Annotated in this window: 84 protein-coding genes, 1 tRNA gene and 2 pseudogenes (1 of these 87 cut by a window edge); 39 read left to right on the plus strand and 48 right to left on the minus strand. The window is 69.0% G+C overall.

The window, feature by feature from the left end; all coding sequences use genetic code 11:
- The 4 genes in view from AC25YV_RS09935 to AC25YV_RS09950 are tightly spaced (at most 11 nt apart) and all read right to left on the minus strand, a layout consistent with a single transcriptional unit that may run on beyond the window.
- Positions 1 to 291, minus strand: the start of a protein-coding gene (locus tag AC25YV_RS09935; protein WP_488123679.1) for an FtsW/RodA/SpoVE family cell cycle protein. Its footprint begins 1,092 nt before the window's first position; the window shows 291 of its 1,383 coding nt (coding positions 1-291); its start codon is at positions 289 to 291; the stop codon falls past the left edge of the window.
- The gene (locus AC25YV_RS09940) at positions 288 to 1,526 is read right to left on the minus strand and encodes a PP2C family protein-serine/threonine phosphatase (RefSeq protein WP_488123680.1); all 1,239 of its coding nucleotides are present in this window, start codon (positions 1,524 to 1,526) and stop codon (positions 288 to 290) included. Before AC25YV_RS09940 ends, AC25YV_RS09935 begins: the two co-directional genes overlap by 4 nt.
- An 11-nt stretch (positions 1,527 to 1,537) precedes the next feature.
- Positions 1,538 to 2,062: an FHA domain-containing protein FhaB/FipA gene (locus AC25YV_RS09945; RefSeq protein ID WP_488123681.1), complete on the minus strand. Its 525-nt coding sequence runs from the start codon at positions 2,060 to 2,062 to the stop codon at positions 1,538 to 1,540.
- Entirely contained in the window at positions 2,059 to 2,799 is a 741-nt protein-coding gene (locus AC25YV_RS09950) for an FHA domain-containing protein (RefSeq protein ID WP_488123682.1), read from the minus strand. Before AC25YV_RS09950 ends, AC25YV_RS09945 begins: the two co-directional genes overlap by 4 nt.
- A 143-nt stretch (positions 2,800 to 2,942) precedes the next feature.
- On the opposite strand from AC25YV_RS09950, the gene AC25YV_RS09955 reads away from it, so the two are divergent.
- Positions 2,943 to 3,026 (plus strand) — tRNA-Leu (locus AC25YV_RS09955).
- Positions 3,027 to 3,256: 230 nt separating this feature from the next.
- Here the strand turns inward: AC25YV_RS09955 and AC25YV_RS09960 are convergent.
- Together AC25YV_RS09960 and AC25YV_RS09965 are read right to left on the minus strand one after the other, a co-directional pair.
- Complete coding sequence (locus AC25YV_RS09960; protein WP_488123683.1) at positions 3,257 to 3,748, minus strand: GNAT family N-acetyltransferase; 492 nt, start codon at positions 3,746 to 3,748, stop codon at positions 3,257 to 3,259.
- Positions 3,749 to 3,774: 26 nt separating this feature from the next.
- The gene (locus tag AC25YV_RS09965; protein ID WP_488123684.1) at positions 3,775 to 4,413 is read right to left on the minus strand and encodes a GntR family transcriptional regulator; all 639 of its coding nucleotides are present in this window, start codon (positions 4,411 to 4,413) and stop codon (positions 3,775 to 3,777) included.
- A gap of 260 nt (positions 4,414 to 4,673) precedes the next feature.
- On the opposite strand from AC25YV_RS09965, the gene AC25YV_RS09970 reads away from it, so the two are divergent.
- Positions 4,674 to 4,880, plus strand: a complete 207-nt coding sequence (locus tag AC25YV_RS09970) for a cold-shock protein (RefSeq protein WP_376129336.1) — start codon at positions 4,674 to 4,676, stop codon at positions 4,878 to 4,880.
- 53 nt (positions 4,881 to 4,933) lie between these two features.
- Here AC25YV_RS09970 and AC25YV_RS09975 read toward each other — a convergent pair whose 3' ends face one another.
- The 5 genes from AC25YV_RS09975 to AC25YV_RS09995 are packed head-to-tail and all read right to left on the minus strand — an operon-like array spanning position 4,934 to position 10,958.
- Entirely contained in the window at positions 4,934 to 7,018 is a 2,085-nt protein-coding gene (locus AC25YV_RS09975; protein ID WP_488123685.1) for a bifunctional lysylphosphatidylglycerol flippase/synthetase MprF, read from the minus strand.
- A gap of 30 nt (positions 7,019 to 7,048) precedes the next feature.
- Positions 7,049 to 8,302: a hypothetical protein gene (locus AC25YV_RS09980; protein ID WP_488123686.1), complete on the minus strand. Its 1,254-nt coding sequence runs from the start codon at positions 8,300 to 8,302 to the stop codon at positions 7,049 to 7,051.
- Positions 8,295 to 8,978: an HAD hydrolase-like protein gene (locus AC25YV_RS09985; RefSeq protein WP_488123687.1), complete on the minus strand. Its 684-nt coding sequence runs from the start codon at positions 8,976 to 8,978 to the stop codon at positions 8,295 to 8,297. Before AC25YV_RS09985 ends, AC25YV_RS09980 begins: the two co-directional genes overlap by 8 nt.
- 17 nt (positions 8,979 to 8,995) lie before the next feature.
- Positions 8,996 to 9,691, minus strand: a complete 696-nt coding sequence (gene nucS / locus AC25YV_RS09990; RefSeq protein WP_488123688.1) for an endonuclease NucS — start codon at positions 9,689 to 9,691, stop codon at positions 8,996 to 8,998.
- 40 nt (positions 9,692 to 9,731) lie between these two features.
- The gene (locus tag AC25YV_RS09995; protein ID WP_488123689.1) at positions 9,732 to 10,958 is read right to left on the minus strand and encodes an MFS transporter; all 1,227 of its coding nucleotides are present in this window, start codon (positions 10,956 to 10,958) and stop codon (positions 9,732 to 9,734) included.
- Between the two features lie 59 nt (positions 10,959 to 11,017).
- On the opposite strand from AC25YV_RS09995, the gene AC25YV_RS10000 reads away from it, so the two are divergent.
- The 7 genes from AC25YV_RS10000 to mnhG all read left to right on the plus strand — a co-directional run bounded on the left by AC25YV_RS10000 (position 11,018) and on the right by mnhG (position 18,508).
- Positions 11,018 to 12,061 carry a LacI family DNA-binding transcriptional regulator gene (locus tag AC25YV_RS10000; RefSeq protein WP_488123690.1) on the plus strand — a complete coding sequence of 348 codons (1,044 nt, stop codon included), beginning with the start codon at positions 11,018 to 11,020 and terminating at the stop codon, positions 12,059 to 12,061.
- A 113-nt stretch (positions 12,062 to 12,174) separates the two neighbouring features.
- Entirely contained in the window at positions 12,175 to 15,180 is a 3,006-nt protein-coding gene (locus AC25YV_RS10005; protein WP_488123691.1) for a Na+/H+ antiporter subunit A, read from the plus strand.
- Entirely contained in the window at positions 15,180 to 15,740 is a 561-nt protein-coding gene (locus tag AC25YV_RS10010) for a Na(+)/H(+) antiporter subunit C (RefSeq protein WP_488123692.1), read from the plus strand. Before AC25YV_RS10005 ends, AC25YV_RS10010 begins: the two co-directional genes overlap by 1 nt.
- The gene (locus AC25YV_RS10015; RefSeq protein WP_488123693.1) at positions 15,737 to 17,299 is read left to right on the plus strand and encodes a Na+/H+ antiporter subunit D; all 1,563 of its coding nucleotides are present in this window, start codon (positions 15,737 to 15,739) and stop codon (positions 17,297 to 17,299) included. Before AC25YV_RS10010 ends, AC25YV_RS10015 begins: the two co-directional genes overlap by 4 nt.
- On the plus strand, positions 17,296 to 17,883 hold the full coding sequence (locus tag AC25YV_RS10020; protein WP_488123694.1) for a Na+/H+ antiporter subunit E: 588 nt from the start codon (positions 17,296 to 17,298) through the stop codon (positions 17,881 to 17,883). Before AC25YV_RS10015 ends, AC25YV_RS10020 begins: the two co-directional genes overlap by 4 nt.
- The gene (locus AC25YV_RS10025) at positions 17,880 to 18,149 is read left to right on the plus strand and encodes an MrpF/PhaF family protein (RefSeq protein WP_488123695.1); all 270 of its coding nucleotides are present in this window, start codon (positions 17,880 to 17,882) and stop codon (positions 18,147 to 18,149) included. Before AC25YV_RS10020 ends, AC25YV_RS10025 begins: the two co-directional genes overlap by 4 nt.
- Positions 18,146 to 18,508: a monovalent cation/H(+) antiporter subunit G gene (gene mnhG / locus AC25YV_RS10030; protein ID WP_488123696.1), complete on the plus strand. Its 363-nt coding sequence runs from the start codon at positions 18,146 to 18,148 to the stop codon at positions 18,506 to 18,508. The genes AC25YV_RS10025 and mnhG overlap by 4 nt, the downstream gene beginning before the upstream one ends.
- Before the next feature lie 13 nt (positions 18,509 to 18,521).
- Here the strand turns inward: mnhG and AC25YV_RS10035 are convergent, their stop codons facing one another.
- From AC25YV_RS10035 to AC25YV_RS10060, 6 genes are all read right to left on the minus strand, one after another.
- Positions 18,522 to 21,131 carry a penicillin acylase family protein gene (locus AC25YV_RS10035; RefSeq protein ID WP_488123697.1) on the minus strand — a complete coding sequence of 870 codons (2,610 nt, stop codon included), beginning with the start codon at positions 21,129 to 21,131 and terminating at the stop codon, positions 18,522 to 18,524.
- Positions 21,132 to 21,332: 201 nt separating this feature from the next.
- Positions 21,333 to 21,458 carry a hypothetical protein gene (locus AC25YV_RS10040; RefSeq protein WP_488123698.1) on the minus strand — a complete coding sequence of 42 codons (126 nt, stop codon included), beginning with the start codon at positions 21,456 to 21,458 and terminating at the stop codon, positions 21,333 to 21,335.
- A gap of 18 nt (positions 21,459 to 21,476) precedes the next feature.
- Positions 21,477 to 23,288, minus strand: coding sequence for a YhgE/Pip family protein (locus AC25YV_RS10045; RefSeq protein ID WP_488123699.1), 1,812 nt, complete (start codon positions 23,286 to 23,288; stop codon positions 21,477 to 21,479).
- Positions 23,289 to 23,296: 8 nt separating this feature from the next.
- Entirely contained in the window at positions 23,297 to 24,031 is a 735-nt protein-coding gene (locus AC25YV_RS10050) for a hypothetical protein (RefSeq protein ID WP_488123700.1), read from the minus strand.
- 97 nt (positions 24,032 to 24,128) lie between these two features.
- Positions 24,129 to 25,571 (minus strand): argininosuccinate synthase, encoded by a 1,443-nt coding sequence (argG, locus tag AC25YV_RS10055; RefSeq protein WP_488123701.1) that lies wholly within the window; start codon positions 25,569 to 25,571, stop codon positions 24,129 to 24,131.
- A 69-nt stretch (positions 25,572 to 25,640) separates the two neighbouring features.
- Positions 25,641 to 26,303: a peptidylprolyl isomerase gene (locus AC25YV_RS10060; RefSeq protein ID WP_488123702.1), complete on the minus strand. Its 663-nt coding sequence runs from the start codon at positions 26,301 to 26,303 to the stop codon at positions 25,641 to 25,643.
- 103 nt (positions 26,304 to 26,406) lie between these two features.
- Between AC25YV_RS10060 and AC25YV_RS10065 the strand changes: the two genes are divergently transcribed.
- Positions 26,407 to 27,693: an adenylosuccinate synthase gene (locus AC25YV_RS10065; protein WP_488123703.1), complete on the plus strand. Its 1,287-nt coding sequence runs from the start codon at positions 26,407 to 26,409 to the stop codon at positions 27,691 to 27,693.
- Positions 27,694 to 27,730: 37 nt separating this feature from the next.
- Positions 27,731 to 28,912 carry a lactonase family protein gene (locus tag AC25YV_RS10070; RefSeq protein ID WP_488123704.1) on the plus strand — a complete coding sequence of 394 codons (1,182 nt, stop codon included), beginning with the start codon at positions 27,731 to 27,733 and terminating at the stop codon, positions 28,910 to 28,912.
- 27 nt (positions 28,913 to 28,939) lie between these two features.
- On the opposite strand, the gene AC25YV_RS10075 is transcribed toward AC25YV_RS10070, so the two are convergent.
- Positions 28,940 to 30,127 (minus strand): AI-2E family transporter, encoded by a 1,188-nt coding sequence (locus AC25YV_RS10075; RefSeq protein ID WP_488123705.1) that lies wholly within the window; start codon positions 30,125 to 30,127, stop codon positions 28,940 to 28,942.
- A 50-nt stretch (positions 30,128 to 30,177) separates the two neighbouring features.
- Between AC25YV_RS10075 and AC25YV_RS10080 the strand changes: the two genes are divergently transcribed.
- Positions 30,178 to 30,474: a chorismate mutase gene (locus AC25YV_RS10080; protein WP_488123706.1), complete on the plus strand. Its 297-nt coding sequence runs from the start codon at positions 30,178 to 30,180 to the stop codon at positions 30,472 to 30,474.
- Between the two features lie 30 nt (positions 30,475 to 30,504).
- Here AC25YV_RS10080 and AC25YV_RS10085 read toward each other — a convergent pair whose 3' ends face one another.
- The 3 genes from AC25YV_RS10085 to AC25YV_RS10095 are packed head-to-tail and all read right to left on the minus strand — an operon-like array spanning position 30,505 to position 32,485.
- On the minus strand, positions 30,505 to 31,200 hold the full coding sequence (locus tag AC25YV_RS10085; protein WP_488123707.1) for a hypothetical protein: 696 nt from the start codon (positions 31,198 to 31,200) through the stop codon (positions 30,505 to 30,507).
- On the minus strand, positions 31,197 to 32,102 hold the full coding sequence (locus tag AC25YV_RS10090) for an ABC transporter ATP-binding protein (RefSeq protein ID WP_488123708.1): 906 nt from the start codon (positions 32,100 to 32,102) through the stop codon (positions 31,197 to 31,199). The genes AC25YV_RS10085 and AC25YV_RS10090 overlap by 4 nt, the downstream gene beginning before the upstream one ends.
- A complete protein-coding gene (locus AC25YV_RS10095) occupies positions 32,099 to 32,485 on the minus strand; it encodes a GntR family transcriptional regulator (RefSeq protein WP_488123709.1) in 387 nt (128 codons plus the stop codon). The genes AC25YV_RS10090 and AC25YV_RS10095 overlap by 4 nt, the downstream gene beginning before the upstream one ends.
- A 335-nt stretch (positions 32,486 to 32,820) precedes the next feature.
- On the opposite strand from AC25YV_RS10095, the gene AC25YV_RS10100 reads away from it, so the two are divergent.
- Genes AC25YV_RS10100 through AC25YV_RS10110 form a run of 3 tightly spaced genes read left to right on the plus strand, consistent with a single transcriptional unit; the run spans position 32,821 to position 36,031 of the window.
- Positions 32,821 to 34,134, plus strand: a complete 1,314-nt coding sequence (locus AC25YV_RS10100; protein ID WP_488123710.1) for a quaternary amine ABC transporter ATP-binding protein — start codon at positions 32,821 to 32,823, stop codon at positions 34,132 to 34,134.
- Complete coding sequence (locus AC25YV_RS10105) at positions 34,134 to 35,066, plus strand: ABC transporter permease (protein ID WP_488123711.1); 933 nt, start codon at positions 34,134 to 34,136, stop codon at positions 35,064 to 35,066. The genes AC25YV_RS10100 and AC25YV_RS10105 overlap by 1 nt, the downstream gene beginning before the upstream one ends.
- Positions 35,067 to 35,110: 44 nt before the next feature.
- Positions 35,111 to 36,031, plus strand: a complete 921-nt coding sequence (locus AC25YV_RS10110; RefSeq protein WP_488123712.1) for a glycine betaine ABC transporter substrate-binding protein — start codon at positions 35,111 to 35,113, stop codon at positions 36,029 to 36,031.
- A 60-nt stretch (positions 36,032 to 36,091) separates the two neighbouring features.
- Here AC25YV_RS10110 and AC25YV_RS10115 read toward each other — a convergent pair whose 3' ends face one another.
- The 4 genes from AC25YV_RS10115 to purL are packed head-to-tail and all read right to left on the minus strand — an operon-like array spanning position 36,092 to position 40,250.
- A complete protein-coding gene (locus AC25YV_RS10115) occupies positions 36,092 to 36,826 on the minus strand; it encodes a hypothetical protein (protein ID WP_488123713.1) in 735 nt (244 codons plus the stop codon).
- Entirely contained in the window at positions 36,826 to 37,719 is an 894-nt protein-coding gene (locus AC25YV_RS10120) for a hypothetical protein (RefSeq protein WP_488123714.1), read from the minus strand. The genes AC25YV_RS10115 and AC25YV_RS10120 overlap by 1 nt, the downstream gene beginning before the upstream one ends.
- Positions 37,720 to 37,765: 46 nt before the next feature.
- Positions 37,766 to 37,897: a hypothetical protein gene (locus AC25YV_RS10125; protein WP_488123715.1), complete on the minus strand. Its 132-nt coding sequence runs from the start codon at positions 37,895 to 37,897 to the stop codon at positions 37,766 to 37,768.
- A 10-nt stretch (positions 37,898 to 37,907) separates the two neighbouring features.
- Positions 37,908 to 40,250 (minus strand): phosphoribosylformylglycinamidine synthase subunit PurL, encoded by a 2,343-nt coding sequence (gene purL / locus AC25YV_RS10130; protein ID WP_488123716.1) that lies wholly within the window; start codon positions 40,248 to 40,250, stop codon positions 37,908 to 37,910.
- 146 nt (positions 40,251 to 40,396) lie between these two features.
- Between purL and AC25YV_RS10135 the strand changes: the two genes are divergently transcribed.
- The 3 genes from AC25YV_RS10135 (at position 40,397) to AC25YV_RS10145 (ending at position 42,725) form a co-directional block, all read left to right on the plus strand.
- The gene (locus AC25YV_RS10135) at positions 40,397 to 40,780 is read left to right on the plus strand and encodes an ArsR/SmtB family transcription factor (RefSeq protein ID WP_488123717.1); all 384 of its coding nucleotides are present in this window, start codon (positions 40,397 to 40,399) and stop codon (positions 40,778 to 40,780) included.
- 2 nt (positions 40,781 to 40,782) lie between these two features.
- Positions 40,783 to 41,763 carry an SRPBCC family protein gene (locus AC25YV_RS10140; RefSeq protein WP_488123718.1) on the plus strand — a complete coding sequence of 327 codons (981 nt, stop codon included), beginning with the start codon at positions 40,783 to 40,785 and terminating at the stop codon, positions 41,761 to 41,763.
- 65 nt (positions 41,764 to 41,828) lie between these two features.
- Positions 41,829 to 42,725 (plus strand): TerC family protein, encoded by an 897-nt coding sequence (locus tag AC25YV_RS10145; RefSeq protein WP_488123719.1) that lies wholly within the window; start codon positions 41,829 to 41,831, stop codon positions 42,723 to 42,725.
- 132 nt (positions 42,726 to 42,857) lie between these two features.
- Here AC25YV_RS10145 and AC25YV_RS10150 read toward each other — a convergent pair whose 3' ends face one another.
- From AC25YV_RS10150 to AC25YV_RS10180, 7 genes are all read right to left on the minus strand, one after another.
- On the minus strand, positions 42,858 to 44,048 hold the full coding sequence (locus AC25YV_RS10150; protein ID WP_488123815.1) for an ice-binding family protein: 1,191 nt from the start codon (positions 44,046 to 44,048) through the stop codon (positions 42,858 to 42,860).
- A gap of 240 nt (positions 44,049 to 44,288) precedes the next feature.
- A complete protein-coding gene (locus AC25YV_RS10155; protein ID WP_488123720.1) occupies positions 44,289 to 45,581 on the minus strand; it encodes a cytochrome P450 in 1,293 nt (430 codons plus the stop codon).
- 80 nt (positions 45,582 to 45,661) lie between these two features.
- Positions 45,662 to 46,105: a Fe-S cluster assembly sulfur transfer protein SufU gene (sufU, locus tag AC25YV_RS10160; RefSeq protein ID WP_488123721.1), complete on the minus strand. Its 444-nt coding sequence runs from the start codon at positions 46,103 to 46,105 to the stop codon at positions 45,662 to 45,664.
- Positions 46,102 to 47,376, minus strand: coding sequence for an aminotransferase class V-fold PLP-dependent enzyme (locus AC25YV_RS10165; RefSeq protein ID WP_488123722.1), 1,275 nt, complete (start codon positions 47,374 to 47,376; stop codon positions 46,102 to 46,104). The genes sufU and AC25YV_RS10165 overlap by 4 nt, the downstream gene beginning before the upstream one ends.
- 61 nt (positions 47,377 to 47,437) lie before the next feature.
- A complete protein-coding gene (locus AC25YV_RS10170) occupies positions 47,438 to 48,652 on the minus strand; it encodes an amidohydrolase (protein WP_488123723.1) in 1,215 nt (404 codons plus the stop codon).
- A 52-nt stretch (positions 48,653 to 48,704) separates the two neighbouring features.
- On the minus strand, positions 48,705 to 49,709 hold the full coding sequence (locus tag AC25YV_RS10175) for a LacI family DNA-binding transcriptional regulator (protein ID WP_488123724.1): 1,005 nt from the start codon (positions 49,707 to 49,709) through the stop codon (positions 48,705 to 48,707).
- A gap of 24 nt (positions 49,710 to 49,733) precedes the next feature.
- A complete protein-coding gene (locus AC25YV_RS10180; RefSeq protein WP_488123725.1) occupies positions 49,734 to 51,407 on the minus strand; it encodes a glycoside hydrolase family 13 protein in 1,674 nt (557 codons plus the stop codon).
- 55 nt (positions 51,408 to 51,462) lie between these two features.
- Between AC25YV_RS10180 and AC25YV_RS10185 the strand changes: the two genes are divergently transcribed.
- A complete protein-coding gene (locus AC25YV_RS10185; protein ID WP_488123726.1) occupies positions 51,463 to 51,978 on the plus strand; it encodes an adenine phosphoribosyltransferase in 516 nt (171 codons plus the stop codon).
- Between the two features lie 2 nt (positions 51,979 to 51,980).
- Here the strand turns inward: AC25YV_RS10185 and AC25YV_RS10190 are convergent, their stop codons facing one another.
- The 3 genes from AC25YV_RS10190 to purS are packed head-to-tail and all read right to left on the minus strand — an operon-like array spanning position 51,981 to position 53,906.
- Positions 51,981 to 52,904, minus strand: coding sequence for a 2-hydroxyacid dehydrogenase (locus AC25YV_RS10190; protein ID WP_488123727.1), 924 nt, complete (start codon positions 52,902 to 52,904; stop codon positions 51,981 to 51,983).
- A gap of 49 nt (positions 52,905 to 52,953) precedes the next feature.
- Positions 52,954 to 53,661 (minus strand): phosphoribosylformylglycinamidine synthase subunit PurQ, encoded by a 708-nt coding sequence (purQ, locus tag AC25YV_RS10195; protein WP_488123728.1) that lies wholly within the window; start codon positions 53,659 to 53,661, stop codon positions 52,954 to 52,956.
- Complete coding sequence (purS, locus tag AC25YV_RS10200) at positions 53,658 to 53,906, minus strand: phosphoribosylformylglycinamidine synthase subunit PurS (RefSeq protein WP_488123729.1); 249 nt, start codon at positions 53,904 to 53,906, stop codon at positions 53,658 to 53,660. The genes purQ and purS overlap by 4 nt, the downstream gene beginning before the upstream one ends.
- Before the next feature lie 242 nt (positions 53,907 to 54,148).
- Here purS and AC25YV_RS10205 point away from each other — a divergent pair, with 242 nt between their 5' ends.
- From AC25YV_RS10205 to AC25YV_RS10225, 5 genes are read left to right on the plus strand one after another with little or no spacing between them, the layout of a single operon-like run.
- Positions 54,149 to 55,414, plus strand: a complete 1,266-nt coding sequence (locus AC25YV_RS10205; protein WP_488123730.1) for an ABC transporter substrate-binding protein — start codon at positions 54,149 to 54,151, stop codon at positions 55,412 to 55,414.
- A 33-nt stretch (positions 55,415 to 55,447) separates the two neighbouring features.
- Positions 55,448 to 56,557 (plus strand): carbohydrate ABC transporter permease, encoded by a 1,110-nt coding sequence (locus AC25YV_RS10210; protein WP_488123731.1) that lies wholly within the window; start codon positions 55,448 to 55,450, stop codon positions 56,555 to 56,557.
- Positions 56,554 to 57,471, plus strand: a complete 918-nt coding sequence (locus AC25YV_RS10215; protein WP_488123732.1) for a carbohydrate ABC transporter permease — start codon at positions 56,554 to 56,556, stop codon at positions 57,469 to 57,471. Before AC25YV_RS10210 ends, AC25YV_RS10215 begins: the two co-directional genes overlap by 4 nt.
- Before the next feature lie 39 nt (positions 57,472 to 57,510).
- Positions 57,511 to 58,980: a GH1 family beta-glucosidase gene (locus AC25YV_RS10220; protein WP_488123816.1), complete on the plus strand. Its 1,470-nt coding sequence runs from the start codon at positions 57,511 to 57,513 to the stop codon at positions 58,978 to 58,980.
- A 20-nt stretch (positions 58,981 to 59,000) separates the two neighbouring features.
- Positions 59,001 to 60,014: a LacI family DNA-binding transcriptional regulator gene (locus AC25YV_RS10225; RefSeq protein ID WP_488123733.1), complete on the plus strand. Its 1,014-nt coding sequence runs from the start codon at positions 59,001 to 59,003 to the stop codon at positions 60,012 to 60,014.
- A gap of 15 nt (positions 60,015 to 60,029) precedes the next feature.
- Here AC25YV_RS10225 and AC25YV_RS10230 read toward each other — a convergent pair whose 3' ends face one another.
- Positions 60,030 to 60,866, minus strand: coding sequence for a VOC family protein (locus tag AC25YV_RS10230; protein WP_488123734.1), 837 nt, complete (start codon positions 60,864 to 60,866; stop codon positions 60,030 to 60,032).
- A gap of 100 nt (positions 60,867 to 60,966) precedes the next feature.
- A complete protein-coding gene (locus tag AC25YV_RS10235) occupies positions 60,967 to 62,301 on the minus strand; it encodes a uracil-xanthine permease family protein (protein ID WP_488123735.1) in 1,335 nt (444 codons plus the stop codon).
- A 183-nt stretch (positions 62,302 to 62,484) separates the two neighbouring features.
- Here AC25YV_RS10235 and AC25YV_RS10240 point away from each other — a divergent pair, with 183 nt between their 5' ends.
- Together AC25YV_RS10240 and AC25YV_RS10245 are read left to right on the plus strand one after the other, a co-directional pair.
- Positions 62,485 to 63,279 (plus strand): ABC transporter ATP-binding protein, encoded by a 795-nt coding sequence (locus AC25YV_RS10240; protein WP_488123817.1) that lies wholly within the window; start codon positions 62,485 to 62,487, stop codon positions 63,277 to 63,279.
- Positions 63,261 to 64,838 carry a hypothetical protein gene (locus AC25YV_RS10245; RefSeq protein ID WP_488123736.1) on the plus strand — a complete coding sequence of 526 codons (1,578 nt, stop codon included), beginning with the start codon at positions 63,261 to 63,263 and terminating at the stop codon, positions 64,836 to 64,838. The genes AC25YV_RS10240 and AC25YV_RS10245 overlap by 19 nt, the downstream gene beginning before the upstream one ends.
- Before the next feature lie 85 nt (positions 64,839 to 64,923).
- Here AC25YV_RS10245 and AC25YV_RS10250 read toward each other — a convergent pair whose 3' ends face one another.
- Complete coding sequence (locus AC25YV_RS10250) at positions 64,924 to 65,880, minus strand: phosphoribosylaminoimidazolesuccinocarboxamide synthase (RefSeq protein ID WP_488123737.1); 957 nt, start codon at positions 65,878 to 65,880, stop codon at positions 64,924 to 64,926.
- A 78-nt stretch (positions 65,881 to 65,958) separates the two neighbouring features.
- On the minus strand, positions 65,959 to 67,236 hold the full coding sequence (gene purD / locus AC25YV_RS10255) for a phosphoribosylamine--glycine ligase (RefSeq protein WP_488123738.1): 1,278 nt from the start codon (positions 67,234 to 67,236) through the stop codon (positions 65,959 to 65,961).
- A 44-nt stretch (positions 67,237 to 67,280) separates the two neighbouring features.
- On the opposite strand from purD, the gene AC25YV_RS10260 reads away from it, so the two are divergent.
- Entirely contained in the window at positions 67,281 to 67,637 is a 357-nt protein-coding gene (locus tag AC25YV_RS10260; protein ID WP_488123739.1) for a sterol carrier family protein, read from the plus strand.
- A 15-nt stretch (positions 67,638 to 67,652) separates the two neighbouring features.
- Here AC25YV_RS10260 and AC25YV_RS10265 read toward each other — a convergent pair whose 3' ends face one another.
- Genes AC25YV_RS10265 through AC25YV_RS10275 form a run of 3 tightly spaced genes read right to left on the minus strand, consistent with a single transcriptional unit; the run spans position 67,653 to position 70,614 of the window.
- A complete protein-coding gene (locus tag AC25YV_RS10265) occupies positions 67,653 to 68,429 on the minus strand; it encodes a heme ABC transporter ATP-binding protein (protein ID WP_488123740.1) in 777 nt (258 codons plus the stop codon).
- Complete coding sequence (locus tag AC25YV_RS10270) at positions 68,426 to 69,499, minus strand: FecCD family ABC transporter permease (RefSeq protein WP_488123741.1); 1,074 nt, start codon at positions 69,497 to 69,499, stop codon at positions 68,426 to 68,428. Before AC25YV_RS10270 ends, AC25YV_RS10265 begins: the two co-directional genes overlap by 4 nt.
- A complete protein-coding gene (locus AC25YV_RS10275) occupies positions 69,496 to 70,614 on the minus strand; it encodes a heme/hemin ABC transporter substrate-binding protein (protein WP_488123742.1) in 1,119 nt (372 codons plus the stop codon). The genes AC25YV_RS10270 and AC25YV_RS10275 overlap by 4 nt, the downstream gene beginning before the upstream one ends.
- Before the next feature lie 153 nt (positions 70,615 to 70,767).
- Between AC25YV_RS10275 and AC25YV_RS10280 the strand changes: the two genes are divergently transcribed.
- Positions 70,768 to 74,151 carry an HtaA domain-containing protein gene (locus tag AC25YV_RS10280; protein WP_488123743.1) on the plus strand — a complete coding sequence of 1,128 codons (3,384 nt, stop codon included), beginning with the start codon at positions 70,768 to 70,770 and terminating at the stop codon, positions 74,149 to 74,151.
- A gap of 75 nt (positions 74,152 to 74,226) precedes the next feature.
- Positions 74,227 to 74,589, plus strand: a complete 363-nt coding sequence (locus tag AC25YV_RS10285) for a potassium transporter Trk (RefSeq protein WP_488123744.1) — start codon at positions 74,227 to 74,229, stop codon at positions 74,587 to 74,589.
- A 2-nt stretch (positions 74,590 to 74,591) separates the two neighbouring features.
- Here AC25YV_RS10285 and AC25YV_RS10290 read toward each other — a convergent pair whose 3' ends face one another.
- Positions 74,592 to 75,185, minus strand: a complete 594-nt coding sequence (locus tag AC25YV_RS10290) for a zinc-binding alcohol dehydrogenase (RefSeq protein ID WP_488123745.1) — start codon at positions 75,183 to 75,185, stop codon at positions 74,592 to 74,594.
- Positions 75,186 to 75,256: 71 nt separating this feature from the next.
- Here AC25YV_RS10290 and purM point away from each other — a divergent pair, with 71 nt between their 5' ends.
- From purM to AC25YV_RS10310, 4 genes are read left to right on the plus strand one after another with little or no spacing between them, the layout of a single operon-like run.
- Complete coding sequence (gene purM, locus AC25YV_RS10295; protein ID WP_488123746.1) at positions 75,257 to 76,378, plus strand: phosphoribosylformylglycinamidine cyclo-ligase; 1,122 nt, start codon at positions 75,257 to 75,259, stop codon at positions 76,376 to 76,378.
- Positions 76,379 to 76,387: 9 nt separating this feature from the next.
- A complete protein-coding gene (gene purF / locus AC25YV_RS10300) occupies positions 76,388 to 77,848 on the plus strand; it encodes an amidophosphoribosyltransferase (protein ID WP_488123747.1) in 1,461 nt (486 codons plus the stop codon).
- Between the two features lie 2 nt (positions 77,849 to 77,850).
- Positions 77,851 to 79,014, plus strand: coding sequence for an acyl-CoA dehydrogenase family protein (locus AC25YV_RS10305; RefSeq protein WP_488123748.1), 1,164 nt, complete (start codon positions 77,851 to 77,853; stop codon positions 79,012 to 79,014).
- Positions 79,015 to 79,048: 34 nt separating this feature from the next.
- Positions 79,049 to 80,281: an MFS transporter gene (locus AC25YV_RS10310; protein WP_488123749.1), complete on the plus strand. Its 1,233-nt coding sequence runs from the start codon at positions 79,049 to 79,051 to the stop codon at positions 80,279 to 80,281.
- Between the two features lie 9 nt (positions 80,282 to 80,290).
- On the opposite strand, the gene AC25YV_RS10315 is transcribed toward AC25YV_RS10310, so the two are convergent.
- The gene (locus AC25YV_RS10315) at positions 80,291 to 80,485 is read right to left on the minus strand and encodes a DUF3073 domain-containing protein (protein ID WP_488123750.1); all 195 of its coding nucleotides are present in this window, start codon (positions 80,483 to 80,485) and stop codon (positions 80,291 to 80,293) included.
- A gap of 156 nt (positions 80,486 to 80,641) precedes the next feature.
- Here AC25YV_RS10315 and AC25YV_RS10320 point away from each other — a divergent pair, with 156 nt between their 5' ends.
- Complete coding sequence (locus tag AC25YV_RS10320) at positions 80,642 to 81,178, plus strand: universal stress protein (RefSeq protein WP_488123751.1); 537 nt, start codon at positions 80,642 to 80,644, stop codon at positions 81,176 to 81,178.
- A 53-nt stretch (positions 81,179 to 81,231) separates the two neighbouring features.
- Here the strand turns inward: AC25YV_RS10320 and AC25YV_RS10325 are convergent, their stop codons facing one another.
- Positions 81,232 to 81,846: a PadR family transcriptional regulator gene (locus AC25YV_RS10325; RefSeq protein ID WP_488123818.1), complete on the minus strand. Its 615-nt coding sequence runs from the start codon at positions 81,844 to 81,846 to the stop codon at positions 81,232 to 81,234.
- On the minus strand, positions 81,846 to 82,697 hold the full coding sequence (locus AC25YV_RS10330) for a DUF4097 family beta strand repeat-containing protein (protein ID WP_488123752.1): 852 nt from the start codon (positions 82,695 to 82,697) through the stop codon (positions 81,846 to 81,848). The genes AC25YV_RS10325 and AC25YV_RS10330 overlap by 1 nt, the downstream gene beginning before the upstream one ends.
- 158 nt (positions 82,698 to 82,855) lie before the next feature.
- Here AC25YV_RS10330 and AC25YV_RS10335 point away from each other — a divergent pair, with 158 nt between their 5' ends.
- Positions 82,856 to 83,620: a MerR family transcriptional regulator gene (locus AC25YV_RS10335; protein WP_488123753.1), complete on the plus strand. Its 765-nt coding sequence runs from the start codon at positions 82,856 to 82,858 to the stop codon at positions 83,618 to 83,620.
- A gap of 79 nt (positions 83,621 to 83,699) precedes the next feature.
- Here AC25YV_RS10335 and AC25YV_RS10340 read toward each other — a convergent pair whose 3' ends face one another.
- Complete coding sequence (locus AC25YV_RS10340) at positions 83,700 to 83,861, minus strand: hypothetical protein (protein WP_488123754.1); 162 nt, start codon at positions 83,859 to 83,861, stop codon at positions 83,700 to 83,702.
- A 199-nt stretch (positions 83,862 to 84,060) separates the two neighbouring features.
- On the opposite strand from AC25YV_RS10340, the gene AC25YV_RS10345 reads away from it, so the two are divergent.
- From AC25YV_RS10345 to AC25YV_RS10355, 3 genes are all read left to right on the plus strand, one after another.
- Positions 84,061 to 84,330, plus strand: a complete 270-nt coding sequence (locus tag AC25YV_RS10345; RefSeq protein ID WP_488123755.1) for a DUF7218 family protein — start codon at positions 84,061 to 84,063, stop codon at positions 84,328 to 84,330.
- Positions 84,331 to 84,334: 4 nt separating this feature from the next.
- The gene (locus tag AC25YV_RS10350) at positions 84,335 to 85,321 is read left to right on the plus strand and encodes a DNA topoisomerase IB (protein WP_488123756.1); all 987 of its coding nucleotides are present in this window, start codon (positions 84,335 to 84,337) and stop codon (positions 85,319 to 85,321) included.
- Between the two features lie 135 nt (positions 85,322 to 85,456).
- Positions 85,457 to 88,789: an efflux RND transporter permease subunit gene (locus tag AC25YV_RS10355; RefSeq protein WP_488123757.1), complete on the plus strand. Its 3,333-nt coding sequence runs from the start codon at positions 85,457 to 85,459 to the stop codon at positions 88,787 to 88,789.
- A gap of 166 nt (positions 88,790 to 88,955) precedes the next feature.
- Here the strand turns inward: AC25YV_RS10355 and AC25YV_RS10360 are convergent.
- Positions 88,956 to 89,573 (minus strand): annotated as a pseudogene (locus tag AC25YV_RS10360) (hypothetical protein); the annotation flags it as partial.
- Between the two features lie 386 nt (positions 89,574 to 89,959).
- On the opposite strand from AC25YV_RS10360, the pseudogene AC25YV_RS10365 reads away from it, so the two are divergent.
- Positions 89,960 to 90,576, plus strand: a pseudogene (locus AC25YV_RS10365) (DEAD/DEAH box helicase); the annotation flags it as partial.

A 90,576-nucleotide genomic window follows, 5' to 3' on the forward strand; every position in this document is an offset into this window, starting at 1 on the left:
CAGAAGCGTGGCGATCGGCAGTACGAACGGGTCGGCGTCGCGGGCGCGCAGGCGCAGCACGATGTGGATCGCCAGCACAAGGGCGGCGAGCACGCCGCAGTAGATGAGGAACGAACTGTCGATCGCGCCCTGCGCACCGAGCTGGACCAGTGCGACGGCGGATCCGTTGATGACGAACGCGAAGACGAGCAGCGCGAATTCGCGATTGCGCTGCATCTGCGGAACCCGGATGCGCCGCAGTGCACGCACGACGGCGGTATCGGTGGTCACCGCCTGGGTGTCGGAACTCATGGCTCGCCTCCTTCCTCGAGCGTGATCGATGAGACGATGCCGCGTGCGCGGCGGAGCGAGTCGGCCGAGATCGTCTGCTCGATCCTTTCCCGGGTGAACGCCGAAAGCGAGTCGAGCTCTATGCCGGTGTCTTCGTAGACGGTCGACAGGCTGATCGGGCCGATGTTCTGCTGGATACCGCGGAAGATGACGACGGTGTCGTCGTCGGCGCCGACGTAGAACCGTGTCTGGGTCCACTGGTAGGCACCGAATGTCCCCGCGGCGAGCAGCCCGAGCACGAGCACGAGCCCGATGATCCAGCCGAACCGGCGGCGGCGCGCTCGGCGGCGGTCCTCTTCGATGAGCTCTTCGAAGAACTCGGCGGCCGGTTCGAAGTGCGTCGGCTCGTTCGCCGCCTGGCGTCCGGCGTGCAGCCAGCTCGTGCGCCCGGTGCGGGCGGCGGGCACGTCGATGCCGATGGGGTTCGAGGCCGATCCGACGATCGTCGGGGTGCCCGAGAAGAGCGGATGCTGCCCCCCGACGTCGACGATCACGATCGTGACATTGTCCGGGGCGCCGCCATCCAGCGCCTGCTTGAGCAGCTGATCGGCCGTGCGGCCGGGGGCGTGCCCGTATCCGAGCACCTTGGCCAGGTGCGCATCGTCGACGACGCCTGACAGCCCGTCCGAGCAGAGCAGCCAGCGATCGCCCGGCAGCGTCGGCATGACGAAGGTGTCGATCTCGGGCTCGGTCGCCATGTCGCCGAGCACGCGCATGAGCACGGAGCGTCGCGGATGGAAGCGGGCTTCTTCGGGTGTGATGCGCCCCGAGTCGACCAGCCGCTGCACGAACGTGTGATCGGTGGTGATCTGTGTGAGCGAGCCGTCACGGTAGAGGTAGATGCGCGAATCGCCGATGTGCGCGATGACGGCGTAGTCATCGACCATGACGAGCGCGCTCACGGTCGTGCCCATGCCGGCGAGCTCGGGCCGCACGTGCACCGTGTCGACGAGCTCGATCGCCGTGTCGGCGATCGCCTCGCGCAGGGCTTTTTCGGCCTCGGCCGGCGAGGTGAACGGCTGGTCGACGGCTTCGAGTCGGGCCACGGCGAGGCTGGAGGCGACGTCTCCTCCGGCGTGACCGCCCATGCCGTCGGCGACCACGAACAGGTTGGGTCCGGCGTAGCCGGAGTCCTGGTTGTTGGAGCGCACCTTGCCGGTGTGCGAGATCGCGGTGCTCGAGCCCTGGAAGACCATGCGCTCGGGGGCTACTTCTTCAGCTCGAACGTGGTCGCGCCGACCTTGATGGGTGCGTCAAGCGTCACCGGCACCGGGGTCGTCACGCGATTGCCGTCGTGCCATGTGCCGTTGGTCGAGTCGAGGTCCTGGAGCATCCACTGGTCGCCCCACAGCACGAGGCGGGCGTGATGGCTCGAGGTGTAGTCGTCGCGCACGACGAGGCCCGATTCGCTCGACCGCCCGATCGTGAGCGGTTCGGATCCGAGGGGGAGCTCGAGGCCCGCCTTGGGTCCGCTCGTGATGACGATGCGCGTCGCCGTCGCGGTCGTGGCGGGACCGCCCGGGCTCGGGCGCCCCCTCGCGGGGGGTGCCACCGGGGCGGTGGGCTGCGCGGCGGCCGGCGTGGAGGCTCCTCCGGCCATCGCGGACTCGGGCATCTTGCGCACCTTGACGCCGAAGAGGTCGGCGCGCAGGGAGTACACGACGGCGAAGACGAAGAACCACAGCAGCAGCAGGAAGCCGATGCGCAGCAGCAACAGGGTCAGTTCGCTCACGGCAGCGGTCCCTGTTCTCTCACGTCGAAGGCGCGCGTGACATCGCGCGGGGGCTGCGATATCGACGGCGGGGTCGCCTGCGCGACCACGCGGAACACGATATCGGTACGGCCGATCCGCACGATCGAATCCGGTGTCAGCGCGGCTTCGGTGACTTTGCTCCCGTTGAGCAGGGTGCCGTTGGTCGACTTCAGGTCGCGCACCATGGCGCGTTCGCCGTCCCAGAGGATCTCGACGTGCTTGCGGCTCGTCCCCGAGTCGGGGATCGTGATGTCGGCGTCGCTGCCGCGGCCGATGATCGTGCGAGACTTCGTCAGCGGGTGGCGGCGGCCGTCGATGTCGAGCACGCCACGCCACGCGACGCGACCCTGAGCCGTCGACGACTCCACGCGCAGGGTTCCGGTCGGCTGATTGTCGTCGCGCGCGAGGGTGATCGAGACCGGGCCCGCGAACGAATACCCCTGCTTCTTCGCATGCTTCTGCATGAGCGTCTGCAGCTCGTCATCGAGCGCGGACCCCAGCGACGCCATCTTGTCTTCGTCGGCCGGCGCGAGATGCACGGCGAACGTGTTGGGCGCGAGGATTCGGTCACGGCTGACCACGGCGGCCTTCTTGTCGAGCTCGCTGCGCAGTGCGGAGGCGATCTCGACGGGCTGGATGCCGCTGCGGAAGGTCTTCGCGAACGCGCTGTTGACGGCGCGCTCGAGACCTTTCTCGAAGCTGTCAAGTAGTCCCACGGAGCTCCTCGGACGGGCGTGCTTGGTTGCTTCATGCTAGTTGCACACGCTGGGGGTTCCCGGATTCCGGCGGATTCAGGTCAGGCGTGGTGCGCGTGATATCCTCGCTGAGTTGAGTGTGTTGCCCCAGGGCCATGCATCTCGCGCGAGTGGCGGAATAGGCAGACGCGCTGGCTTCAGGTGCCAGTGCCCGAAAGGGCGTGGGGGTTCAACTCCCCCCTCGCGCACGAAATGGAATGGCCCCCGATAGGGGGCTTTTTCATTTCGTGCCCGCGGGTCGGTGGTGAACTCCCGAAGGGGTGGGCCCCGGCCGCAGAGGCTCCGCGCGCCGCGCAGCGGCGTGTGGAGGGCGGTAGGGACAACTCCCCCCTCGCGCACGAAATGAAATGGCCCCCGGAAGGGGGCTTTCTCATGTCCTGGAGCCGTGGTGCGTGCCGTCTGGCCGCAGTCGCGCCCGTCACACCCCGTCGAGGGTGGGGGTGAGCACGAAGAGGATCTCTTCGGCATCGCGATCGAGCGCGGGGGCGCGGGTGACGGTGCGTGAGACCTCGGTGAACCCGTTGCGCTCCAGCACGGCGATGGCAGCGGTGTTGTGCGCTGCGACGCGTGCGAACAGGGGCCGAATCGGCTCGCGCGAGACGAGGATGCGCAGCGCTTCGGACGCGACGCCCCGGCCCCACGCGTGCCGCGCCGTCCAGAAGGTGACCTCGCGGTCGCCGTCGACGGTGAAGACCGCGACCGTGCCGGCGAAACCGCCGTTCTCGGTCACGATCTCCAAGCGCACCGCGTCGGCGGCACGTTCGCTCGCCATCCAGGCGTCGAACGCGGCGCGGTCGTTCGGGTCTTCTGCCGTGAAGGCCGCCAGAGCCGCCCCTTCGGGATCGCTCATCATCGTGAAGACGGCGTCGAGGTCGTCGTCGTCGAGATCGCGCAGCTCGATGTGGGTCACGGCCCCACCGTATCCAGCGTCCCGCTCTATGAGAACCCGTGCAGTTCGCGCACGAGCGATTCAGCCAAGACTCCGTCACGCGCGGCGACCGCCTCTTGCAGCTGCACGTAGGACTCCGTGCGTGCGACGGGGCACGCGATGAACGGACGCCACGCGGCGAGGTTGCGCCGGATGACGATCTCGGCCTCGCGCAGCACGGTGAGGAAGACGACGTTCCCCGTCGCTCTGACGACGAATCGGAAGAACCCCGTCGTGGCCTGCACGACGCCGGCATGGTCGTCGGCCCGCGAAGCCGACACGACCTCATCGAGAAGCGCGACGGCGCGCGCGATTGTCTCGTCGTCGATGCGACCGAGTGCGATCCGCAGGCACGTGCCGACCGTGTAGGCGATGAACTCGTCGGTGTCCCCGGCGAACGTCGGGTCGGGGACGGAGACCCGGGTGTAGCGGTTCGGCGCGATCTCGACCAGGCCGATGCGCTCGAGCCGTTGCAGAGCCTCGCGCACGGGGGTCCGCGAGACGCCGAGGCGCTCAGCGATCTCCTGATCGCGCAACCGTTCACCCGGTCGGAGGGTGCCGTCGAGGATCGCTTCGCTCAGAGTCGCGTAGACCTCATCGCCGAGCACCGCTCCGCGCGGGTCGAGCGGAAGCAGCGGGGTGGCCATAAATGCGTTAAGTGTATGGCGTGTGCGCATCGAGGACGCCTCTTCTGCGGGACCGGTATATCGGTAGAGTTGTCGATGTCGCGCTTTGGCGTGACGTATCCGGGGGGATCCGTCGACGCCCGGGCTTTGAGCTCAGCTCGGCCCGGGCGTCCGATGGCGTGTGCAACATTTGGGTCACGCTAATTCCGCGTGTCGCCGCTCTTCGTTAGCGTGTCAATCGACCCGCGCAGGTCGCGCGAGCACGCAAGGAACGGCATTTCATGAGCACGCAAGGTACTGTCAAGTGGTTCAACTCGGAGAAGGGCTTCGGCTTCATCGCTCCCGACGAGGGCGGCGCTGACGTCTTCGCGCATTACACCGCCATCGAGTCGAGCGGTTACCGCTCGCTCGAGGAGAACCAGCGCGTCGAGTTCGAGATCGCGCAGGGGCCCAAGGGCCTGCAGGCGGAGAACATCCGCCCCGTCTGATCCTCGGTTGCACGGTGCGGCGCTGCTGCCGCACCGTGCAACCTCAGACGATGTCAGGTGCCGCGGTTTCCGCGCACGAGTTCCAGGCCCGCGCCTGCGAACTGGCGCAGTGTCGCGTCGGGGAGGAAGGCGCGGGTCAGGCCCGCGCCGATACGGGTGAGGTCGCTCTCGTCACGGAACAGCAGGTGCATCGTCTCGTAGCGCGGGTGGAACTTCTCTTTGAACCGGTGCAGCGAGCGAAAGCCGTACACCGGCTCGAGCGCCTCGGCGAGGCTCTCGGACAGCACGGCGATCGCTCCCGCATCCGGGGGATAGTCGTGGGCCAGCGGCGCCCCTGAAAGGGACATGATCTCTGCGCCCTCTTCGGAGAAGAGCTTCGCCGACGCCCCGATCAGAAACTCCATGACCGGGCCGAAGCCGCCGTCGCGGCGCCGCATGAGGTCCAGCGTCCAGCCGCGCATGCGGCCGTCATCACTGTAGACGGGCAGCCACGAGAGGAACCCGTCGACGTCGCCCTGCGGCGAGATCGCCAGGGCGACGCGCACTTCGGGGTCTTCCGCCTCGGTCAGGGTGCCGAGGGTGAAACGCATCTCGGGCAGTCCCTTGTCTCCCACCCACATCTCCGAGATCGCGCGCAGTTGCTGGCGGATGCCCCACGGCTCATCGACGAGCCGTGTCATCCGGAAGGTCATCTCTTCGCGCTCTGCGCGGTTCAGCGCGCCGCGCACGGCGGCCCATGCCTTGCCCGTGAACGCCAACCCCGGCAAGTCAACGATCGTGTCGTCGGCGACGACGAGGCTGCGCCACCCCCGGGGAACGGCGGCGCGCGTCGCGTCGCTCGCGCTGAAGAAGCACGGCGCGAGGCCGGCCGCTTCGGCCGCCGCGATGAACTCGCGGACGCTCTCGGGGCGGGATGCCACGGGGCCGAGCGGATCCGCCAGGGCCAGTGCGACTCCGGCCCGCCGCTGATAGGCCACGATTCCGCTCGATGTGCGGGCGTAGGCGTTGCCCTCCCACGTCGTCATCCACGAGAGGGTGCCGCCTCCGTGAGCACGGAGCATCTGCTTGACGTCGTCGACGTCGGGTGTCGGCGCCTGCCCGATCCCCGACTTCCGACGCGAGCGGAAGGCGCCCCGCACCGAGATGAGGTAGATGGCCAATAGGGCCCAGAGGACGCCGTTGGCCAGCGCCAACTCGGTCTCGGCGTTGATGAATCCCTCGACGCGGCGCTGCGTCGTGATGATCATGGCGGCGAGCACGACGGCGCCGACGAGGATGTTCCATGCGGCGAGGATCAGGCTGAGCACCCACGCCCACCGGCGGCCGAGACGCAGGAAGTGTGCGATGACGACGATGACGACGACATCGATCGCGACGTCGATGAGACCACCGCTCGACGCCGGCTCCGTGGCGCCGAACGGCCCGTTGGTCGGGACGAAGAGCGTGATGATCTCGATCGTGCCCAGCACGATGATCGCGATGAAGGCGACGAGTCGCTGTTCGCGCACCGTCTGGCGCTGCAGGCGCAGCGAGCGGTCGACGAACAGGATGAGCAGCACGGCGAGCGTGTGTTCGAGGTCGGGAAGATTGCCCCAGAAGAGCATCGCGACGAAGACGAACGACAGCAGGACGAGCCAACCGCGCACGCGCCACGGCGGTCGGAAGAGTCCGATCGCGGCAGCGATGCATGCCATCGTTCCGCCGGAGGCGCCGACGTCGCGCAGCGCGGCCTCGGTCTGGGCCCATTCCCACTGCGCGAACGAGAACAGCCACAGCAGTAGCGCCGATGCGAAGATCGCAAATAGCTGCCCGACCCAGAAGTAGGCGAGCGCGACGACCGACCCGCGCTTGTACTCGAGGTACGCCATGCCCCAGAACGCCGAGATCGTGAAGATGTACACCCACGGCTGGTTGACGAAGAACGTCCCGAGCAGCGGGGTCCACCACAGGCCCTCACGGAAGGCGGGCAGGCCATAGGCGACGCGTTCGAACAGCGGCGCCTGTTCGAACGGCGACCAGAGCCCCGCGAAGACCACGCCGACGACGAGGACCAGTGCGACCAGCGTCAGCGTCGCCGGAATGCGCCTGAGGAAAGGGAGGACGAGCGTCAACGGAGTCGTTCTCGTGGCGGCACGCATGCCTTCACGATAGCGAGCGGCGGGGGTGCCTCAGCGCGCCGTGAGTTGGTCGTGGTCGGCGAGTGCCGTGGCGTCTTCGGCGTCGCGCATCGCCCGGCGCGCCGCATCAAGGGCGGCCACCGGGTCGGTGGACTGCCGGGCGTTCGCCAGTTCGGCCTGCGCCGACTGCAGGCGGGCGCGGGCGTCGGCTCCGGCGTGGTGACGCGTGACGGATGCCTCGGCGTGCACGAGCGCGGCGCGTGCGGCCGCGAGGGTTCCGGGAAGGGCGGTCCGGGCACCGCGCAGCCGCTGCTGGGCTGTCCAGGCGTCGCCGAGGGCGAGATCGAGCCGGTCGCGCAGACGCGCGATGGCGTCGACCGTGCGGGTGGGGTGGCGAGCGGCATCCCTCTCCAGGTTCGAGAGGGCGGTGTCGATCGCACGCAACTCGATGCCGAGGTGCGCGGCGTCGTCGGGTTCGAGGCGCACGCGGGTCGTCAGCGCGCCGCGCACGGCGTTGCGCGCCGAGTCGAACTCGCCCGGCAGCGCCTGCGCCGCCTGGAGCACGAGCCGGTGCGACTCCTCGAGGGCGCGCGCGTCGTTCTCTGCGGTACGCAGGCGACGCTCGGCGGCTGCCAGGTCATCGAGCGCGGATCGAGTGGGGTCTTGCGCAGCGGCGGCCGCGCGGTCGAGCAGGAGTTCGGCCTCGGCGGCGCCCGCGACGGCGCCGCGCGCCGATCGGGCGGCGCCCGTCCACTCGCTCTCGGCGAAGCGTGCCGACAGGTCGGCGACGAGCGCGTGGGGGTCGCCCATCGTCGTGCGCAGCGCGCGCAGGCGCCCCCGCGCGGACTCGACCTGGGCGGCGGCCGAGACGTGCGCGCGCGTCCAGGCGTCGTGTTCGGTGCGAGCCGCCTCGATGCCGGCGAGGGCTGCGGAGGCCCGGCGCTGGATGCGCGACGCGACGCGACGCACGTCATCGGGCGCGGCGGTGTCGCCGGTGATCGTGCGGTATTCGTCGAACGATGCGTCGCGTACGTGCTGCGCCGTCATGCGCGCGCGCCGCAGGGACGCCGGCGCCCCGCCGCCGTAGAGCGCGCCCGACAGGCCGAGGTCGAGGTCGAGTTCGTCGACGGCGTCGTCGAGCCGGACCAGGGCTGCACCGGCTTGGGCGCGCGACTGCGCTGCCGCCGCACGGGCGCGGGGCGAGTGCCGGGCGCGCCGCAGGGCCCACACGGCGGCGACGGCTCCCACCGCAGCGACGCCGAAGACGACGAGGGCGGGAATGAGCCAGCCGAGCGGGTCAGTCATCGGCGCTATCGGTCAGGAGCACGGATCGCAGACCCTCGGCGTCGTCGACGACAGCGGTGGCACCATCGGCCTCGTGCGGCCAGCTGAAGCCCCAGCGCACGAAGATGACGGGCACGCCGTTCTCGGCTCCGCCTTCTATGTCGTGGTGCCGATCGCCGACGAGAACGGGGCGGCTCGTGTCGACACCGAGCTCGCGCAGGCGTCGCAGCGATTCGCCCACGACATCCGCCTTCGTGGCGAGTGTGCGCTCGTCGGGGGTCGCGCCGACCAGCGTGCGGAAATGCGGTGCGAGGCCGAAGTGCTCCATGAGCGCGCCGACCTGGAGCTCGGGCTTGGACGACGCGGTCGCCTGGGGGATGCCGGCGGCGTCGAGATCGGTGATCAGCTCGGCCATGCCGGGGATGAGCTTCGCGCCCGAGGTGTAACCCTCGCGGTGCGCGAGCGCGCGGTAGAAGGCGACGGCCTCTTGCGCTTCGGCGGGGGTCATCCCGACGTTGTCCTGGAACGAGTCGAACTGCGGCGGGCCGATCCAGTGCGCGAGTTCATCACGCAGCGGAGGCGTGCGCCCGAAGTGCTCGAGGGTGATCGTGAGCCGACGCAGGATGCCCTCGGAGGCATCCACGATGGTTCCGTCGACATCCCACAGGATGCAACTCCAGGGCGATCGGCTCGGCATACGAACCACCATAGGTGTCAGAACAAACGGGGGGCACCGGACTCGATGCCCTTCATGCCCTCGTAATCCAACGTGACGCACCGGATGCCGCGGTCGGCGGCGAGCACGCGCGCCTGCGGTTTGATCTCCTGCGCCGCGAAGACGCCCGTCACGGGAGTCAGGTGCGGATCGCGCCCCAGCAGATCGAGGTAGCGCGTCAGCTGCTCGACGCCGTCGATGTCGCCGCGGCGCTTCACCTCGACCGCGATCGTGCCGCCCGCCGGGTCGCGCAGCAGCAGGTCGACCGGACCGATCGCGGTGGGGAACTCGCGACGCACGAGCGACACCCCCTCGCCGATGACGTCGACCTGTTCAGCCAGCAGGCGCTGCAGGTCGGCTTCGACGCCGTCCTTCTGCAACCCGGGGTCGATGCCGAGCTCGTGCGATGAATCGTGCAGGACCTCGTAGATGCGCACCAGCAGAGAGTCGCCCGACTTGGCATGCGTCACGCGCCAGTGCTCGAGCACGCCCGCGCTCGCCGACTCCTCGTCGGGGGTCTCCACCGTCAGAGCGCACGGCGGCGACATCCAGTTGAGCGGCTTGTACGAGCCGCCGTCCGAATGCACGAGCAGTGAGCCGTCGCCCTTGTGCACGAGGAGCCGCGTCGCGAGCGGCAGGTGCGCGTTGAGTCGACCGGCGTAGTCGACGGAGCAGCGGGCTATGACAAGACGCACCCGACGAGCCTAATGCCGGCGTGGGCGGGCGGCGGCGTGGTCAGCCGCCCGTGCCGAGGCGGGAGCCGGCGACGGGCTTGGCCGCACCCGAAGCGAGTCCGGACAGTGCGATGAGAGCGACGAGGATCCACAGCGTCGGGAGGAGCCCGACCTGGTGGCTGATCCAGCCGAGCACGGGAGGGCCGCACAGGAAGGCGACGTAGCCGATCGTCGCGGCCGCGCTCACCGCCGCCGCCGCCCGGGTGGGATCATCTGCGGCGGCCGACATGCCGAGGGGGAAGCCGAGCGATGCGCCCACGCCCCACAGCGCGACGCCGACGAGGGCGACGGGCAGGTTGGGGGCGAGGATGAACAGCGTGAGTCCGCCGGCTGCGGCGATCGCGAGGATGCGCAGCGTCCAGACGCGTCCGAAGCGGTCCACGAGCGGCCCGCCGACCGCACGCATGACCGTCATCGCGACCGAGAAGACCGTGAGGGCGATCGCGCCCTGCGCCTCGGTGCCGGCGTGCCCGTCGACGACGGCGAGGGGCAGCCAGTCGTTGGCGCCGCCCTCGGCGAAGGCCATACCCAGCATGATGAGCCCGATGAAGTAGATGCGCGGTTCGCGCCACACCGCCAGCGCCGCGAGGAACCGTTCGCGCCGCGACGCGGGGGCACCGTCCGTGCCGGGGTCGCTCGCGAACGCGCGGAGCGGGACGAATCGCACCGCGACGGCAGCCGTGGCCACGACGACTGCTCCGAGCGTCCACAAGTGCGCGGCTACCCCGACTCCCCACGCCGTCATGGCGACCCCGATGCCCGCGCCGGCGACCGTGCCGAGGCTGAACAGCGCGTGGAAAAGCGGCATCAACGTGCGCCCGAGGCCCCGCTCGTTGGCGGCGCCCTCGACGTTCATCATGATGTCGGTGCCCGCCATGCCGAGGCCCATCACCGCGAGCCCTGTGGCGGTGAGCGCATACGACGGCACGACGTCGACGCCGATGCCGACGATGACGAGACCGACGCCGAAGATCGTGAGACCCGCGAGCAGTCCGCGCCGCGCCCCCCACTGCGCCAGCACGGCGCCCGCGAGCGAGAGTCCGACGAGCGATGCCGCACCCAGCACGAACAGCAGGAGGCCGACTTCGAAGTCGTTGATCGCGAGTGACGACTTCACCGAGGGGATGCGCGACGCCCAGGTCGCGAACCCGAGACCCGTCGCGAAGAAGACCGCGAAGATCGCGTTGCGCCACCGGACCAGCTCTCGGCGGGGGAGCGTCGTCTGCATCGGGACACTGTATCGAATCGTTTCGACGCTTAGCAGGATGGGGCTACGATCGGTCGGACATGAGCACGCGTCGCCCGACCATCACCGACGTCGCGCGCGAGGCCGGAGTCTCGCCGTCGACGGCGTCCGTGGTCTTCAGCGGCAAGACGCCCGTCTCGGACGCGACCCGTGCACGCGTGCTGGACGCCGCCGGACGCCTGGGCTACACCGGCCCCGACCCGCGGGCTGCCTCGTTGCGCACGGGGCGCTCGGGCATCGTCGGAGTGGTCTTCCAGGAGCACCTCGGCACGGCGTTCCTCGACCCCGTCAAGACCCTCACGATGGACGGCCTGGCCGACGGCGTCGCCGACCTCGGGGCGGGACTGCTGCTGCTGCGCGATCCCCCCGACGCCGATGCCGCCTCACCCTCCCTCACGACGGCGCCGATCGATGCAGCCGTGCTCATCGGCTGCAGCGCCGAGCTGCGGCGCTCGCTCGACGACGTCCGCTCCCGGGGCATCCCGGTCGTCGTGATCGAGGGGGATGCCGGCGAAGGCGTGCCCCGGATCGGGCTCGACGACCGCGAAGCGCAGCGCCAGGCCGCGAGTCACCTGCGCGGGCTCGGACATGCCGATGTGCGCATCGTCACGCTGCCGCTGCACCACGGCTGGACCGGCGGGTGGGTCACGGCCGATGCTCCCACCGCGATCGAAGTGACGCGTGAGCGTCTCGCCGGCGCGCGCGACGTGTTCCCGGATGCCGCGGCCTATGCCGCAGCCGCCAGCTCGATCGACGAGGGGCTCACCGCGGGCCGCGCGATCTTCGCCGATGGTCGGCCGACCGCGATCATCGCGCAGAGCGATCTGCTCGCGACGGGGATCATCCGCGCCGCCGAGGAGGCGGGACTGCGCGTGCCCGACGACCTCTCCGTGACGGGCTTCGACGGGGTCGCGGTCGACGGCCTGGCGCCATATGTGCTGACGACTCTCGTGCAGCCGGCGACCGAGAAGGGGCGCAGCGCCGGACGCGCCGTGGCCGCTCTGCTCGCGGGTCGCGCGGCAGCATCCCTGCGCTTCACGTGCGTGTTCCGCGAGGGGAACACGACGACGATTCCACGGGCCTGAATCGCCCGATCCGGTTCGGAGGCGAACGTCACGCCGTTAGACTTGGCCCCAGACTTCGTTCCCCCAGCCGCCCGCGGATACGTCCGCCCGACGACTATTGAGGAGGGCCGCCCTTGCTGCTCCTCCTCGGCGCGTTCGCGGTCGTCCCGATTCTGCTGCCGTGGCTCGTTCACCGCATCGGTCCGCGCGCTTTCTTCGCCGCGGCTCTGTTGCCGACCATCGCGTTCATCCACGCGGCGATGCAGGCACCGATCGTTCTCGCCGGGGGAATTCCGTTCGAGACATATGACTGGATCCCCACGCTCGGGATCCAGTTGTCGATGCGCATGGACACCCTGTCGTGGATCATGACGCTCATCGTCACGGGCGTCGGCGCGCTCGTGATGTTCTACTGCCGCTGGTACTTCGGGGGCAAGAGCGAGGGCCTCGGCCAGTTCTGCGCTGTGCTGCTCGCGTTCGCGGGAGCCATGTACGGGCTCGTGCTGACCGACGACCTCGTCGTGCTGGTCATGTTCTGGGAGCTCACGAGCGTCCTGTCCTACCTGCTCATCGGGTACTACAACCGACGCGGCGCAAGCCGGCGTGCGGCGCTGCAGGCGCTCCTGGTCACGACGCTCGGCGGTCTCGTGATGCTGATCGGCGTCGTCCTGCTCGTCGTGCACGCCGACACCTCGAGCATCTCGACGATCCTCGCCGAAGCGCCCACGGGAAACATCGTGAACGCGGCGCTCGTGCTCATCCTGGTCGGGGCGCTCAGCAAGTCGGCGATCTTCCCCTTCCACTTCTGGCTGCCCGGTGCGATGGCGGCGCCGACGCCGGTCAGTGCCTACCTGCATGCCGCGGCCATGGTGAAGGCGGGCATCTACCTCATCGCTCTCTTCGCGCCGATCTTCGCGATGGCCCCGCCGTGGCGGCCCATCCTCGTGGGTCTGGGCACCCTGACGATGCTCCTCGGCGGCATCCAGGCGCTTCGCGAGACCGACCTCAAGCGCATCCTCGCGTTCGGCACCGTGAGTCAGCTCGGCCTCCTGACTCTCGTGCTCGGCTACGGCATACGCGACACGGCGCTGGCAGGACTTGCCCTTCTCATCAGCCACGCCCTGTTCAAGTCATCGCTGTTCCTCATCGTCGGTGTCATCGACCGGCAGCTGTCCACGCGTGACATCCGCGAGCTGAGCGGCGTGGGCCGCCAGGCCCCGGCACTTGCCACCGCTGCGATCGTCGCGGTGTCCTCGATGGTCGGGATGATCCCCACGATCGGCTTCGTCTCGAAAGAAGGCGCGCTGGCCGGATTGCTGTACGAGGCGATGGCGGGCGAGCCGTGGGGCATCGTCGCTCTCGTGGGGATGTCCCTGGGCTCGGTCATCACGGCCGCCTACGGCGTCCGGTTCGTGTGGGGCGCGTTCTGGACCAAGAAATCCGCCGCGCCTGTCGCCGCGGGAGCCCGTCGTGCCGAGAAGCGCGTCGAGGTCGCGATGCCGCGCACGGAGTGGCCTCATCCCCCCGTCGGCTTCGTGCTCGCCCCTGCCCTCCTCGCCGCGCTGACTCTCGTCACCGGTTTCGGGGCGCCGTTGCTCGATGTGGCGCTCTCGGGCTACGCCGACCTCTCCCCGACGGCGACACCGGGCATCACGCCGCCCGAAGGGGTCGCGCACCTCGCCCTGTGGCACGGCTTCGAGCCGGCGCTGTGGATCTCGATCGGCACCCTCGTGTTCGGGTTCCTGCTGTTCTGGGTCACCAAGCGCGGTTTCACGCGCCGCGTGCTCCCCTTCACATCGGCCGATGTCTACAACGGCGTCCTGCGCGGAATCGCGCGCGTCTCTGTGCTGACGACGAGCTTCACCCAGCGCGGATCGCTCCCCGTCTATGTCGGCACGATCTTCGTCGTGCTGATCGCCGCCGAGACCACGGCGTTCGTGATGGGCGGGGATTGGGTCATCAGCGTCGACGGATGGCACACCCCGATGCAGCTCGTCGTGGCGCCCGTCATGATCATCGCCGGCATCATCGCCGTACGTGCCCGCAAGCGGTACACGGGCGTCGTGCTCGTCTCGGTCACCGGCTTCGGCATGGTGCTGCTGTTCGGAACGAGCGGGGCCCCCGACCTCGCCCTCACCCAGATCCTCGTCGAGACGGTCACCCTCATCGCGTTCGCGCTCGTGCTGCGGCGCATTCCGTCGCGCATGGGAGAGCACAACGGCTCGGTGCAGCCGGTCATCCGGGCGGTTTTGGCCATCGCGGTCGGCCTCACGATGGCCGCCGTCGCCCTCATCGCGACCGGTGCTCGTGATTCCGTCCCCATCTCGAATGAGTTCCCCGACCTCGCGTACGAGATCGGCCACGGACAGAACATCGTCAACGTCGCCCTCGTCGATCTGCGTGGCTGGGACACGATGGGCGAATTGTCGGTGCTCATCCTCGCCGCCACCGGCGTGGCATCCCTCGTCTTCGTGACGCACCGCGCCGACACCCTCTCGCTCGTGACGGCCCTGCCCGCGTTCTCGAACCGCACGCGTCGCCCCCTCGTCGAGACGGACGAAGGCGTCCGCCCGCGCACGGCGGCCACATCCGGTCGGCGTCAGGCCTGGCTCGTCGGCGGGCAGCGGGTGAATCCCGAGAACCGCTCGATGATGCTCGAAGTCATCGTGCGGATCCTGTTCCACACGATCATCATGGTCTCGCTGTACCTGCTCTTCGCCGGTCACAACCTGCCCGGCGGCGGTTTCGCCGGGGGACTGGTCGCCGGCATGGCGCTCGTCATGCGCTACGTCGCCGGCGGACGCTACGAACTCGGCGCGGCAGCACCGGCCGATGCCGGTCGACTGCTCGGCGTCGGGATGGCGCTCGCCGTCGGCTGCGCGATCGTGCCGCTGTTCTTCGGCCAGGCTCCGCTGACGAGCACGGTGTTCGAAGCCGACCTCGTCTTTCTCGGCCACGTCGAGTTCGTCACCTCGACGCTGTTCGACGTCGGTGTCTACCTCGTCGTGATCGGACTCGTGCTCGATGTGCTGCGCAGCCTCGGCGCCGAGGTCGACCGGCAGACGCAGGCCCTCCTTCGACAGGCTCAGACCTCCGGCGAACCGGGTCAGGAACCGCGTGGGCAGGGGGTGACCGTCTGATGGGCAACTCCGGAGGGTACGACGTGAGCCTCGTGCTCGTCATCATCATGGCGGCGCTGTTCGCATGCGGTGTGTACGCGATGCTCGAGCGCAGCCTGACGCGCGTGCTCATCGGATTCCTGCTGCTCGGCAATGCGGCGAACCTGCTGCTGCTCATCGTGATGGGCCGGCCCGGCGCCGCACCGTTCTACGGGGCCGCCGACTCGGTCGATGAGCTGTCCGACCCGTTGCCGCAGGCGCTGACGCTCACGGCCATCGTCATCACGTTCGCCGTCTCGGCGTTCCTCCTCGCGCTCATCTACCGGTCGTGGCAGCTCGGCCAGGCTGACACGGTGCTCGACGACGAGGCCGACGTCGAGGTGCGCGAGCGCAGTGCCGAAGCCGAAGACGTGCTCGATGACGAGACCGAGATCGAGGACGAAGACGACGACGTGACGACCGACTTCATCGGCAGTGAGACGGCGCCCATCACGGTGCTCGGCAGTCGCGACGTGCCCGCGCTGAAAGACGACGCCCCCCTCGACCGGCCCGGTCGCCCGACGGGAGGTGACCTCGGATGAGTGCCCTCGTACCGCTGCTGGTGACGCTGCCCCTGCTCGGGGCCGCCGTCGCACTCATCGCCGGCCGTCACCGCAAGACGCAGGTCTTCGTGTCGATCGTGACGCTCACGCTCGTTTTCGCCATCGCCGCGGTGCTGCTGGTCACCGTCGACCTGACCGATCAGCCGATCGCCGTCTCGGTGGGCGGCTGGCCGATCCCGTTCGGCATCGTGCTGTACGTCGACACGCTGTCCGCGCTTCTCGTGGCGGTCTCGAGCCTGGTCCTGCTCGCGGTCCTGCTCTTCTCGGTCGGCCAAGGCGCCGTCGACAACGACGACGAGACTCCCGTCTCGATCTTCCACCCGTCGTACCTGATCCTCGGCGCCGGCATCTTCAACGCCTTCATCGCCGGTGACCTCTTCAACCTCTACGTCGGCTTCGAGATCCTGCTCGTCGCGTCGTATGTGCTCATCACCCTCGGCTCCACCGAGTCGCGCATCCGCACGGGTGTCGTCTACATCGTCGTCTCACTCGTCTCGTCGATCCTCTTCCTCGCGGCGATCGCGGTGATCTACGGCGCGCTCGGCACCGTGAACATGGTGCAGATCGCCGAGCGGATGTCCGAACTCCCGCAAGACACCCAGCTCGTTCTGCACCTGCTGCTGCTCGTCGCGTTCAGCATCAAGGCGGCGGTCTTCCCGCTGTCGTTCTGGCTGCCCGACTCATACCCGACGGCGCCCGCGCCCGTCACGGCCGTCTTCGCGGGCCTGCTCACCAAGGTGGGCGTCTATGCGCTCATCCGCACCGAGACGATGCTGTTCCAGGACAACGATGTCAACGTGCTCCTGCTCATCGTCGCTCTGCTGACGATGATCATCGGCGTTCTCGGTGCGCTCGCGCAGGCCGAGTTGAAACGCATCCTGTCCTTCACCCTCGTGAGCCACATCGGCTACATGATCTTCGGACTCGCGATCGCGACGCCTCTCGCGATCGGCGCGACGATCTATTACGTCATCCACCACATCGTCGTGCAGACGACGCTGTTCCTCGCCGTCGGATTGATCGAGCGTCGAGCAGGCAGCACATCGATCCTGCGCGTCAAGGGCATGATGCGCGCGGCGCCGATCATCGCCGTGCTCTACTTCATCCCGGCCGTCAACCTGGGCGGGCTGCCGCCGTTCTCGGGCTTCATCGGCAAGTTCGCGCTCTTCGACGCCGCCGCCCAGGTCGGAACGCCGCTCATGATGGTGCTCATCGTGAGCGGCATCGTGACGAGCCTCCTCACCCTCTATGCGCTCATGCGGGCGTGGAACCTCGCCTTCTGGCGCGAAGACGACGAGTTCGCCGAGGCCGAGGTCGAGGCGCGCGTGTCCTACCTCGGCGGAGCGCCCGCCGCGAAGCTGCAGACCGAGCGCCGCGCCATCCCGCGAATCATGACGACGGCGACGGCCGGCATGGTCGCCGTGACGGTCGCGCTGACGGTGTTCGCCGGTCCGCTCTACGCACTCTGTGCGCGAGCCGGTGAACAGCTGATGAGCCCCGTGACGATCATCGATCTGATCGAGGAGGCGCAGCAGTGAGCCCCGACTCCCGCCCCGCCTCGGTGCTCTCGCAGCTGTGGCGCCAGCTGCCGTTCTTCATCTGGCTCATCGCCCTGTGGATGCTGCTGTGGGGTCAGTTCTCGTGGGTGTCGTTCATCACGGGGCTCGCGGCGGCAATCGTCGTCACGCGGTCGTTCCGTCTGCCGCCGGTCGAGCTGTCGGGCCGGATCAATCTCTGGTACGGTCTCGTCTTCATCGTGGTCTTCGCGTTCTCGGTCGTCGCCGGATCGCTCATCGTCGCGTGGCAGGTCATCAACCCGCGTCGCCAGCCGGGGGCCGCGATCATCGCCGTGCCGATGATGATCGATGACGACCTCATCATGACGCACACCGCCGTCACGTGCTCGCTCATCCCGGGGTCGCTCATCATCGACGCCGATCGTGATCGCGGCATCCTCTACCTGCATGTCATCGGTGTGCACAACGCCGCCGACGTCGAGAAGCAGCGCCAGGACGTGTATGCGTGGGAGCGCCGTATCGTGATGGCGGTGGGCTCGCGCGCTCAGGTGCAGACGATCCGGGATGCCGACGCCCGTGCCGTCGCGATCGGAGGCGCCGCATGAACGCCCTCCTCATCGCCATCTACGTCATCTTCGGCGTCTCGGCGCTGCTGACGATGTGGCGCATCATCATCGGGCCGTCGATCCTCGACCGAGCCGTCGCTTCCGATGTGCTCATGACGCTCGTCATGTGCATGCTGGGCGCCGACATGGCGATCAATCAGCACACACGTACGCTTCCGGTGCTGCTGATCATCGCCGCCGTCGGCGTCTTCGGTTCGATCTCGATCGCTCGGTTCGTCGCGAGAAGAGATGGGCAGCGCTCATGACCGCCGACCAGTGGATCGACCTCGCGGTGTACGTGCTGATCCTGTTCGGCGCGCTGCTGTGCCTCACGGCCGCCATCGGCATCCTGCGCTTCCGCGACGTGCCGACGCGTCTGCACGCCGCGACGAAGCCGCAGGTGCTCGGGCTCATCCTGATCTGCCTCGCCATCGCGCTGTCGCTGCGTTCGTGGCCCGTCGTGGCCTTCCTCGCGCCGATCGTCCTCGTCCAGCTCGCAACCGCGCCGCTCTCGGCGCACATGGTCGCCCGCCAGGCGTACCGCAACGGCACGATCCAGGAGTCTTCGCTCTACACCGACGAACTCGCCGCAGCGCGCCAGACACCGCCGGCAGCCGGAGGCTGACCGCCGGCATCCGTCACGATGCCGGCGTCAGTGTCAGGGTGTGGGCCGTCACGGCGTCGACGGCGTCGGCGCTGAACGCCCACGGGGTGAGGGCGGCCTGCTGCCAGGTCTCGGTCTGATCGACGTAGTTCGGGTGGAAGGTGTGCCCGCTCGCGCCGGTGAGATGGTTCCACTGCGAGGCGTCGAAGTCATCGAGATCGATGACCATGCGCATCGAGGGGACCGTCGCGGTGGCGAAGCCGGAGCCGAGGCTCCAGCCGGTCGCGTTGACCACCGATGCACCGCCGCCCACGGGATACGGTCCGCGGTTGAACAGCATCTCGATCGGTGCGATGCCCGACGAGCCGAACGTGTCGCTGCGCAGGGGGAGCGCGTGCAGCGCGCCCCAGTTCCAGCGTGCCGGGTTGTCGGTCTGCAGCTCGACGAGGCGCTCGTAGGCGTCCTCGGCCGTGCGCGTGAGCATCTCGTTGCTCGTCGAGACGCCGAGGGCGTCGTTCTGCCACCACGTGGACTGCGGATCCTGCAGGATCTCGTCGACGAGCAGGAACAGCCGACCCTGGCTGCCGACGGGGAGCGCCTCGTCCCGCCCGCGCACGAACAGGTTCTGCACGAGCTCGTCCCACAGCACGTTCGCGTAGGCGGCGGCTGCGGAGTCGGCGTTGTTCTGGGCATCCCACGAACGCAGCAGGTCGATGGCGGCGTCGGGTCCTTCGCGGCCCGTCGACAGATCGTGGAATGCCGCGGCGAGGCGCTTGCCCATGAAGAACTCGTTGTCGGCCTGGATGCTGCGCATGTCCTCGAGTGTCAGCTCGCCCTCGGCCGACTTGCGCTCGATGAGGTGCTGGATGCGGGCGGCGCGCCAGCCGTAGTCCCAGTCACGTGTGAGGAAGTACTCGTAGTCCGCGCCGACGACGGCGTTGTTGGCCGTCACGATGTAGCCGGTGGACGGGTTGTACACAACGGGCAGGTCCTCGAAGGGGATGTAGCCCTGCCAGTCGTATGCCGAGTCCCACCCGGGCTGCGGCAGCCAGCCGTCGCCCGCGCCGCGGAGGGGCAGCTTGCCGGGCGTCTGGTAGCCGATGTTCCCCTCGACGTCGGCATAGACGAGATTCTGCGCGGGCACATCGAAGAGCGACGCGGCGTGGCGGAACTCCTCGAAGTTCTGCGCGAGATTGAGCTCGAAGATCGCCGTCGCCGTCGATCCGGGGTTCAGCGCCGTCCACTGCAGCGAGACGGCGTACTCGCCATCCGGTGCATCCGTCGGAGCCGCGCCGTCCCCGACACGGGGGTCGTCGGCGATGCCGGTGAAGTCATCGGTCAGGCCCGACACGATCGGCCCGTGCCCGGTCGAGCGGATGACGAGCTCGACGTCGTCGCCACCGGCGACCTTGACGGTCTCGGTGCGCTCTTCGAGGGGGACGAGCTCGCCGTCGCGCCAGTACTGGTCGCCCTCGATCTTCTCGATGTAGAGGTCGGCGACGTCGGTCGTCAGGTTCGTGAAGCCCCACGCGATGCGGTCGTTGTGCCCGATGATGACGCCGGGCACGCCCGAGAAGCCGAAACCGGCGACGTCGAACGGGCAGTCGGTGGTGATGGTGTCGCAGCGCAGCGCGATCTGGTGCCACACGCTGGGGAGCGCCGCACCGAGGTGCGGGTCGTTGGCCAGGAGCGGCATCCCGCTTTCGGTCAGCTCTCCCGAGACGACCCACGAGTTCGAGCCGATGCCTTCGCCCGTGTCGCCGACGAGGGCCGCGACGGCTTCGACGACGCCGTCGACCTCGGTCCACTCGATCGAGGCGGTGGCGACCTCGACCTCGTCCGAGGCGCCCGTGCTCGGGGCGGGAGCTTCGGAGATCGTCGGCACGATGACGGGGTTCCGATCGAAGGGGTAGCCGGGGTAGAGCTCGGCCAGCTGGGTTTCGTCGAGCTCGGTCGCCAGGAGGGCCCGCGTCGTCTCGTCCTCGAGGTTCGAGCGCAGGTCCCAGGCCATGGCCTTCAGCCATGCGACCGAGTCGGCCGGCGTCCAGGGCTCGATCTCGTAATCGGGGTTCTGCAGCCCGAGCACGGCGTACTCGAACGATGCGTCTGCGCCGTCGTTCTCGGCGAGATAGGCGTTGACGCCCTCGGCGTACGCGTCGTAATAGCTGCGCGTCGTCTCGTCGAGCGCCTCGACCTCTTGCTCGGCGATCTCGCGCCAGCCCAGGGTGCGCAGGAACTTGTCGGTGCCCAGCTGCGATTCGCCGAACAGCTCGGCGACGCGTCCGCTCGTCACGTGACGACGGAAGTCCATCTCCCAGAAGCGGTCCTGGGCGTGCACGTAGCCCTGCGCGAAGAGCAGGTCGTCGGTGCTCGAGGCGGTGATGACGGGGATGCCGAGTTCATCGCGCTGCACCGTGACATCGGCGCCGACTCCGGCGACCTCGATGACGCCGTCGCGTTGCGGGAAGGAGCGCTGGATCGTCCAGACGAGCACTCCGGCTGCGATGAGGGCGATGACGGTCACACCGGCGATGACGCCGAAGACGCTCTTGCCGATGATGCGACCGACGGAGCGGCGCTTCTTCTCGGGCTCGGGCTCGGGCACGGCGTCGGAAATGACGGGATCAGTGACGGTATTCGTCATCGAAGGCTCTCCACGGCTCGGGCAGCAGGTGCGCCGTGTCATCCACGACGAGCCTCAGTGTCACCTTTCGGGTCGGTGTCACCGTCGAGAATCGTAACCCCGCCGACGCGAGGCGTCGAATAATCCGGAGGAATTGTGCAAAGTGGTGCTCAGCGCACCGGATGCCTGTGATTCATCCGGAGTTGTCGACGCCGCTGAGTGTCAGTCGGTGCCGAAGTCGAACGCGGCGCCCTCGGAGGCGGCCTCGGTCGCGTCGGCGAGCTCCTCGCTCGCGGCGTCCTGCGCCTCGACGTGCTCGGTGATCTCGCCCGCTTCGCCGGCGTGCACGCTGCCGCTGCGATGTCCCTAGCTGATGATGCTGGGCTCCAGATCGCGCAGCGTCCGGTGGTGGGTCTGCCTGGTGACCCCGATCACGGTCGCGATGATCGCGACCGCGAACCATCCGCCCAGCACCAGCAGATCGGTGCCGACGCGAGCGAGATCGCCGCCGTACATGAGCTGTCGGAGCGCATCCACCACGTAGCTCATGGGCAGCAGGTGATGCACTTCGGCCAGGGGCGTGGGCAGCGTCTGCCAGGGGAAGGTGCCGCCCGCGGTGACCAGCTGCAGCACCATCAGGACGAGCGCGAGGAACTGCCCGACCTCGCCGAGCCAGATGTTCAGCGCCAGGATGATCACCGTATAGGTCATCGACGCCACCACCAGGATGCCGAGGGTGGCGGCCGGGTTCGCGAACCGGAAGCCGAGTGCGAGCGAGAGGACGCCGAACAGCCCTACCATCTGGATCGCGCCGAGCAGCGCCGGCGTCGCCCAGCCCGCGAGGGACACGCGGAAAGGCGAGTGCAGAGCGGTGACCGCACGGCGGGAGACCGGCTTGACGATGAGGAAGAGCGCGTAGACGCCGATCCATGCCGCCAATGCGGCGAAGAAGGGCGCGAGTCCCGCACCGTAGTTCTGGGCTTCGGCGAGGGTCGTGGTATCGGTCGCGACGGGATTGCTGAGGGTGGTCGCCTGCTTCTGCCTGGTCGCCTCATCGCTGTCCGGCAGCTGCGCGACACCGTCCGAGAGCCCGGACTCCAGTTGGGACGCGCCGTCGGCCAGCTCGACGAGCCCGCTGTCCAGAGCCGACGCGCCGTCGCGCAGGCGTGCGGCTCCGTCGGCAGCCGTGCCGGTGCCGGTGGCGAGCTCCGCGCTGCCCGCAGCGACCTCCTGCGCCCCGGAGGAGAGCCGGTCGATCTGGCCCACGGCCGTCTGGACGCGCTGGTCGACCTCGACGATCCCCTGGCCGACGGGTTCGAGGCGCTTGAGCACCTCGTCGATCGTCGCCTGGTCGAGGCCGGCCGCTGCGAGCCGCTGGGCGATGTCGGCACGCAGCTTCGGAAGGTCGGCCACCGCGGTCGAGGCGGCCGCGCCGATGCGCCGCGCAATCGCGTCGATCTCCTCCGTGCCGGCCGCGACCTGGCTCGCACCCGCCGCAAGGCGTGCGGCACCGTCGCGGAGCGTCACCCCGCCGTCGGCGAGTTCGGCCGCGCCGGAGACGAGCTGGCTCGACCCGGACTGCGCCGTGCCGAGACCGTCCACCAGCTGCTGCGCGCCGCTGGCCGCTTGGACCAGCTGCACGCGGATCGTGTTCAGGTCGTCGAGGACAGTGAGTCCGGCTTCGCTGATGACCTCTTCGGCCACCGTGGACTGGATCCGCTGGATCGCCTGGTTCCCGATCGTGGTGGCGAGGTAGTTGTTCGCGTCGTTGGTGCGCAGGATCAGATCCGCTTGGTGCGGATCGGAGGAGTTGATCGACGCGATGGCGGAGGAGAAGTCGGCGGGGATCTCGATGGCGAAGTCGTACGTCCCCTCGTCCAGCCCGGTGTTGGCGGTCGCGGCATCCACCCGCTGGAAATCGAACGTGGCGTCCTTGACCAGCTCGTCCGCCACTTCGTCGCCGATGTTGCGCGCGGTTCCGCTGATCTCCGCCCCGGTGTCTTCCACGACGAGCGCGACGGGGATCTCCGCCAGCCGGCCGTACGGGTCCTGATTCGCCCAGAGGTACAGCCCGCCGTAGAGGATCGGCACGATCAGCAGCGCCAGCAGTGCGAGCAGCGACATCGGGGTGGAGACCAACCGGCGGAGCTCCGCGAGGATCATCTGCGGGATCTTCATGATCGCCCCTAACGCGGTGGTCGTTGCGGCGTCGATCCCTGGATCACGGGCACGGTGGGCTCGCCGCTCTGCGCCCAGGCGGCCTCGCGTTCCTCGTCGGCGCCGAGGGCGGTGTCGAGGGCTGCCTCGGCCTCCGCGATCTCCTGAAGGTGCCGCTCGTGCAGGATCGTCCACTGCGACGCGCGCCCGGCGATCACCAGCACGGCCAGGCCGCGGTCGGCGAACTCCTGCGCGAGCCGCCACCAGGCCAGGGGCTCCCCGCCGTGGCGGTCGGGAGCGACCAGGACGAATCCCTTCACCCCCGCGCGCAGCACCGCGAGCTCGCACAGCACGCGCAGTCGCGCGGGGGGCTCCACGTTGGCGATCGGGGTCGTGGCGAGCGATCGCAGGCCGAGTCCGTCCAGCCAGTGCAAGGCGGCCACAGGATTGGACCGCCGGCCCGCGAACATCAGCTCCTCTTCGACCACGCCGAGCAGCAGCACGTTGGAGTCGGGGTCCGACACGTTGGGAGCGTCCACCAGGGCGACGCTCTTGCGCAGGGCCTCGGCATCCTCCCGCCCGTCGATGGTGACCGTGCCGGAGTCCGGGCGCATGCGCCCCGAGGCGAGCAGGCCGAGCACCGTCGGGCGCTGCTCCGTCTCCGCGGCCGCCAACTCCGCCCGGCCGGTCTCGTAGGTCACCGAGGTCTCGGGGAGCGCCCGGGCCTTTCGGCCCTTGGACACGCGGCGCAGCTCGACGCGCATCAGGCGTCCTGGTGAATGTCCGGCTCCGCGCGGGTGATGATCACGGCACCAGGCTACGAAGTTGCCCTCGAGTCTGCAACGGACCTTCGAGGAAAGTTCAGTCGGTGCCGAAGTCGAAGGCGGAGCCCTCGGATGCCTCGTCCACCGCGTCCGCGAGAGCCTCGCGCTCCGCATCGAAAGGCTGGGCGTGCTCGGTGATCTCGTCGGCCTCGCCGGCGGTGACGCGACCCACGAGCTCGCCGGTCGCGCCGCCGAGGAGGCCCATGCCGGCGTACTGCTCGAGCCGCGCGCGCGAGTCGGCGATGTCGAGGTTGCGCATCGTGAGCTGGCCGATGCGGTCGGTCGGACCGAATGCGGCGTCGCCGACGCGCTCCATCGAGAGCTTCTCGGGCCCGTACGACATCGCCGGGGCGGTCGTGTCCAGGATCGTCCAGTCGTCGCCGCGGCGCAGACGCAGCGTGACGGTGCCGGTGATGGTCGAGCCGACCCACTTCTGGATCGACTCGCGCAGCATGAGCGACTGCGGCTCGAGCCAGCGGCCCTCGTACATCAGGCGGCCGAGACGGCGGCCCTGCTCGTGGTACGTCGCGAGGGTGTCTTCGTTCAGGATGCTGTTGACGAGGCGCTCGTATGCGATGAACAGCAACGCCATGCCCGGGGCTTCGTAGATGCCGCGCGACTTCGCCTCGATGACGCGGTTCTCGATCTGGTCGCTCATGCCGAGGCCGTGGCGGCCACCGATGCGGTTCGCCTCGAAGACGAGCTCGACGGGGTCGGAGAACGTCACGCCGTTGAGCGCGACGGGGCGGCCCTGCTCGAACGTGACCGAGACGTCTTCCGTCTCGATCGCGACGGCGGGGTCCCAGTAGCGCACGCCCATGATGGGCTCGACGGTCTCGAGCGACACGTCGAGGTGCTCGAGGGTCTTCGCCTCGTGCGTCGCGCCCCAGATGTTCGCGTCGGTGGAGTAGGCCTTCTCGGCCGAGTCGCGGTACGGGAAGCCGTGCTCGACGAGCCACTCGCTCATCTCCTGCCGGCCGCCGAGCTCGGTCACGAAGTCGGCGTCGAGCCACGGCTTGTAGATGCGCAGCGCGGGGTTGGCGAGAAGCCCGTAGCGGTAGAACCGCTCGATGTCGTTGCCCTTGTAGGTCGAGCCGTCGCCCCAGATGTCGACGCCGTCCTCTTTCATGGCGCGCACGAGCAGTGTGCCGGTCACGGCGCGGCCGAGCGGCGTCGTGTTGAAGTAGGTCTTGCCGCCCGAGCGGATGTGGAAGGCGCCGCATGCGAGGGCGACGAAGCCCTCTTCGACCAGGGCGGTCTTGCAGTCGACGATCCGCGCGATCTCGGCGCCGTACTCGAGGGCACGGCCGGGGATCGCCTCGATGTCGTCTTCGTCGGGCTGGCCGAGGTCGCCCGTGTAGGTGCAGGGGACAGCGCCCTTGTCACGCATCCAGGCGACGGCGACCGACGTGTCGAGCCCTCCGGAGAAGGCGATGCCGACGCGCTCGCCGACGGGCAGGGACTGAAGGACCTTCGACATGGGCTCAATCCTACTGAGCCCGCGCGGCACAGACTCACCGCGATCCGGCTCGGTCGGGCCGGGTGCTGGTCAGCCCAGCGTGACGCCCGTGATCGTGACGGTTGTCGCAGGGGCCCCATCGGATGCCCCATCGGTCGTGCCTGCCGCGGCGACGGCGCGCACGACGTCGAGTCCCTCGGCCGACAGCTCGCCGAAGACCGTGTACGACGGCGGCAGCGCCGTGTCCTCATAGACGAGGAAGAACTGCGAGCCGTTCGTGTCGGGTCCGGCGTTGGCCATCGCGATCGTGCCGGCGGGGTAGGTCTCGCCACCGTCGAGTTCGTCGGCGTAGCTGTAGCCCGGGCCCCCGCGCCCGGTGCCCGACGGGTCGCCGCACTGCAGGACGAAGATGCCGGCGGTCGTCAGCCGGTGGCACGTCGAGTCGTCGTAGTAGCCCTGTTCGGCGAGCGAGATGAAGCTGCCGACCGTGCAGGGCGTGCGCTCCGCGTCGAGCGTGAGCGGGATGTCGCCCGCCGAGGTCTGCAGAGTCGCCTCGACGGTTTCGGATGCCTCGGGTGCGGCATCGGGGAACTGCACATCGCGCACCGCGCCCGAGCTCTCGACGTACTCGCAGCCCGACGCGCCCGCATCCGAGCTTTCGGCGGGGGCGGCTCCGGGGGAGTCCGAGGAGCAGCCCGCGAGGGCGAACAGCGTGAGGGCGGTCAGGGACAGGGCAGCCAGGCGTTTGCGCACCGTTCCACCCTAAAGCGCGGTGCGGATGCGATCACACGAGAGGTCGGTGGGGGTCGCCCTCGATAGGATGGGATATCACCGTCCGATAACGGGGGAGTAGCCCATGCCAGGCATCGTGATCGTCGGGGTCCAGTGGGGAGACGAGGGCAAGGGTAAGGCCACCGACCTGCTCGGGGAACGCACCGACTGGGTCGTCAAGTTCAACGGCGGAAACAACGCCGGTCACACCGTCGTGATCGGTGATGAGAAGTACGCCCTGCACCTGCTGCCGTCGGGCATTCTGTCGCCCGGGGTCAACGCCGTCATCGGCAACGGCGTCGTGGTCGACCTCGAGGTGCTCTTCGCCGAGCTAGGGGCGCTGCGCGCGCGCGGCGTCGACACGTCGCGCCTCAAGGTGAGCGCCAATGCGCACATCATCACGCAGTACCACCGCACGCTCGACAAGGTCACGGAGCGGTTCCTGGGCAAGCGCCAGATCGGAACGACCGGCCGCGGTATCGGGCCGACGTACGCCGACAAGATCAACCGCGTCGGCATCCGCGTGCAGGACCTGTTCGACGAGAAGATTCTGCGCCAGAAGGTCGAAGGCGCGCTCGACCAGAAGAACCATCTGCTCGTCAAGGTGTTCAACCGCCGCGCCATCACCGTCGATGAGGTCGTCGACGACCTGCTGTCGTACGCCGATCGTGTGGGCCCCATGGTCGCCGACACGTCGCTGCTGCTCAACGACGCACTCGACCGCGGCGAGGTCGTCGTCTTCGAGGGCGGTCAGGCCACGATGCTCGACGTCGACCACGGCACCTACCCCTTCGTCACGTCGTCGTCCGCGACGGCGGGAGGAGCCGCGACGGGATCGGGCGTCGGCCCGAATCGTCTCGACCGCATCGTCGGGATCGTCAAGGCCTATACGACGCGCGTCGGCTCGGGCCCGTTCCCGACCGAACTGTTCGACGAGCAGGGCGACTGGCTGCGTTCGCGCGGCTTCGAGTTCGGCACGACGACGGGTCGCCCGCGTCGCGTCGGCTGGTACGACGCGCCCATCACCCGCTACGCGACCCGCATCAACGGCATCACCGATCTCGTGCTGACCAAGCTCGACATCCTGACGGGCCTCGAGCAAATCCCCGTGTGCGTCGCCTACGACGTCGACGGGGTGCGGTTCGACGAGATGCCCGTCAATCAGTCCGATGTGCATCACGCGACGCCGATCCTGGAGTACTTCCCCGGCTGGTCGCAGGACATCTCGGGTGCTCGCACCTTCGAAGACCTGCCGCTCGCGGCGCAGGAGTACGTGCTCGCGCTCGAGGAGATGAGCGGAACGCGCATCTCGGTCATCGGTGTGGGGCCGTCGCGCGACGCTGTCATCGTGCGCCGAGACCTGCTCGACTGATGCGCCTGCGGCCCTCGAGCTCACCGAAGGGGCGCCCGTGAGGTTCCTCGTCGGCGGCTACTCACGCGACAAGGACGGCTCCGCCACCGGTATCGGGATGCTGATCGCCGGCGCCGCCGACGATCACCTGGCCGGTGGCACCCTGCGCCATGCGGGTGAGGTCGCCGACGCCGTCTCGCCGTCGTGGCTCACCGCGCACCCGACCCTCGAGGTCGTCTACGCCGCGCTCGAGACAACGGGCCTCGTGCAGGCGTTCCAGCGCACGGGCGAGGCGACGTTCCGTCCGCTCGGCGAACCCGTGACCGCCGGCGACGCGGTGTGCCACATCGCCGTGTCGCCCGATGCGCGCTTCGCCCTGGCGAGCTGCTGGGGCGACGGTCGCGTCGTGCGCATCCCGCTCGATGCGACGGGGCGCCCGGGTGCTCCGGAGATTCTGCCGGGGGCGGCCCCGCCGGGCGAAGGCGTGGCCGAGCCGTCGCACTCCGCCGACATCGATCTCGCTGCCGCCGCCCGAGCGCTGCGCGACGCCGCCGGCGCCGAGTACGCGCACCTGGTGCCCGACTACGACGAACCCGACCCGGACGCCGCCGCTGAGGCGCCCGCATCCCGCCCCTCGCGTGCGCATCACGCCGTCGCGCTGGCGGGCGGTGTCTTCGCCTCGACGGACCTCGGCCTCGACCTCGTGAGGTTCTGGCGGCAGGACGGCGATCGTCTCGTGCCGGCACAGGCCGTCGCCCTGCCCCGGGGCACGGGGCCGCGGCATGCCGTGTGGCATCCGAGCGGACACCTGTACGTCAATACGGAGCTGTCGAACGAGGTGTACGTGCTCGCGTGGCACCCGGAGGCCGCTCAGGGGCGAGGCCGCTGGCGCGTCGTCGCCGCGACTGCGGTCGGCCCGACGCTCGAGACCGACACGGGCGCCGAGCTCGCGATGTCGCGCGACGGCGACTTCGTCTATGCGGGGGTGCGGGGCAGCGACACGGTCGCGACGCTGCGCGTGCGTGGCGCGGGTGAGTCGCTGGATCCGGTGGCCCTCGTCGAGGCCGGCGTCACCTGGCCCCGGCACCACCTGGTCGTGCGCGACACACTGCTCGTCGCGGGCGAGCGTTCAAACGACGTCGCGTCGCTCGCCCTCGACGCCCGCACGGGCGTGCCGGGCCGTGTGCGCCACCGCGCAGCGGTGCCCAGCCCGACCTGCCTCGTCCCGATCGCCGGCTGAACCCGGTCGACGAGACTCGGCTCGGCGCTAGACCTTCGCGTCCTGTTTCGGGATCAGGATCTGCTTGATGATGAGCAGGATCGATGCGGTAACGGGGATCGCGACCAGCGCCCCGAGCAGGCCGAGCAGCGTGCCGCCCACGAGCGCGCCGATGACGACGAGCGATCCCGGCACCGAGATGGTGCGGTTCATGACGCGGGGAGTGAGGACGTATGCCTCGAGTTGCATGTAAACGAGATAGATCGCCGCGAACAGCAGGGCCGGCAGCCATCCCGTGAACAGGGCGATGATCGTCGCTGTTCCCCAGTACAGCACCGAACCGACGAGCGGGATGAGCGTGATGCAGAACGCGACGACGGCCATCAGCGCGGGGAAGGGCAGCCCCAGTGCGAGGTGAAGGATGAGCGCAACCATCGAGTTGCAGAACGCCAGGATGACCATCCCCATCAGGTAGCCACCGATCGAGTCGGTGATCTCATCGGTGAGTGCGCTGGCCTGCGGGCGGTTGCGTGCGGCGAACACGCGGTTGAACGCCTTCTTCATCGTCGGCAGCGACGCGAGGAAGTACAGGCTCAGCACGAGGACGATGACCAGGCCCGAGATCGTCGTGGCGATCGAGGCGCCGACCTGCAGCAGTCCTCCGCCGATCGATGCGATGTTCGAGGGGTTGGTGATGAACGACTGGACCTGGTTGAGGATCGTGCCGACCTGGTCGCCGAAGTTCTCCTGCAGGGAGTGGTACAGGTCGGACTTCTGGAAGTCGCCGATGAGCGACGGCACGTCCTTGACGAACTGCGCGATCTGCTGGATGACCGTCGGCACGATGAGCAGGAGCACGCCGGCCATGAGGATCGCGAAGCCCGTGTAGACGATGACGATGCCCCACGAGCGCTTCACCGAGTGCCTCTCGAGCCATCGCACGATCGGGTCGAGCCCGAGCGCCGCGAACAGCGCGAACACGATGTAGATCAGGACGGTGGAGAGGTTCGTGATGGCCAGGCCGAGGGCGACCGCCGCGAGCCCGCCGAGCACGAGGAAGAACCCCGCGACGAAGGGACGATTGAGCGTCGTCCAGTAGCTGCGCGAGGCCGGTGCCTCTCCGGTGGAAGTCAGCATCGCCTCTGCCGGCACATCGTGTGCGGGCGGCGCGGCCACCGTGCCCGAAGGCAGGGGTGATGCAGGTGGCGGAGTGGACGCATCCGGAACATCGGTCATGGGTCACACTCTAGAGCCGGCGGGCCTTGCCGCGAGGGTAATCTCGACGCATGAGCGACGAGGACCCGACAACGATGCTGCTGCGTCTGCGCAGCAGCATCGACAACGTCGACGCTGCGCTGATCTTTCTGCTCGCCGAGCGCTTCAAGTGCACGAAGCAGGTCGGTCAGCTGAAGGCCGAATATGGGATGCCGCCCTCCGACCCCGCTCGCGAGGAGCAGCAGCTCGAGCGCCTGCGCCGTCTGGCCGAAGACGCCGACCTCGATCCGGCGTTCGCCGAGAAGTGGTTCAACTTCGTCGTGGCCGAGGTCATCCGCCACCACACCGAAGCGGCCGACGGGCGCTGAGGCCCGCCGGCCGCCTCGGCGGCATCCGCTCTACGGAGTGGCACGTCGCAATGTCAGATACGACGTCCCGGCCAGTACGGCGATCAGCGCGAATCCCCACAGTGCGAGCCCCAGCGCGCCCGTCGCCATGATCCACGAAAAGAGGTCGGACCAGGCGTTCTGCTGCCCCACGATCCACAGCAGCCCGAGAAGGATCAGAGAGATTCCGAGGATCACGGTCGTCAGCACGGCCGTGCCGAACCTCTTGAAGATCGTGGCGCCCCAGAACCCCACGATGAAGAACAGCATGGCGAGGGTGAAGAAGCACAGGCCCGCGGCGGCGGGGCCGCCCTCCCAGACCCAGGGCAGATAGAAGAAGTACCCGTTCATGCCCCAGCCGTTCGTGGCCTGCTCGAACAGCCCGCCGAGGACGAAGATCAGGGCGAGGATCGCCGACGTGAGCATCGCCGTGAGAAGCGTCCCGAGATAGAACTCCCGCCGCGTGACGCTCATCGCCTGCGAGAAGGGGAACGTCATCGTCAATGCCTGCGCACCGACGATGGCGAAGTACCACAGCGGGGCCTGTGCGCCGCCGCCGTACATCGCGGTGGCGACGCCCGCGTTCGAGATGATGCCGTAGATCCCCAGGGTGATGACGAGCGAGCCGACGAGCACGAGCAGGGGAACCCAGATGTAGGTCTGACGGTTGATCAGCTGCATGCGGACGACATTGAGGGTGCGGCTCATCGGAGTGCTCCTTCGTCGAGGGTGGACTTTTCCTGCGCGTGCTGTGTCATGCGCACGATGAGCTGCTGCAGGGAGACGGGCGCGACGTCGAGACCCGCCGCGGTGAGGCGTGCGCGGTCCTCGGGGCTGAGTGCACCGAGCACCGTCGCGGATGAGACGCGGCCCAGGCTCTCGCGGTGGATCACCTCACGGCCGACGACGAAGGCGTCGACGGCTGCCGAGTCGCCGACGATGTTCGTGGCCCGATCGCGCACCGAGTCGGTGTCTTCGTCCATCACGATGCGGCCGCGGTCGATCACGAGGACCCGCTCGATGAGATTGGACACTTCGTCGATGAGATGGCTCGACAGGATGACTGTCCGCGGCACGATGGCGTAGTCCTCGAGGAGCCGGTCATAGAAGATCTGCCGAGCGACGGCGTCGAGACCGAGGTAGGGCTCGTCGAAGAACGTGATCTCGGCGCGAGCGGCAAGTCCGATCACCACGCCGACGGCCGAGAGCTGACCGCGGGAGAGCTTCTTGATCGTCTTCTTGAGCGGCAGCTGGAAGTCGTCGATCAACTGATCTGCGAGCTCCTGATCCCAGTTCGGGAAGAACAGGCGTGCCGAGCGGAAGGCGTGCCGCGGCGTCGCATCCTCGGGGTACTTCTGACTCTCCCGCACGAAGCACATCCGCTGCAGGACCCGCGCGTTCTCGTACGGGTTGGCGCCGAAGACGCGGATGTCGCCCGACGTCGCGAAGTTCTGCGCCGTGAGGATCGACATGACCGTCGTCTTGCCGGCACCGTTGCGACCGAGGAGTCCGTAGATCCGGTCTTTCTCGATCGTGAAACTCACGTCATCGACGGCGAGCGTCTCGCGGTACCGCTTCGTGAGGTTCTTCACCTCGATCACTGGGTTCATCGTGCGGGTCCTTCCATGGTGGTCTTTCGCGCTGCGCGGTCTCGCAGCAGAGAAGCGAGGTCGGCGGCGTCGAGTCCGATCGTGCGCGCCTCGTCCAGAAGCGGGTCGAGGTAGCGTTCGGCGAACGCGGCGCGGCGCTCCGACAGGAGCATTTCGCGCGCGCCGTCGGCGACGAACATCCCGATGCCGCGACGCTTGTGGAGCACGCCCTTGTCGACGAGCATGTTGATCCCTTTCGCGGCCGTCGCGGGGTTGATGCGGTAGAAGGCGGCCAGCTCGTTGGTGGACGGGGCCTGGCTCTCTTCGGCCAGGCTGCCGTCGACGATCGAGTCCTCGACGCGTTCCGCTATCTGCAGGAACAGCGCTCTGCCGTCAGCGATCACATGAACCTCACTGGGTTGGTTACTTACTTGACTAGCTAACCATGCATCAAGGCCGACCGCTTGTCAACCGCCCCGCGGATTTGGGCGACTCCAAGCCAGCCGACTAGGGTCGGTCGAGGCCTTCCGAGGCCACGCACGACCAGTCCGCGACCGCCATGCCGCACCTTCTGGGAGCCGGCGACGGGGGGCGTACGGTCGGCGGTCCAGGCGACGGACCCGATGTGTGTCGCCGCGCGCGGCCTTCTGACCCTTCATGTCAGTGCAGGCGCATCCAGGATCGTCACCCGGGCGTAACCGATGCCGCTCCGAGGCAGGACGCGGCCGAGGCGAAGCACGTGAGCACAGCACCTGACACCGTTCCCGCCATCGAGGCACGGAACATCTACAAGGTCTTCGGACGCAACCCGAGGGATGCCGTCAAGCGGCTCCGCGCCGGCGAGTCCCGGGCCGACGTGAGCGACGTCGGGACGGCGGCCGTCATCGATGCCGGATTCACCGTCGCCCCGGGCGAGATCTTCGTCATCATGGGCTTGTCCGGGTCCGGCAAGTCCACCATCATCCGGATGCTCAATGGGCTGCACGACGCCACGGCCGGCACCATCTCGGTGTACGGCGACCCCATCACCGACATCCCGCCGAATCGTCTGCGCGAGCTGCGTCGCGATCGGATCTCGATGGTCTTCCAGCACTTCGCTCTGCTGCCGCACCGCACCGTCGCCGCGAACGTCGCCTATCCCCTCGAGCTGCGCGGAGTGTCCAAGGCCGAGCGCGTCGCCAAGGCCCACGCGATGCTCGCGCTCGTCGGGCTCACGGGCTGGGGCGACAAGCTGCCGGCCCAGCTGTCGGGAGGCATGAAGCAGCGCGTCGGCATCGCGCGAGCGCTCGCCGCCGACACCGACATCCTGCTCATGGACGAAGCGTTCAGCGCTTTGGACCCGCTCATCCGCCGCGAGATGCAGGAGCAGCTGCTCGAGCTGCAGCAGAAGCTGCAGAAGACCATCGTCTTCATCACGCACGACCTCAACGAGGCGATGTTCCTCGGCGACCGGATCGCCGTCATGCGCGACGGGCGCATCGTGCAGACGGGCACCCCCGAAGACATCCTCACCGACCCCGCGAACGACTACGTCGAGCAGTTCGTCCAGGATGTCGACCGCGCGCGCGTGCTCACGGCTGCCAACGTGATGGAGCGACCGCGGCCCGTCGTCACCGACACGGCCGGGCCGCGCACGGCGTTGCGCCAGATGCGGGATGCCTACATGTCCGCCCTGTACGTCATGGGCCGCGACCGGCGCCTGCTGGGGATCGTGACCGATCGCGACGCCGTCAGGCTCGTACGACAGGGCACGACGACCCTCGCCTCGATCATCAAGCCTGTGCCGCAGAGCGTGCGCGAAGACGAAGTGCTCATGAACCTCTTCGTGCCGGCGGTCGAGTCGCCGCTGCCCTTGGCCGTCACCGACACGGAAGACCGCCTCGTCGGCGTCATCCCCCGCGTGACGCTGCTCGCCGCGCTCGGCCCCGGCCCCGGTGCGACGGAAGAGATCGCGCTGCCGCTGCCGCCCGTTCCGCAGGCCGAGATCGACGCCGTCCTTGGTGAGGCCGACGCCGTCGCCCAAGAGGCCGGCGACGGCGAGGCGGTGCGCTGATGGATGGCTTCCGGATTCCGATCGGCAGTTGGGCGAAGGCCGTCATCGACTGGATCAAAGCGAACCTCGATTGGCTGCTGGACGGTGTCGCCGATGGCGCGCGCTGGCTCGTCTCGGGGCTCACCGACGTGCTGCTGGCCACCCCCGTGCCGCTCGCGATCCTTCTCTTCGCCCTGATCGGGTGGCTGGTGCGCTCGTGGCAGGTCGCGGTCGGCACCGTCATCACGTTCGTGCTCATCGTCGGCATGAACATGTGGGTGGCCTCGATGCAGACTCTCGCGCTCGTGCTCGTCGCGACGGTCGTCGCCGTGGCGATCGCGATACCTCTCGGAATCTGGGCGGCGCGCAACACCACGGTCAGCAGGATCGTGAAGCCGGTCCTCGACTTCATGCAGACGATGCCCGCGTTCGTCTACCTGATCCCCGCGATCGTGTTCTTCAGCATCGGCGTCGTGCCCGGCATGGTCGCCACCGTCATCTTCGCGCTGCCGGCAGGAGTGCGTCTGACCGAGCTCGGCATCCGGGGCGTCGATTCCGAGACAGTCGAAGCGGGGTACGCCTTCGGCGCCAAGCCCGGGCAGATCCTGCGCGGCATCCAACTGCCCCTCGCGATGCCGACCATCATGGCCGGCGTCAACCAGGTCATCATGCTCGCGTTGTCGATGGTCGTCATCGCAGGCATCGCCGGGGCCGACGGCCTCGGCAAAGAGGTCGTGGCGGCGGTATCCACCCTGAACGTGCCGCAGGGCGTCGAAGCAGGCCTCAGCGTCGTCTTCGTCGCGATCTTCCTCGACCGCGTCACAGCGGCTCTCGGCAACCCCCATGACTACCGTTCGTCGCTGCTGGGCATGCTCGCCCGGCACCGCGAGGCACGGGAGAAGGCCTCAGCAGAGGCACCCGCGATCGAGACGGTCCCCGTACCCGCCTCGTGAACACATACGGAACGCATGAACGTATACGAAAAGAAAGAGATCATATGAAACCCCGCAACATCACTGCATTCCTGGCACTCGGCGCGGCAACGAGCCTCGTGCTCGCCGGCTGCAGCAGCGACAACGGTGACAACGGATCCGACGGCGCCGACGCCGGCGCGGCCGACGAGTGCAGCACGATCACGCTCGGCTTCCTCCCCTCGTGGACGGACGGCCTGAGCACGGCATACCTGCTCGAGAACCAGCTCGAGAAGCTCGGCTACACGGTCGAGATGAACACGCTCACCGAGGCCGGCCCGCTCTACACGGCTCTGGCCGAGGGCGACATCGACATCTATCCGTCGGCCTGGCCCGAGCTGACCCACTCCGCCTACATGGATGAGTACGGCGACCGCATCGAAGACCTCGGCGCCTACTACGACAACGCCAAGCTCACGATCGCGGTGCCGACGTACATGGACATCGACTCGATCGAAGACCTTGTCGGAAACGCCGACCGTTTCAACGGCACGATCTACGGCATCGAGCCGGGCGCCGGCCTCACGCGCCAGGCGAAGGAAGAGATGATGCCCGCCTACGGGCTCGACAGCGAGTACGAGCTGGTGACGTCGTCGACCGCGGCCATGCTCACCGAGCTCGACAGCCGGATCGATGCGCAGGAGGACATCGTCGTGACGCTGTGGCGTCCGTTCTGGGCCAGCGACGCGTTCGATATCAAGGACCTCGAAGATCCGCTCGGCGCCATGGGCGACCCCGAGGCGCTGCACTTCCTGGGCACCGAGGGCTTCTCGGACCGCTGCGGCGAGGCCGCCGATCTCATCGCCGGTATTCAGCTGGACGACGCGCAGTACGGCGCGCTCGAAGACCTCGTCGTGAACGAGTTCGACGAGGGCCAGGAGCGCGAGGCGGTCCAGGCATGGCTCGACGCGAACCCCGACGCATTCGACACCGTCATCACGAACTGATGGTCTGAACCGAACGACCCCGGCGCCTGCGCCGGGGTCGTTCGTCGTTTCGCGCGCCCGTCAGGCCGGGCGCGGGGGTCGGATGCCGGGGCTCGGCGCGGAGGGCAGCTGCAGCGAGACCTGGCTCTCGAGCCCCTCGATCGCGTCGTCGGACAGCGAGATCAGTCCGTCGAGCTCTTCGCGCACGCGCTTGTAGGCGACCTGGCGTTCCGCCGGTGTCGCGGCCTGATCGACCGCGATCGTGAGCAGCTGCTGAGCCTTGTCGAGGCGGCGCCGCTCGCTCTCGCTGAATGTCGAGGCCTTCAGCCGGCGGGCATCCCGCTCGGCGACGTCGAAGGCCACTTCGTAGTCGATGACGGCATTGCGGTACTCCGCCAGCTCGTCGGCGGTCACGCGGGCTTTGGGAGACGCGGGTCGCAGAGCATCGGCTGCGCGCTGCGCCCGCAGGAACGCGGCCGTCAGCGGCTGGCGGCCGTCGCTCATGGCGGGGAAGGCGATGAGCTTGGCGACGTCGAGCTCATAGTCGAGCCAGCGAGCCATGACGGCATCGTGCGTTGCGAAGAGCCTCGCGAGCTGCGTGGCCTGCGACTCCTGTGGCGCGGCGACTACCGCTCCTGACGCACTCGCCGCGCGAAGCTCGCTGCGGGCCTTCAGTATCTCGAGCTTCTGCTTGTGGCGGCGCTTCGCGCGTCGCTCCCACGAGCGGGCGGCACTTCCTGCCACGCCGACAGCTGCGCCGCCGAGCGGGAAGATCAACCACCAGTACCCCTCCCAGAGGGTGACGAGGGTCTCCATCAAGATCTCTTTTCGCCCGAAGGCCGTGAGGTGCGGGCGGGGATCGGCCACACGGTCCGCTGCGTCGGGGGTGGGGCAGGGTCGGACGCCGCCGCGCGCGCTGTGTCGCCGGGATGACCGGGCTCGACAGCGGTCGTGGGGCGCGGCGCGCGCGAAGCGCCGCCGGGGCGTGGCGTCCGCGTCTGTGCTGCTGCCGCTGCTCCGGCGAGGCGGGCCTCGGCTTCGGCATAGGCGAACGCGGCGCCGTATCGCGCGATGGCGGCCCGATAGGCGGCATATTCCTCGGGACGCATGCGCGCGAGCGGCTGGGCGGGACGAAGCCGGTGGGCGTCGCTCTGCGCCCGCAGGAATGCGAGCGTCGCCGGGTGGTTGGCGTCGCTCATCTGGGGAAACGACATGAGGGCGAGCGGATCGGTCTCATACTCGAGCCACCGCGCCGTGATGGCGTCGTGCTCGTGCAGAAGCCGCTCCAGCGGCAGGGGATCATTCGGTCCCGCGGCCACCCGCCGGGCATCGACCGCTTTGACGTGGGTGCGGGAGGCCCGCAGCGCCATCGTCGCGCTCTTGTACGCCTGGCGCGCGCGCTGCAGGTCGCGCTTCGCATCGGCGACGCTCGGCGCGCCCGGCATCGGGTTCGCGCGATGCGCCTGTGCCAGCTGCACCCGGGCCTGCGCGGCGCGGACCTCGGCGCGCGCCTCGAGCATGCCGCGATACGCGAGCTGCACATCGTGGCGAGCTGCCTCGACTTCGAGCCGCTTGGCCCGCCATCTGCTCATCGTGCCCTTCGACCGTCGTCGGCGCGTGGTCGCAGCGGCATAGCCGACGCCCGCGGCACCGGCGGTCGCAGGCGCGATCCACCAGAACTCGGCGACGAACACCAGAAGCGGCTCCACCCTCCGATGCTAACCGCCGCACCCGACGCGCGGGAGGTCGCCGGGATCAGCCGAAGAGCAGGGCGATGACGGTCGCGCCACCGCCGACGAGGATGAGGGAGACGATGACCACCCACGCCACCGTCTTGATCCGGCGCTGCCGTGCGTCGTCGTAGTTGCCGTACTCGTCGTCGCTCATGCCGATCAGGTTAGCGTGCGACCGGCTCGGCGACCGTAGGGCCGAACGCGGCGGGCAGCGTCGAGGTCGCCCGCTCGTACAGCTCGGGCAGCGGCACGGTGAACAGGCCCTGCACTTCGAGAGCGGCGACGCCGTCTTCGCTCGGCGAATCGGTCACGCCGATGCGCAGCACGGGATAGCCGCGACCCTCGCACAGCCCGCGGAACTTGACGTCGTCTTCGCGCGGAACGGTGACGAGGACGCGGCCTGTCGACTCCGAGAAGAGCGCCGTCGCGACGTCGACACCGTCGCGCTCGACGATCTCGTCGAGCCACACGCGGGCGCCGACGCCGAAGCGCAGCACGGCCTCGCCGAGGGCCTGCCCGAGTCCGCCGCCGGACAGGTCGTGCGCCGACGAGATGAGCGACTGCTGTCCTGCGGCGTGCAGCAGCTCGGCGAGCTTGCGCTCCTGCCCGAGGTCGACCGCGGGCGGACGACCGCCGAGGTGACCGTGCACGGTACCCGCCCACTGCGATCCGCTGAGCTCGGTCGAGGTGACACCGAGCAGGTAGATGTTCTCGCCGGCATCCTGCCAGCCCGAAGGGATGCGGCGCGCGACGTCGTCGATGATCCCGAGCACGCCCACGACGGGGGTCGGGAAGATCGGCTGGTCACCGGTCTGGTTGTAGAACGAGACGTTGCCTCCCGTGACGGGGACGCCGAGTTCGAGGCATCCGTCGGCGAGGCCGTCGACGGTCTGCGAGAACTGCCACATGACCTCGGGGTTCTCGGGGCTGCCGAAGTTGAGGCAGTCCGTGACGGCGGTCGGGATCGCGCCCGTCACAGCGACGTTGCGGTATGCCTCGGCGAGGGCCAGCTTGGCGCCCTGGTACGGGTCGAGCTGGCAGAAGCGGCTGTTGCAGTCCGTGGCGATCGCGAATCCGAGACCGGACTGCTCGTCGACGCGGATCATGCCGGCGTCGTCGGGGAAGGACAGCGCCGTGTTGCCGAGCACGTAGTAGTCGTACTGGTTCGTGATCCACGACGTGTCGGCGAGGTTCGGGCTCGAGACGAGCTGCAGGAACTGACGACGCAGCGTGTCGGGGTCGAGGGCACGCGGCAGCGCCGACGCGGAGTCATCCTGCAGGGCGTCGATCCACGTCGGGTAGGCGACGGGCCGCTCGTAGACGGGTCCGTCGACCGCGACCGTCGACGGATCGACGTTGACGATCTCTTCGCCGTGCCAGAAGATCTGCAGGCGTCCGTCGCCCGTGACTTCGCCCAGGACGCTCGTCTCGACATCCCACTTGGAGGTGACGGCGAGGAACGCGTCGAGCTTCTCGGGCGCGACGATCGCCATCATGCGCTCCTGGCTCTCGCTCATCAGGATCTCTTCGGGAGTGAGCGTGGAGTCGCGAAGCAGAACGCTCTCGAGGTCGACGCGCATGCCCGATCCGCCGTTGGCGGCCAGTTCGCTTGTCGCGCACGAGATGCCCGCGGCACCGAGGTCCTGGATCGCCTCGACCAGCTCGCCCTGGTAGAGCTCGAGGCAGCACTCGATGAGCACCTTCTCGGCGAACGGGTCGCCCACCTGAACGGCGGGGCGCTTGGTCGGACCGGCCTCATCGAACGAGTCGGATGCCAGGATCGACGCGCCGCCGATGCCGTCACCGCCCGTGCGGGCTCCGAACAGCACGACCTTGTTGCCCGCGCCCGAGGCGTTGGCGAGCTTGAGGTCTTCGTGACGCAGCACGCCCACGGCGAGGGCGTTCACGAGCGGGTTCGCCTGGTACACCGAGTCGAAGACCGTCTCGCCGCCGATGTTGGGCAGGCCCAGGCAGTTGCCGTAGAACGAGATGCCGCTCGTCACGCCGTGCACGACGCGGGCCGTGTCGGGGTGGTCGATCGCACCGAAGCGCAGCTGGTCCATGATCGCGACGGGGCGCGCGCCCATCGAGATGATGTCGCGGACGATGCCGCCGACGCCGGTCGCCGCGCCCTGGAACGGCTCGATGTAGCTCGGGTGATTGTGCGACTCGACCTTGAAGGTGACCGCCCAGCCCTCGCCGATGTCGACGACGCCCGCGTTCTGACCCATGCCCACCATGAGGCGGGTCTTCATCTCGTCCGAGACCTTCTGGCCGAATTTGCGCAGGTAGATCTTGCTCGACTTGTACGAGCAGTGCTCGCTCCACATGACGGAGTACATCGCCAGCTCACCGGATGTGGGGCGGCGGCCGAGGATCCGGCGGATCTCGGCGTACTCGTCGTCCTTGAGTCCGAGCGCCGCGTACGGCTGCTCTTTCTCAGGGGTGGCGGCGGCGTTCTCGACGGTGTCGGCGACGGCCGCGGAATTCTGCAGGGGGGTGGTCACGCGGCTCAGCTCCAGGAATCAAGGGGTGCCGTACGCCCCAAGTCTAGTTCCGGGGCGGGGGGCGTCGTGCCCACGCCGTGACCCCGCAGCACGTCGCGCGAAGAAGGGCTTGTGCTCGCGGCATCCCGAGCGTAACGTACAACCAAATGGTTGTGCAAAAGGAACCCAGCGATGACGAGATCGACCGCGTCTTCCAGGCGCTCGCCGACACGACGAGGCGCGACATCGTGCGGCGCACGATCGACGACGAACTGTCGATCTCGGTTCTGGCTGCTGATTACGACATGTCGTTCGCCGCGGTGCAGAAGCACGTCGCGGTGCTCGAGGCGGCGCGTCTCATCATCAAGCGCGCCGAAGGGCGCGAAAGACTCGTGCGAGCGGATCCGGTCATGATCGCTCGCGCCCGTTCCCTGCTCGCACGCTACGAAGAACTCTGGCGTGCCCGCATCTCTCGTCTGGACTCGCTCCTGTCCGGCCCCGCGCCGGAGCACGTGAAACCGTCCGAACCCTCCGCACAAGAAGGAGCTTGATCATGCCTGTCACCGAAGTCACGACCGACCCCGAAGCGCTCACCATGACGCTCACGGCCGAGTTCGACGCGCCCGTCGAACGGCTCTGGACCGCGTTCACCGATCCCAGCCAGCTCGAGCGGTTCTGGGGCCCGCCCGGATGGCCGGCCAGCTTTCCGACGTTCGACCTCTCGGTCGGAGGGCGCGCCGTCTACACGATGACGAGCCCGCAGGGCGAGACGTCATCGGGGTCGTGGGAGTTCCTCGAGATCGACGAGCCGCGCGGCTTCACCGTGCTCGACAACTTCGTCAACGATGACGGCGCGCCGCTCGAGGGGATGCCCGCCATGCGGGTCGCCTTCCGGTTCGAAGCGACCGACACCGGGTCGCGGCTGGTGAACACGACGTACTTCGACTCGGCCGACGCCCTCGAGCAGGTCGTCGCGTTCGGAGCCGTCGAGGGATCGAGGATGGCGATCAACCAGCTCGACCGCGTGCTGCAAGGGCTGCGCGAGTATGCGGCCGGCAAGGGCACGCGCACCGAGATCCTCGATGACACCCACGTGCGCATCACGCGGCTGATCGAAGGACCGCGTGACCTCGTCTGGCGCGCGCACACAGAGCCCGACCTGATCCGGCAGTGGATGCTGGGGCCCGATGGCTGGCGCATGTCGGTGTGCGACGTCGACCTCTCGGTCGGCGGGCGGTATCGGTACGAGTGGGAGCCTCTGCCGGGCGTGGAGGGGGAACGCTTCGGATTCGACGGTGAGACGGTGCTCAGCGAACCGCCGCGCCGCGGTGTGACGACCGAGCACATGACGGGCACCGATTATCCATCGACGCTCAACGATCTGCAGCTCGAAGAGGAAGACGGCGCGACGCTCATCACGACGCTCATCGAGTACCCCGACAGCGCGACGCGCGACATGGTGCTGGCGACCGGCATGGCCGACGGGATGGAGTCGAGCTATGCGCGACTGGAGCGCGTGCTCACCGAAGCATGATCACGACGGCGCGGTGTGCCGCAAGCCGTCGGGGAGAAGCGGCTTCCCGGCCCTAATATCGCGCCATGGACTTCTCTTTTGCGTTCACCCCCGACCTCATCGCCGTCTTTCTGACGCTGTTCGTGCTCGAGGTTGTGCTGGGCGTCGACAACGTCATCTTCATCTCGATCCTCTCGTCGAAGCTGCCCAAGGAGCAGCAGGCGAAGGCGCGCAACCTGGGGCTCACGCTTGCGATGCTGATGCGCATCATCCTGGTCTTCTTCGCCGGCTGGCTCATCACGCTGACCGAGGAGATCATCTCGATCGGCGACCTCGGGTTCTCGTGGAAGGACTTCATCCTCATCGCGGGTGGTCTCTTCCTCGTCTACAAGGCGGTCACCGAGATCCATCACAAGCTCGAGGGTGCCGAGGAGTCCGAGGGCACCTCGAACGGCAAGGGCGTGACGTTCGGATCGGTCATCGCGCAGATTCTCGTGCTCGACCTCGTCTTCTCGCTCGACTCGGTCATCACGGCGGTCGGCATGACGACCAACATGCTCATCATCATCACGGTGGTCGTGCTGTCGTTCGGCATCATGCTGTTCGCTGCGAAGTTCATCTTCGAGTTCGTCAACGCACACCCCACGGTCAAGATGCTCGCTCTGTCGTTCCTCCTGCTGATCGGCGTGTTCCTCATCGCTGAGGGCTTCGGCTTCCACATCGACAAGGCCCTCATCTACGGCCCGATGGCGTTCGCGATCTTCGTCGAGGCGCTCAACCTGTTCGCCGCCTCGCGCAAGGCCAAGCGGGCGCACCGAGCGAGCAGCGCCGTGCAGCTGCGACCGCGGTACCCCGATGTCGACGAATCGATCGCCGTCGCGGCGGCCCTGTCGACGGCGCCGGGTGCAGGTTCGGTCGGTCTGTCCCGCAAGCCCGTCGACGGTGAGGTGACCCCGGGCGAGGAGCGCCGCGGCCTGGGGTGACACGCAGGCCGCGGCGCGGCGCGGCGCTCAGTGGAAGGGGCAGCGGATGCGACCGCCCGACCGCGGCTGGGTCGGCACCCGTCGCAGATTGACCTCCGCGAAGGCGACGAACCGGGCCACGGCGATGCGGTCTCAGGTGCCGGAACGGTCGGCCGTGTCCGGGTGATGGAGGAAGTACGTGGTCCGGCGGATGGGCGTGGCGGGTACTTCCGCGGCACGGTCGGCTCGACGGCGGGCGTAGAACACGAAACCCAGCCCGGCAGCTATCAGAAGGATGGAGAGCGTGGCCGTGGGGGCTTCCGCTCCACTCTCGGCAAGTTCAGGAGGCGCGGCATCAGTGTTGCCGCCTGCTGCTGCCGCTGCCGCTGCCGCTGTCGCTGCTGCTGCTGCTGCTGCTGCGACGGTAACCGTGTACGTGGCAACCGCGTCTGGGGCGGTGCCGTTCGAAGCGGTGATGTCGAATGTGTAGGTTCCGGCGACGGTGGGTTCTCCGGCGATCGTGCCCGTCGTGGCGTCCAGCGTGAGGCCCGGCGGGAGTGCGCCGCTGGAGGTTGTGAATGTGACGGTCGGTGTCCCAGACGCGGTGATCGTGTGCGAGTAGGTGTCGCCGACGGTGCCGGCCGTCGGTGCGGCGGATGTGATCGCGGGGCTCGTGCTCACCTCTCCGGCCGGGGCGCAGCCGGTCGGTGTGGTGATGGTGTTGGTGTCGAGCGTGACGGCGCCGGTTCGAGCGAGCAGGCGGCCCGCAATGGTCGCCCCCGTCTGTGCGGTGACGGATTCGTTGGCCATGACGGTCCCGACGAACTGGGCGCCGGGCTCGATCGTCGCGGAGCTGCCGATCTGCCAGAACACGTTACACGCGCTGCCACCACCCGTCACGGTGATGATCGAACCGGAGCTGATAGTCAGCGTCGACGCTGCTTGGAACACCCATACCGATTCCGCCGTGCCTGCCAGCGTCAAGGCGCCGGTGAGGGATAGTGCGCCTCCCGAATAAACCCCCGGTGTCAGTGACTGTCCGGTGAGGTCGCCCAGCCCGGTTGCGGTCGGAGTCAGGCTGGCTGCAATCCCGTACGCCGTCGTCAGGTCTACCTGCGCTTGCGCTGCGACCGCGTCGGTGGCATGGATGGTTCCGTTCACGATCCCGGGCCCGAATCCCGTGATCGCGGAGCCAGGGCTGAGGCCCAGGTCGCCACTGAGAGTCGAGGGTCCCGTGTTCGTCACTGTCGATGCGCCAAGAACCGAGAATGGCGCGGCGGTGCCGAGATTGACCGGACCGTCGATCTTCGTGTCCGCAAACGCCGCCGTTCCAGGCAGGAGCATCAGGGCGACGAGGCCCGCGATGACGGTGGTCAGGGCTGAACGTGAGGGGGGCTTGACCAAATTATTCGATCTCTTTCGCTAGGGGTAACAAAGATCGTCAACCAAGGTCAACAGCATCTCCGTCTAGCCCAGATCTAGCACTCATTACCCGCCCGCGCCGAGGATCGAGCAGAAAGTCTACCTGATCGTGACGTTTGAGGACACGGCTGGCGATCCGTCGATGGGTGGTGTCGCGAGCGCTCAGTGGAAGGGGCAGCGGATGCGCCCCCCGGAGCGCGGCTTGGTCGGCAGCCGTCGCAGATTCACGTCGAGACCCTCGCCCAGAATGGTCAGTCGCGGGTCGCTGAGGGTCGCGACGGCGGCGGCGAGGCCGGCGATCGCGAGCTTCTCGCCGGGGCACCGGTGGCCATCCGCAACCGTTGCGCCACCGTGCGGCACGAACGCGGCGAGGGCCTCGTAGTCCTCGACGCCGACGAAGCGCTCGGGGTCGAATTCGTCGCCGCGGTCCCACGAGCGGTCGTCCGTGTCGGTGCCGAGGATGTCGAGCACGACGCGTCCACCTGCCGCGAGTTCGAGACCGTCGAGCTCGACGTCGGTGAGGGCCCAGCCCGGCAGCATCGGCACGAAGGGCGAGGTGCGGCGGATCTCCTGCGCGAACGCCGTCGCGAGGGGACCGCCCACCAGCGAGCCCCGCTCCGATGTCTCGGCGGCGATTCGTTCGCGCCATTCGGTGTGATCGTGCAGTCCCTTCGCTGCGAAGGCGACGAAACGGGCCACGGCGATCATGGGCCGCAGGCCATTCTGCAGCTCCACCCCGGCGAGCTTGGCAGGCAGGCGCTTGCCGGCCGGATCCCGGTGCCACGCCCATTCGTGCAGCGCCGTGCCCTCCGCAGCTTCGAGGCGACCCTCGCGGACCGCTTCGATGAGGCGCGCGGCGTGCCGGTCGGACCAGACCCGGTTCACCTGCGCGAGAACGAACGACGGCGAGTAGGGCGCGCCGAAACCGTCGACGATCTGCGCGAGCCGAGCGGCCCAGCGCGTCTGGGCGTCCGGCGTGCCGGGCAGCCCGGCCCAGCGCATGATCGCCCGCCCGAAGGCGTCGACCGCCGCGTCATAGGCACTGCGCTCGCCGCCGGCGAGCCACGCGTCGAGCTCGAGCTGCCATTCCTGGTCGAGGAGTGGCGTCAACCGCTCCACCTGCGCGTCTTCATAGGCGACGTCGACGAAGGTCGCCTTGCGGTGGCGGTGCTCCGCTCCGTCGAGGCTGTGCAACGAGTCGCTGCCGAAGAGCGTGTTCTGCACGATCTTCGGCATCGCGCCGTGCCGGGCGATGCGCTCGTCGTCGTAGAACAGGGCGACGCCCTCGGCGCCGCGCACGAGCATCGCGTCCTGGGCGAGCAGTCGCATCGGCGCCGACCTGGCGCCGTCGCGCACGCGGCTCCAGATGTGCGCGCTGAGGCCGAAGCCCCGCACGAGCAACGACGCGCCGTCTTCACGAAGGGGATGGGTTGAGGGCTGGTCGGTGTCGAACATCCCGTCACGATGCCAAAGGCCGAAGCGGCTCTCCAGGGGGCGAGGTCTTGTGGCGGCGTGTGCTATCGGCGCGCGTCCGCTCAGGCGCGGGCGAGCGCGTCCTCGAGCGCGACCCACGCGAGCATGGCGCACTTCACGCGCGCGACGTAGCGCGAGACGCCCGAGAGGGCGGCGGCATCCAGGTAGACGTCCTCATCGAGCGGGATCGCGCCGCGCGAGCGCAGTGCCGTGCGGAATCCGTCGATCAGGGCGGATGCCTCGGCTCGCGGCAGTCCTTCGGCGAGCTCGCTGAGCATCGAGGCGGAGGCTTGCGAGACCGAGCAGCCGGCGCCGTCCCACGTGACGTCGCGGATGGTGTGCCCGTCGTCGTCGAGCCGGACGCGCAGTGTGACATCGTCGCCGCACACCGGGTTGTGCTGGTGCGACGTGGCGTTGCGCCCGACCTCGTCGGCGAGCCCTTTGCCGCGCGGACGCTTGGAGTGATCCAGGAGCAGCTCCTGGTACAGCGCTTCGAGGCCGCTCATGCGCCGACTCCGAAGAACGGCCGCACGTCCGCGACGGCGTCGAGGAACACGTCGATGTCGTCCTCGGTCGTGAAGACCGACGTCGATGCCCGCACCGACGCCGTGAGAGCGAATCGTGCGTGCAGCGGCTTGGCGCAGTGGTGCCCCACGCGCACCGCGACACCGCGGTCGTCCAGGAACTGGCCCACGTCGTGCGCGTGCACACCCTCGACGTCGAACGCCGCGATCGCGATGCGCTCGACCCCGGCGGCATCGCCGAGCAGCCGCATCCCGTCGATCCCGCGCAGTCCTGCGAGCATGCGCTGCTCGAGCCGGCGCTCGTGGGCCAGGACATTCTGCATCCCGAGCCCGTCGAGATAGCGCACGGCGGCGGCCAGGCCGATCGCCTGTGAGACGGGCTGCGTGCCGGCTTCGAACTTCTGCGGCGGCGGCAGGTAGCCGGCCTCGTCGAGGGTCACGGTCGTCACCATCGATCCGCCCGTGAGGAAGGGCGGCAGGTCTTCGAGGACGTCGGTGCGCCCGAGCAGTCCGCCGACGCCGTACGGGCCGAGCATCTTGTGGCCGGAGAACGCCGCGAGGTCGACGCCGAGCTCGGCGAAGTCGACGGGCAGGTGCGGCACCGACTGGCACGCATCCAGCACCGTGAGCGCGCCGACGGCTCGGGCGAGCGCGGCGATCTCGGCGACGGGATTGACGATGCCGAGCACGTTCGAGACGTGCGGGAACGCCACGACGCGCGTGCGCTCGCCGATGACGGATGCCGCGACCTCGAGGTCGAGCGTGCCGTCATCGCGCACGGGGATGTGGCGCAGCACAGCGCCCGTGCGAGCGGCGAGCTCTTGCCAGGGGATGAGGTTGGCGTGGTGCTCGGTCTCGGTCACGACGAGTTCGTCGCCCGGGGTGAGGGCGAACCGCGCACTGCCGCGCCCCGCCGTGGCGTTGCCGATCGCGTAGGCGACGAGGTTGAGGGCAGCCGTCGCGCCGCTCGTCCACACGAGCTGGCCGGGGCGCGCCCCGAAGAATCGGGCGACGGTCGCGCGGGCGTCCTCGAACAGCTCGGTCGCCTCAGCGGCGAGGGTGTGTGCGCCGCGGTGCACGGCGGAATTCGCCCGGACGAGGAAGTCGACCTCGGCGTCGAGCACGACCTGCGGCTTCTGGCTCGTCGCTCCGGCGTCGAGATAGACGAGGGGCTTGTCGTTGAGGGTCTGCGACAGGATCGGGAAGTCTGCGCGCACAGCGGCGACATCGAAATCGGTCGTCGTGGCGGGCATTCCTCCAGGCTACGCCGGATCTCGTGATCGAAGGCCCGGGCCGCAGTCGGTCAGATACCCGTCAGCCGAGGAACTCCCGCGCGGCCACGACGAGCGCGTCGACGCCGTTCTCGAGGGTCGGGTGCAGCACGGGCGCATAGAACGGGGAGTGGTTGGTGGGGATGTCGCTCGCGATCGTGCCGGCTGCCGTGGCCGTCGCGTAAGCGTCGGGGTCGACACCGCCCCAGAACCAGAACACGAGGGGCGCACCGGATTCGCGGGCGAACCACGAGACGTCCTCACTGCCGGTGTACATCCCCGGGTCGGTGACGGTCCCCTCGCCGAAAGCGCGGTCGAACGCGAGGGTCAGCCGCGCCGTCGCGGCGACGTCGTTGATCGTCGGGGGCAGCGAGTGGATGGTCGTGAAGGTGGGTTCCTGCTCGGCTCCGGATGCCTGTGCCTCGGCCCGCACGATGCGCTCGACCTTCTCGAGCACGGCGGCGCGGGCGGTGTCGTCGGGATACCGCAGGCTCAGCTCGAGGCGCGCCTCGGCCGGGATGATGTTGTTCTTCAGGCCCGCGTGGATCGAGCCGACCGTCACGACGGCGACATCGCGCGGGTCGACTTCGCGCGAGACGATCGTCTGCAGTCGCATGACGGTCGCCGCCGCCATGACGACGGGATCGATCGTCGAGTGCGGCCGCGACCCGTGGCCGCCGCGGCCGAACAGCGTCACCGTCACACCGTCGGATGCCGCCATCTGCGTGCCGCTGCGCACGCCGATCGTGCCCGCCGGCAGCGGTGTCACGTGCTGGCCGAGGACGATGTCCGGCCGCGGATACCGCTCGAGCACGCCGTCGGCGATCATCGCTTGCGAACCCGCGCCGTACTCCTCTGCCGGTTGGAAGACGGCCACCACGGTGCCCGACCACTCGTCCTTCGTCGCGACGAGCCGCTCGAGCGCGCCGATCAGGGCGGTGACGTGCATGTCGTGTCCGCACGCGTGCATGACGGGCACATCGAGACCCGAGGGGTCGACGCCGCGGGCCGTGGAGGCGTAGGGGAGTCCGGTCCGCTCTTCGACGGGGAGGCCGTCCATGTCGGCGCGCAGCCACACGACGGGGGCTTCTCCGTTGCGGATCACGGCCACCAGGCCCGTGCGGCCCACGCCCTGTTCGACCTCGAGCCCGAGATCGGCGAGGTGTCGCGCGATGACACCCGCCGTGCGGGTCTCTTGGAAAGACAGCTCCGGGTGTCGGTGCAGGTCGATGTACAGCGCTTCGAGGTCGATGGCCATGGCGCCGAGCCTACGTCCGTGCCCCGCGGGCCGACGGTCTCAGCAGGGCGCGTCAGAGCCGCGCGGTCGAATCGCGGACGATGAGCTCGTACGGAAGCCGGGCGGGGTCGTGCGCACGCCCCGGCGCTTCGAGCTCGTCGAGGAGCACCTCGGCGGCCCGCTCGCCCTGGCCGCGAGGAAACTGGTCGACCGTCGTCAGTCGGAAGAACTCGCTGTGCTCGTGACCGTCGATGCCGATGACCGACAGATCCTCGGGCACGCGGCAGCCGAGTGCGCGGGCAGCCATGAGCGCGCCGATGGCCATTTCGTCCGACGCGGCGAAGATCGCCGTCGGGCGCACACCGGGGCGTTCGAGCAGCTGGCGGGCCGCCGCGTAGCCCCCTTCGATCGTGAAGTCGGCGGGTTCGTAGAGTGCGGCGCGGGCCGGGATGCCGGCATCCGAAAGCGCCTGCTCGAACCCGAGGCGGCGACGCGTCGGGATGTGGAAGTCGATGTCGAACTCGGGGCTCGCGCCGATGTGGGCGATGTCGCGGTGACCGAGGCCGAGCAGGTGCTCGGTCGCGAGTCGCGCGACCGAGACGTCGTCGACAGTGAGAGTCGTCAAGCGCGGGTTCGGTCCGCCGATCGCGATGACGGGAAGGCCCAGCTCGGAGAGGCGGTCGGTTTCGGCCTGGTCGAGGTCGAGGCCGATCGCGATGACGCCGTCGACGCGCTGCCGGCGCAGGAACGTCTCGAACACCTGGTGGCGCTCGCCGTGGTCGGCCGTGAGGCTGTAGAGCGTGATGTCGTAGCCGCGACGCATGAGAGCCGATGCGATGCCGCTCAGCACCGTCGAGAAGAACCAGCGATCCAGGAACGGCACGAGCACGCCGATGTTGCGCGTGCGGCCCGAGGCGAGGCTCGATGCCGACGCCGAGACGACGTAGCCGAGGCTCTTCGCCGCCGCTTCGACGCGGCTGCGCGTCGCCGCCGCCACGTGGCCGCGACCGCTCAGGGCGCGCGACACGGTCGCCGTCGAGACACCCGCCGCGCGGGCGACTTCACCGATGCTGACCACGTTGTCGCTTCCTGCTGTGATGACTCAGTCGTTGATGAGCCAGACCGATGTGTCGGCGGGCAGGGCGCCGTTCGACACGTCTCCGCTCGCGACCACAACGTTTCCGGCCGGCAGCGGGATCGGATGTGCGCCGACGTTGGCGATGACCGTGATGTCCCCGTTGCGGAACGCGATGACGTCGTCATCGAAACCGTCGAGCCACTGGAGCGAGCCCGCCCCGAGGCCGTGCGCGGCGCGCACCGCCAGCAGTTCGCGATACAGCGACAGAGTCGACTCCGGGTCCGAGGCCTGCACGTCGCGGGCGAGCGATGCCCACTCGGCGGGCTGCGGGAGCCACGATGCGCCCGTGTCGCTGAAGCCGTACGACGGGCCGTCCGCGGTCCACGGGATCGGCACGCGGCATCCATCGCGGCCGTAGCGTTCGCCGTTCGTGCGGAACCAGGTCGGGTCCTGGCGTGCGTCATCGGGGATGTCGATGACCTCGGGCAGTCCGAGCTCTTCACCCTGGTAGATGTAAGCCGAGCCGGGCAGAGCCAGCATGAGGGTCGTAGCAGCGCGCGCGCGGCGCAGCCCCACGTCGGCGAGCGGCTTGCCGGGGGACTTCGGGCCGATGCCGTGACCCTGCGGGTTCTCGGCGGTCAGCGCGAGACGCGACGCGTGGCGCACGACGTCGTGGTTGGACAGCACCCAGGTGCTCGGGGCGCCGACGGCGCCGTAGGCCTCGATCGAGCGGGTGATGACGGCGCGCAGCGCCGGTGCATCCCATCCCGTCTCAAGATAGGAGAAGTTGAACGCCTGGTCCATTTCGTCCGGCCGCACCCACAGAGCGGTCTTCTCGGGCGTCGAGAGCCATGCTTCAGCACACAGCGCTCGGTCGCCCGCGTACTCCGCGACCAGCTCATGCCAGTCGCGGTATATGTCGTGGACGCCCTCCTGGCCCCAGTACGGCACGTCGTCGGCTTCGCCGCCCATCGAGCCCCCCGCAGGGTCGGGCGTGTAGTCCGGCAGACCCTCGGCCTTGACGAGTCCGTGCGCGACATCGACGCGGAAGCCGTCGACACCACGGTCGAGCCAGAAGCGCAGGATGCGCCGGAATTCGGCGCGCACCTCTTCGTTGGACCAGTCGAAGTCGGGCTGCGACGAGTCGAACAGGTGCAGGTACCACTGGCCGGGGCTGCCGTCGGACTCGGTGATGCGCGTCCAGGCGGGGCCGCCGAAGACGGACTCCCAGTTGTTGGGGGGCAGTTCGCCGCTCTCGCCGGTGCCGTCGCGGAAGATGTAGCGCGCGCGCTCGGGGCTGCCGGGCGCGGACGCGAGGGCCTCCTGGAACCAGACGTGCTGGTCCGAGGAGTGGTTGGGCACGAGGTCGACGATGAGGCGGATGCCGCGCGCATGACTGGCCTCGAGCATCGCGTCGAAGTCGGAGAGCGTGCCGAAGAGCGGGTCGATGTCGCAGTAGTCCGAGACGTCGTAACCGGCGTCCTTCTGTGGGGAGCGCTGGAACGGGCTCAGCCAGATGGCGTCGATGCCGAGGGCCGCGAGGTCATCGAGCCGTGCCGTCACGCCGGGAAGGTCGCCGATGCCGTCGCCGGAGCTGTCCGAGAACGAACGCGGGTAGATCTGGTAGATCACCGCGGTGCGCCACCACTCGTCTCCGGCGGGGGATTCGATAGGCTCGGAGAGATCTTTCGACGTCATCGGACCAGGATAGTGCAAGCGCTTACATATCCGCCGATCCGGGTATCGTAGGCGGGTGACTGCAGCCCTCGCCCGTGCCGAATCGCTCATCCGCACGATCCCGGATTACCCCGAACCGGGCGTGATCTTCCGGGACATCACGCCACTTCTGGCCGATGCCGCGGCGCTGCGCACCGTCATCGACGCGATGATCGAACCCTTCGAGGGCCAGTTCGACATCGTCGCGGGTGTTGAAGCGCGCGGGTTCCTGCTCGCCGGCGCGGTCGCCACGGTCGCCGAAGTGGGCCTCGTGCCGATCCGCAAAGCGGGCAAGCTTCCCCGGCCCGCGGCGTCGGTCTCGTATTCGCTCGAGTACGGCACGGCCACGATCGAGGCGCACGACGACATCGCGCCCGGAACACGCGTGCTGCTGGTCGACGATGTGCTGGCGACGGGCGGCACGCTGCAGGCCGCGCACCAGCTCGTGCCGGCGCTGGGCGGGATCGTCGTCGCGACGAGCGTGCTGATGGAGCTCACCGCTCTCGGCGGGCGCCCGCTCGTGCCCGACACACACGCCGTCTTCACGGCCTGACGTCAGGTGCGGATCACGACGTTCAACGGCTCGTCGCCGGTCCGCACCCGATCGATCTGAGCGCGCAGCAGCGCCGTCATGCGTGGCTGCATCGCGTCGGAGTGACCGCCGACGTGCGGCACGATGAGGGCTCCTGGCAGCGACCACAGCGGGTGGTCGGCAGGCAGTGGCTCGGGGTCGGTCACATCGAGCGCAGCACGCAGGCGTCCGGACTCGACTTCGGCGACGAGCGCATCCGTGTCGATGAGCGATCCGCGCCCCACGTTGACGACGAGCGCGCCATCGGGCAGCGCGGCGAGGAAAGCCGCGTCGACCATGCGGCGGGTCGCGTCTCCTCCCGGCAGGGTGAGGATCACGACCTCGGCCTCGGGCAGCAGCGCGGCAAGCTCGTCGACGCCGTGCACGGCAACGCCGTTCTCGTCGCGGGCGCGAGAGGCGACGACGGTCACCACGGTCTCGAAGGGCGCGAGCCGAGCAGCGACGGCTTTGCCCACGCCGCCGTAGCCGAGCAGCAGCACGCGCCGATCGGCCAGGCTGCGCGTCTTCTCGGGCGCCCAGCGGTGCGCGTCCTGCGCACGCACGAACTGCGGCAGGCTGCGCTGAGCCGCGAGCGTCAGGGCGAGGGCGAGTTCGGCTGTCGACGTCTCGTGCACGGATGCGGCGTTGGCGAAGACGACACCGGGCGGAAGCAGACGGGCGAACCCGTCGTATCCGATCGACTCGCCCTGCACGAGTCCCACCGAGACGCGCTGCAGGCGGCCCAGCACTCGGGTCGTCGCCATGTAGGGCGGCATGACGATGTCGAAGTGGGCGCGCGGGGCGGGCTCTTCCATGGACCAGACGACGATCTCGACATCGTCGGGAAGGTCGCTGAGATCGTCGGCGAACTCCTGCGTGGGAACACTGATGACGAGGGGGCGGGTCACCGCTCCACGATATCGAGATGCCGGATGCCGCGGGCCAGGCGGCTGTGCCTCAGACGACTGCGCCCACGACGGCGGCGATCGCCGACGTGAAGAACGGCAGGCCGTCGACGCCCGAGCGCATCGCGGCGGGGGTGTTCGGGCCGAAGCCCTCTTCGACGGCGTGCTCCGGGTGCGGCATGAGGCCGACGACATTGCCGCGCTCGTTCGTGATGCCGGCGATGTCGCGCAGCGACCCGTTGGGGTTGACGCCGACGTAGCGGAAGGCGACGAGGCCTTCGCCTTCGAGACGGTCGAGCTCGGACTCCGAGGCGATGTAGCCGCCGTCGGCGTTCTTGAGCGGGATCGTGATCTCCTGGCCCGCCGTGAAGTCGCTCGTCCACGCCGTGTCGGCGTTCTCGACCCGCAGGCGCTGGTCGCGGCGGATGAACTGCTGGTGGGCGTTGCGGATCAGGCCGCCGGGCAGCAGGTGAGCTTCGACGAGCATCTGGAATCCATTGCAGATGCCGAGGATCGGCATGCCTTTCGCCGCGGCATCCGACACTTCGGTCATGATCGGCGCGTGAGCCGCGAGCGCGCCGGCGCGCAGATAGTCGCCGTAGCTGAAGCCTCCCGGCAGAACGAGCGCATCGACGCCGTCGAGGTCGTGCGAGCCGTGCCACAGGGCGACGGGTTCGCCGCCCGCGACGCGGATCGCGCGCTGCGCGTCGCGGTCGTCGAGCGAGCCGGGGAAGGTGATGACCCCGACGCGGGCGGTCATTCCACGACCTCGATGCCGACGACGTCTTCGATGACGGAGTTCGAGAGGATCTCGTCGGCGATGCGTCGGGCCGTGGCGAGCGTCGCGTCGTCGACCTCGCCCTCGACGGTGAGCTCGAAGCGCTTGCCGATGCGGACGCCGGTGATGGCGTCGACGCCGAGTCGGCTCAGCGCACCCGATACCGCCTTCCCCTGGGGGTCCAGCAGCTCGGCCTTGGGCATGACGTCGACGACGATGGTGGGCATGACGGGGCTCCGATGTCGCGGGGCGGGGGACCCTCACAGTCTACGGGGGCGCGCCCTACCCACCCGGCGTCCCCGCCGCAAGCTTCCGTCGCCGGACCCAGAACCGGGCTCTTGCGTTCGTGGGAGCGCTCCCGTAGTGTGGGCGCCACTTCGTGGGAACGCTCCCATGAACGACCGGCCGCCGGACTATGGCCGATCCCGCACGTAGCATCAACCGACCTGACAAACACAAAGGAGTGACAGTGAACACTCGTGCCATCCGCAGGGGCGCCGTGGCCGTGGCCGCCCTCTCAGCGACCGCCATGGTCCTCGCCGGCTGTTCCGGCGGGGGCGATTCGTCCGATTCCGGGGCCGACGGCGACGTGACCCTCACGCTCGCGACCTTCAACGACATGGGCTACACCGACGAACTCCTGGCCGAGTTCACCGAAGAGACCGGCATCAAGGTCGTGCACAACAAGGCGGCGACCTCGAACGATGCCCGCGCGAACTTCTTCCAGAAGCTCGGCAAGTCCGGCCTCGGCGACGTCGAAGCGGTCGAGATCGACTGGTTCCCCGAGATGATGCAGTACTCCGACCTCGTCGCCCCCGTGCCCGACGATCTGAAGGGCCGCTGGCTCGACTGGAAGGAGGCCGCCGCGACCGACGCCGACGGCAACCTCGTCGCGTACGGGACCGACGTCGGGCCGCAGGCCGTGTGCTACCGAGGCGACCTGTTCGAAGCGGCCGGACTGCCCAGCGACCGCGAAGCCGTCGCCGAGCTCTTCCCGACATGGGATGCCTTCTTCGAGGTCGGCGCCGACTACGTCGCCAAGACCGGCACGCCGTTCATCGATTCGGCCAACTCGGTCCTGCAGGGCCTCGTCAACCAGCTCGAGTTCGCCTACGAAGAGCCCGACGGCGCCATCATCGCCGCCGAGAACCCCGAGATCCGCGCCGCGTACGACACCGTCGTCGACAAGGCGATCCCGATCGCGGCGTTCCCTGCCCAGTGGGGCGACGACTGGTACGCGGCCATGGCCGGCGGCGAGTTCGCCGCCATGCTCTGCCCGCCGTGGATGCACGGCATCATCGCCGGTGAAGCGCCCGAGGTCGCGGGATGGGACATCGCGAACGCCTTCCCGGACGGCGGCGGCAACTGGGGCGGCTCGTACCTCGTCGTTCCCGCCAACGGCGCCAACGTCGAGGCCGCCCAGCAGCTCGCCGACTGGCTGACCGCTCCCGAGACGCAGCTCAAGGCGTTCGTCAACGCGGGCACCTTCCCGAGCCAGCTCGAGGCGCAGTCCAGCACCGACCTCACCGGCTACGTCAACGAGTACTTCAACGACGCCCCGACGGGTGAGATCGGCATCGATCGCGCCAACGCGATCGAGGTGTCGACCTTCAAGGGCCCGAAGTACTTCCAGTACCACGACGCCCTTCAGAACGCGATCACGCGCGTCTTCGACGGTCTCGAAGACAAAGAGAAGTCCTGGAACAACTGGCTGACCGAGATCTCGGCCTTCTGACACGGTCGCTGACCGATTGACCGGCGGGGGCGGATGCCACCACGCGGCGTCCGCCCCCGCTCCTCACCCTCTCGACGACGACGACGAAGGACGACTGTGACCGCGACGGGCACCATCAGACCGAGGGCCGAGGCCCCCACTGCAGGCAAGGCACCCCGAGTGATCTCGTTCTCCCACCGGCTGAGCCGCTGGGACGTGAAGATCTCGCCCTACCTGTACATCTCACCGTTCTTCATCATGTTCGCCGTCGTCGGGCTGTTCCCGATCGCGTACACCGCCGTCATCTCGTTCATGGACTGGGATCTCGTGCGCAATTCGGGTGAGTTCGTCGGGTTCGACCAGTACATCTGGATCCTCACGCAGCCGCACTTCTGGACGGCGATGCGCAACACGTTCAGCATCTTCCTGCTGTCCTCGATCCCGCAGTTGATCCTCGCGGTCTTCATCGCCGCCGTGCTCGACCGGAACATCCGCGCGAAGACGTTCTGGCGGATGAGCGTGCTCGTGCCGTTCGTCGTCGCCCCCGTCGCCGTCGGGCTCATCTTCAACGCGATCTTCGCCGACCAGTCGGGGCTTGTGAACTCGTGGCTCGGCGCGATCGGCATCTCGGCGATCCCCTGGCACGTCGAGCCGTTCTGGAGTCACGTCGCGATCGCGACGATGGTGAATTACCGCTGGACCGGCTACAACGCCCTGATCCTGCTCGCCGCGATGCAGGCCGTGAACCGGGACTACTACGAGGCGGCCACCGTCGACGGCGCCGGCCCGATCCGTCAGTTCGTCAACATCACCCTGCCCTCGCTCAAGCCGACCCTCATCTTCGTCATCATCACCTCGACGATCGGCGGGTTGCAGATCTTCGACGAGCCGCGCGTGTTCGACCAGTTCGGCCGTGGCGGCGCGGGGCAGCAGTGGCTCACAGTCACCCTGTACCTCTACGACATCGGCTGGGGGCAGTGGAACTTCGGCCGCGCGGCGGCGATGGCGTGGATCCTGTTCGTCGTCATCCTGCTCATCGGCCTCGTGAACCTGCTCGTCACACGCACGCTGCTGCGCGATGAAGGGCTGCGCTCCGAACTCACCAAACGTCAGCTGCGCGAGCGTGCGCGAGAAGCGAAGAAGAATGTGGGAGCCCGGCCATGAGCACACTCGGAACACCCACGCCGCTGGCCGTCGTGGAAGAGAACATCCCCAACGCCGGCCGCCGCCGCCGGGGCGCCCGAACCACGCGCATCCGCGGTACCCGACCGGGATTCTGGGCGTACGCGACACTCGCGGTCGTCTTCCTCTCGGCGATCTTCCCCCTCTACTGGTCGTTCATCATCGGATCGGGTGATGCCACGACGCTGCGTCGACCGTTCCCGTGGATCCCCGGTGGCAACTTCATCGACAACGCGGTCTCGGTCCTGAACAACCCCGCCGTGAACTTCTGGGGAGCGCTGTGGAACTCGATCTACAGCTCGTTCCTCATCGCCTCCGCCGTCGTGATCACCTCGACTCTCGCCGGATGGGCGTTCGCGAAGCTGCGGTTCCACGGCGGTGCGGGTCTGCTCGTCTTCGTCGTGGCGACCATGGCCGTGCCACAGCAGCTCGGCGTCGTGCCGCTGTACATCCTGTTCGCCGAGCTCGGATGGACGGGCCAGATCGGGGCCATCATCATCCCGGCCCTGACAAGCGCGTTCGGTGTGTTCTGGATGACGCAGTATCTGCGCCAGGCCGTGCCGAACGAGCTCATCGAGGCCGCGCGCGTCGACGGAGCGACGATGTTCCGCACGTTCCTCACGGTGGGTCTGCCCGCTGCGCGCCCGGCCGCCGCGATGCTCTTCCTCTTCACGTTCGTCGGCGCGTGGAACAACTTCTTCTGGCCGTTCATCGTGCTCGATCGCCAGAACCCGACCCTGCCGGTGGCGCTGTCGCTCCTGCAGTCCAACTACTTCGTCGACTACTCCGTCGTCCTCGCCGGTGTCGTCCTCGCCACCATTCCGCTCCTGCTGCTGTTCATCTTCGCGGGCAAGCAGCTCGTGAGCGGCATCATGGCCGGCGCCGTGAAGGGATAGCCCACCGTGACCACCGCAGACAGATTGGACCTCGTTCGCATGACCGCGTCCGCGCCTCGCTCGTTCCCGACGGACTTCCTCTTCGGAGCGGCAACCGCTGCCTACCAGATCGAGGGCGCCGCCTTCGAAGACGGCCGCCAGGCCTCGATCTGGGACACCTTCAGCCGCGTGCCCGGTGCCGTCGTCGACGCCGACAACGGCGATGTCGCGTGCGATCACTACCACCGGTACGCCGACGACGTCGCGCTCATGCAGCGCATGGGCCTGCAGACGTACCGGTTCTCGACCTCGTGGGCGCGGGTCGCCCCCGACGGCTCGACCCCGAACCCGACGGGCCTCGACTTCTATTCGCGCCTCGTCGACGAGCTGCTCGGCGCCGGCATCCTGCCGTGGCTGACGCTCTACCACTGGGACCTTCCGCAAGCGCTGCAGGACCGCGGAGGCTGGGCCTCACGCGACACGAGCGAGCGGTTCGTCGACTACGCGCTCGCGGTGCACGACGCCCTCGGGGACCGGGTCGGCGTGTGGACGACCCTCAACGAGCCGTGGTGCTCGTCGTTCCTGTCGTACACGGCGGGCGCCCACGCCCCCGGGCACCGCAGCGTCGAAGAAGGACTGCTCGCATCCCACCACCTGCTGCTCGGGCACGGGCTGGCCCTTCGCGAGCTGCGGGCCCGTGACGCGTCGCTCGACCTCGGCCTCACGCTCAACCTGACGGTGGCCGATGCCGCCGACCCGACCGACGCCCGTGACGTCGACGCCGCCCGACGCATCGACGGACAGTTCAACCGGTGGTTCCTCGACCCCATCTTCCGCGGGGCGTACCCCGCCGATGTCGTCGAGGACATCCGGGCCGTCGACGCAGACGCCGTCGCCGCCTTCGAAGCGGCCGTCCTGCCGGGCGACCTCGAGGCGATCTCGACGCCCATCGACACGCTCGGCGTGAACTACTACCACGGCGAACTGGTGAGCGGCACGCCGGACGGCGAACCGCTGCCGTCGAGCAACCCCGCGATCGCCCGCGAGACCGGCTCGCCCTTCCCCTCGCACGACGGGATCCACTGGCGTGAGCGGGGCCTGCCCCGCACGGCGCAGAACTGGGAAGTGCAGCCCGAAGGGCTCACGCGCCTACTCACCCGGGTATGGGATGAATACGCGAAGGATGCCGGCACGGTGTTGTACGTCACCGAGAACGGTGCGGCCTACGACGACGAGCCCGAGCGCGAGGGAGACAGCCTGCGCATCGCCGACGTCGAACGCACGGAGTTCGTGCGCTCCCACCTCGCGGCGGTCCTCGATGCCGTGGATGCCGGTGCGGACGTGCGGGGCTTCTTCTACTGGTCGCTGCTCGATAACTTCGAGTGGGCGTGGGGATACGACAAGCGGTTCGGCATCGTGCACGTCGATTACGACACGCAGGAGCGCACGATCAAGGACAGCGGCCGCGAGTACATGCGGATCATCGCGGCGCGGGCTCTGAACGCGGCGCCCGCGGGCGCGGCATCCTGATCATCGAGGAGAATCAACGGATGAGCACGGATGCGATGCGCGGCTCGGTAACGATCGAAGAGGTAGCCGCGACGGCGGGGGTCTCACGGTCGACCGTGTCGCGCGTCGTGAACGGTTCGACGGCGGTCAGTCCGGAAGCGCTGGATGCCGTCACCCGGGCGATCGCCGAGCTCAACTACGTGCCCAACCGGGCCGCGCGCTCGCTCGCGAGCCGGCAGACGCACGCCATCGCCCTCATCGTGCCCGAAGACACGACGCGCTTCTTCGGCGACCCGTTCTTCGCCGCGATCGTGTCGGGGATCAACGCGCGGCTGAGTCGCTCTGACTTCGTGCTGAACCTCTTCATCGCGAGCGATGACCCCGGCGACAAGACGACCAGCTACGTGCGCAGCGGCGCCGTCGACGGCGTGATCATCGTGTCGCACCACACGAGCGACACGTTCATCGACAGGATCGCTTCGGCCGTGCCCGTCGTCTACGGCGGCCGCCCCTCGCGGGAGCGCGACCGGGACTACTACGTCGACGTCGACAACATGTCGGGGGCCCGGGTGGCGACGGAGCACCTCATCGACGCCGGGCGGCGGCGAATCGCGACGATCACGGGGCCGCGTACGATGCCGGCCGGGATCGACCGGATCGAGGGGTTCCTTGCGGCGCTCGCCGCCCACGGCCTCGAGCCGGTCGCCGTCGAAGACGGAAACTTCACCGCTGACGGCGGGGCAGCCGCGATGCGGCGCATCCTGGCGACGGGTGAGACGCCCGACGCCGTGTTCATCGCGAGCGACCTCATGGCCCGGGGCGCGCTGACCGTGCTCAGCCCCGCCGGACTGCGCGTGCCCGACGACATCGCGATCGTCGGCTTCGATGACTCGCCCGTGGCGACGTCGGTCGTGCCGCAGCTCACGACGATGCGGCAGCCGTCGTTCGCGCAGGGGGAGCGGATGGCGGGCATCCTGATCGACCTGCTGGCGGGACGTCAGCCGCCGCACGTCACGATCCTCGAGACCGACCTCATCATCCGCGACTCGGTCTGACCCCGCGCGGGCAGCTCAGGCGGCAGCGGTCCTCGCGTGCAGTGCGTTGTTCCACGGGTCGTCGAAACTCAGTGTGCGGCCGTCGTGGCGCGTCGCCACGCCCGCCGACGCGAGCCTGTCGCCGAGCTCGCCCAGGGCGTCGCCGTGGGGAAGCAGCAGATCGACGCGTCCGAGGCCGAGTGCCGGCATCCGGGGTCCTGCGCCGCGTGAGTTCCAGACGTTCATCGCCATGTGGTGGTGATAGCCGCCGGCGCTGACGAAGAGGGCCTGGTTGCCGAGCTCGGTGGTGACGTCGAACCCGAGGGCGTCGACGTAGAAGGATCGGGCGGTCTCGATGTCGCCCACCGAGAGATGCACGTGGCCGATCGTCGCCGCCTGCGCGACCGTCGAGCCGAGGGTGGCTTGCTCGGTGAGGTGCTGCTCGAGGAAGGCGTTCGGGTCGAGGTGGAGTGTCGCCATCTCGACGCGGCCGTGCACCCACGACCATTCGGTGCGGTCGCGATCCCAGTACAGCTCGATGCCGTTGCCTTCGGGGTCGGTCATATAGAACGCCTGGCTGACGAGGTGGTCGGCCGAGCCGGTGAACGTGCCCGGTGCGTGCCGGGCGACGCTGTACAGCGCGGCGGCGAGCGCCTCCTGCGTCTCGAAGAGGATCGCGGTGTGGAACAGCCCCGCCCCTCCGGGCGACGCGTGGCGCAGCGCGGGGTCGCGGTGCAGCACGACGAGCGGCAGTCCGGCGCGACCGAGCGTCGCCGTCTCGCCCTCGGCTGACAGCAGCTCCAGCGTCACGACGTCGCGGTAGTACGCCGTCATGCCGTCGAGGTCACCCACGAAGAGGGTGACCGGGCCCATGGCCGTATCCGTCGCGAGTCGAGGTGTATTCATACGCATATCAACCCGCGTCACCCCGTGCTCATTCCCCCGCTCGAGAACCTGCCCCCGACGCCGCTGATCAGCGGACGGGGGCGTCAGCGGGGTCGCCGCCCAGCGGGCCGACCGCCGGGATCGGACCGCCGTCGTCGGCGCCGGTCTTGCGCCAGCGGGCGATCGCGTTGCCCAGGTGGTAGATCAGCAGGGCCGCAGCGGCACCGATCACGATCGCGCCGAGCTGGAAGTCGCCCCACTGCATCGTGAAGCCCGCGATCGCGATGACGAGCGCGACGGCACCGGTGTACTGGTTGACGGGGCGCGAGAAGTCGACGCGGTTGTCGACCCAGATCTTGATGCCGATGATGCCGATGAGGCCGTAGAGCGCGGTCGTCACGCCTCCGAGCACCCCGGGCGGGATCGAGTTGAACAGCGCTCCGACCTTGGGCGACATCGCGAGCAGGATCGCCACGACGCCGGCGACCCAGTAGGCAGCCGTCGAGTACACGCGCGTCGCGGCCATGACGCCGATGTTCTCGCCGTACGTCGTCGTGCCCGATCCGCCGAAGAAGCCCGCGACCGTCGTCGCCGCACCGTCGGCGATGAGCGCGCGACCCGTGTGCTTGTTGACGGCGGGGGTGGTCATCGTGGCGACACCACGCACGTGTCCGACGTTCTCGGCGATCAGCACGAGCACGACCGGCAGGAACATCGCGATGGCGCTCCAGGTGCCCGGCGAGGTGAAGTCGGCGATGTGGAACTCCGGCAGGCCGATCCACGCGGCGTCGTCGAGCGCCGAGAAGTCGATCTCACCGAAGATGAGGGCCGCGACGTAGCCGACGATGACACCGAGGAAGATCGAGATCCGGCCGAGGAACCCGCGGAACAGGACGCTGAACAGGATGACCGCGACCAGCGTGATGGTCGCCGTGCCCGGCTGCAGCTGAAAGTTCGACCACGCGACGGGTGCCAGGTTGAACCCGATGAGTGCGACGATCGCGCCCGCGACGACGGGCGGCATAAAGCGGTCGATCCAGCCGAGACCGGCGAACTGCACGATGAAGCCGACGGCCGCCAGCAGCACGCCGACGGCGACGATGCCCGCGAGCGCCGACCCCATGCCGGCTGTCGCGGTGGCCGCCGTGACCGGTGCGATGAAGGCGAACGACGAGCCCAGGTAGCTGGGCAGCTTGTTCTTCGTGATGATCAGGAACAGCAGCGTCCCGATGCCCGAGAACAGCAGCGTCGTCGGCACGGGGAAACCCGTCAGGACCGGCACGAGGAAGGTCGCGCCGAACATCGCGATGACGTGCTGCGCCCCGATCGCGATCGTCGCAGGCCAGTTCAGTCGCTCGTCGGGAGCGACGACCTTTCCGGGTTCGACGTTCCGGCCGTTGCCGTGCAGTTTCCACAGGGCCATGGGGCCGCTCCTTGTGCTCGATCGAACTTTGCTCGCCTTACCTTAGCGACCACGGCGCGGCGCGTTCGGCATCCCCGCACGAGTTCGAAAGGCTGGAGGGATGCTGCGGCCCCTGCCGGCGGCATCCGATGACGTGTGACGGAGTAGAGCGTGACCGATCCTGTCCTTCCGCCCCCGCCCGGTGTGGCTCCGGCGTCGACGCCCCGCGCGCCCGCCGCGGGGGACACCGCGGCGCTGAAGCTGGACGGGCTCCACAAGCGATTCGGCGAGAAGGTCGCCGTCGAGGGCATCACGCTGACGGTCCCGATCGGCTCGTTCTATGGTCTTGTCGGTCCCAACGGCGCCGGCAAGACGACGACGCTGTCGATGGCGACCGGCCTGCTCGTGCCCGATGGGGGCCAGGCGTTCGTGCACGGCGTCGACGTGTGGCGCGAGCCCGTGCGCGCGAAGGCGATGCTCGGCAATCTCGCCGACGGCGTCAAGCTGTTCGACCGGCTCACCGGCGAGCAGCTCGTCACCTACAACGGGCTGCTGTTCGGGCTGCCGCATGACGAGGTCGCCCGGCGCACGCACGACCTGCTCGCCCTCATGGACATGACGGATGCCGCGGGCACGATGGTCGTGGACTACTCGGCCGGCATGACCAAGAAGATCGCACTCGCGTGCGCCCTCGTGCACGCGCCACGGCTGCTCGTGCTCGATGAGCCGTTCGAATCGGTTGACCCGGTCTCAGCGGCGAACATTCAGGACATCCTGACGGGATACGTGAGCTCGGGCGGCACCGTCATCGTGTCGAGCCACTCGATGGACCTCGTGCAGCGCATGTGCGACCACGTCGCGATCATCGCCGCGGGACGCCTGCTCGTCGCCGGCACGGTCGATGACGTGCGTGCGGGTCAGTCGCTGCAGGACCGCTTCGTCGACCTCGTCGGCGGCCGCCGGCACACGGAAGGGCCGGAATGGTTGCGACACTCCTGAAGCTGCGCTTCCGGGTTCTCGGCAACCAGCTCGCTCGCAGTCCGTGGCAGCTCGTCGGCTTCATCTTCGGTGCGCTGTACGGCCTGGGGGTGCTGCTCGGGGCGATCGTGGGACTCGTCGTGCTCGGCTTCGGTCCGCTCGATCTCGCGGTGAACGTCATCGTCGGCGTCGGGTCGCTCGTGACGCTCGGGTGGGTGCTGGGACCGCTCATCGTGTTCGGCGTCGACATGACCCTCGATCCCGAACGACTGGTCGTCTTCCCGATGACGCTCGGGCGGATGATGGTCGCCCTGGCGCTCGCCGGAGTGTGCGGCATCCCGGGAATCGTCACGTCGGTTGCCGCGCTCGGCACGCTCACGACGTGGATCCACTGGCCGCTCGCGCTCATCGCCGCACTCATCTGCGTGCCGCTCGCCGTGGTGACCGCCGTCGTCGCGTCGCGCGCGGTCGCGTCGCTCGCTTCGGGTCTGGGCGGCAAGCGCCGCCTGCGCGAAGCATCTGGGGTGCTGGTGTTCATTCCGCTCATGCTGGCCGGTCCGATCATCGCGGGGGTCGCGACGGGGTTCGCACTCAACGTCGACACGCTGCTCGTCACCGTGCGAGTGCTCGGGTGGACTCCCATCGGCGCCGCGTGGGCCGTGCCGGGCGACGTCGCGTCAGGAGACTGGCTCGCCGCCGCAACGAAGCTCACCATCGCCCTCGCGACGCTGGCGCTGCTGTGGGTGCTGTGGCGCTGGTCCCTCGCGTCGGCTCTCGCCCACCCGCGTTCGGCGGCTGCCGCGACGGTCGCCGCCGGCAGGATCGGCCTGTTCGGGCGGGTGCCGACCGGGGCTGCCGGCGCCGTGTTCGCCCGGTCGCTCACCTACTGGATCCGCGATCCGCGGTACCTTCGGCAGCTCATCGTCGTGCCGATCGTGCCCGTGCTGCTCTGGTTTTACCTGCGCGACGGAGACGTGGCGAACGGCCTGAGCTTCTCGGCCCCGGTCATGGCGATCTTCATCGGCATCGTCGTGTACGCCGACATCTCGTACGACGGAACGGCGTTCGGCACCGAGCTCGCGTCGGGTGTCAGTGGCCGCGCCGACCGTGCCGGACGGGTGCTCGCGGCGGCAGTTGTCGCCGTGCCGGTACTGCTGCTCGCGGCCGTGATGCCGTTCTTCTTCTCGGGCAACTGGGTTCAGCTGCCGGGCATCCTCGGAATGTCGCTCGGGATCCTCTTGACGGGGTACGGCGTGTGCGCCGTGACGAGCGCGCAGATCGTCGTCCCCGTCGCCGACTCGGGGGACAACCCGTTCAAGAAGGTGCCCGGCACGACCTTTCTGCAAGGACTCGTCTTCTTCGGGATCTGGCTCGTGTCGATCGTGCTCGCGGCGCCGGCGATCGTCGTCGGACTCATCGGGTTCTTCACGGGCAGCGCGCTGCTCAGCTGGATCGCGTGCGGCGTGGGGCTCGCGCTCGGCGCGGTGTTCCTGATCGTCGGCGTTCTCGTCGGCGGACGGATGCTCGATCGTTCGGGCCCGGCGCTGCTCTCGCGGCTGAAGGCGATGAAGAACGCCTGAGGTGTCGACTACTCCGGACGAATCGTGCGCTCGCGCCCCGTGACGAGGTTGTGGCGCGATCTATCCGGAGTTGTCGACGCCCGACTCAGGCTCCGGTGAGTCGCTCGAGCAGCTCGCGGTAGCGGGCGGCCGTGCGTTCGGTGACCTCAGCGGGAAGCTCGGGGGGCTCAGCCTGCGGCGCCCCGGGCTCCGGGTTCCAATTCGCCGCGAGCCAGTCGCGCACGATCTGCTTGTCGAAGCTGGCCATGCGCTCGGCCGGCGTCGTGCCCTCGGCCCACGCCGCCGCGTCCCAGTACCGGGAGGAGTCGCTCGTGAGCACCTCGTCGGCGAGGGTCATGACGCCGTCGTCGTCGATGCCGAACTCGAACTTCGTGTCGGCGAGGATGAGGCCGCGCTCCTCGGCCGTGCGCGCGGCGCGCTCGTAGATCTCGAGAGAGAGGTCGCGCAGCAGTTCAGCGCGCTCCGCGCCGACGAGTTCGACGGCCTGGTCGAACGAGATGTTCTCGTCGTGCTCGCCCATCGGCGCCTTGTAGGCCGGCGTGAAGATCGGGGTGGGCAGTCGATCGCCGTTGGTGAGACCGTCGGGCAGGCGGATGCCGCACACCGTGCCGCTCTCGCGGTACTCGGCCCAGCCCGACCCGGTGAGGTAGCCGCGCACGACGCACTCGATGGGCTGCATGTCGAGGGAGCGCACAAGCATGGCGCGCCCCGCGACGGCGTCGGGAATCAGGTCGAGCGTCTCGTCGCCCGGCCCGAGGGCGTGCGACGCTGCGAGATGGTTCGGGATGCTGCGACCCCCGTCGGCGCCCGCCAGCCGGTCGAACCACCACAGGCTGAGGGTGGTGAGCAGGACGCCCTTGTCCGGAATCCCGGGGGACAGCACGTGGTCGAACGCGCTCACGCGGTCGCTCGCGACGACGAGCATGCGCCCCGCGCCGGCGGCCACTGAGCCCGCCGACGGGTCGGGCTCGTACAGGTCGCGCACCTTGCCCGAATAGACGTGGCGCCAACCGGCGAGGTCGAGAGGGTGGGGGTCTGTCACCCGCCCATTATCCCGGAGCGCTGCCGGGCCCCCGGACGGGCCGCGAGACGGCGACGGCGGGATCCGGCCGGTGCCGGGTCAGAGAGCCGTCTCGACGACGCGGGCGGCGATGTCGGTGCGGTGCTGCGCGCCCTCGAGGGCGATCTCGCCGAGGGCACGGTAGACGCGCTCGCGGGCTTCGGCGAACGACGTTCCCACCCCGACGACGTTGAGCACGCGCCCGCCCGTCGTGATCAGGATCCCGTCGCGCTCGGCGGTGGCGGCGTGCGCCAGGTGCACGCCGTCGACGGCGGCTGCCGCGTCGAGGCCGGTCAGGGGCCGACCGGTCACGGGTGCCTGCGGATAGCCCTCGCTCGCAAGCACGACGGTCACGGCCGCCTCGTCGGCGAATGACGGTCGCGGCTCATCCTCGAGATGGCCGGATGCCGCCGCCAGAAGCAGCTCCGAGAGCGGGTCGATCAGGCGGGGCAGCACGACCTGGGTCTCGGGGTCGCCGAAGCGCGCGTTGAACTCGATGACCTTGATGCCCTGCTCGGTCAGGATGAGCCCGGCGTAGAGCAGGCCGATGAAGGGGGTGCCCTCGGCGTCGAGCTGGTGGATGACGGGTTCGGCGACCTGGGCCGTGACGAGGTCGACGAATGCCTCTTCGCTGCCGAAGTCGTCGGCGAGCCACGGCAGGGGGGAGTACGCGCCCATGCCGCCCGTGTTGGGGCCCGTGTCGCCGTCGCCGAGCCGCTTGAAGTCCTGCGCGGGGCTCAGCGGCAGCACGTGATCGCCGTCGCTCAGGAAGAACAGCGACACCTCGGGGCCCGCGAGGAACTCCTCGACGAGCACCGCGCCGTCGGCGAGGTACGTGTCGGCGTGCGCGAGCGCCGCCTCGCGGTCGGAGGTGACGATCACGCCCTTGCCTGCGGCGAGTCCGTCAGCCTTCACGACGTGCGGTGCGCCGTACTCGTCGAGCGCGGCTTCGACCTCTGCGCGCGTGCGCGCACGGGTCGCGCCGCCGGTCGGCACACCCGCCGCTTCCATGACCCGCTTCGCGAACGACTTCGAGCCTTCGAGCTGAGCGGCGGCCTTGCCGGGACCGAACACCGGGATGCCTCGCTCGCGCAGCGCGTCGGCGACCCCCGCGATGAGGGGAGCCTCGGGGCCGATCACGACGAGGTCGATCGCATTCTCGTTCGCGAAGGTCGTCACCGCCCCGGGATCGTTCGCGTCGATCGCGGTGAGCGTCGCGTCGCGGGCGATGCCGGCGTTGCCGGGCGCGGCGAAGATCTCGTGCGAGGCCTCCTCCGAACGCAGGGCGAGGATGATGGCGTGCTCGCGCGCGCCCGAACCGAGGACCAGGATTCTCACGCGCCCAGCCTACCGACGCCACACCGCGGCGTTACCGTGGAGCCATGCCCCGCAGGATCACGACCGACCTCGGCCGAGCAGCCCTTGCGTCCGTTCGCGCCGCGGACTCGCCCGGCCGCAACGATCTCGCAACGGCCGTGCGCTATCTGCTGCAGCTGCTCGCCGAGAAGGCTCCCGGCCACACCGTCGAGGTGCGCGTGCCGCCTTTCGGGGCCGTGCAGGTGCTCGAAGGACCGCGCCACACGCGCGGCACGCCGCCCAACGTCGTCGAGACCGATCCCGCGACCTGGATCGCCGTCGCCCTCGGTGACGAGCACTGGGCGGATGCCGCGGCCGCGGGCCGCATCATCGCTTCGGGCACGCGCGCCGACGTCTCCGATCTGCTGCCGCTGCGTCCCTGAGCCGGGGCGCCGCTCTCAGCGCCGCGGCATCACGATGGGCGTACCGGTCAGGGGGTGCGGGAAGACATCGACGGCCTGGTGGTAGACCTCTTCGATGAGCTCGGCCGTGAGCACGTCGCTCGGCTCACCGGACGCCACCACGCGTCCTTCTGAGAGCAGCGTGACGCGGTCGGCAGACGAGAGCGCGGCGTTCAGATCGTGCAGCACGACCGCGACGGCGGCCCCGTCGCGGGCCCGGCTCCGTGCGACGGCGAGCACGTCCTCCTGGTGCTTGAGGTCCAAGGCTGCGGTCGGTTCGTCCAGCAGCAGGATGTCTGTGCGCTGCGCGAGCACGCGCGCCAGTGCGACCCGGGCACGCTCTCCTCCCGAGAGCGACGGCATGGTGCGGTGGACCAGCTGCGTGATGTCGGTGTCCTGCAGGGCGCGGCGGATCGCATCGGCGTCTTCGTCCTCGTGCGGCGTGCGCGCCCACGGCACCCGCCCCATCTCGACGACCTCGGCCACCGTGAACGGGAACGTCACGGTGTTCTGCTGCAGCAGAACACCTCGCAGCCGCGCGAGTTCACGGCCCGGGTACTCGCGCAGGGGCCGCCCATCGAGCAGGGCCTCGCCGTGCGTCGGTGTCGTGTCGCCGGCGATGACGCCGAACAGGGTCGATTTGCCGGCGCCGTTGGGGCCGACAAGGGCGTGCACTTCACCGTCGTGCACTTCGACCGAGGCGTCCGAGAGGATCGCGCGGCGCGACCCGTCGGGGATGACGGTGACGGAGCGGGCTTCGAGGCGGACGGTCATCCCCAGCCTCCTGCCCGGCGGCGCGTGCGCACGAGCAGCCAGAGGAAGAACGGCCCGCCGACGAGCGAGGTGAGCATGCCGATCGGCAGGTCGGCGAGGGGCACGGCGGTGCGGGCGATGAGGTCGGCGATCGCGATGAGCAGCGCTCCTCCGAGGGCGCTCGTGATGACCAGCGGCAGGTGAGCGGGACCGATCGCCATGCGCATCAGGTGCGGGATGACGAGCCCCACGAACGCGATGATGCCGGCGAAGGCGACGGCCGCGCACACGAGGAGGGCGACTGTCACGATCACCACGATGCGCAGCAGTTCGACTCGCACACCGAGGTGGCGCGCCGTGCGCTCGCCGAGGGCGAAGAGATCGAGTCTGCGCGCGACGACGAGCGCCGCGATCGTGCCGATGACGAGCAGCGGCGCGACGAGCGCGATGTTCTGCCACAGGGCGCCGTTGAGGCTGCCCAGCTGCCAGAACACGATCTGCTCGCGTGTGGCGTTCGTTCCGAGGAACGTCATGAACGCCAGCCCTGCCCCCGCAATCGCGTTGACCGCGATGCCCGTGAGCAGCAGGGTGACCACCTCGGTGCGTCCCCCCGACCGGCTCACGAAGTACACCGCGAAGACGGCGGCGAGGCCGCCGATGAATGCGAGGCCGGGTGTCGACCAGCCGCCGAGCGCCGTGACGCCGAACGTGATGCTCGCGGCGGCGCCGAGCGCGGCTCCCGACGAGACGCCGACGACGGCTGCATCGGCGAGCGGGTTGCCGAAGATCGCCTGCATGAGTACGCCCGAGACAGCCAGGGCGGCACCGACCATGAGGCCGAGCACGACCCGCGGCATCCGGATGTCCATCACGACGCCGCTCGCCGTCGCAGCGGCGGGGGCGAGCCCCGTGTCGATTCCGACGGCCTGCAGCAGGATGCCGAGCACTTCGGACGGCGGCAGGGGGTACTGGCCGACGCCGAGCGACACCAGCGCGACGGCGACGAGCGCGACGGCCATCACGATCGTCAGCACGATGAAGCGCGGCATGCGACCCCGGGTCGGTGTCGGGACGACGACTTCGCTCGTCATGTGCCGGGGCCCGACGCGGCGTGCGGTGCGTAGAGCGCTCGCGCGAGCGCGCGCACGATGTCGGGTGAGCGGGGCCCGTAGCTGAGGATTGCGGTGTCCGCCATGTCGATGACGCGGCGGTTGACGCCAGCCGGCGTCTGTCCGACGGCGGGGATCATCTCGATGAGCCCGTCGACACCACCCACCGACGAGAGGCCGTCGGTCATCATGACGATGACGTCGGGCTGCGCCGCGACGAGCGCCTCGGCGGTCATGGGCTTCATGCCCTCCCAGCCGATCTCGCCGGCGACATCGATGCCGCCGACGGCCTCGATGAGCGAATCCGCGCCCGAGTCGCGACCGAAGATGTAGTAGATGTTGGCGTTGCCGCGGGCATAGAGGAACAGCATCCGGACACGATCGGATGCTGCCGCAGGAGCGACGCCGGTCGCCTCTTCCCGTGCCTCGGCGATCTCGGTCTCGAGCTGCATGCGGAATGCGTCGCCGCGCTGATCGACGCCCAGCGCGTGGGCGATCTCGTCGACGAGGTCACCCACGGTGTTGAGGTTGTGCTCGGACGAGATGACGACGACGGCGATACCCACGTCGCGCAGCTGCTGACGCACCTCCTTCGGGCCGATCGAGGTGTCGGTCAGCACGATGGTGGGCGCGATCTCGAGGATCGCCTCGGCGTTGAGGGTGTGACCCGACTTCGTCACGACGGGCAGGTCCTCCGTGCCGGGAAAGTCCGTCGACGTATCGCGGCCGACGATGTTGTCGCCGAGCCCGAGGGCGAACACGGTCGCTGCGATCGTTCCCGAGATGTCGACGGGAAGGATGCGGGACACGTCGGTCACCTCGACGGTGCGGCCTTCCGCGTCGGTCAGCGTCACGGGAAGGGCGGGCGGCGAGGTATCGGCGACGGGATCGATCGCGAGCGAGGGGATGCACGCCGTCGAGGGCCCTTCGACGGCCCGCGGGTCGGCGGTGGGCTCGAGGTCGCTCAGCGGCACGGCGGCGTCGGGGCAGCCCGACTCGGCGGGCGGGGATGCCGGTGGTGTGGCTCCCGCTGCGGAGCATCCGCTCAGAAGAAGCGCTGCCGCGGCGATCAGGGCGAGCAGACGGGTGCGTTGCATAGGTGAGCCTCACGGGAATTTGACGGTGGCGCGGATGCTGCCTTACGGTCGAGTCGAGTTTAGGTAAGCCACACCTAAATATCGAATCCCACCCGCTTGCATCGACGCACCGGCCCACGCTGCCCTGCGTGCGTCGGCAGAGCCGGAGACATCGTGTCCACACTGCCCGTCCTCCATCGCGGCAAGGCCGTGATCGCGGCGCTTCTCGCCCTCTTCCTCGTGATCGCCGGTGCGATCAGCGCCCCGGCGGCCGTCGCGGCCGGCCCCGCGCTGTCCGCCGACGCGGCACCGCGCGCCGGGGGTACGGTCACCGTGACCGGTTCCGGTTTCGCCGGTGCTGCGCCGGGCGTCTACATCGGCGTCGGCCCCGTGGGACTGCCGGGGTTCTATCTCGGCAGCGCGCAGATCACCGATGTGGTCTGGCTCGCCGTCGGCAACGTCGAGGGTGCGGGCGACGGACAGCGCACCGCCCCGATGGCGACAGACGGGTCCTTCCAGGTGCAGTTGACCGTTCCCGCCTACACCGAGGGCGTGCAGTACGCCGTCTACGCCTCGAAGGCGCACGGGCAGGGCATGGGTGACCCCAGCCAGAACGCGACGCTCGCCCTCGACTGGCAGGCGCTGCCCGACCCCGAACCGACGCCCGACCCCGAACCGACCCCGGACCCCGAACCGACCCCGGACCCCGAGCCGACGACTCCTGTCGATCCGATCGAGCCGGCTCCGGTTCCTTCGGTGTCGGTGTCGAAGACGTCGGGGCTGGATCCCGCGGGTGAGACGGTGACGGTGACGGGTTCTGGGTTCGTTCCGGATGAGCCGGGCACGACGGGCACGCGTCCGCCGCTGATGGGCAAGTTCGGTGGCGCGTATGTCGTGTTCGGTGCGTTCGCTGATTCGTGGCGTCCGTCGGCGGGTGCGCCGTCGTCCGCGCGCACGGTGTTCGAGGACCGTTGGGGTGTGGCTGCGGCTGATTTCGGTGGTGCGGTGAATGCTGCCAGCGGTGGGTTCGCGATCGCGGCGGATGGTTCGTTCGAGATCGAGTTGACGGTTGCGCAGGCTGACGAGGTCGTCTCGGGCAACTACGGCATCTACACGTACTCGGGTTCCGGTGCCAAGTACGCCGGGTTCGAGACGTATACCCCGCTCGCCTTCGCGAAGCCGGCTGCTCCGGTTCCTTCGGTGTCGGTGTCGAAGACGTCGGGGCTGGATCCCGCGGGTGAGACGGTGACGGTGACGGGTTCTGGGTTCGTTCCGGATGAGCCGGGCACGACGGGCACGCGTCCGCCGCTGATGGGCAAGTTCGGTGGCGCGTATGTCGTGTTCGGTGCGTTCGCTGATTCGTGGCGTCCGTCGGCGGGTGCGCCGTCGTCCGCGCGCACGGTGTTCGAGGACCGTTGGGGTGTGGCTGCGGCTGATTTCGGTGGTGCGGTGAATGCTGCCAGCGGTGGGTTCGCGATCGCGGCGGATGGTTCGTTCGAGATCGAGTTGACGGTTGCGCAGGCTGACGAGGTCGTCTCGGGCAACTACGGCATCTACACGTACTCGGGTTCCGGTGCCAAGTACGCCGGGTTCGAGACGTATACCCCGCTCGCCTTCGCGAAGCCGGCCGGCCCCTCCGCCGAGGCCTCGGTGACGGCGGCCTCGCAGGCCAAGGGCGCGACGGTGCGCGTGCAGGCGTCGGGGCTCGGATCGGTGTCCGGCGTGTACGCCGCGATGATCGAGAAGGGCACCGAGGCGCTGCTCGACACCGACGGCGGTTACGTCGCCTTCGCACTGCCGTTCCCGACCGTGACGGACGGCGCGACGAGCTTCACCCTCATCGCCGAAACGTCGAAGCTGGATCGCTCCAAGCGCTACGAGGTGATCGTGTGGAAACAGCATGCGGCGCCGAACGCCGAGACGATCTTCGCGCGCGCCGACGTGCCGATCACGGGTGCGCAGTGGACCGCGCTCTTCCCCGGCACGACCCCGCCGGCCCCGGTCGACCCCGCTGAACCCGTGACTCCGGTCGCGCCGGGCATCCCCGTGGCATCCGGCTCGCTGAGCTGGGCGCTCTCGTCGAGCTTCACGAACTACATCACGACCTTCGCGAAGGGCAGCATCGCCGTGAGCGGCGGCGCGACGCGCGCGAACGGACTCTTTCAGTTCGGGCAGGCCGCGGGCGCGACCTTCGATGCGGCGGCAGGGACGGGCTCGGTGTCGTACCTCGGCGCGGTCCGGTTCACGGCGCACGCCGGCGTGCTCGACGTCACCGTCGCGAACCCGCAGATCCAGGCGACCTCTCCCACCTCTGCGGCGCTGTACGTCGCCTCTGCCGGGTCGCAGGTGCACTTCGCGGACATCAACCTCGGCGCGGCGACCAAGACGACCTCGAACGGGGCCGTCACCTTCGCCGGGGCGCCCGTGTCGCTCACGAGCGCGGGGCTCAACCGCGTGCTCAACGGCTTCTCCACGGCGCTCGATCCGATCACCTTCACCGTGGGTGCGGCGGGCTTCGCGCCCGTCGGTTCATCGGGCACCGTGGCAGCTGCTGCCCCCGGCGCGCGCACCGAGCTGCCCGCGACGCCGCCGGCGACCGAGGGCATCCAGCTCGACGACGCGACGCGGGCCGCGCTCGAGGCCGGCGAGTCGGTCGTGATCTCGGCATCCGGCTTCCAGCCGAACGAACCCGGCATCCGTGTCGTCGTGTACTCGACGCCCGTCCTGCTCGGCGAAGTGACGGCGGATGCCGCGGGCACCGCGACGTGGCAGGGATCGCTCCCGGCGACCCTCGCCGACGGGGAGCACACGCTCACCTTCCAGGGATCGGTCGATCGGGGAGTGCGCTTCACGCTCGCACGCGAGGCGGAGGCCCTCGCGGGCTGCGTCGTGACCGGAGCGACCCTGAACTGGGGCTTCCGTGAAGGGTTCCGCACCTACATCGAGGGCATCGGCAAGGGCGGCTGGGATGTCGTCGGCGTCGAATACGTGTACCCCGAGTTCGTCTGGTCGGAGGGCACGGGCCCCGTCGATCTCGAGGCCGGCACGGGTCTCGTCGCGTTCGACGGCAGCGTCCGGTTCCGCGGCCACGACGGCGTGCTCGACACGACGCTCGATAATGCGCGCATCGAGCTCGCGGGCGATGTCGGATACCTCGTGTTCGACGTGCTCGGCACGACGCAGGCGGGCGAAGTCGTCGCCGACGAAGGCGTGCGATTCGTCGAGTTCGCGCTGCCCGACCTCGAGGTCGCCTCGGGTGCTCTCGTGCTCGATGGTCTCGCCTCGACGCTGACCGATGCGGGCTCGGTCGCCTTCGGTACGTATCCCGCGGGTGAGCAGATGGACCCCGTCTCGGCGGTCATCCCGGTCTCGGACGACTGCGGCGAACCCGCCGTGGCCGTCACCGCGGACGCACCTGTCGCCGCCGAGGCCCAGCGTGACGCGGTGGAGCCCGACGAGGCCGCCGCGGTGTGGCCGTGGGCGGTCGGCGGCCTCGCCCTGGTCATCGTGATCGGCGCGGTCGTGTGGGTCGTCGTGGCTCGTCGCCGCTCCGCCTGACGATCTGAGTGACGACAGCGCCCCCGGATGGCCTCCGCGGGGCCCTGTCGTCGTCGCAGGTGGGACAATGGGGGAATGGCCGACATGGCACAGACCCCCGAACAGCCCGACCACGCGGCATCCGCTCCTCGCATCGATGATCGTCGCGAGGTCGTGCGCATGCGCCGAGCCCCCAAGATCTGGGTCTTCATGCTGCTGGGCGCGGCAGTCGGCATCGTCGTCGCACTGGTCCTGACGTATGCGTTCGACGGGTCGCTCGATGTGAGCCGCTACACGGGCATCGTGTACTCACGGGGCCAGGTCTTCGGCTTCCTCATCCTCGGCTGCGTCCCGATCGGCATCGTCCTCGGAGCCCTCGTCGCGCTCGTCTTCGACCGCCGGTCCCGCAAGCGCACCCGTGACGTGACGATCGACCACGAATCGGTCCACGAAGACTGAGTTCAGGCCAGCTCGGCGATGATCGGGTGAACCGCCGAGTCGAACGCCGCGATGTCGGCGCGCAGGCCGTCGGTGACCGCGATCGTGAGACTGCCGATCCACCACACGCCGCGCTGCGTCAGCGGCAGCACCTGCACGTTCAGCTCGAACGGGTGCGCCGGGCGCCCCACCCGGCGCTCGTGCTCGGCGATCGCGCTCGCGTACGCGCGGTCACTGCCGCCGCCTGTTCCGGCCCGGTAGCGCGCGTGCGCCGCCTTCGCATAGGCGACGGCTTCGGATGCGTGCGGCTCGATCGCCGCGCGCAGCGCACTTGCGTCGCCGGGCAGGGCGACGAGGGTGCCGAAGCCCGGCACGAGGTTGAGCGGTGCGGGTGACGGGTTCGCGAGGGGTTCCACCGTCATGTTCCAGTAGTCCCGCCAGGGGGCTTCGAATGCGTCGAGGTCGTCCTGTGCGGGTTCACTCGCACGCGGGGGGACGCTGCGCAGCTGTGGCAACTCGTCGGGAAAGCGGATCCCCAGCACCTGCCGCAGATACAGGGCGACGAGCACCGACTCGGCCGCGTCCTCGCGGACGAGCCACTGCGCAGTGCTGCTCATGCCGCCCATTGTAGGCGGCGCCCCTTCGTCGGCGCGGTTTCGGTGTGCTCCAGGACGGTAGGCTGAATCCCGTGGCGTCCTCTCCCACCTCCCCCAACCCTTACGCCGAAGCCGGTGTCGATACGGCTGCCGGCGATCTCGCCGTCGAACTCATGAAGTCCGCCGTGCGGCAGACGCACGGACCTGAGGTCCGAGGCGGCGTCGGCGGATTCGCCGGGCTCTTCGACGCGGCCGCGCTGAAGAGCTACGACAAGCCGCTGCTCGCGACGAGCACCGACGGCGTCGGCACGAAGGTCGCGATCGCGCAGGCCATCGACAAGCACGACACGATCGGGCTCGACCTGGTCGGGATGGTCGTCGACGACATCGTCGTGGTGGGCGCCAAGCCCCTCTTCATGACCGACTACATCGCGTGCGGCAAGGTCGTGCCCGAGCGCATCGCCGACATCGTCCGCGGCATTGCGGCCGGGTGCGCCGAGACGGGCACCGCCCTCGTCGGCGGCGAGACCGCCGAGCATCCCGGGCTCCTCGGACCGAACGACTACGACGTCGCGGGTGCGGCGACGGGTGTCGTCGAGGCCGATCGCGTGCTGGGCGCCGACCGCGTGCAGACGGGCGACGTCGTGCTCGCCCTCGCCTCGAGCGGTCTGCACGCCAACGGCTATTCGCTCGTGCGCCACATCGTCGCTCGCGCCGGCATCCAGTACGCCGACAACGCGGCAGACTTCGGCACGACGTGGGGCGAGGCCCTGCTCGAGCCGACGCGGCTCTACACGAGCCCGCTCCTGCGCCTGACCGACAGCTTCGACGGCATCCACGCCCTCAGTCATGTCACCGGCGGCGGCATCGCGGCGAACCTCGCGCGCGTCCTGCCGCAGGGAACGTGGGTCGAAGTCGATCGCTCGACCTGGTCGCCGCCCCCCGTCTTCCGCGTGCTCGCCGAGCTCGGCGACCTGTCGCTCGAGAGCACCGAGGGCACATGGAACCTCGGCATCGGGTTCCTCGCCGTCGTCGCGAGCGATGTCGCCGAAGCCGCGGCATCCGCTCTCACGCAGCAGGGGATCACGACGTGGCCCGTCGGCATGGTGCGCACGGGTGCGCGACCGTCGGGAGAGTTCGACCAGGGCGCCAAGGGCGTCGACGGCGGAGCGGTGCGCCTCGTCGGCAGCTACAGCCAGACCAGCGGAGCGTAACGACCCCCTATGTGCGGAATCGTCGGCATGACGGGGCGCGGCCCCGTCAATCAGGAGATCTACGACGCCCTGCTGCTGCTGCAGCACCGCGGGCAGGATTCGACCGGGATCGCAACGGCAGAGCCGAGCGGCACCTTCCACGTGCACAAGGAACGCGGTCAGGTGCGTGAGGCCTTCCGCACGCGCGACATGCGGGCCCTGCTGGGCAACCTCGGCCTGGGGCATGTCCGCTACGCCACCAAGGGGCAGGCGGGCAGCGAAGAAGAGGCCCAGCCCTTCTATGTCAACGCTCCCTACGGCATTGTGCTCGTCCACAACGGCAACCTCACGAACACGCGCGAGCTCACCCAGGAGCTCTTCCGCACCGACCGTCGCCACCTGAACACGACCAGCGACACCGAGCTGCTGGTGAACGTGCTCGCCAACGAGCTGCAGTCCGTCATCTCGGGAGTCGAACTCGAACCCGCGCAGGTCTTCGACGCCGTTCAGCGGCTGCACGAGCGCGTCGAGGGCTCGTACGCCGCGATCGCGCTCATCGCCGGCTACGGGCTGCTCGCGTTCCGCGATCCGTTCGGCATCCGCCCGCTCATCCTGGGCACGCGTCAGGCCGCAGACGGCTCGTCCGAGTGGGTCGTCTCGAGCGAGTCGCTCGTGCTCGAGAACGCCGGCTTCGATGTCGTCCGCGACGTGCTTCCGGGTGAGGCCGTCTTCGTCGACCTCGACGGCACCCTGCACACGCAGCAGTGCGCGGCTGCCCCGCGGCTGGTGCCGTGCTCGTTCGAGTACGTCTACCTCGCGCGCCCCGACTCGATCATGAACGGCATCTCGGTGTACGAGGCGCGTCTGCGCATGGGCGACCGCCTCGCCGCCACGATCGCCAAGCACACGCCGATGGAGGCGATCGACGTCGTCATGCCGATCCCGGAGTCGTCGCGCCCCGCGGCGATGCAGGTCGCGCGCAAGCTCGGCATCGAGTACCGCGAGGGCTTCTACAAGAACCGCTACATCGGCCGCACGTTCATCATGCCCGGCCAGGCCGTGCGCAAGAAGAGCGTCCGACAGAAGCTCAACGCGATGTCGAGCGAGTTCAAGGGCAAGAACGTGCTGCTGATCGACGACTCGATCGTGCGCGGCACGACGTCGAAGGAGATCATCCAGATGGCCCGCGATGCCGGTGCCAAGACGGTGACCTTCGCCTCGGCGGCGCCCCCCGTGCGCTACCCGCACGTGTACGGCATCAACATGCCTTCGCGCCACGAACTCGTCGCCCACGGGCGCACGATCCCCGAGATCGCCGAGGAGCTCGGCGCCGACTACATGGTCTACCAGGAGGTCGAGGACCTCAAGGCCGCGATCCTCGAAGGATCAGACGTCGACGACCTCGACATGAGCTGCTTCGACGGCCGCTACGTCACCGGCACGGTGTCCGAGGAGTACCTCGCCTGGGTGGAAGGCTCTCAGGAGAGCTGACCGTGGGCACCGCCGCTGACCTGCTGAATCTCGACGACGAGTTCACCGCTGCTGAGCTCGAGACGCGTGCGACGGTGCGGGAGTTCGTCGACCGGCGCATCCGGCCCAACATCGCGCGGTGGTTCGATGAGGCGGTCTTTCCCGTCGAGCTCGTTCCCGAGATGGCCGAGCTCGGTCTGCTCGGCATGCACCTCGACGGCTACGGCGGCGCGGGCCGCTCGGCGACCGAGTACGGGATCGCGATGCAAGAGCTCGAGGCGGGGGATTCCGGCATCCGCACCTTCGTCTCGGTGCAGGGGTCGCTCGCGATGTCGGCGATCCACAAGCACGGCTCCGATGAGCAGAAAGCCACGTGGCTGCCGCCGATGGCGCGCGGCGAGGTGCTCGGATGCTTCGCACTGACCGAGCCGACCGCGGGCTCGGACCCCGGCACGATGCAGACGACCGCGCGGCGCGACGGCGACGGCTGGGTGCTCAACGGCGCCAAGCGCTGGATCGGTCTCGCCTCGATCGCGCACGTCGCCGTCGTCTGGGCGCAGACCGATGAGGGGGTGCGAGGGTTCCTCGTGCCGACGGACACGGCGGGCTACCGGGCGACGCCGATCGAGCGCAAACTGTCGATGCGGGCCTCACTCCAGTGCGATGTGGCCTTCGACGACGTCCGCCTGCCCGCCGAGGCCCTGCTGCCGGGCGTCACAGGACTCAAGGGACCGTTCTCCTGCCTGAACGAGGCGCGCTACGGCATCGCGTGGGGCGCCGTGGGCGCCGCCCGCGACAGCTTCGACCAGGCCCTCGCGTACGCGCAGACGCGCATGCAGTTCGGCAAGCCGCTCGCAGCGTTCCAGCTGACGCAGCAGAAGATCGTGAACTGGGCGCTCGAGATCCAGAAGGCGCAGCTCCTCGCCCTGCGTCTGGGGCGATTGAAGGATGCCGGCAAGCTCGAGCACCACATGATCTCGGTCGCGAAGCTCAACAACACCCGCATCGCGATCGACATCGCCCGTGACGCGCGCACGGTGCTCGGCGGCAACGGCATCACGCTGGACTATTCGCCCCTGCGGCACGCCAACAACCTCGAGTCGGTGCGCACGTACGAGGGCACCGACGAAGTGCACACGCTCATCCTGGGCCAGCACATCACGGGTCACGCCGCCTTTCGCGGGTGACGAACGGGCCTGCCGGCCGCCCTAAGCTTGCGGGGTGACATCGGCCCCCTCGCGCTCGCTCTGGCGGGGTCGCGCGATCGCCCTCATCGGGATCGTGCTGTTCGCGTTCTCGTTGCGCACCGCCGTGGCATCCCTTTCGCCGCTTCTCGACAAGATCGGCGAGGACTTCACGGTGCCCGCCGCCGTGGTCGGTCTCATCGGCACCGCGCCGCCGGTCTGCTACGCCGTGTTCGGCTTCGTCACCCCGATCCTCGAGCGCCGCTTCGGGCTCGAGCGCACGGGACTGGCCGCGATGGTCGTCGTGGCGGTGGGGCTCGTCCTGCGCGGCTTCGCCGTCGACGCGACGACCCTCCTGCTCGCGACGGCGCTCATCTTCGCCGCGGTCGGGGTCGGCAACGTGCTGCTGCCGCCGCTGGTGAAGAAGTACTTCCCCGATCGCATCGGCCTCGTCACGTCGGTGTACTCCACGATGCTGGCGATCGCGACGTTCACGCCGCCGCTCATCGCGGTTCCCGTCGCCGAGGCCGCGTCCTGGCGGCTCTCCCTCGGCGTGTGGGCGGTCTTCGCCACCGTCGCGATGATCCCCTGGGTCATCCTCGTCGCCCGGGGGAGGCGCGCGGGGGTGTCCGCCGACGACATCGAGGTGGTTCACCCGCGCGTCTTCGGCCGGCTGTGGCGGCTCCCGCTGGTGTGGGCGCTCGTGGTCACCTTCACGGTGTCGGCCATCGTCGCCTACGTCTTCTTCGCGTGGTACCCGCAGGTGCTCGTCGACATCGCGGGGCTCTCACCGGCTGAGGCCGGCGCAATGCTCGCGCTGTTCGCCTCGATCGGGATGCCGTGCTCGCTGCTCGTGCCCATGCTCGTCGTGCGCTTCCAGGCCACCCGGGTGCTGTTTGCGGTCGCCGTCGTGACGGGCCTCGGCGGCATCGCAGGGCTGCTCGTCGCGCCGTCGCTCGCTCCGGCCGTGTGGACCGTGCTGCTCGGGGTCGCCTCGCTGCTGTTCCCGCTCAGCCTCGTGCTCCTCGGGATCCGCACGCGCACGCACGAGGGCGCCGTCGCCTTGAGCGGGTTCGTGCAGAGCATCGGCTACGGCATCGCGGCGGTCTTCCCGCTCGCGTTCGGGCTGCTGCACGACGCGACGGCATCGTGGACCCTGCCGCTCGCGCTGATCGGCGTAACGCTCCTCACGCTGATCCCCGCAGGGGTCGTCGCAGCGCGCTCCCAGACAGTCGAAGACGCCTGGGAGCAGCGGCACGGAGCCTGGTGACCGGTCGGGTCAGGCTGTCGTGCCGTACGAGTACGTGTCTTCGTCCTCGTCCTCGTCTTCGGTGGCCCACTTATCGACGTATTCGTCGTCTGTGGACGGGTGAGCAAGCTCACGCTCGAGCGCTGCATAGTTGACGCTCGGGCTGAACGACTTCAGTTCGCGAGCGATCTTTGTGTGCTTCGCCTTCTGACGGCCACGCCCCATGCGAGACCCCCTCACTTCTGAGCCGCGTACATAGCGCGGGCCCGACGCATTCACGATCCGGCATGTGGCCGGGAAGAGTAGCATTCAGAATACCACGCACGCCCGAGACCACGGCGGTTCGCGAGCTGCTCGGGCTGCTCGAGATGCGGAGGACGCATGGCCGACGAAGAAGTCCGACCTCCCGACGCGCGCGCCGACGATTCCTTTCGAGGTGCAGTCCTGGCCGGGATCATCCCCGACCAGTCCCCTCGGGTGCTGAAGGAAGCGGCCCGCTACGCGCGACTGCTGGGGGCTCCGCTCATCGTCGTGCACGTCGACGTGACGCGATTCGTGACGTACGAAGACCCCGACGGCTATGTGAACTCCGTGCCCATCGATATCGATGTCTCGTCGGGCGAGGGTGCGCTCGAGAGTGTTCGCGCGGCGGCATCCGCCGTTCTCGACGGAACCGGGCTGGCGTGGACGGTGCGGCAGCTCGTGGGCGACCCCGCCCTCGCGCTCAAGCACCTGGCCGAGCGGGTGGACGCCAAACTCATCGTCGTCGGCACGCGAAAGCGGGGCATGGGCGAGTCGATTCGTGAGTTCTTCACGGGCTCCGTCGCGGCGCGCCTCTCGCACCGCCAATACCGGCCGGTACTCGTCGTGCCGCTGGGGGATCCGGTCCCCGATGACGAGGACGTCTGGCCCATCTGACCCGTGACGACGAAACGGCAACGGCGCTGCCGTTGCCGTTTCGCGGGCAGAGGTCAGGGTTTGAGAGCGCGGGTGACGGCGCGAGCGGCTTCGTCGACGGCGCGTTCGAGCTCATCGACAACGGATGCCGCGAGCTCACCGCCCCGCGCGACGTGCGAGCGGAGTTCTGTGCGCACGCGCCCGCGGAACTCGTTCACGATCGCATCGGCACGGTGCAGCTGCTCGCGGCTGCGACCACGCACGTCATCGACGGGCGCGGGGGGAGCCGACGTCGCCTTCGCGCGCTCCTGCTTGCTCGCCGCCGCGAGGTCGGCGCGCAAGCTCTTCATCGCCTCGCGTACGCTTCCGCGAACCTCATCGGCGATGAGTCGCACGCTGTCGGCGAGGCCCGCCTCGATGCCCTGCAGGTCATCGGCGCGTGCGGCGACCTCGGCGCGACCGGCCTCGGTGATCTCGTAGACGGTCTTGCGGCCGTCGACGGACTTGGTGACCAGGCCTTCCTCCTCGAGCTTCGCCAGGCGCGGGTACACCGTGCCGGCGCTCGGGGTGTAGGTGCCACCCGTGCGATCGGACAGGGCCTGCATGATGTCGTAGCCGTGGCGCGGCCCTTCATCGAGCAGGTTCAGCAGGTAGAGGCGCAGGTCACCGTGCGAGAAGACCGGGCCCATCACCATTCCCCCTCTTCAGCGATGGGGGTGGACCCGCCCGCGCGGCGCAGCACGGTGAGGTCGCCCGAGACCGAGTTCGAGCGGATGTCGGCGAAGGTGCCGCTGAGTTCCCCCGTCGAGCCCGTGTAGTTCGTCGCGGGACCGGGGCCTGTCCCCGAGCGCACGGTGCCGTCGATCTGCACGCGTCCGCTGACGCTGCGCACGACGTAGTTGGCGGCGAGGCTCTCGTCGAGCCGGATGGTCGCGTTGCCCGAGATGGTGTTGAGGTTGACGGCGTGGACCGGGCCGTCGGAATCGACCAGCACGGCCCCAGAGACGGTGTCGATCGTCGTCTTGCGCAGGGTTCCCGTGACGGCGACGTCTCCCGAGACGCTGTTGGCCGACAGTGATCCGTCGAGTCCGCGCAGCTGGACGTCGCCCGAGACGGCGTTGACGGTCACGTCACCGGTGAGCCCGTCGACGATGATGTCGCCCGAAACGGTGTTGAGCCGCGCGTCGCTGCCGAGTCCGGTCACGAGCGCGCTCGCCGACACGACGCCGAGGGTGAGGGTGAGGGATCGCGGCACGGCCACGCTGATCTCGGCTTTCGGGCCGCCGTCGCCGAAGTTGCGGAACACCTCGAGGAAGTTGTCCCACCGCAGCTGCGGATGATCGATCTCGACGGTGCCGTCGGTGACATCGATCCGCAGGTCCTTCACGGTCACGCTGTGCACTTCGATCCGCATGCCGGGCTCGTCGTGTGCGACGACGTCGATCTGACCGCCGACGAGTCCGATCTTGAGCGAGCGCACGGACTCGATGTCGATGACGCGCGTTTCGCCGGGGTGGACGACCCACTTCTCGTAGTCCATAACTCCTCCAGAGTTTGTAATCTCGCGATATATCGCGTGTGCCGACCGTAACACGATATATCGCGTTTTTGGTCGAGACTCAGGAAACACCCACTTGACGTTTACGCGACGTCAACCTTTACGGTGACTCTTGATGGTGACGACAGGGAGGGATGCACATGGAATGGTCGATTCAGCAGATCGCGAAGATCACCGGGACGACGAGTCGCACGCTGCGTCATTACGATCAGCTCGGTCTTCTCCCGCCGTCGCGGATCGCCGCGAACGGCTACCGGTATTACGACGAGACCGCGCTCGTGCGGCTGCAGCGGATCCTGCTGCTGCGCGAACTCGGTCTGGGATTGCCGCAGATCGCGCGGGTCCTCGAGCGCAGCGTCTCTGAAGACCAGGCGCTCGAAGGGCATCTCGCCTGGCTTCACCAGGAACAGGAGCGACGGGCGCGGCAGATCGCCTCGGTCAAGTCCACTTTGAACGCACGGAGAGGGGGTGAAGAACTCATGGCAGAGACCATGTTCGATGGCTTCGACAACACGCAGTACAAGGAAGAAGTGCAACAGCGCTGGGGTGCCGACGCCTATCAGGCGAGCGAGGACTGGTGGCAAGGGCAGGACGGCACCGCGAAGGCAGCCGAGATGCGACGCGTCGCCGACCTCAACCGCGACTGGATCGCGGCCGCTCAGAGCGAAACGCCGATCGACGGCGACCTCGCACAGGCGCTCGCGCAGAGGCACGTCGAGTGGCTGAGGTCGGTGCCCGGCGCACCGACGGCGCCCGACAAGATCAAGGGATACGTGCTGGGGCTCGGCGAGATGTACGTTGCCGACCCGCGATTCGGTGCGAACTACGCGACGGATGCCGGAGGCACAGCAGGCGCGGAGTTCGTGCGCGACGCGCTACGGGTGTACGCCCACGCGAACCTCTGAAAAAAGAACGGATGCCGCAGACCCGAAGGTCTGCGGCATCCGTTCTCTCAGCGTCGCGCCCCGACAGCGCGACGCGAACTTAGGCGCGGCTACCGCTGATGAGTCGGAACAACAGCGCGATGAGCGCGATGACTCCGACGATCAGTGCAACCCACAGGAGCCAGCTCAAGGCCTCGCCGAGACCGCCGACGATGGCGAGCACGATGGCGACGACGATGATGATGATCAGCGCGATGTTCATGGAGAGTCCTCCCTCGTGGAACGGCGCGAACTCAATCGCGCCGCGTGCATCATGAGCACTCATCTACCGTGCCACCCTCGCCGCAAACCCCGACAGGGGTTGCACCCCGGAATCGGTTGGTGATAGGGCGGGCGGGTGTCAAGCCCCTGCGGCGGTGACCCGCGCCGCCATAGGTTCGACGCACGACGAAGGAGGAGCCATGCCCCGAGGCCGCGGATCGAGCAGTCTGAAGAGCCCCGAGCTCTATGAAGAGCTGCGGGGCGACGGCGCGTCGAAAGAGAAGGCCGCCCGCATCTCGAACGCAGCTGCCCGCGACGGAGCCGAAGAAGTCGGTCGGCGCGGCGGCAAAGCCGGCGACTACGAGGACTGGACGGTCGCGGAGCTGCGGGGCCGGGCGAAGGAGCTGGGCATCACGGGCTACTCCGGTGTCCGCAAGCCGGAGCTGATCTCGATGCTCCGCAACCACTGACGGCATGGCCCAGCGACTCACCCGGGTGCGTCCCGACGATGACCCGGGGCTGCGCCGTGTGCGCTCCGGCTCGGGATTCCGCTACCAGCGCGACGATGGCGAGACGGTCTCCGCCGAAGACCGCGACCGCATCTCGCAGCTCGTCATCCCCCCGGCCTGGCAGGACGTGTGGATCTCGGCCGAGCCCTTCGGGCACATCCAGGCGGTGGGGACGGATGCCGCCGGTCGTCGCCAGTACGTCTATCACGCCGAATGGCGGGCACGACGCGACCGTGGCAAGTTCGCCCGCGCGCTCGATCTGGCCGCGGCGCTGCCGAGCGCGCGGCGGCGCGTCACGGTGGCATTGCGTGCAGACGAACTCGACCGCGAGCGGGTGCTGGCCGTCGCTTTCCGGCTGCTGGACACCGCGGCGCCGCGCGTGGGCTCGACACGCTACCTGGATCGGCACGGCAGCCGGGGGCTGACGACCCTGCAGCGTCGTCACGCCATCGTCGACGACTCCGTCGTGACGCTGTCGTTCCCCGGCAAGAGCGGCAAGCGGGCGCTGCTGGAGATCAGCGACGATGACCTCGCCGTCGTCATGCCGCTTCTCGTCGCCGGGCGCCCGAGCGCCGCTCTGCTCGCGTACAGCCGCGGCAGGCGCCGCGTCGCGCTGCGGCCCGGCGACGTCAACGAGCACGTGCGAGCCCTCACGGGCGGCCGGTTCACGGCGAAGGACTTCCGCACGCTCCGCGGCACGATCCTCGCCGCAGAGACTCTCGCCCGGATCGGGCTCGTCGCCACGGCCCGCCAGCGATCGCAGGCCGAGAAGCTCGCCGTCGACGCCACGGCCGCGGCGCTGGGCAACACCCCCGCCGTCGCACGGGGGAGTTACATCGATCCGCGGGTCTTCCAGGCGTACGCGCGCGGACAGCTGCTCGACCTCGGCGTCACGCCCGAGTCGGCGATCCAGGACCTCATCGTGCGCTCGGGCCGTCGCCGGCCCCGGTGAGCGCGCTTCGACTCTCGGCCCAGCCCCCGCAAGCGTCGTGGGATACTGAGCCGGATACACATTCGTATCCGTCGCGATGGCTCCGCAGCGCGAGCATCGGGCCGCGGCATCCCTCACGATCACGCAAGGGCACACGTGTCGAACCTCGCCGTCTTGAGCTTGAAGAACCGTGCGCTCATCGCGCTCATCACGATCGTTGCCGCGATCTTCGGTGGGCTCGCACTGACGAGCCTCAAGCAGGAGCTCATCCCCTCGATCGAGTTCCCGGCGCTCATCGTCGTCTCGGCCTACCCCGGTGCGTCGCCCGAGGTCGTCAACAATGACGTCTCCACCCCGATCGAGGCGGCCATCCAGGGCGTTCCGGGCCTTGAAACCACGACGGCGACGAGCACGACGAACGCGTCGGTCATCCAGGCGTCGTTCTCGTACGGGACGAACCTCGCCACGGCCGAGCAGAAGATCGCTCAGGCGATCAACCGCGTGCAGGGTCAGCTGCCCGATGGTGTCGAGCCCAATGTCATCTCCGCGAGCATCGACGATTTCCCCGTCATCCAGCTTGCCGTGACGGGCTACGACGATGCCGAGACGATCCAGGCGCGCTTGGAGTCCCTCGTCGTCCCCGAGCTCGAAGACGTCGACGGCGTCAATGCTGCCGAGATCGTCGGCGGCATCGGTCAGCGCGTCACGATCACCCCCGACCAGGCCGCGCTCGCGGCCGCGGGCTACACGCAGCAGGCGATCACCGACGCCCTCGACCAGAACGGCGTGCTGTTCCCCGGCGGCGACATCACCGAGGACGGGCAGACGCTCACGGTGCAGACCGGCACGAAGATCGACTCGGTCGAACAGATCGCCGCGCTGCCGCTCGTTCCCTCTTCGGCCGAGCAGTTCGCCGCCGGTGAGCTCACGATCGGCGATGTCGCTTCGGTCGTGCAGGACCAGGACCCCGTCACGTCGGTGTCGCGTGTCGACGGCGAGCCAGCGCTCACGATCGCGGTGACCAAGCTGCCCGCCGCCAACACGGTCGACGTGAGCAAGGGCGTGCTCGCCGTGCTCCCCGCGTTGGAGGACGACCTCGACGGGGCCGAATTCACGGTCGTCTTCGACCAGGCGCCCTACATCCAGGAGTCGATCGACGCGCTCGCGAAAGAGGGCCTGCTAGGCCTCGTGTTCGCCGTGCTGGTGATCCTCGTCTTCCTGATGTCGGTGCGTTCGACACTCGTGACGGCGATCTCCATCCCGACGAGCGTGCTGATCACGTTCATCGGCATCCAGTCCCTCGGCTACTCACTCAACATCCTCACGCTCGGTGCGCTCACGATCGCGATCGGACGCGTCGTCGATGACTCGATCGTGGTGATCGAGAACATCAAGCGGCATTACGTCGGTGACGCCGACAAGACGCGCTCGATCCTGATCGGTGTCCGTGAGGTCGCCGCGGCGATCACGGCCTCGACGATCACATCGGTCGCAGTCTTCCTGCCGATCGCGTTCGTCGACGACGTCACGGGCGAGCTGTTCCGGCCGTTCGCGCTCACTACCACGATCGCCATGCTCGCGTCGCTCTTCGTCGCGCTCACGATCGTCCCGGTGCTCGCCTACTGGTTCCTGCGCCCCGGCAAGCAGATCCTGGATGCCGAGGGGCGGTCGGTCGACCCCGAAGACCCCGCCGCCCCGCCCAGCCGCCTCCAGAAGTCGTACCTGCCGATCCTGAACTGGACCCTGAAGCACTCCTGGACGACGATTCTGCTGGCCGTCCTCGTGCTCGGCGGCACAGCCGCCGCAGCGCCGTTCATGAAGACGAACTTCCTCGGGGACTCCGGACAGAACACCTTCACGATGACGCAGAGCATCGGACCGGCGGCATCGCTCGAAGCGGAGTCCGCGGCAGCCGAACAGGTCGAGGCCGTCCTCTCGGACATCGAGGGCATCGAGACGGTGCAGGTGTCGATCGGATCGAGCGGCTCGGCGCTGCGTGATGCTTTCTCGGGTGGGGGCAGCGGTGTGACCTACTCGATCACGACGAGCCCCGAGGCCGACCAGGTGCTCCTGCGCGAAGAGGTGCAGGAAGCCATCGCCGATCTCGAGGATGCGGGTGAGATCGCGATCGCCGCGAGTGGCGGGGGCTTCGGGTCGAGCGACATCGAGATCAACGTCACGGCGCCGGACACCTCGACGCTGCAGGAGGCCACGGATGCCGTCGTCGCTGCGCTCGCCGGAGGCGAGGGACTCAGCCAGGTGACGAGCAACCTCTCCGCGTCGCTTCCGTACATCGCCGTCAACGTCGATCGTGACGCCGCCGCGTCGCTCGGGCTCTCCGAGGTCGCCGTGGGCGCCCTGGTATCGAACACGATGCGTCCGCAGCAGGTCGGCTCGGTCGAGATCAGCGACACCACGCTGACGGTCTACCTCGCCGCCTCGCAGACCCCCGCGACCCTCGACGAGCTGCGTGCCCTCACGGTTCCGACCGCCGTCGGGCCGGTTCCCCTGTCCGATATCGCGACCGTCGAGGAGAGCGAGGGGCCGACCTCGATCACCACCCAGCGCGGTCAGCGCACGTCGACGGTGACCGTCACGCCGTCGACCGATGATCTGACGGCGGCGTCTGCCACCGTCTCCACCGCGCTGGCAGACGCCGAGCTGCCGGCATCGGCCGATGCATCGCTGGGAGGCGTGGTTTCGCAGCAGGCGGATGCCTTCTCGCAGCTGGGCCTCGCTCTGCTCGCGGCGATCCTCATCGTCTACATCGTCATGGTGGCGACCTTCAAGTCGCTGCGACAGCCGATCCTGCTGCTCGTGTCGGTCCCCTTCGCGGCTACCGGTGCGATCCTGCTGCAGATCGTCACGGGCGTGCCGCTGGGCGTGGCATCCCTGATTGGTGTCCTGATGCTGATCGGCATCGTCGTCACCAACGCGATCGTGCTCGTGGACCTCGTCAATCAGTACCGGGAGAAGGGCCTGTCCGCGCGCGATGCCACCGTCGCCGGAAGCTCGCGACGCCTGCGTCCGATCCTGATGACCGCGCTGGCGACGATCTTCGCGCTGACGCCGCTGGCACTGGGGATCACCGGCCAGGGCGGGTTCATCTCGCAGCCGCTCGCGATCGTCGTGATCGGCGGCCTGATCTCGTCCACCGTGCTGACACTGCTCGTGCTGCCGACGCTCTACAACCTCGTCGAGGGTGCGAAGGAGCGCCGTCAGGCGCGACGCGGCGGGCCCGTTGTCGTCGGCGCGTCAACGGTCAGCGCTCCCGCGACCCGTCGCGAGCGGCGCCTCCAGAAGGCCGCCGCTATGTCTCCCGTGCCTGAAATCGAGCCCGAGAGCGTGCCCGAGCGGCAGTCCGTACCCGCAGACGAGCGCGAGCCCGAGCCTGAACTCGAGCCCGAGCCAGATTCCGTGGGTGACCCGGCGGACGAAGCCACGGCTGCCGGTGACGCAGATGAGGAACGGCCAGGGCGCGACGACTGACGCGCACGCGCGCCGCCCGTTCGGTCGAGTGAACAGCGCGGATCGGCGCAGGGTAGGTCGGCAGCGTGTCGCCGCGCGGCGAGGGGTCGGCGACGAGCACGGCGGATGCGGCATCCAGGGTCCCATCCTCGGGTGCGCCGAGCGCGCGCGGAAGGCCCAGCAGCCAGACGCCCATCGTCGAGAAGGCGACGAACTCGTAGAACGCCAGCGTGATGAGACCGGCGGCGAGCACGACCATGCCCGTCGCGAGCAGGATCACACCGACCGCGGCGAAGCGGCGGAACGCGTTCGAGAGCGCACGGCAGCGCAGGCCAGAGGCCACGAACGACAGGAACGACAGCGCGAGTCCGATCGCGGCGAGGTCGTGCAGGAGTGAACTGACCGGGATCGGGATGAGCCCCACCATCATCATGTGCGCGCCGGCCGACGAGAGCGAGCACCGGATCCATGCCGCCCGGCGCCGTGAGATCCGCTCGGGCAGGTCGACGCCGATCACGATGCCGTACACCGTGAGGAGCAGGCCTGACACGATCACCGTCGCGTTGAACGTGCGCGCCGAGAAGTCCCGGAACGTGCCGAGCTGTGAGAAGTGCAGGTGCCACCAGTACGGGTCGCTCGTCGTGAGGATCGCCACGACGACGCCCAGCACGAGTGCGCCGGTTGCGAGCGTGCCCAGGCGGTGCGAGCCCGAGGCACGCGAAGCGGCTCGTCTCGGAAGGGCCCCAGACACCCCGATGTCGGTGAGGGTGACGGGTCGGGACGGCTCCGAGAGCAGAAAGGTCATAAAGTTACCGTGGGTAGCGGCAACACCTCGCACGTGTACACCCGGCCCCCCCAGGCCCGGCTCGTGCGGAGAGCATGCCGATGGCTTAAGTTCTCCCCAGCTGACGGCAAGTCACCGACCCTTCATAGGGTAATGGGTGTATTGGCGGATAGGTGACCGGTGATCTTTCAGCTGGCGACCGGTAATGTTGACAAGTCGGCTTCAGGACACCGCGCTGTGTTCATCGCACGCGCGGATGGGTTTGTGAGTCCAAAGGGGCCGATGGTGAGCGTCGATCGACGCACATGAACCATCACTGAAAATGGCCCCCGGCCGACGGATGTCCGGGTACGCCCGCGCCCTGCGCGGGCGCTGTTTCGTGCGAGAAAACCCACAAGGACATCATCATGCCCAAGAACAAGAAGCCCGCCGGCGGTCGCCCCGCCAAGAACTTCGAGCCCCGCTACGGCGAGAAGAAGGGCTCGTACCAGGATCGCAAGCGCCGACCGGATGCCGCAGGCGACGGTCGCGCCAACACGAACAAGCCCGGCAGCAAGAGCCCGCAGCATCGCGGGTACCGCCCCGCCGAGAGCGACACCGCCGCGCCGAAGCGCCGCTGGTCGGCGCAGGAGAAGGCGGGCCGCGACGAGGCCCGCGGCATCCGCACGCACGCTCGGGACGATCGTCCCCGCTTCGACGAGGACCGTCCGCGGCGCGACGAGCGCGCACGCTCGGACCGGCCCTCGTACTCGTCGCAGGGCGGTTCGCGCTCGTTCGACCGCACCGACCGCGACGCGCGCGGCGCCGGCCGCCCCGCGGCACGCACCGAGCGCCCCGCCGGTGACCGCGACCGCGCTCGCCCGCCGTACGCCGACCGGGCCGATCGCACCGAGCGCCGCACGCACGGCGACGCGCGCCCGTCCTACCGCCGCGAGGAGCGTCCTCGTTTTGATCGTGATGACCGTGCCCCTCGTCGTGATTCGGGTGAGCGTCCTCGTTTCGATCGTGATGACCGTGCCCCTCG

It is taken from the genome of Microbacterium sp. Y832 (genome assembly GCF_057669765.1).

Coding starts and splice junctions, on each gene's coding strand:
- AC25YV_RS10010 (WP_488123692.1), top strand. CDS start 15,180: ATGGGCAACTCCGGAGGGTACGACGTGAGCCTCGTGCTCGTCATCATC.
- AC25YV_RS10315 (WP_488123750.1), bottom strand. CDS start 80,485: ATGGGGCGTGGCCGTCAGAAGGCGAAGCACACAAAGATCGCTCGCGAA.
- AC25YV_RS10115 (WP_488123713.1), bottom strand. CDS start 36,826: ATGGAGACCCTCGTCACCCTCTGGGAGGGGTACTGGTGGTTGATCTTC.
- AC25YV_RS10000 (WP_488123690.1), top strand. CDS start 11,018: ATGAGCACGCGTCGCCCGACCATCACCGACGTCGCGCGCGAGGCCGGA.
- sufU (WP_488123721.1), bottom strand. CDS start 46,105: ATGAGCGGCCTCGAAGCGCTGTACCAGGAGCTGCTCCTGGATCACTCC.
- AC25YV_RS09975 (WP_488123685.1), bottom strand. CDS start 7,018: ATGCGTGCCGCCACGAGAACGACTCCGTTGACGCTCGTCCTCCCTTTC.
- AC25YV_RS10165 (WP_488123722.1), bottom strand. CDS start 47,376: ATGCCCGCCACGACGACCGATTTCGATGTCGCCGCTGTGCGCGCAGAC.
- AC25YV_RS10135 (WP_488123717.1), top strand. CDS start 40,397: ATGGTTGTGCAAAAGGAACCCAGCGATGACGAGATCGACCGCGTCTTC.
- AC25YV_RS10345 (WP_488123755.1), top strand. CDS start 84,061: ATGCCCCGAGGCCGCGGATCGAGCAGTCTGAAGAGCCCCGAGCTCTAT.
- AC25YV_RS10275 (WP_488123742.1), bottom strand. CDS start 70,614: ATGCAACGCACCCGTCTGCTCGCCCTGATCGCCGCGGCAGCGCTTCTT.
- AC25YV_RS09940 (WP_488123680.1), bottom strand. CDS start 1,526: ATGGTCTTCCAGGGCTCGAGCACCGCGATCTCGCACACCGGCAAGGTG.
- AC25YV_RS09985 (WP_488123687.1), bottom strand. CDS start 8,978: ATGCCGAGCCGATCGCCCTGGAGTTGCATCCTGTGGGATGTCGACGGA.
- AC25YV_RS10330 (WP_488123752.1), bottom strand. CDS start 82,697: ATGGACTACGAGAAGTGGGTCGTCCACCCCGGCGAAACGCGCGTCATC.
- AC25YV_RS10210 (WP_488123731.1), top strand. CDS start 55,448: ATGCCACCACGCGGCGTCCGCCCCCGCTCCTCACCCTCTCGACGACGA.
- AC25YV_RS10325 (WP_488123818.1), bottom strand. CDS start 81,846: ATGGGCCCGGTCTTCTCGCACGGTGACCTGCGCCTCTACCTGCTGAAC.
- AC25YV_RS10245 (WP_488123736.1), top strand. CDS start 63,261: ATGGTTGCGACACTCCTGAAGCTGCGCTTCCGGGTTCTCGGCAACCAG.
- AC25YV_RS10015 (WP_488123693.1), top strand. CDS start 15,737: ATGAGTGCCCTCGTACCGCTGCTGGTGACGCTGCCCCTGCTCGGGGCC.
- mnhG (WP_488123696.1), top strand. CDS start 18,146: ATGACCGCCGACCAGTGGATCGACCTCGCGGTGTACGTGCTGATCCTG.
- AC25YV_RS10180 (WP_488123725.1), bottom strand. CDS start 51,407: ATGACGTCGAAAGATCTCTCCGAGCCTATCGAATCCCCCGCCGGAGAC.
- AC25YV_RS09995 (WP_488123689.1), bottom strand. CDS start 10,958: ATGCAGACGACGCTCCCCCGCCGAGAGCTGGTCCGGTGGCGCAACGCG.
- AC25YV_RS09965 (WP_488123684.1), bottom strand. CDS start 4,413: ATGGCCACCCCGCTGCTTCCGCTCGACCCGCGCGGAGCGGTGCTCGGC.
- AC25YV_RS09980 (WP_488123686.1), bottom strand. CDS start 8,302: ATGACTGACCCGCTCGGCTGGCTCATTCCCGCCCTCGTCGTCTTCGGC.
- AC25YV_RS10320 (WP_488123751.1), top strand. CDS start 80,642: ATGGCCGACGAAGAAGTCCGACCTCCCGACGCGCGCGCCGACGATTCC.
- AC25YV_RS10085 (WP_488123707.1), bottom strand. CDS start 31,200: ATGAGCCGCACCCTCAATGTCGTCCGCATGCAGCTGATCAACCGTCAG.
- AC25YV_RS10075 (WP_488123705.1), bottom strand. CDS start 30,127: ATGACCGATGTTCCGGATGCGTCCACTCCGCCACCTGCATCACCCCTG.
- AC25YV_RS10025 (WP_488123695.1), top strand. CDS start 17,880: ATGAACGCCCTCCTCATCGCCATCTACGTCATCTTCGGCGTCTCGGCG.
- AC25YV_RS10335 (WP_488123753.1), top strand. CDS start 82,856: ATGGAATGGTCGATTCAGCAGATCGCGAAGATCACCGGGACGACGAGT.
- AC25YV_RS10350 (WP_488123756.1), top strand. CDS start 84,335: ATGGCCCAGCGACTCACCCGGGTGCGTCCCGACGATGACCCGGGGCTG.
- AC25YV_RS10140 (WP_488123718.1), top strand. CDS start 40,783: ATGCCTGTCACCGAAGTCACGACCGACCCCGAAGCGCTCACCATGACG.
- AC25YV_RS10035 (WP_488123697.1), bottom strand. CDS start 21,131: ATGACGAATACCGTCACTGATCCCGTCATTTCCGACGCCGTGCCCGAG.
- AC25YV_RS10105 (WP_488123711.1), top strand. CDS start 34,134: ATGGATGGCTTCCGGATTCCGATCGGCAGTTGGGCGAAGGCCGTCATC.
- purQ (WP_488123728.1), bottom strand. CDS start 53,661: ATGACCGCCCGCGTCGGGGTCATCACCTTCCCCGGCTCGCTCGACGAC.
- AC25YV_RS10080 (WP_488123706.1), top strand. CDS start 30,178: ATGAGCGACGAGGACCCGACAACGATGCTGCTGCGTCTGCGCAGCAGC.
- AC25YV_RS10235 (WP_488123735.1), bottom strand. CDS start 62,301: ATGGCCCTGTGGAAACTGCACGGCAACGGCCGGAACGTCGAACCCGGA.
- AC25YV_RS10285 (WP_488123744.1), top strand. CDS start 74,227: ATGGCCGACATGGCACAGACCCCCGAACAGCCCGACCACGCGGCATCC.
- AC25YV_RS10290 (WP_488123745.1), bottom strand. CDS start 75,185: ATGAGCAGCACTGCGCAGTGGCTCGTCCGCGAGGACGCGGCCGAGTCG.
- AC25YV_RS10145 (WP_488123719.1), top strand. CDS start 41,829: ATGGACTTCTCTTTTGCGTTCACCCCCGACCTCATCGCCGTCTTTCTG.
- AC25YV_RS10155 (WP_488123720.1), bottom strand. CDS start 45,581: ATGTTCGACACCGACCAGCCCTCAACCCATCCCCTTCGTGAAGACGGC.
- AC25YV_RS10170 (WP_488123723.1), bottom strand. CDS start 48,652: ATGGCCATCGACCTCGAAGCGCTGTACATCGACCTGCACCGACACCCG.
- AC25YV_RS10270 (WP_488123741.1), bottom strand. CDS start 69,499: ATGACGAGCGAAGTCGTCGTCCCGACACCGACCCGGGGTCGCATGCCG.
- AC25YV_RS10090 (WP_488123708.1), bottom strand. CDS start 32,102: ATGAACCCAGTGATCGAGGTGAAGAACCTCACGAAGCGGTACCGCGAG.
- AC25YV_RS09970 (WP_376129336.1), top strand. CDS start 4,674: ATGAGCACGCAAGGTACTGTCAAGTGGTTCAACTCGGAGAAGGGCTTC.
- AC25YV_RS10230 (WP_488123734.1), bottom strand. CDS start 60,866: ATGGGCCCGGTCACCCTCTTCGTGGGTGACCTCGACGGCATGACGGCG.
- purS (WP_488123729.1), bottom strand. CDS start 53,906: ATGCCCACCATCGTCGTCGACGTCATGCCCAAGGCCGAGCTGCTGGAC.
- AC25YV_RS10225 (WP_488123733.1), top strand. CDS start 59,001: ATGAGCACGGATGCGATGCGCGGCTCGGTAACGATCGAAGAGGTAGCC.
- AC25YV_RS10050 (WP_488123700.1), bottom strand. CDS start 24,031: ATGCGCGTCGAGCTGCGCCGCGTGTCCAAGGGCCGAAAGGCCCGGGCG.
- AC25YV_RS10045 (WP_488123699.1), bottom strand. CDS start 23,288: ATGAAGATCCCGCAGATGATCCTCGCGGAGCTCCGCCGGTTGGTCTCC.
- AC25YV_RS10215 (WP_488123732.1), top strand. CDS start 56,554: ATGAGCACACTCGGAACACCCACGCCGCTGGCCGTCGTGGAAGAGAAC.
- AC25YV_RS10260 (WP_488123739.1), top strand. CDS start 67,281: ATGCCCCGCAGGATCACGACCGACCTCGGCCGAGCAGCCCTTGCGTCC.
- AC25YV_RS10065 (WP_488123703.1), top strand. CDS start 26,407: ATGCCAGGCATCGTGATCGTCGGGGTCCAGTGGGGAGACGAGGGCAAG.
- AC25YV_RS10150 (WP_488123815.1), bottom strand. CDS start 44,048: ATGCTCCTGCCTGGAACGGCGGCGTTTGCGGACACGAAGATCGACGGT.
- AC25YV_RS10125 (WP_488123715.1), bottom strand. CDS start 37,897: ATGAGCGACGACGAGTACGGCAACTACGACGACGCACGGCAGCGCCGG.
- AC25YV_RS10110 (WP_488123712.1), top strand. CDS start 35,111: ATGAAACCCCGCAACATCACTGCATTCCTGGCACTCGGCGCGGCAACG.
- AC25YV_RS10340 (WP_488123754.1), bottom strand. CDS start 83,861: ATGAACATCGCGCTGATCATCATCATCGTCGTCGCCATCGTGCTCGCC.
- AC25YV_RS10265 (WP_488123740.1), bottom strand. CDS start 68,429: ATGACCGTCCGCCTCGAAGCCCGCTCCGTCACCGTCATCCCCGACGGG.
- purF (WP_488123747.1), top strand. CDS start 76,388: ATGTGCGGAATCGTCGGCATGACGGGGCGCGGCCCCGTCAATCAGGAG.
- AC25YV_RS10220 (WP_488123816.1), top strand. CDS start 57,511: ATGACCGCGTCCGCGCCTCGCTCGTTCCCGACGGACTTCCTCTTCGGA.
- argG (WP_488123701.1), bottom strand. CDS start 25,571: ATGTCGAAGGTCCTTCAGTCCCTGCCCGTCGGCGAGCGCGTCGGCATC.